Source organism: Thioalkalivibrio sp. ALM2T (assembly GCF_000381505.1).
Lineage (GTDB): Bacteria > Pseudomonadota > Gammaproteobacteria > Ectothiorhodospirales > Ectothiorhodospiraceae > Thioalkalivibrio > Thioalkalivibrio versutus.
On record NZ_KB906557.1, the window covers coordinates 54,520 to 167,399 of the forward strand.

The window sequence follows — 112,880 nt, forward strand, 5'->3', positions numbered from 1 at the left end:
TCGTGGATCGGAATAACGCCCCGCTGCTGACCGCCGAGATTGATCCCGTCGCGCACCACGTGCGCGACGGCGGGGTGATCGCCTACCCCACCGAGGCGGTCTTCGGCCTTGGCTGCCGCCCGGACGCGCCGGAGGCCATCGAACGCATCCTGACACTGAAGGGTCGACCGGCGGCCAAGGGGCTGATCGTGGTCAGCGACCGGCTCGACCGCCTTGCCCCCTGGCTGGCCCCGCTGCCCGCCGACCGCCAGGCCGAGATCGACGCGAGCTGGCCCGGCCCCACAACCTGGCTGCTGCCCGTAACCCCTGACTGCCCCATCCTACTGCGTGGCGAACACGACAGCCTGGCCGTGCGCGTAACCGCCCATCCGGCCACACGTGCGCTGTGCGCGGCCGCCGACAGCGCGCTGGTCTCGACCAGCGCGAACCGCGCCGGCGCGGAGCCCTGCCGCACCTGGGATTGCGTTGCCTCACAACTCGGGGCGGGCATCGATGCCATCCTGCAGGCAGAATGTGGTGGGCGCGACGCCCCCAGCGCGATCCGCGACGCCCGCACTGGGGCCTGGTTCCGGGGCGGACCGGACAACGCAGCGAACAACGCCAACAACTGATCAACCGGGACGCAGCATGAGCCAGGACAACGTCTCCATCGAGCGCGTAATCGACTACCTGCAGAGCCTGCAGGACCGCATCTGCCAGGGCCTCGAGGGCCTGGACGGCAGGGCCCGCTTCAAGGAGGACGCCTGGGAGCGCCCCGCTGGCGGTGGCGGGCGCACCCGCGTGCTGCACGAGGGCGCGGTGTTCGAGCAGGCCGGGGTAAATTTCTCCCACGTGATGGGCGACAACCTCCCGGCCTCGGCCACCGCCCACCGTCCGGAGATGGCCGGGCGCTCGTTCCAGGCCACCGGCGTGTCCCTGGTGATCCACCCGCACAACCCCTTTGTTCCGACCTCTCACGCCAACGTGCGCTTCTTCATCGCGGAGAAGCCCGGCGAGGACCCGATCTGGTGGTTTGGCGGCGGCTTCGACCTCACGCCCTACTACGGCTTCGACGAGGACTGCATCCACTGGCACCGTACCGCCGAGGCCGCCTGCCGCCCGTTCGGCGAGCACCTCTACCCGGCGCACAAGAAGTGGTGCGACGAGTACTTCCACCTCAAGCACCGCGACGAGCCGCGCGGTGTGGGCGGGCTGTTCTTCGACGACTTCAGCGAGGGCGGCTTCGAGCACGCCTTCGGCTACATGCAGAGCGTGGGCAACGCCTACCTGGACGCCTACGCCCCGATCGTCGAGCGCCGCCGCGCCACCGACTTCGGCGAGCGCGAGCGCCAGTTCCAGCTCTACCGCCGCGGGCGCTATGTCGAGTTCAACCTGGTGTATGACCGCGGTACCCTGTTCGGCCTGCAGTCGGGCGGACGCACCGAGTCGATCCTGATGTCGCTGCCGCCGCTGGTACGCTGGGAGTACAACTACCAGCCGGCGCCCGGCACGCCCGAGGCCGAACTGTACGAACGCTATCTGAAGCCGCGCGACTGGCTCGCCGAGACTGCCGGCTGACTCCAAACACGCAAGGACCTGGCATGACCGCACCGATCGCCCCCTACCCCGCCGACCGCCCGCGCCGAATGCGCCGCGACGGCTTCTCCCGCCGCCTGATGCGCGAACACCACCTGCGCGCGGACGACCTGATCCTCCCGGTGTTCGTCACCGAGGGCGACGGCGTGCGCGAGGCGGTACCGTCGATGCCCGGCGTGGAACGCGTCTCCATCGACCTGTTGCTGGAGGAGGCGGCCGCCGCCGTGCGCCTGGGCATCCCGGCGCTGGCGCTGTTCCCGGTGGTGCCGGCCGACAAAAAAAGCCTGGACGCGGCCGAGGCCTGGAATCCCGAGGGCCTCGCCCAGCGCGCGGTGCGCGCATTGAAGGCGGCGCAGCCGGATCTCGGCGTGATCACCGACGTGGCCCTGGACCCGTTCACCACCCACGGTCAGGACGGCATCATCGATGACGACGGCTACGTGGTGAACGACATCACCACCGAGGCCCTGGTGAAGCAGGCGCTGTCGCACGCCGCCGCCGGCGCCGACGTAGTCGCCCCCTCCGACATGATGGACGGGCGCATCGGCGCGATCCGCGGCGCCCTGGAGGACGGCGGGCACGTGCACACGCGCATCCTCGCGTACTCCGCCAAGTACGCCTCCGCTTTCTACGGCCCGTTCCGCGACGCGGTGGGCTCGGCCGGCAATCTCGGCAAGGGCGGCAAGAAGACCTACCAGATGGACCCGGCCAACGGCGACGAGGCGCTGCACGAGGTCGCGCTGGATCTCGCCGAGGGGGCCGACATGGTGATGGTCAAGCCGGGCATGCCGTACCTCGACGTGGTGCGCCGCATCCGCGACGAATTCCGGCGCCCGACCTTCGTCTATCACGTCTCCGGCGAATACGCGATGCTCAAGGCCGCCGCCGAGCGCGGCTGGCTGGACGAACGCACCTGCGTGCTGGAGGCCCTGACCGGCATGAAGCGCGCCGGGGCCGACGGCATCCTCACCTACTATGCGCGCACCGTGGCCGAATGGCTCGCGGAGGACGCGGCGCGATGAGCGAGCCGCGTCCGGATCGCTACGCGGTGGTGGGCAACCCCATTCACCACTCGCTGTCCCCGCGCATCCACACCCTGTTCGCCGAACAGACTGGGCAACACCTCGTGTACGAAGCCCGCCAGGGCACCCCCGGGCAGTTCGCCGAGGAGGTCAACGCCTGGTTCGCCGAGGGGCTCAAGGGCCTCAACGTGACCGTTCCATTCAAGGAGGAGGCCTTCGCCCTGGCCCGGGTGCTGACGGACCGTGCGCGCCATGCCGGGGCTGCCAACACCCTGTGGCGGGACGGCGACCACCGGATCCACGGCGACAACACCGACGGCGTCGGATTCTGTCGCGATCTCGACCGCCTCGGCTTCGACGTGCGCAATCGCCAGGTCCTGATCCTGGGGGCCGGAGGCGCCACCCGCGGCCTGCTGCAACCCCTGCTGGAAGGCGCACCAGAGGTGCTGATCATCGCCAACCGCACCGTGGCCCGCGCCGAGGGGCTGGTGGATGCCTTCCGGGATATCGCCCCGGCCACCCGGCTCTCCGCCTGCGGCCTGGACGCCCTGCCGCAGGGCCCGTTCGACCTAGTGGTCAACGCCACCGCCACCGGTCTCGGCGACGATGCACTGGCGCTCCCCGAGCACCTCGTCCACGCGGACAGCCTGGCCTATGACCTGGTCTACGGCGCCGGCGCCAAGCGCTTCCTGGACTGGGCCGCCGGCGCGGGCTGTGTACGCGGCAGCGACGGCCTCGGCATGCTGGTGGAACAGGCGGCCGAGGCCTTCTCCATCTGGCGCGGGGTGCACCCCGAGACGGATCCCATTCTGCGTCAACTGCGTCACGAAATCGCTCCCGAATAGCCCACCCACAACCCGGGTTCATGGACGGTTCACGCGCCACAGCGCAAGCTGAACCTATTGCCCCGTATCCGCACGGGGCCAGCGAATACTGGGAGATTCATCATGCAACGCATTCTCGCCCTGGCCGTCACCAGCGCCCTGGTACTGGTGGTGGGCTGCACCACCACGGATCCGTACACCGGGGAAGAACGCGTCTCCCGAGCCACCATCGGGGCCGGCATCGGGGCCGCCACCGGTGCGGTGCTCGGCAGCGTCACCAGCAGTCGCAACCGCACCCAGCGCGCCATGATTGGCGCCGGCATCGGGGCCCTGGCCGGTGGCGCCATCGGCAACTACATGGACCGCCAGGAGGATGCCCTGCGCGAACAGCTGCGCGGCACCGGCGTGAGCGTGACCCGCGACGGCGACAACATCATCCTCAACATGCCGAGCAACATCACCTTCGATTTCGATCGCAGCGAAATCAAGCCGCAATTCCATGATGTCCTTGACTCGGTCGCACTGGTGCTGGAGGAGTTCGACCAGACCGGGATCGAGATCGCCGGGCACACCGACAGCACCGGCCGGGTGGAATACAACATGGACCTCTCCGAGCGCCGTGCCGAGAGCGTGGGTCAGGCCCTGATGCGCCGTGGCGTACAGCCGGTGCGGGTGCACACCATCGGCCTCGGGCCGCACCAGCCGGTCGCTACCAACGACACCGATGCGGGCCGCGAACAGAACCGCCGCGTCGAACTCACCCTGTTCCCGCTCACCGCTGACTAACCCGCATGTTCCGGCTCGGTACCCCGGCGCTCGCCGGGGCGCCGGGCCGACCCCATTCTGGCGACGTCTCCAGCGCCTCGCGCTGGACACTCCCACCCTTCCTGCGGCAGAATCCCGATCATTCGCTGCATCGTGATTTTTCGGTGCAATCGCGTCCATTCTCGACAGGATCGCTACCGATTCCCCCTGCCATGGCGTCCATACTGCTGCTCAACGGCCCCAACCTGAACCTGCTGGGACAGCGGGAGCCGGAGCGCTACGGCGTACAGACCCTGGCGGACATCGAGACCGACCTTAAAGCCCGGGCGGAACAGGCCGGCGCAACCCTCGACTGCTTCCAGAGCAATCACGAAGGCGACCTGATCGACCGCATCCACGCCGCCGCCGGCGAGGGCGTGGAGCACATCCTGATCAATCCGGGCGGCCTGACCCACACCAGTGTCAGCCTGCGCGATGCCCTGCTGGGCGTCGCCATCCCGTTCTACGAGATCCATATCAGCAACATCCACGCCCGCGAGCCCTTCCGCCAGACCTCGCGCCTGAGCGATGTCGCCGCCGGCCTGGTCAGTGGCTTCGGCGTCATTGGCTACCGGCTGGCGCTGGATGCGGCGCTTGCAGCTATCAAGGACTAAGAGGCTTCCATGGACATTCGCAAGGTCAAGAAACTGATCGACCTGCTCGACGAGAGCGGCATCCACGAGATCGAAATCCACGAAGGCGAGGAGTCGGTGCGCATCACCCGCTCCGCCAGCGGGACGCCCATGGCCGCCGCCCCGGCCCCATTGCCCCCAGCGGCGCCCGCCGCCGCGGCGGCCCCGACCGCAGCCCCGGCGGGCGCGACGGAGGCCGCACCGGAAATGGACGGCCATCGGGTCACCGCACCCATGGTCGGCACCTTCTACCGGGCCCCGAGCCCGGGCTCCAAGCCGTTCGTCGAGGTCGGCCAGACAGTGGAGGCCGGCGAGACCCTCTGCATCATCGAGGCCATGAAGATGCTCAACCCGATCGAGGCCGACCAGGGCGGCACCATCCGCGACATCCTGGTCGAGAACGGCAACCCGGTGGAATACGGGCAGCCGCTGTTCATCATCGGATGAACCCATCCGTCGGGCGTCACATTCCCGGCTTCGCTGGAAACAGGTTCGAGCATGTTTGAGAAAATTCTGATCGCCAACCGCGGCGAGATCGCCCTGCGGGTCCTGCGTGCCTGCCGCGAAATGGGCATTGCCACCGTCGCCGCCCATTCCAGCGCCGACCGCGACCTGAAGCACGTTCGCCTGGCGGACGAGTCGGTCTGCATCGGCCCCGCGGCCTCGGGCGAGAGCTACCTGAACATTCCCGCGCTGATCGCGGCTGCCGAGGTCACCGACGCCGGAGCGATCCACCCGGGCTACGGCTTCCTGTCGGAAAACGCGGACTTCGCCGAACGGGTGGAGTCTTCGGGCTTCGCCTTCATCGGTCCACGCGCCGAGACCATCCGTCTGATGGGCGACAAGGTCTCCGCGAAGCAGTCGATGCTGGAGGCCAACGTGCCCTGCGTCCCCGGCTCCGGCGGCGCCCTGGGCGACGACGCGGACACCAACCTGGCGCTGGCGCGCGAGATCGGTTACCCGGTCATCATCAAGGCCGCTGCCGGCGGTGGCGGCCGCGGCATGCGTGTGGTGCACACCGAGGGCGCGCTGCTGAACGCCATATCGCTGACCCGCAACGAGGCGCAGCAGGGGTTCGGCAATGACACCCTGTACATGGAGAAGTACCTGGAACACCCGCGCCACGTGGAGTTCCAGATCCTCGCCGACAGCCACGGCAACGCCGTCTGCCTGGGCGAGCGTGACTGCTCGATGCAGCGACGCCACCAGAAGGTCATCGAGGAGGCACCGGCCCCGGGCATTACCGATGATCAGCGCCAGGCCATGGCCGAACGGCTGATCCGCGCCTGTCAGGAGATCGGCTACCGCGGCGCCGGGACCTTCGAGTTCCTGTACGAGAACGGGGGATTCTATTTCATCGAGATGAACACCCGGCTGCAGGTCGAGCACACCGTCACCGAGCAGGTCACCGGCATCGATCTGGTGCGCGAACAGATCCGCATCGCCGCCGGGGAACCCCTGGGCTACACGCAGGACGACGTGCGCATCACCGGCCACGCGATCGAGTGCCGCATCAATGCGGAAGACCCCCGTACCTTCATGCCCAGCCCCGGGACCATCCAGCAATACCACGCGCCGGGCGGACCGGGCATCCGCATGGATACCCACATCTACAACGGCTATATGGTGCCGCCGTACTACGACTCCATGATCGGCAAGCTGATCGCCCACGGCAACAGCCGCGAGATCGCGCTGGCGCGCATGCGCGGCGCCCTGGGCGAAATCGTGGTGGACGGCATCCAGACCAACGTCGCGCTGCACCACGACCTGATGATCGACGCGAACTTCCAGCGCGGCAAGACCGATATCCACTATCTCGAGAAGAAGCTCAAGGCACAGGCCTGACCCTTCCCCCTCGCGCCACGAGCCTGATGCCATGAGCCTTGCCGAACTTGAATGCCAGATCAGTCCGGAACAAGCCGAGCCGCTGGAGGACACCCTGTTCGAACTGGGTGCCGTCAGCGTCGAGCTGTTCGACGCCGCCGACGAGCCCCTTTTCGAGCCGCCCCTGGGCACCCATCCCCTGTGGTCCACCGTGCGCCTGAAGGCGGTGTTCCCGGACACCACCCAGGCGGACCTCGCCGCCGCCGCGCTGGCGCGCCAAGCGCAAGCCCCGGAAGCGATCCAGGTCCAGGCGATCGAGGACCAGGACTGGGTCCGCGCCGGGCTGGACGGTCTTGGCGCCATCCATTGCGGCGGCGCACTCTGGATCGTGCCCTCCTGGGAGGATGAACCGGCGATCGAGGAAGGCACCTTCGTGCGCCTGGACCCCGGTCTTGCCTTCGGGACCGGCAATCACCCGACCACCGCGATGTGCCTGGCCGCCCTGGCCCAGCAGCCACCGCGCGATCAAGAGGTCCTCGACTACGGCTGCGGCTCTGGCATCCTCGCGATCGCCGCCCTGAAGCTGGGCGCACGCCATGCACTCGGCATCGACATCGATGAACAGGCCGTGCAAGCCACCCGCAGCAATGCCGACTCCAACGCCATCCCGCCCGCACAGCTGGAGACGGGGCTGACCGATCACCCTGTGCCCGACGCGGCCTATGACCTGGTGCTGGCCAACATCCTCGCCAAGCCGCTGATCGATCTGGCACCGGAGTTGGCTCGGGCGGCGAAACCGGGCGCACGCATCCTGCTCGCCGGGCTGCTCGAACGCCAGGCAGACGAAGTCATCGCGGCCTACTCTGACACCTTCGATATCGGCGTCGAGGACTGCCGCGAAGGCTGGGCCCTGCTCGGCGGCCGCCGGCGCTAGGGAGACGCTGAGTCATGGACGCGCGCGGCCGGGTCGATCGCTCTCAACGGCAAGACGCCGCAAGCACAGGATCGCCCGGCTGCAGCAACGCCCCGCAAGCCCATCAGCAGGCCCCATCGGGCGAATCCTCGCGACACCTGACGCCCAGCCCGTAGGATGCTGGCCCGCTGCCCCCAATGCGGCGTCACCCACGCCCTCGCCCGCGGGGCCAAGCTCCGACAGAGGCGCGTGCACTGCTCCAATTGCGATGCCGAGTTCGATCTGTTCCCGGCACTGGAGATCGGCGGCGCGGGCGAACGCGTGTTGGGCCAGGGGCTCCTCCCGGCACGCCAGGCGTCCCTCCACGCCATCGAGCGCGCCCGGGGCGCTGCAATACCCCTCAACATCGAACGCCACGCAAGCCCCCTGGGCTCGGCAGACGCAACACGTCGGCGCTCCTGGCCGGGGATCGTGCTGGCCGCCGCCCTGATGCTGCTTCTGGGCGCGCAACTACTGGCAATCCCGCCCGTGGCACCGCACCAGATCGCCCACCTGGACCAGGCCCGGGCGCAAGTGTGCGCGGCCCTCCCCTGCCCGACCTGGCACTTGCGGCGCGCCCCTGGCCAAGTGCGCACCTCGGCGCCCGATTTCTTCACCACCAGCGATGGCACTCTGCACCTGCAATTCCTGCTCGAGAGCCGGATCCGGCAGGCCTGGCCGATCCTCGATATTCGCCTGACCGACCAGCTTGGGACGCCCCATGGCACCCTCCGGCTGACCCCCGACGACTACACCGACACCCACGCACCGATGAATGCCCACTCCCCCCATTCCGTGCGTCTGGCCGTTGCCAGTCCTCATGGCCACATCACCGGCATCGAAATCCAGCCCCGGTAATTCCCCGGTCCAAGCCCGCGCGCATTCACATGGTTTCGCGATCGACCACACCGGAAACCGCGCAGGTTAGCTGCTAGACTGGCCCGCTTGCCCCCGACCCGATAGCCCCGATGCAGCTCGGAACTCACCACTTCCCCGACCCTGTCGTGTTTCTGGCGCCGATGGCCGGGGTCAGCGACCGTCCGTTTCGGTTACTGGCCCGCCGCCTGGGGGCCAGCGCAGCGGTATCCGAGATGGTGACCTCCGACACCCGACTATGGGCCAGCGACAAGAGCCGCCACCGCCTGGATCATCGCCAGGAACCGCGCCCGCGCATCGTGCAGTTGCTGGGTAACGAACCCGAGGCCCTGGCCGAGGCGGCGCGCGAGAACGTGCGCCGCGGCGCCGACGTGATTGATCTGAACCTCGGCTGTCCGGCCAAGAAGGTCTGCAGCAAGGCCGCCGGATCGGCGCTACTGGGCGAGCCGGAACGGGTGCGCGAACTGCTCCAGGCGCTCACCACCGCGGTCACGGTCCCGGTGACCCTGAAGATGCGCCTCGGCCTCGACCGCGAACGGATCAACGGCGAGACCATCGCGGCCATCGCCGAGGACTGCGGCATTGCGATGCTGACCGTGCATGGCCGCACGCGGGCCGACGCCTATCGCGGAGAGACGGACTACGCCGCCATCGCGCGCATCGTCCGGGCCGTTTCCATCCCCGTGCTCGCCAATGGCGACATCACAAGCCCCGAAAAGGCCCTGCAGGTGCTGGATACGACCCGCGCGGCGGGCGTGATGATCGGGCGTGCCGCCCAGGGCCAGCCCTGGCTCCCGGGCCAGATCCGGGCCGCGCTGGCGGGCGAACCGATACCGCCGGCACCCGGGCGCGCCGCCCGCCTGGCCCTGATCGAGGAGCACATTGGCGAACTGCACGCCCAATACGGCGAACCGCAGGGCGTGCGCATCGCGCGCAAGCACCTGGGCTGGTATCTTCAGGGCCTGGGTCTCGACGAGGCCCGCACCCGGGCGGCCCGGGCTGACCTTCTCGCCGCCCCCACGGCCAGCGAACAACTGTGGCGCCTTCGGGCCCACCTGACGGGAATCGCAAGCGAGGCTGCATGAGCATGAACATGCCACTCGAACAGGACCCTGAGGTCCACGAGACGCCGGTTGCAGGCGTGCTTCCGTCCGACTGCGTGCTGGCCGAGTCCGTGCGCCATGCACTGGACCAGTACTTCGAGACCCTGGATGGGCAGAGCAGCCACGATCTCTACGCGCTGGTGATGAACGAGGTGGAGCGCCCCCTTCTGGCCAGCGTGCTGGAGCGCTGCGGGGGCAACCAGAGCCGCGCGGCGGCCCTGCTCGGGCTCAACCGCGCCACCCTGCGCAAGAAGCTGCGCACCCACGGACTGGTAGGAACCAACGGGAACGGCGCCGGAGAATAGCCCCCGGCGCCGGCAACCCCATGCGCCCCAACCGAGGCGCCGGGAAGGCGCTTATCCATACGCGACCAGCAGTCGCTCGGATTAGGGCGACTACTAGGCCTTCCAGCCCAAGCGGTTCAGGACCGTACGATGCAGTTCCGGGGTGGCCGCAGCCAGGACATTCGCGGTCTGCAGGTCCAGTTCGCCGCCAGAGAGGTTGGTGAACACGCCCCCCGCCTCGCGCACAATCACCGCCAGTGCGGCGATATCCAGGATATTCACGTCCGACTCGACGATCAGGTCGATGCTGCCGCGCGCCAGCAGGTGGTAGTGGTAGAAGTCGCCATAGCCACGGGTGCGGTTCACCTCGGCCGTGATGCCGCCCAGCGCCTTCCAGCCTTCAGCATTCTGCGCCAGGGACTTGAGGTTACCGGTGGACAGGGAGGCCCGCCCCAGATCGGTGGTCTTCTCGACCGCGATCGGGTCGCCATTCAGGAACGCGCCCTGGCCCTTTTCCGCCCAGGCCCGCTCACCAAACTGGATGCCATTGGACAGCCCCAGGATCAGATCGCCCTTGTACATCAACGCGATCTGGGTGGAGAAGAACGGGTAGCGACGCACGAAGCTCTTGGTGCCGTCGATCGGGTCAATCAGCCAGACATAGTCGGAATCCATGTCCGACTGCCCGGTCTCCTCGCCGTAGAAACCGTGATCCGGGAAGTGCTCACGGATCACCTGGCGGATCGCCTGTTCGCTCTCCACGTCGGCCCGGGTCACCGGGGTATCGTCGGGTTTGGTTTCGACGTCGACACCCGCCTCGTAATAGTGGCGGATTACCTTCTCGGCGGCATCGGCGGCGGCCTGGGCGGCCTCCATGAACGCGCTTCGCGACATGTTCGTGTCCCCTCGACAAAAGCCGCTATCTTAGCATGTGGTGCTTTCGTCGCTGCCCCGGCGCGACCCTGCCGCCTTCGCGGGTTGGTTGTCGCCACCGGGTCATGCCCCGATAATGCCGCCATTATTTCGAGGAGCCCGACATGTCCAAGAAGCTGCCCGACGTCAGCAATATCGAACGCCTGGAATTGTTTGGCGAAGACTACAACCCCACCGCGACCATCGAAAACGTGGAAGGCCAGAGCCTGTCGCTGCAGATCTACTATCAGCTGGCGCTGGACTTCGGCGGCATCGGCCCGAAGGCGGCCAACTCGGGGCTGCTGATGTACGGCAGCCACGCCGATGACGCCCGCGCCAACCCCGGCAAGCACCCGAACATCGATCGCCTGATCGACGTGCTGAACAACGACTTCTACCTGTCGGTGAAGGCCGTCCCCAAGCGCAGCAACCAGACCGGGTAGACCGGAGCTGCGCCCGACTCAAACCCGGTTGGCGTGGATCAGGCGCCAGCCCCGGGTCGGGTGCCGGTGCAGGCGGGTGCGACTGGCATAGTCGCATTCCAACTGGAACAGCCGCGCGTCCGGCACCGCCATCACCCAGCCCACCAGGGCGCGAATCACCCCGGCGTGCACGACCAGCAGCACGCGCTCGGCCTCCAGGGGCCGCAACGCCGCCTCGAAGCCGGTTTCCACCCGCCGCCGAAAGTCCGCCAGCGGCTCGGCCCCTGCCGGCCGCGCGTGGACTGGGTCGGCGTAGAAGGCTCGATACTCCTCCGGCCGGTCACGCTGAAGCTCAACCCGGGTCCGCCCCTCCCAGTCGCCGAAGCCCACCTCGCGCAGATCCGGCGCCAGGGACAGCGGTAAATCCCGTCCCGCGGCGAAGCGTTCAGCGAAGGCGCGGCAACGCTGCATCGGCGAACTGACCACGTACTGCCAGCTGGCCTCGCCTTTCACCGCCTGCTCCATCTGGGCCCACCCGCGCGGGCTCAGCGGATCGTCGCAGCCATGACCGCGATAGCGCTGACCGCGATAGCGCTGACCGCCCTCCGGCTCCCCGTGGCGCAACAAGTCCACGATCATGCCGTCACCGCCTGCAATTCCCGCCGCAGGCGCGTCCAGTCGAAACAGGGCCCGGGGTCCGTCTTGCGCCCCGGCGCGATGTCGCTGTGACCCACCAGCCCATCCGCGCCAATACCGGGGTAGCATGCCCGGAGCCAGCCCACCAACCGCGCCAGTTCGGCGTACTGCGCCGGGGTGAACGGATCCTCGTCGGTCCCCTCGAGTTCGATCCCGATGGAGAAATCGTTGCAGCGCTCGCGTCCGCACCACTGCGACGCCCCGGCATGCCAGGCACGGCGGGAGAACGGCACGAACTGGGTGGCCCACCCGTCGCGGTCAATCAGCACATGGGCGGACACATGCAACGCCACGATCTCGGCAAAGTAGGGATGGGCCTGCGGATCCAGCCGGTTCTGGAAGAGCTCGGCGATATGCGGTCCGCCGAACTCGCCGGGCGGAAGACTGATCGCATGCACCACAATCAATTCCGGGTCCTGTCCCGGGGGGCGGGCATCCTGGTTCGGGCTTTCCACCACGCGCGCGGGCGGCCACCAGTCGTTGTCGTTCGAGGTCATGGTGCCTCCTCGGGTGGGCGCGCGAGGCAGGCGGTCAGCGCCTCGCGCAGCAGGGGCAACCGGGGCGGGGCCTCCAGGCGGCCGTGGTAGGCGCCCGCCTGGAACACGAACAGCGCCGGCAGATGGAAGACCTCGAATTCGCGCACCAGGGCGGTATCCGTCTCGGCGTCCACCACGAACAAGGCCGGCGCATCCGCGGCCGCCTGCCACTCCGCCAGGACCCGCCCCATCACCTTGCAGGCGCCGCAGCCCTGGCGCGTGAACAGAATCACCGCCGACCCCGGCACATCCATCAGGCGCTGATGAAAATCAAACTGGGTCAGACGCGGAAGCGGCCCGGCCGCCCCGGCCGCGGCGGCAGTGCCCGACACATTGGTCAATGGCTTACCCTCACCGTTACTGTCTTTATGAATGCTGGATCGTGGGTTAGTTTACGCGCCCCGCTGAGAAGGAATCGACCACCCCGGTGTCTGAACTGAATCCTCAACAACAGGCCGCCGTCACCACCACGGACCACCCACTGCTGGTGCTGGCCGGAGCGGGGTCGGGCAAGACGCGCGTGATCACCGAGAAGATCGCGCACCTGATCGAGCAGCGCGGGCTCGAGGCGCGCCGCATTGTCGCCATCACCTTCACCAACAAGGCCGCGCGCGAGATGCGCGAGCGCGTGCAGGGCCGCCTGGCGCGCGAGCAGGCACGCGGGCTTAGCGTCTCCACCTTTCACACCTTCGGACTCAATTTCCTGCGCCGTGAACTGCAGGCGGCCGGGCTGCGGGCCGGCTTCTCGATCCTCGATCCGGGCGACTGCCGGCAGTTGCTGCGCGAGATCACCTACCGCGACGACACCGGCTCCGAGGTGGACGCACTGGTCGGCCACATCAGCCGCTGGAAGAACGACCTGATGACGCCGGCGGAGGCGCTGCACGAGGCGAGTCAGATGACCGACGCCCCGGAGGCCATCGCCGCCGCCAACCTCTATCCACGCTACGAGGACGCCCTGCGCGCCTACAACGCAGTGGACTTCGACGACCTGATCAAGCGCCCGGTGGACTGCCTCCGCGATGACCCTGAGCTGCGTAACCGCTGGCAGGACCGCATCCGCCACCTGCTGGTCGACGAGTACCAGGACACCAACTCCGCGCAGTACCAACTGGTGCGCCTGCTGGTTGGCGTCAGTGATGGACTGACGGTGGTGGGTGACGACGACCAGTCGATCTACGCCTGGCGCGGCGCGCGCCCGGAAAACCTCGTGCGCCTGCAGGACGATTTCCCGCGCCTGGAGGTGATCAAGCTGGAGCAGAACTACCGCTCCACCAACCGCATCCTGCACACCGCGAACGCGCTGATCGCGAACAACCCGCACGTGTTCGAGAAGCGCCTGTGGAGTGCGCTGGGCGAGGGCGAAAAGATCGAGGTCATCGGCTGCTCCGACGCCGACACCGAGGCGGCGCGCGTGGTCTCCGAGCTGATGCGCCGGCGTTTCCGTCTCAACGCGGGGTGGGGGGATTTCGCGATCCTCTACCGCAGCAACCACCAGTCCCGGCTGTTCGAGAAGCTCCTGCGCGAGCAGGGCATCCCCTACCGCCTGAGCGGCGGCCAGTCGTTCTTCGAGAAGGCCGAAATCAAGGACCTGGTTGCCTACCTGCGCCTGCTCGCCAACCCGGACGACAACACCGCGTTCCTGCGCGTGGTCAACGTGCCGCGCCGCGAGATCGGGCCGGCCACCCTGGAAAAGCTCGGCCACTACGCCAACCAGCGCGGCACCTCCCTGTTGCAGGCCGCCCGCGGCGCCGGCCTTTCCGAATACATGGATGCCCGCGCCCAGGCCCGACTGGAGCGCTTTACTGACTGGATTGACGGCTTCCAGCGCCGTGGCGCGGAAGAGTACCCGGACGTCCTGCTGCGCGCCCTGGTCGAGGACATCGACTACGAATCCTGGCTACTGGAAAACAGTCCCAACCCGCGCGCAGCGACCCGGCGCATGGACAACGTGCGCGAATTCATCGACTGGGTCGGGCGCATGGGCGGAGCCAACACCACGGCCGAATACGGTGATGACGAGGCCGAGGACACCCGCAGCATGGGCCTCGCCGACATCGTTAATCGCATCAGCCTGATGGACATCCTCGACCGCAACCGGGATTCCCAGGACGGCAACGAGTCGGTACAGCTGCTGACCCTGCACACCGCCAAGGGCCTGGAGTTTCCGCATGTCTGCCTGGTCGGTTTCGAGGAGGAACTGCTGCCACACCGGGTCAGCGTCGAAGACGACTCCATCGAGGAGGAGCGCCGCCTGGCCTACGTCGGCCTGACCCGCGCCCAGCAAACCCTGCTGATCACCTACGCCCAAAGCCGAAGCCGCTACGGCGAAAGCCTCGATTGCGAGCCCTCGCGCTTTCTCGACGAACTGCCCGAGGAGCATCTCGACTGGCCCGACGCCAAGCCACCGGACCCCGAGACCCAGCAGCTCACCGCCCGCGCCCACCTCGCCGGCCTGAAGGCCATGCTTGGCAAATAAACGGCACACAAAAAAGGAGCCCGGAGCGTTGCTCCGGGCTCCTTGGCCCTCCCCCCCCCAACTTGTCCTACAACCGGAAGCGGGCTGTCAGTTCCTGCAGCTGAGCCGCCAGTCGCGCCAGCTCCTCGGTCGCCGCCGTGGTGTTTTCCGAAGCCTGAGAGGTCTCTTCCGCAACGTCGCGAATATTGGTCACGCCCTCGTCAATATGCGAGGCCGTCGCACTCTGCTCCTCAGCAGCCCCGGCAATCTGGTGATTAACGTCCGTGATGCGATCGATCGAGGACTTGATCCCGGAGAACGCCTCTTCGGCGTCCTGGGCATCCGCCACAGTAGTCGTGACCCGCTCCATGCCCACGGCCATGGACTTCGAGGACTGGCCCGCCCGATCCTGCAGCTTGGTGATAATCCCCTGGATCTCCTCGGTGGAATGCTGGGTGCGACTCGCCAGCGTACGCACCTCGTCCGCGACCACCGCAAACCCGCGGCCTTGTTCGCCGGCGCGAGCGGCCTCGATGGCGGCATTCAGTGCCAGCAGATTGGTTTGCTCGGCAACACCCTTGATCACGTCCAGCACCACCGTGATGTTCTCGACATCCGACTGAAGGGCCTGAACCGATTCGGAGGTTTCGCCCACCGAGGACTCCAGCGCACGGATCGACTGCACGGTCTTCTGCAGCGCGGACTGGCCGGCATCGATGTCCTTTTTGGCGCTGTCCGCGGAAGACGCCGCACCCTGGGCGCTGCTCGCCACCTCACGGGTAGTCTGCGTCATCTCGTTCATCGCCGTGGCGATCTGTTCGATCTCTTGGTGCTGGCGCCGCATGCCCGAGTTGGTCTGCTGCGTGGTCGCCGATAGCTGTTCGGCGGCGGAGGCCACCTGGCGAGTAGCGTCGTTGATCGCCTCGATCATCGAGCGCAGCTGGGTCAACATGGTCTGCATGGCCTGCGACAACCGCCCCGTTTCGTCATTGCGGGCGGTGTCGGCAAGGTTCTGACTGAGGTCCCCTTGAGCAATCGCGTCGGCCGCATCCACCGCGCGCAAGAGCGGGGCAAATGAACGCTGCATGTACCAATAGATCAGAATCGCAAGGGCGATCAGGACGATGACGGAGCTGGCGATGGCTACGCGGTTGATGAAGGCCTGACGTCCGAAACTCTCGGTGAAGTCACTCACGCTCACGAAATGCGCCAGCGCCTCGCCATCCGGTGAGCGCACCGGGTGCGTGACGACGGAATAAGCGCGCTCGTCGCCGGAGACACGCGCCACCCGCTGCTCACCCAGTGCGGGAAGATCCAGATTGATACGTTCGAGCAGATTGTTCTCGTCAGGATTGTACGAGCGGTACTCCACTTCACCCCGCCGACCGACCAAAAGATTGAGCGAGTCATCCGCAGCGGACATCTCCTCGAGCGGGGCATCCATATGACGCATGAACACGCCGGCGCCCACGACCTCGCCACGGTCGTACATCGGAAACGCGAGGGTCGAGACCAGCGTCCCGTCCTCGTCGCGCTGGACACCGCGCATCACGTTGCGCTCCTCCAGCACCTGCCGCACTAGTGGCTTGGAAGTCCTTCCGGAGAAATCGCCGGTCGTGGAAAACACGATGCGCGCATCACCATCCACCACCTGCATGCCGGTGATGGTCCCGGAGGAACTCATCCGGTTGAACGTCGGGCGGGCCGCATCCTGAAGGGCCTGCCGATTACCCTCGTAAAGCGCAGCGATAGCGTCCCGGTTGCGGGTCATGCTCTGGACGCCCACCTCCATGCGCTCCATCTCGGTGGCGACAATGCGATCCCACAACTGCGCCTTGCTGGTGAGCATCAGGTCCTCAAAACGCGTCTCCGACACATCCTGAGACACCCGCGCCAGGCTGATCAGGATGATCGTTGCCAGCAGCAAGGCGCCCAGCGCCAGCAGGGTCAGACGAAGTTTGAGTGACATGGTGCCCCCGTTGATTATTGTTCTTGGACGTCCGTTGGGCCTGTCGGGAGGCGTCTGGAAGACGCCCCCCGACAGGTCCTGTAACGACGTTTCAGGGGATTACTTGAGGATTACTCGACCGGGTAACCGGCCTCCTGCCAGGACGGGAAGCCCAGACGGTAGTAGTGCACGCTGGTAAAGCCCCACTCCACCGCGCGTTCGGCCGCGGCCGCGGTACGCCAGCAGGGGGTGCTGTTGCAGTACAGGACGACATCGGCATCCTTGGAACCGACGAACTCCAGCAACGACTCCTCGGTGATGTCGCTCTGGGACTGATCGCGCTCGACCGTCAGGTTGATTGCGCCCGGAATGCGGCCGGCGTCGTAGTCGGAGCTCGTCCGGACATCAACAAACGGCACACGCTGATCGAACAGGGCACGGGCTTCTTCCGGGCCCACATACGTAGTGCCATCGACCGTCTCGGGCGACTCGTAGTCAGCCAACAGGGCAAATGGGAACAGGAAGGCCAGCACCAGACCAAGGCGGGCGATGAATCGAAAAGCGTTCATGGTTACTTCTCCTGATGGGAACGGGATGCACTCATAACGTGATGAAATTCACGTTACGCAGATTCAGGTAACCAGATAAAGGCCCACTTGGCAAGGATTTTGTCGGCGGTATTTTTTACGACAAGAACCGCTTTATAAAGGAATTCTTATCTATGGAGCCCAAGCAATGGCCACCACCCGATTCAAGATCCGCTGGATAGACGCATTCATTTACCCAGCTTTCGTCAGGCAGGCGTTAGTTAAGTCCGGCGCAGCAGCTTCAGGCCGACGCGGGTGATGCGGGCGCCGTCCATCTCGCGGATGACCAGGCGCATCGGGCCAAGATCGACGGCATCGCCGACGACCGGTTCGGCCTGGAGCTCGCGACGCAGATAGACCTCCAGGGTTTCACCCTGGCGTTCTGGCGGGACCGGGGCGCCGTAGGCCATGCCGACCGCGCCCAGCTGGGCGTCGCCGTTGAGCGCGAATTCGCCGAACACGCTGCGCTCGGTGAGGCGTTCCGGCACCTCGTCCTTGGGCACGAACAGGCGGTCGAGGTCATGCAGATCCGCGGGCGTGACCATGATGTAGAGGTGGTCGCCGGCGTGCAGATCCAGCAGCTCCAGGGTCTCCAGCAATTTGCCCTTGCGCAGATGCGCCACCACCCGTGCGCTGCCCGGCAAACGGAAGTTCGACCAGGCCTCGCGCACCACCGGGGTGGTCTCCGCCAGACGGTAGCCGACCAGCTCCATCTCCTGCTGCCCCGGGATGTCGAGCTCGGTGCGCTGCACCCGTGCGGTGGTGGGTGGCAACTCCAGCCCCAGCCAACGCGCCGAGGTCGCGACGGTCCAGCCCTGCACCAGCAGCGAGATCAGCACGACGAAGAACACCACGTGGAAGAAGTAGCCGGCCAGCTCCAGCCCGGCCAGCAATGGGAACAGCGCGAGGATGATCGGCACCGCCCCGCGCAGACCGACCCAGGAGATGAACAGCTGTTCGCGCCAGGGAAAGCGGAATGGGTAGAGACAGATCCACACCGCCAGCGGACGCGCAATCAGGATCAGCACGGCGGCGACCAGGCCGGCGTCCAGCGCCACCGGCGGGAGCTCGGACGGGGCGACGATCATGCCCAGCATCAGGAACATGCCGATCTGCGCCAGCGAGGCGATGCCGTCATGAAAACGCTTGATGTTCTGCGAGGCCTCCAGCGGCCGGTTGCCCAGCAGCAGCCCCGCCAGGTACACGGCGAGGAACCCGGAACCACCAACCAGCCCGGTCAGCCCGAAGATGGCCAGGGCCCCGGCCATGGCAAACAGCGGATAAAGCCCCGCCGCCATCGGCACCCGGTTGATCAGCGCGAGCAGGGCAAAGCCACCGCCCACGCCGAGCAACGCGCCCAGGCCCATCTGCTGAACGAACTCGACCAGCACCACCAGGCCGAACTGCTGTTCCGGCATCAGCAGCAGTTCGATCAACACGATAGTCAGGAAGATCGCCATCGGGTCGTTGGAGCCGGACTCGATCTCGAGCGTGGCGCCGACACGGCTCTTCAGCTCCAGCCCGCGTGAGCGCAGCAACGAGAACACCGCCGCGGCGTCGGTGGACCCGACAATCGCCCCGAGCAGCAGCCCCTCCAGCCAGGACAGTCCCAGCCACCACACGGCAAACGCCCCGGTCAGCCCCGAGGTGACAATGACCCCGAGTGTGGCCAGCCCCAGCGCCGGTTTCAGCCCGATGCGGAAATTGCGCGCCGGTGTGCGCATCCCTCCGTCGAACAGGATGATCGCCAGCGCCGCCGAGCCGATCAAATAGGCAACGGTGATATTCTCGAACACCAGACCGCCCGGGCCTTCCGGGCCCAGCAGCATCCCGATGACCAGGAACACCAGCAACAGGGGCACACCCAGCCGCGAGGTGATCACGCTCGAAAGGATGCTCCCCAGCAGCACGATCGCGGCCAGGAAGATGATCTGGTTGGAGATGTCCATGCGCCAATCATACCGGAACACCCCCGCATCCCGACGGCGCTCCACCCGCTGGAGAGAGGCTGGCCTGCTGGCCGCAGCGCTCCTGGGCGTGGCGGTCGCCAGCCCAACCAGCCTGGCCGGGAGCGGCGTCGATGCCTTGCACTTCGAATTCGAGAACGACCTGTTCGGGGGCGAGGATCGCTACTACACCAACGGGGTTCGCATCGGCTGGACGCGCAGCGAGGAACGCGTGCCACCGTGGCTGCGGACAGTGGCGGACAACCTGCCGTTCTTCATCCGTCGCGAGGAGCCCGAACGCCTGAAGGCGGCGATCCACCTGGGTCAGAACATGTACACCCCGGAGGATATCGAACGCACGACGCCGGACCCGGGTGATCGCCCCTACGCCGGCTGGCTGTATCTGAACTTCAGCATGGCCGCGGAACACGACAACCGCCTGGACCGCCTGCAGGTCACGCTGGGTACGGTCGGCCCGGCCTCCCTGGCCGAACGCACCCAGAGGGAGGTCCACAGCTGGTCCAGCGCACCGGAGCCACAAGGATGGGATCACCAGATCGGCAATGAACCGACGCTGATGCTGGCCTACGAACGCCAGCTACGGGGCCGGTCACACCGCACGCCAAACGGCTGGGGCGCCGACCTGACCCCGCACTGGGGCGCGGCCGCCGGAACCCCCTTCACCTTCGCGAATGCCGGTGCCATCGTGCGCGCGGGGCGCAACCTGCCGGGCGATTACGGCCCGCCCCGGATCCGCCCGGCCCTGTCCGGCACCCACACCTTCGAGACCACCGCGCGCGTCGGTGGCTATGCGTTTGCCGGTATCGACACGCGGCTCATGCTCTACGACCTGTTCCTGGACGGCCCGGTCTTTCGTGACGGGCCCTCGGTGGACAAGCACCCCGTGGTGGGCGAGCTCACCGCCGGGGTCGTGTTTCATGTAGGCGGGGTGCGCCTGGGCTACACCCACGTCTGGCGCTCGCGCGAGTTCAGCGGGCAGGCCAAGGGCGCGGCCGAGTTCGGCTCGCTGCACGCCACCTGGCAGTTCTGAACGCGAGGGTTCAGAACACCGCGGCCTCGACATCCGGGTAGGTGGTGGCCACCGAGCGGTCGATCTTGTCGTCGAAGCCGGGGTAGTGATCGATCAGGTCCGCCATGCGTTCGCGCACCAGCGGCACGGTCTCGAAAGCGGCCAGCCCCTGTTCCACACCTTCCTCGATCCCCTCCCAAAGCGTGACCAGATAACGCTGCAGCCGGTCGAGCGTCTGCGCATCCTCCAGCCGGCCGTGGCCGGGTACGACCACCGCCGGCTCCAGCGCGATCAGCTCGTCCAGCAGGTCGATCCATTGCGCGACATCGCCATCCCAGACCGACGGCGCACGATCGCTGTAGACCACGTCCCCGGCCAGCAGGACCCGCGTCTGCGGCAGCCAGACGCTCAGATCGCCCGGCGAATGGGCACCCCCGGAGGGAAGGATCACGACCTCGGTGCCGCCAAGGTCACGGGTGATACGCTCGTCCACCGCAACATTCGGTAACAGCGGCGTGGTGTCACCGGTCGCGCCCTCGGTCATCTCGCGGAAATTCTCGACCCAGCCTTCGGCCTCCGTCTCCATACGCGCGGTCGCGGCGGAACCGGCCATGATCTCCGGGTCGGAATCGGCGAAGGCGTGGTTGCCCAGCCAGTGATCCCCGTGGCTGTGGCTGTTCACGATCCAGCGCACCGGCTGATCGGTGACCTCGGCAATTGCCTCGCGCAGCGCCACACCCATGGTCTCGGAGGAACCCGTGTCGAACACCAGCACCCCGTCGTCGGTCACCACGAACGCCATGTTCGCGTTCCAGCCGAGGTTCTCGCGACTGGGGAGATCCCGCGCCGGCGTCATCACCGCATAGACGCCCGGCGCGACCGCCTCGGGCGTCATCGCGTAGTCCTCGGGCGCGGCCGCGTCCGACTCCCCCGCGATGGAGGCCTGCGGTAGCGCAACCGCCGAGACCACCAGCGCCAGCACACCCAACCCGGTCCATCCGCTCATGATTCACTCCTTCTACCGGCAATAATGCTGCTCAAACCCAATTCATAGACTGCACCCGATCACGGAAGTGCCGCCCCGAGCAAGCGTGGACCGGCAGCCGACCGTACTGCGGACGCGGATGCGTTAGCATTCCGGAGATCCCCCCTGCACGGAGCCTGTTGTGCGCCGAATCTCCCGCACCTTCCTGACCGGCCTGGCCGCGATCCTCCCGGCCGCGATCACGCTGGCCCTGCTGTGGTGGCTGGGCAGCACCACCGAGGATGTCCTCGGGGGCCTGCTGCAGGCCGTCCTACCGGATCTGCTCTACTTCCCGGGCATGGGGATACTGGCCGGTATCGGCCTGATCTTCGGCCTCGGGGTGTTGCTGCAGGCCTATGTCGTGCGCTGGCTGTTCGACTGGCTGGAGGGCCTGATGCAGCGCATCCCCGTGATCAAGACGATCCACGGCACCGTGCGCGACGTCACCAACCTGCTCTCCGGCGACATCCATCAGCGCTTCGGGAAGGCCGTGCTCGTCACGTTCCCCGGCACCGACTTCAAACTGGTCGGCTTTGTCACCCGCGAGGACTTCGAGGGCCTGCCGGACAACCTGGGCGGGCCGGAGACGCTCGCGGTCTACATGCCCATGAGCTACCAGATCGGCGGCTACACCCTGATGCTGCCGCGCGAGCGGGTCGAGCCGCTGGACCTGCCGCTGGAGGATGCAATGCGCTACGCCCTGACCGCCGGCGTCTCCGCGCGCCAGGACAAAGGAACCGGGTAGAATCCGGCGCATGACGACGGAACACGACACCCAGCCCCGGATACTGGTCGGCGTCAGCGGCGGCATCGCCGCCTACAAGACCTGCGAGCTGGTGCGCGAGCTCAAGCGCGCCGGCTGCGAGGTGCGCGTGGTGATGACCGCGGGCGCCCGCGCCTTCGTGACCCCGCTGACCTTCCAGGCCCTGTCCGGCGCGCCGGTGCGCACCGAGCTGCTGGATGCCGAGGCCGAATCCGGCATGGACCATATCGCCCTGGCGCGCTGGGCCGATCGCATCGTGGTTGCCCCCGCGAGTGCCAACCTGATTGCGCGCTACGCTCAGGGCCTGGCGGACGACCTGCTGAGCACCCTGCTGCTGGCCACCACCGCGCCGGTCACCCTGGCGCCGGCGATGAACCATCGCATGTGGGCGCATCCGGCCACGCAGGCGAACATTGCGACCCTGGTCGAACGCGGCGTCACCCTGATCGGACCCGACAGCGGCGACCAGGCCTGCGGCGAGCAGGGTGAAGGCCGCCTGCGCGAGCCGGCCGCGATCGCACGCGAGCTGCTACAACCGGCCGACGCCCCGCTAGTGGGCCGCCAGGTACTGATCACGGCCGGCCCCACGTTCGAACCCATCGACCCCGTGCGCTTCATCGGCAACCGCAGCTCCGGGCGCATGGGCTTCGCCCTGGCCGCGGCCGCGCGTGATGCCGGGGCACGCGTGACCCTGGTGCACGGCCCGACTGCGGAGGCCGTGCCCGCCGGCGTCGAGGGCGTTGCCACCGAAACCGCCGCCACCATGCACGCCGCGGTGATGGAACGCCTGCCCGCGACCGACATCCTGATTGCAGCGGCGGCCGTGGCCGACTACCGCCCGGCCACACCACAGGCCCACAAGCTCAAGAAGTCCGACCCCACGATGAACCTGGCCCTGGAACGCACCCAGGACATCCTGGCCGACGCCGCGCGCCAGGCGGCCACGCTCCCCCGGCGCCCGTTCCTGGTCGGCTTCGCCGCCGAGACCGAACACCTGCGCGAGCACGCCGACACCAAGCGCCGAAACAAGGGGCTCGACCTGATCGCGGCCAATCGCGTCGGTGAGGGCCTCGCCTTCGGCACCGCCGACAACGAGCTGCTGTGCCTGTGGGAGGGCGGCGAGCGCACGCTGCCAAACCAGCCCAAGGCCCAACTGGCGCGCGCGCTGATCGAACTGGTCATCGAGCGCCTGGCCGAATGTGGAACGCATTGATACGACCCATCTTTGACCAAGGAACCCCGAATGCCCGCCCCCGAGATTGACCTGAAGATCCTCGACCCGCGCATGGGCGCGGACTTCCCGCTGCCCGCCCCGGCTACTGACGGCTCCGCCGGCGTGGACCTGCGTGCAATGATCGAGGCCCCGCTAACGCTGGAGCCGGGCACGGCCGAGCTGATCCCGACCGGGCTGTCGATCCACATCGAGGATCCGGGTTATGCCGGGATGATCCTTCCGCGCTCCGGGCTCGGACACAAGCACGGCCTGGTGCTGGGGAATCTCGTGGGCCTGATCGACGCCGACTACCAGGGCCCGCTGATGGTCTCCTGCTGGAACCGGGGCGCGAGCGCCTACACACTCGAGATCGGCGAACGCCTGGCGCAGCTGGTTATCGTCCCGGTCATCCAGCCGAAGTTCCGCGTGGTCGAGGACTTCGAAGAGACCACCCGCGGCGCGAGCGGCTTCGGGTCTTCGGGCCGGGGCTGATGACCCCGGTCCGCCCCCCGAACCGCATCAGATCTCCAGTGCGGAGGCGGGCCCGAAGAACTCGTAGTTCACCCGGTCGTCCGGGATGCCTAGGCCGCGCAGGTGGGCGCGCACCTGCTGCATGAAGGGTTTCGGTCCCAGGAAATAGACATCCACCTCGCGGCTGTCGGGCAGCCACTCGGCGAGCTGCTCCCGGGTCAGGAAGCCTTCCGCATGCGGCTGGTCGCCGGCACGCGGTTCGCTGTAGCAATAACGACGCGTCAGACCGGACATCTGTTCTGCCTGGCGCTCCACCCAGTCGTGGAACGCATGCACGCCACCGTGTCGCGCACAGTGGAGAAAGTGCACCTCGCGACCCTCCGCCAGCGCCGCCTCGGTCATCGCCACCGCTGGCGTAATCCCGACCCCCGCGGTCACGAAGGCCACGGGGCGATCCGACGCCCGCAGCACGAAATCGCCGGCCGGCGGGAAGACATCCAGCACGTCGCCCTCCTGAACCCGGTCATGCAGGAACGTCGAAGCGACACCGCCCGGCTCGCGCTTGACGCTGATGCGCAGGCTCTTGCCGTTCGCCGCCGCCGACAGGGAATAGTTCCGCCGTACCTCCTTGCCGTCGATCATCAGGCGCAGCCCGAGGTATTGCCCTGGCTGGTGCGGCGGGACGGGCTGACCGTCCACCGGCTGCAGATAGAACGAGGTGATCTCCTCGCTCTCGGGGAACTTGCGCTCCACACGAAAGGCCCGGGCACCACGCCAGCCGCCGGGTTGCTGCTCGTGCGCGGTGTACACGCCCTCTTCGGCCTCGATCAGGATGTCGGCCAGTTGCTGATAGGCCGCGCCCCAAGCCTCCAGCACCGCATCGGTCGCGACCTCCTCGCCCAGCACCTCGCGCATGGCCTGCAACAAGCAGGTGCCGACAATCGGGTAATGCTCGGGCTGCACCTGCAACGACACGTGCTTGTTGACGATCTGGCCCACCAGCGGGCCCAGGGCCTCCAGTTGGTCGATGTGCCGTGCGTAATTCAGGACCGCATTCGCAAGTGCCCGCGCCTGTTCGCCGCTGGCCTGATGCGCCTGATTGAACAGCGGCTGCACCTCCGGGTAGTCGCGCAGCATGATCTCGTAGAAATGACGGGTGAGGGCTTCGCCACCGGATTCCAGCAGCGGCACGGTTTGCTGGATGATCGCCTTCTGTTCGGTCGAGAGCATGGGACACCTTCATTTGCTGTATATGATGCGCAGCTTTATACCCGCCACGGCGTCATCGGTCAAACCATGCATATCGAATCGACCTTCAAGGAGACGCTGACCATGGCCGCCCCGACGCACCCGCAAGGCGGGGTGCTAAACTGCGCGGCTGCGAAACCCGACAACCGGACCCGCCATGGACACCCAGACGGCCCATTCCGTTGCCCACGTACTGATTGAAGCGCTGCCCTATATCCAGCGCTTCGCAGGCAAGACCATCGTGATCAAGTACGGCGGCAACGCCATGACCGAGGACCACCTGAAGGCCTCGTTCGCGCGTGACATCGTTCTGCTCAAGCAGGTCGGCGTGAATCCAGTGGTCGTGCATGGCGGCGGGCCGCAGATCGGCGAACTGCTGAAACGCCTGGGCAAGGAGACGGAATTCGTCAACGGCCTGCGCGTGACCGACCGCGAGACCATGGATGTGGTGCAGATGGTGCTCGGCGGGCTGGTGAACCAGGAGATCGTGTCGCTGATCAACCGTTTCGGCGGCCGGGCCGTCGGCCTGACCGGCAAGGACGGGCAGATGATCCGCGCGACCCCGTTGCGCGACTACGGCGCGGCCGAGGGCGAACCCAGCGTCGACCTGGGCCATGTCGGCCAGGTGGAAGGTGTGGACCCGAGCATCGTCCACACCCTGGACCAGAGTGACTTCATCCCGGTCATCGCCCCGATCGGCTTCGACCGCGATGGCAAGGCCTACAATATCAATGCCGACACTGCGGCCGAGAAGCTCGCAGTGGTGCTGGATGCGGAGAAGCTGTTCCTGCTGACCAACACCCCGGGTGTGCTCGACGGCAGCGGGGCGCTGCTACCGCGCCTGGCCGCGCCGAAGGTGGATGCCATGATCCGCGACGGCACCATCCACGGCGGCATGATCCCGAAGATCCGCTGCGCCCTGGATGCCGTGCGCAGTGGCGTGAACGCCACCCACATCGTGGACGGCCGAGTGGAACACGCGGTACTGCTGGAGCTACTGACCGACCAGGGTGTGGGGACGTTGATCAGTCGTTAACGCGGCCGTTCAGCACCAGTTGCTGAAAGTCGCGGCGGTCCAGGTCCAGGCGCTCGTGGATCGCGGACAGGCGCTCACGCTGGCCCCGACGGTACTGGCGCTCGCGAGCAATGCGCGCGTCCAGCTCATCCAGCTCCGCCCGGTAACGATCCGCCAGCGGGGAGTTTTCATTGGCGCCGTCCAGCTGCCGGCGGATGCGCTCGCGTTCACGCAACAGGGTCTTTTCCTGGGCCTCGCTGCGCAGGACGTTGCCGCCAATCGAACGCTCACGGCGCTCGCGCAGCTCCTCAATCTCCTCCAGCGAGGTGTAAGCCCGGCGCAACTGGTTCTCGCGCGTAACTCGATCCTGTCGCGCGCGCTGCGTCGCCTCCAGGTTGCGTTCCGCCTGCTCGCGCTCGGCCGCGGCCTGCGCCCGCTCCTCGGCGCTCATCGGGGCCGGCAGGATCTCGCGCATGCGCCCCTCCGAGTCGTAGATGCGGCGTTCGCGCTGGCTGGTCTCGGGCTGCGGGGTGCTGGAATAGTGTACGGTCCCGTCATCATCCACCCAGCGGTAGATATCCGCCTGGACCGGGACCGCGAGCCCCAGCAACAACGCACCGGCCATCGCCGGGCGAAAAAACCCTGACCACTGCCCGTTCCACACACCCCAAATGACCATTTTCGAACACCTCGGACTCGTCTTCATCGCCATCGTAGCCAACGGGTTCTCTGCGTTGGCCGGTGGCGGGGCGGGCCTGTTGCAATTGCCCGCCCTGATTTTTCTGGGCCTTCCCTACCCCGTGGCACTGGCCACCCACAAGATCGCATCCGTGGCACTGGGTGCCGGTGCCGGCCTGCGCCACTTCAAGAAAAGCACATTCGAGCCCAGGCGCCTAGCCATTATCCTGCTGGCCGGTCTGCCTGGGGTGCTAATCGGTGCCTGGCTGGTGTTGGGGATCCCGCCGCGGGCCGGCGAAATCGCCCTGGGTCTGCTGACCATCGGCCTCGGCTGGTACTCCTGGCGCCGCCCGCAGCTCGGGCAGATGGTGCGCGAGATCGGCTTTTCCTGGAGCCACGCACTGATCGGCGCGGCCGGTCTGTTCCTGATCGGCATCCTGAACGGCTCGCTGGCCTCGGGCACGGGGCTGATGGTCACCCTGTGGCTGGTGCGCTGGTACGGCATGAACTATACCCAGGCGGTCGCCTACACCATGGTCCTGGTGGGCCTGGTCTGGAACGGGGCGGGCGCCCTGATGCTCGGGACGCTCGGCACGGTGCAGTGGAACTGGCTGCCGGCGCTGCTGGTGGGCAGTTTTGTTGGCGGATATCTGGGCGCCTGGGCGGCCCAGCACTACGGCAACCGCCTGGTCAAACGCGCCTTCGAGGTCGTCACGGTTCTCACCGGGATCGCCCTGCTGCTGCCCGTCCCCTGATGGACAGATCCACCACGAAGCACACGGAGTCGGTCGATGTCGGCCGCCGTCGTCTCGCTCGATGGAGTGCCGGGATCACCCAAGCACTGCCCGCACTCGGCAGCGAGTAGGATGCGGTTGAGCGTAGCGAAACGCATCAATCCGGGAACCGGGGAGCCCCGGGCCACGACACGATGCGATTGGCGGAGCTCATCGCATCCTACCCTTCTGAAAGCCTTGTCCCTTTCTCCGTGAACTCTGTGCCCTCTGTGGTAAATCCGCCCTTGCCCTTCTGCGTGCCTTCGTGTGCTTCGTGGTCAAAACAACCCCGGGCTATTCCCCGGGCTATTCTTCGGCCTCGGCGTCGCCCGGGCTTTCGCAGCGGTTGAGGAGGTCGAAGTGCTCGATCCCTTCGAGGAGGCCACGCGCGTGCGTGGCCCCAGCGAAGAAGATGCGCTGGAAGCCGCGCAGGCTCTCCAGCTCTGGCTGGTGGTTGCCCACCACCGTCCCCAGCAAGCGCCCGCGCAGCATGTCCTCGTCGTTGCCGGAATCGCCGGCGACCAGCACGTGTTCCAGCGGGATGCCCCACTTGTCGGAGAGATAGCGCACCGCCAGGCCCTTGGAGGCGCGCACCGGCAGCAGGTCGAGAAACCGGTCGTGCGAGTAGATCACTCGGGCGTGCAGGTCCTCGCGGTACAGCCGGGTCTCCACCGTCTTCGCGTCCAGGCTTCCGGGCGGCTCGACGAAGAAGCTGACCTTGAACGCGCGCTGGTCCACGTCCGGCTGCAGGACCAGGTTCTTCTCCTGCTCCAGGCATTCGCGCAGCCGGTCCGGCTCCCAGCGATGACTGATATGACGCGCCCAGCCGCGGTCCTCGGTCTGCTTGGTGCCGTAGTGGATCTCGCTTCCGACCGAGGTGATCCACACATCCGGCGTGGGCACGCCATGTTCCTCGAGAATCGCCGCGGCGGAGTCGATACGCCGTCCGGTGGCCACCCCGAAGGCGACCCGCTTGCGGTTGCGCTTGAGCCAGGCGACGAAGGCACGGGTGGCCTTGTCGTCGCCCAGCAGGGTGTTGTCGATGTCCGTGATCACGGCGCGGTCCATCTGCGCCAGGTGACCGGAGACCCGGCGCTCGTGATGGCGCGCCTGGCGCACCTCGCGAGTCAACGACTTCACCAGCTTCACGTATTTTTCGGCATGGCCATCCCAGGAATAGTGCTGGCGCACGCCCTTGAGCCCGGCGCGCGAGTAACGCTGCCAGCGCGGACGATCCGCCAGGATGGCCTGGATCGCGTCGGCGATGCCTTCCGGATCCAGCGGATCGATCAACTGTCCGTTGTGGCAGCGCGAGATGATCTCCTCCGGCCCGCCGTCGTTGGTGGCCACGATGGGGGCGCCGCTGGCCGCGGCCTCGATCAGGGTCAGGCCGAAGGGCTCGGTCAGCGCCGGGTTCACGAATACGCCCTTGCTGGAGGCCACCAGGCGGTAGAGATCCGGCACGTCGTCGGAGTCGTGGTGCTTCGGGTAGGCCACCAGGCCATGCAGGTCGTGGCGATCGATCCGCAGGAGCAGATCGGTCATGACGTCGCGCGCGCCCTTGTCGAGATCGGCGATGTCGTCACGGTTACCGGCAACGATCAGCAGGTTCGCGTTCTCGCGCAGCCAGTCATTCCCAGCGTAGGCCTCCACCAGGCCGCGGATGTTCTTGCGCTCGTCGGCGCGTGACAGCGCCATGATCAGCGGGCGATCGGGGGTTTCCAGGAAACGCCGGACGGCGGCCCAGATCGGCGGCTTGCGCTGGCCCCGCTTCGGCGGATGGAAGCGCGTCAGGTCGGTGCCCGGCGGAATCACCTCCATGCGCTCCGGCTGATAGTTGTCGTAGATCGCGTACTGTTCGCCGATCTCCTGACGGGTGCTGGCAATCACGCGGTGGGCATGGGCCAGCGCCTCCTCCTCGGCATGAATGCGGGTGGAGATGTTGTAGCGCGCCTCGATATCGGCATCCGACATCCCGTTCTCGCGCAGGCGTTCGCGCTTGACCCGCCCCAGCGAGTGGCCGGTCTGCAGCATCGGTGCGCCCAGCAGGTTCGACAGCTGCACCGCGACATGCCCGGCATCGGCGTAATGCCCGTGGATCACGTCCGGCCGCAGCCCCACCCGCCGGATATGCCCCAGGGCGTTGTCGGCGAAGCAGTCCAGATAGGGCCAGAGCTTCTCCTTGCGCAGGTAGCGCCGCGGGCCGCAGTCCAGGCGCACGATATGGGCCCCATCGCCCAGGTCCTCTTCCGGTTCGGCGTAGTCGGCGGATACCTTGCTGTCGACCACCCGCCGGGTCAGCAGGTCGACCCGGCCAACCTGCGGATGACGGGCCAGGGCCCGTGCCAGCTCGACCACGTAGAGCGTTTGCCCGCCGGTGTCGGCGTCGCGGCCGAGCTCCATCTCCCGCCCGCGGACCAGGCCGTGGACACTGATCAGGACGAGATAAAGGCCTTCACCGTCGCGTGACTTGCTCTGGGTCTTTTTCATGGCACCTCGGGTTCCGGGCTGTCGAACAGGCTGAGGGTCTCGGGGTTGTCGATCAGGCCCTGCGAAACAAGCACCGCGGTCGCCGACCAGGTCTGGCGATAGTTGGCTCGTCGGCCGACCAGACGACCATGACGCCCGTCGTAGTACTCCGGCCAGTTATCGCGATACAGGCGCTCGGCCGCGACCGCATGCACGCTACGCGCGAGATCCGGCCGCCCGACGCGCAGGGCCGCGCCGGTGAACGCCCACAACAGTGCCGGCCAGTTGCCGCCGTTGTGGTAGGACCACGGGGTATTCTTGGGATCGGACCCGGTCAGCAGGCGCCACTCCTCGCCCACCATCGCGGGATAGCAGATCTTCACCGGCATGGTCCCGATCAGGTCCTCGAAGCGCTGCTCGAAGGTCTGCATGATCGAACGCGACTGGTGTTCGTCGGCCAGCCCGAACAGCACCGCCAGCAGGTTGCCGAAACTAAAGAAGCGAAAGTCCATGCGTCCGGGGCCGAGGTTGCCAACCAGGTAGCCGCTCTCCGAGGGGATCCAGTCCACCAGCCAGTCGGGGATGCTCTCGGGATAGATGTTCAGCGAGTTCTCGGACTCGTGGCCGAAGTGCTCGGTGCGATAGCGATGGATATCGTTCAGCCGCTCGAGATCCAGCCAGTAGTAATTGCGAATGTAATCGGACAGCTGCCGCGTACGGATCGCGGACTGCTCGCACAAGAGCTCCGAATCCTTGTCGCAGGGTTCGAGCATCGCCAGCGACGCCTTCAGCATCCCGTAGAACAGGGCCTGGATCTCCAGCGGGTGGCCGAACACCCCCATGCGCCGATCGATCATGAAGCTGCCGTCCGGCACCAGCAGGGTCGGGAAGACCTCGAAACGGTCCTGCAGACAGATGCTCAGGATCAAGCGGATGCCGCGCTGCACATCGGCACTCTTGATGAAGTCATGGTCGCCGGTGCGGTTCTGGTAGGCCCGCAGCAGCAGCACCCACCACATCATCGAGTCGACCGGCGCCACACGCCCGATCGCGCGATCGCCGAAGTCCGCCGCCAGGGACTCGTGCCCGTTCTCGTCGGTGAACACGCGGAAGCTCGCCGGCATCACCCGCGGCAGGCGGCGATGGCCCTCGATCTCTTCCTGGGTATCGCGGATCTGCAGGATCAACGCGAGGAAGTCGCGCACCACCTCGGGCTCGTCGTTCAGCAGATAGACCAGCCCCGAGGGCACGAAGTCACGGATGAAGCAGTCGGCATAGTTTTCCGCAGGCGCCCGCTCGTCCAGGCTGGCCACCGTGCCCACCGTGCGCCCGCGATAGCGCACCTCGGCATCGTGCAGCAGCTGGTAGGCGGATTCGAGCGTCGGATTGCGGGCGTCGGGCGGGAGCTGATTCATAACCCACGAGTCTATGGAAAGCGCGGCCAATGTGCACGCAAACACCCTATAACCTGCATTATGGTTGCATTATTAAAAAGAAAGTGATTAATTACTTGCATGAAACGCAAGTCCGGTGAACAACGACGCGAAGAGATCGTTCAGGCACTGCTCGACCTGACGGCCGAACACGGCACGCGCGATGTCTCGACCCAGGCCATCGCCGATCGGGTCGGGATCGCCCAGCCCACGATCTTCCGGCATTTCCCGACCCGCGACGCGATCTTCCGCGCGGCACTGGACGTGATCGGCCGCAAGCTTCTGGACGTGCTTGCACCAATGCTGTCCGGACGGGGGGCCGCGGACGTCCGCCTGCGCAAACTCCTGACTCGGCAATTGCGATTCATCAGTCGTCGCAAGGGCCTGCCTCGCCTGATCTTCTCCGAACGACTGCACCGGGAAGACCCCAAACTGAAGGCGGTGGTCCGAGACATCATCGACCGCTACACCGCGCAGCTTGAGGGACTGCTCCGGGAGGGAGTCAGCCAGGGATGCTTCCGGCAGGACCTGGAACCGGCCGAAACGGCGCGCCTGATCGTGGCGATGATCCAGGGGCTGGTCATGCGCTGGTCGCTCTCCGACTTCGAGTTTCGACTTGACCAGCAGGGCGACGTGCTTTGGCGACTGCTCGAACCCGCATTGCGAGCACCGCAGAGCCAACCGGGACAGGCATCCAAACCGCACTCGACTCCATTCGACTAACCCGAGGAGACCCAATTAATGTCCTGCATCCACGCCAAAAAACTCGCCGCCCTGATCGTTGCCGCTCTCGCCCTGCCCTTGGCCGGCACTGTGTCAGCCGACACCTTTCAATCCGTGATGCAGGGACTCGCGGACGACATGAACCGGGTCCAGTCCGCACTATTCGTCGAGGACTTCGACACCGTGACCGAGGCCGCGAGGGCGATCGCAGATCACCCGAAACCTTCCCTGGGCGAGCGACGACGCGTTCTGTCGGCAGTCGGCACCCGAGTTGGCGAGTTCCGTGCAATGGATCAACAAGTGCATGAAGCCGCGCAAGGACTGGCCGACGCGGCGCTGGACCAGGACCTGGACAAGTCCATCCGCTACCACGCCAGACTGGTGAATGCCTGCATCGCCTGCCACGGTGCGTTCCGCGACGATGTGGTCAGCGCCCTGTCACCCGACAATGCCCCGGAACGCTGAGCACCGCATGCAACCCTCCCGCACTCCATCCAGTCGCCGCGGCCTGCGGCGGATCCTTGGTCTCCTTGCGCTGGGCGGGGTGATTGTCTTGACGGCCTGGAGCGCAACGGACCGGCTATCGGAACGGTTTTCTCCGGAGGCCGCGCGCGCCGCGCCACCGCCGGCCGTCGCCACGATCTCCGCGCAACCAGCGGAAATCACGCTCTACAGCCCCGCGTATCGGGGTAGCATCGAGACGCACGCCGAGACCACCATTTCGGCCCGGATCACGGCCCGGGTCCTGGAAAGCCCCCTGAACGTCGGGGACCAGGTCGAGGCCGATGGAGTCCTGGTGCGCATGGATACCGACGAGACGCGTCTGGAGGTCCGGCAACGCGAGGCCGCCGACCAGCGCCTGGACGGAGAACGCGCAACCGCCCAGCGCAACCTCGATCGCCAGCAAGACCTCTTTTCCCGGGACCTGATTCCCGAAAGCGAACTCGACGACGCGCGCCAGCGGGTCGCCACGCTGGAGGCGCAGCTCCGCGAGAACCGCTCGGCGCTGGAACTGGCCCACAAGCGACTGGAATACACCACGGAACGGGCGCCCTTTGCCGCGCAGGTGCGGCGCACCCATGTCCAACCCGGCGACCTGGCCGTTGCGGGCCAGCCCCTGATCGAACTGGTCGGCCTCGAAGACCTGCATGCGATTCTGCGCGTACCGGAGCGCGACAGCCTGCTGCTGCAACCCGGCCTGGAGGTGGAGCTGACCATTCCCGCGCTGGACCGGACCATGACGACCCGGCTGGACCGGGTCCATCCCACACTGGAGGGGAGTCGTCGCAGTGGCAGCTTCGAGACGAGCCTGCCGGCCGCACCCGTCGCACTCCGCCCGGGCATGGCCGTGCAGGCACGGGTTGTCCTGGAACATCTGGATGCGGTCATCCGCGTGCCGGCCCACGCCGTCTGGAGCGATGCCGGGACCCAGTGGGTCTATCGGCTGAAGGACGGTCACGCAGAGCGCAGGGAGGTGGCGACACGATCCTTGCCGAATGGAGAACGGGCGATCCTCGAGGGCATCGACCCGGGTGACCGCATCATTGTGACGCCGGATCGCCGGATTCAGGATGGACACCCCGTGCGAGACGTGGGCGTCATCCCCTGATGGCCTGGGTCGAACACCTCCTTCGGTACCGGCACACGGTACTGGCGCTGCTGGCCGCCGCCCTGATCCTGGGCCTGCAGGCGCGCTTCGAATTGCCCGTTCAGCTCTTCCCCGACACCGATCCGCCGACCGTCACGGTCATCACCGAATACCCCGGCATGGCGGCCCTGGATGTCGACCGCGAGCTCACGCGCCTGCTGGAGGAGGAGTTTGCCAGCCTGGACGGGGTCACCCGGATCAGTTCCTCCAGCCAGACCGGGCTGTCCGTGGCACGCGTGGAATTCGACTACGGCATCACCAGCGCCCTCGCCGCGGTCGATGTCCAGAACGCCGTCGGCCGGCTGCGACCGGACCTCCCCGCCAGCATCGAAGAACCGCAGATCCTGGAGTTTTCCACGGCCGACAAGCCCATCATCACCATCGCCCTGACCAGCGAGACCCTGGCCCTCGACGGGATCCGCGAACAGGCGGACAACGCGATCCGCGAGCGGCTGGAATGGATCCCGGGGGTCGCCGCGGTCGATGTGATCGGGGGGCACAAAAGGGAACTGCACATCGCCCTCGATCCCGAGCGCACCGAGGCCCTGGGGATCGACATGCCCCGGGTGCTGGATGCCCTCGACGCCTGGAACCTGATGGCGCCGGGTGGACGAGTCCGGATCGGCGAACTGGAGAGCGTGGTGCGGTTCGATGCGCCGCTGAGCAGCGAAGCCGGTGCACGCGACATCATCCTCGAGGCGGAGGGCGATGCCCGCGTGCGTCTGGGCGATGTCGCGCGGGTGAGCCTGGAACCCGGCGAGCCCCGCTCGGCCTATCGCCATGACGGACAGCCGGCCATTGCCGTTCAGGTGCTGCGCCGGGACGATGCCAACACGGTAGAGGTGGCCGCGCGGGTTCGCGAGGCGCTGGACACCTTGCGCGAGGCCGCGCCCGACCTGGACATCGTTGTCGCCGACGATGATTCGGTGTTCACCGAAAAGGTGATCGCCGACATGACGCAGACCGTGATGATCGCCATCGGCCTGACCATGGTGATCGTCCTGCTGTTTCTCGCCAACCTGCGCCAGGCCGGGATCATTGCCCTCTCCATCCCCGCAGCATTCCTCGTGACCTTCGGCCTGATGCAACTGGCCGGCCTGGACCTGAACATGGTGACCATGTCGGCGCTGATCCTGGCCATCGGCCTGCTGGTCGACGACGGCATCGTGATCCTCGAGAACATCCACCGCCACCTGGACGAAGAGGGCCAGCCCCCGCGGCAGGCGGCGATCGAGGGCGTCGGCGAAGTATTCGGTGCCAAACTGGGCGGGACACTGACCACCCTTGGCGTGCTGCTGCCCCTCACGTTCATGGGCGGCTTCGTTGGCGAGCTGTTCCGACCGCTCGCGCTGACCCTGGCGTTCGCCCTGAGCGCATCGTTCGTGATGGCCGTCACCCTGATCCCGCTGCTCGCCACCTACTGGCTCCGACCCGCCACATCCACGGCCACCCCGCGCTGGCGGCAGGCGGTGGCGGCGCCGGCGCGCGGGGTACGCGACCTTTATCTCGACGTGCTGGCCCTGGCACTGGGCCGTCCTCTGACCACCCTGGTGGTAGCGTTCATGCTGCTGGTTCTCAGCCTGGGCCTGCTGCGGATGACCGGAAGCGAGATGCTGCCACGCTTCGACTCGGGCAGTTTCCAGGTCCTGGTCGACATGGCCCCGGGTACCCGGCTCGAGACCACGCTGGCCACCCTGGAACCGGTCGAGCAGTACCTGGCCGAACACGAATACGTGGTGGATGTCAGCAGCCAGTTCGGACACGAAGCCGGTGCCCGGTCGATGGGCGACCGCGGCGCCATGGGCGTCAATCAGGCCGAAATCACCGTGACGCTGGTACCGCGCACCCAGCGCACCCTCACGCAGTGGGAAATCATGGACGACGTGCGTCAGCGTCTCGAGGCCACCCCCGGGGTCACCCTGGCCGTGCCCCGCGAACTCGGCGGCACCGCACGTTCGTCAACGGCCGCCCCCATCATCGCCCGGATCAGCGGCGAACAGGCGGCGACCCTGGACCGCACGGCCAGCGATCTGCTGGACCATCTCTCGGGCATCCCCGGGATCACCGACCTGTACAAGGACTGGGCGCTCGACACCCCCGAGGTGCGGGTACGGGTGGATCATGACCGGGCGGCCGAACTGGGCCTCACCGGCGCCGCGATCGCCCGCGCGGTCCACCAGGCCATGGACGGGGCCGTGGCCACACGGTTCCGTCAGCCGCCGAAGCGGGATCTGGACGTCGTCGTGCGCTACGAGGCCGCCGACCGCCGCTACCCGGAAGACCTGGAGGGCATCCTGCTGCCCACCCGCGAGGGGCCGGTCACGCTCGGCGAGGTCGCGAGCCTCGAGCATACCGTCGGCCCGCGCATTGTGACCCGGGAAGACGGCCAGCGGACCCTGGACATCCTCGGCTTCCACCTGGGGCGCCCGCTTTCCGAGGTCGTGGCCGATGTCCAGCAACGCCTGGACAGCTTCACCGCCCCGGATGGCTATCCGGCGACCCTGGCCGGCGAACAGGCAGACTTCGACGAGGCCCGTGAACACATGATGCGGGCGCTGCTGCTGGCCGCGCTGGCGGTCTACCTGCTGCTGGTCGTGCAGTTCCGCAGCTTCGCCCACCCCGTGATCATCATGACCGCCATTCCGTTGCAGTTCATCGGCGTGGTCGCGGCGCTACTGATCGCCGGGAAGTACGTATCCATGCCGGCGCTGCTCGGGATCATCCTGCTGATCGGCATCGTCGTGAACAACAGCATCATCCTGCTCGACCTCGCGCGGCGCCGACTGGCCGAAGGCGCGGACGTTCATGCGGCAGTCACCGAAGCGGTGGAGACCCGCATGCGCCCCATCATGATGACCGCCCTGTCCACCATCGCCGGGATGCTGCCGCTGGCCCTGGAGATGGCCGTCGGGGCCGAACGTTTCTCGCCGATTGCCACGGTGATCATCGGCGGCATCCTGGCTGCGACCGTTCTGACGCTGGTGGTGATTCCGGCCCTGTTTGTGCTTCTGCACCGATTCGGACCCATGACCGCCAACGCCCGGGGGTAGAACGGATGGGCAGTCAGGACTCCGGGTGGTTCGGCAGCGGCGGCTCCGCGGCCGGGCGCGCGAACAGGTAGCCCTGACAGAGATCCACGCGCTCCTTGAGCCAGCGCCATTCGTCCACGGTCTCGACGCCCTCGGCCACGACCCGGATATCGAGATCCCGCGCCAGCTCGATGATCTTTTCAAGGATCTTCTGCTGGTAGACGTCCTGGTCGATTCCGCTGACCAGCTCGCGGTCGATCTTCACGAAATCCGGGCGCAGTTGCGACAGCATGTTGAGCGATGCATACCCCGCCCCCAGGTCGTCCAGGGCGACCTGGAACCCGGCGCGGCGATAGCGCTCGACGATCCGCGACAGGTGCTCCATGTCGTTGACCTGGTCGCTCTCGATCACCTCGAAAACGAAGCCGGCGGGCCCCGGCTGGCCCGGCACGCGAGACATGATCTCGCGCACTGTCGTTTCCAGGCAGAAGGCCGGGTCATAAATCGCGGTCGGGTTGAAGTTGATGAACAGATGGCTACGGACCCCACGCTCACTGGCGCGACGGATGGCATTGATCCGAGCGGAACGATCCAGATGGAACAGGAGCTCGGCATTGCGCGCCGTCTTGAACAGGTCCAGCGGCGGGATGATGTCACCGCCCGGCGTGGAGGCGCGCACCAGGGCCTCGTAGGCAAAGACCTCGGTGGGGTTCGCGGCATGCACAATCGGCTGGAAGTGGAAGTCCAGGGTGTCGTTGGCCAGGATCGCCGAGAGATCGCGCGCGTTGTGCCGCGCAATCAGCGTGGACAGCAGGTGGGTGTCCTGCAGATGCCCCAGCCCGAAGTCCTCGCCTTCCGGCACGAAGGTCGCGCGGCAACCGGCCTGCTCGGAGCTACTCAGGGCCTGCTCCAGCCTTGCCAGCATCTCGCCCAGCCCGCCGGCACCCTTGACCGGCAGGGCCAGGATGCCCGAGCTCGGCTCTGCGCAGGGCAATTGCTCGTCCACCATGCGTTGGCGCAGGGCCGCGCGAGTGTGCGCCAACACCGGTGCCAGGTAAAGAGTGCCGGAGGCCGCCGGCAGCAGATCGATACGTTCGCAATCGGGACAACCCACGACCACCTCCAGCGGTCCAGTCTTTGGCCACCCGGGCGAGAACCGGGGATAATTTTCCCGGTCCACCGGAAGACCCATTCTCGTTTCGCAAACAATAGCATCAACCCGGAGATCACATGAGTTCATCCCCACGCCCGACCGACGCCGAACTTCGTGACCGCCTGACACCGGAGCAGTATCACATTGCCCGCGAGGGCGGGACCGAGCGGCCATTCACCGGCGCCTACAACAACCACAAGGCCGACGGCCTCTATCACTGCGCTGCCTGTGGCGCGCCGCTGTTCGACTCCGCGGCCAAGTTCGACTCGGGTAGCGGCTGGCCCAGCTACACTGCCCCCGTGTCCACTGCCGCCGTCGACGAACACCGCGACCGCACCCTGGGCATGGAGCGCACCGAGGTACGCTGTGCCGCCTGCGACTCCCACCTGGGCCACGTCTTCCCCGATGGCCCGACGCCCACCGGGTTGCGCTACTGCATCAACTCGGCGGTGCTCGAGTTCCATCCGCGCGGCTGACCCAGTTACCCGAACCGGGCCATGAGGCCCGGGCCCAATGCCGAAGGGAATCTCATGTCCGGCCAGACCACCCCGCGCGAGCGCGCGAACGTCCTGATCCTTGCCCTCGGCCAGGCCCTGTTCCTGATCGCCGCGGTGACCGTGATGACCCTGAGCGGCGTGGTCGGCGAGCGTCTGGCCGCCGATCCCTCGCTGGCCACCCTGCCGGTCGCCGCCATGATGATCGGGACCCTGGTCATCACCCTGCCGGCATCCCTGTTCATGAAACGCTTCGGGCGGCGCACAGGCTTCCTGCTGGGGGCGGGCGTCGGCGGCTTCGGCGGGGCGGCAATCGCCGCGGTCGGGGTATTCGCCGAGGCCTTCTGGGTTTTCGTGCTCGGCAATCTCCTGCTGGGCGCCTACCAGGCCTTCGCGATGTACTACCGTTTCGCCGCGGCGGATGTCGCCAGCGACGCCTTCCGCCCGCGCGCCATCTCCCTGGTCATGGCCGGGGGCGTGGCCGCGGCCTTCCTCGGCCCGTGGAACGCCCACCATGCCCAGGCCCTGCTACCCAACACGCCCGAAGCCGGCCCCTACCTGCTGCTCGGGGCACTGGCCCTGCTGGCCATGCTGCTGCTGGCCTGGCTGCGCGTACCCGCACCCCCGGCAGCGGAACGTGCCGTATCCCGGCCCCTGCGCGAGATCATGCCCCGGGGCCGCTTCGTCGTTGCGTTAACGACGGCCGCCCTGGGCTACGCGGTGATGATCCTGCTGATGACCGCAACCCCGCTGGCCATGCGCCAGGCCGGCTTCGACATGGGCCAGGTTGCTCTGGTGATGCAGTGGCACGTGCTCGGGATGTTCGCCCCCTCCTTCGTCACCGGCCACCTGATCACGCATTTCGGGCTTACCCGCATCCTCGCGCTGGGGAACACGCTAGTGCTGTTCAGTGTGGCCGTCGCCGCCCACGGGGAAACGCTGGCGCATTTCTGGCTGGCGCTGTTCCTGCTGGGGGTCGGCTGGAACTTCCTGTTCATCGGCGGCAGTACCCTGCTGACCACGACCCACACGGCCGGCGAAAAGGGCAAGGTCCAGGGCGTGAACGACCTGACGGTGTTCGCCCTGGTCACCTCCGGCTCCCTGCTGGCCGGCGCGCTGCTGCGCCCGCTGGGATGGGATGGACTGAACCTGGCGATGCTACCGGTGATCGCGGTACTGACCGTCGCCATCCTCTGGCTCTGGCGCGACGACGCCCGCGCCCCGGCACGCGCCTGACGACCCATTCCCGCCGGCCACGCTCGGCCTCCCGCCGTGCGGTCCGCGATCATGCCGCCTCATCGGGTGTTTACGGTGGCTTCGTCCGGCCGCCTGCCACGCGCTCTCTCGCGAGCGCACCGCGACGGGCTCCATACGGGTGAAGAAGGTCAAAACAGGCGGTATCCCGTAGGGTGCCGTTGAGCGCAGCGAAACGCACCGGTCCCCACGCCGTGCGAAACCCTGATGCGATTCGCTGCGCTAAAAGAAAAATCCCTGACAATCGCTAGTACACCCTAAATCAGACCGTGCCGACAAACTGATTCTTACCGGCCTACCGCCCCCCCGAAATTCGAATCGGGCGCGCGAGAACTCCGAGGGGCAAAAGGCAAGGTTTGACCCCATGGGTGCGGTAAACCGGCCAGATCGGACACCCCCCTGCGTTTCGACCGTACCGGCGCCGAACGCCGTACCCTCAAACGAAAAAAGGCCCCAACGGGGCCCAGTCACGCATAAAAAACGGGGCCCCTGGGGGCCCCGCAAAACAAGCTACAAACTTGTTGTTATACCGCTTGGTAGCAGTGGCTGCCCTTAGAAGGACACCCGCATGCCGCCACCGACACCGGTGAAGGACAGATCGCTGCCATTGAAGCCAATGTTATCGGTGCTGGTGGAGTAGCCGACGCCCGCGAAGGCCATCACACGGTTGCTGAAGCTATGCTTGACGGCCAAAGCAACGTACTCACTATCCGCGTCAACATCGCGATCGGTCATACCCAGATTCAGGACAAAATCGTTCTTGCCCATGCTGTAGGTACCGGACACGAACGCGGTCTGGAAGTCCATGTTATTGCCACCACGATCGGCGTCTTCAAATTCGGCCACCACGCGGAACGGACCACTCCGCCAGTCGGCGCCCAGCTTCGTATTGGCGTAATCGCCGCCGCTAACGTTGGGACCACTACCATAGCCGTCGGCATTCACGTGGGCGACATACAGATCCACCGGACCCACGTCGAAGTTGAGTCGGCCGGAGAACGCAGTATCGCTATCGTTGGCGTTGTCGATGAACGCACCAACGTCGAGGCTCACGATCCCGAAGCTGTTGGAGTACCGAACACCGCGAGGCACGTAGCTGCCGTTACCGAACCCGCTATCCGGCCCGATACGCGCACCGTTCATGCGAGCCTGCATGAAGGTGCCATTCAGCGGATCCTTGCCAGCAGTGCTGTAGGAAGACGACATGCGGCCGGCAATCACGCGACCAAAGTTGCCGTCCAGGCCGACATAGGCGTCACGCGTGGCGCCGAACACGTCTTGAGTATTGGCATTGGATTCCATCTTCAGCAGGGCGGTCAGACCGTTGCCAAGATCATGGTTAACCATCACGCCGATCCGGCTCGGACCAGCTCCATCCGGGTTGCCAAGCATCCCGCTCGAAGCACCAGCCGCCAAACTACCGGCATCGTGGTGACGGATGCCGCTTTCAAATGCGTCACCGTCACCCGAAGCGCTGTAGTGGGCGATCTGCGTTTGCAGCTGGCCGAACAGGGTGACGTTGGTATCGGCGGCAGCGAAGGCCGGGACTGCGAAGGCGCCGGCAACGGCGACTGCAAGAATCTGTTTTTTCATGTTGCGTATCTCCCAGGAGAGGTGTGTTGTTCGTTTCTTACGCCTGCATCCACGGTCGATGCCGCGAATGACAGGTGTTTTATATACACCACGGTGTCTCTTTTCAACCCCTGGGCGGGAAAAAGTTGCCACAGTCGGGCGCCGAACGTGACGCAGGGTGGATTTCGGAAGATCAAACACTTGCGGAAACAGGCTACAGAAAGGTGCGAGATATCCGGCAACTTGCTGAATAGGGGGGAGCATTAGGATTAGCTTACCTTCCTGGGGGCGAGCGAACGGGTGGCTCGAGCAGGTTTTTCTGATTTTTTCGGGATTTGCTTCGCGCGGGGGTTTGCAACGGTCGCAAGGCGGGTCAATGCGATGCAACGCCCGTTGTTTTTTTGCAACGAGGTCGTTCTCGGGTGACGGCGAGGAGGATGTGTTGTGGAAACGCGACATGCCCTTGTGCTGTGGAAGCGTGGCCGGGAGTCGACACGTTTGCGCTGATCAGGCTTTGGCAGGGGCTTCGCGGCCGAGGCCGCTCCTACAGGGGCATGGTGGGCGGTTGAAGCGCGGGGGTTCACCCGGAGATCCCGGCTCTTCGCTTCGCTGCGGCCGGGATGACGAGGTATGGCGTTGCGGCCGGGATGACGGGGTTAAATGGAACGCCGGGCGGGATGACGGGGCGCGGTAGGGATATGGCGGTGTGCCAGGGGTCGATGAGGCCGCGGCCCCGACGCCATGATGCGGTTCGCTGCGCTCAGCGCATCCTACGGGCTACCGCTACGTCGCCATACACAGGGTCCGACGGGCGCCGCTGCACCCGGCCGCAGCACGAACTGCGGTTTATCTCCCCGTAGGATGTGATGAGCGCAGCGAATCGCATCCTCTCGGGCGCGATGATCCAGGGAGACACGGATCAACCCGGGCTCGGGACGACTTAATCGAGGCCGAAGGCGCGCAGGGCCAGACGGCGCTTGAGCGGAGCGGCCTGGTCGACCAGGCGGATGCCGAGGCCGCGCAGCTCCGGGAGGCCCGCGGCGTGGGTGCCGAAGACGAGGCGGAAGCCGTCCATGGCGCGTTGCATCAAGGCGTTCTCGCTGCGGCGGTCGCGGGTGTAGCCGCGCAGGACGGTCTCCGCGCCCGGGTCGCGGCGGGCGGGGCCGTGCAGGCGTTCGACCAGAGCGCGGGCGTCGGCCAGGCCGAGGTTTAGGCCCTGCCCGGCCAGCGGGTGGATGGTGTGGGCGGCGTCCCCCGCCAGGGCGACACGGCCGGCGTGGTAGTCACGGGCGTGGCGCGCCACCAGCGGGAAGCTGGCGCGCTTCGATGTGGCGGTGATCGCCCCGAGGCGGTGGTCGATGACCGCCTCCAGCGCCCGGCAAAACCCGGCATCGTCCAGCGCCAGCGTGTCGTCCGCCTGGTGTTCGGGTTGGGACCAGACGATGGAGCTGCGTCCGTCCGCCAGCGGCAGGAAGGCGATGATCTGGTCGTCGACGAAACGCTGCCAGGCGGTGTCTTCATGCGGGCGCTCGGTGGTCACGGTCGCGACCACGCCGCGGGCGTGGTAGTCCTGCTCGCGTACCGGGATACCCATGCGGTTGCGCAGCGGGGACTGGGCCCCGTCGGCCGCGACCACCAGCCGCGCGGAGGCGAGCAACGCATGGTGGGCGCCATAAACATCCACCCGGTCCGGGCGGGTGTCCACGCTCTTCCACTCGGTCTGCGGCCACAGGACCACGCCGGCGGCCCCCAGCTCGGCCCACAACACGGCCTCCAGCGCCGCGTGCTCCACGGTCCAGCCGAGCGCCGGAACGCCCAGCTCGTCGGCATCGAAACGGATATGCCCCGGGCCGTGGGCATCCCAGACACTCATGCCGGAGAAGGCATGGGCCCGACGTGCCTCAAGGGCATCCTGCACGCCCAGCGAGGCGAGGAAGTCCATGGAGGCCAAGTTCAGTGTGGCGACGCGCGTGATCGGGGTTGCGTCGCTGAAGGTGGGCGCGGCATTGCGCTCCAGCAGCCCGACGCGCAGGCCCTGGCGGGCCGCACCCAGCGCGATGGCACCGCCGACCGCACCGGCGCCCACCACCAGCAGGTCCAGCACATCACTCGCCTGGTTCTGACTCATGCCTCGCCCCCCGAACCCGGTCGGGCGAGTTGGCGCGCGGTATGGCGCGGCAACGGACCCAGCCCCATGGCCGCCTGCGCCAGGCGGTCGCGCGCCGGCCGCAGGCGGTCGACCGCCATCATTCCACTACCCAGGGCGTGACCCCGCAGCCCCGCCGCGTGCAGCATGCCGCGGGCGAGGAAGTCGGTGGCCGCAACCACGCCGTTCACGTCGCCCCGGCGGGCCCGGGCATAGGCCGCAAGCGTTGCCGGCGCGCCGGGGTCGGCGACAAAGCCGGGTGCCCCGCCCTGCCCGCGCCCCTCGCGCAGCGCCCCCAGCAGGGTGGCCACATCGCGCAGCGCCAGGTTGAGGCCCTGCCCGGCCACCGGGTGCACCGCGTGTGCGGCATTGCCCAGCAGCAGTGCACGATCCGCGACCGGCTCCGGCGCATGCACCCGCTCCAGCGGGAAGCGCACCACACGGCCCGCCGGGCGCAGCCGGCCCAGCGTCCAGCCGAAGCGGGCCTGCAGCTCGCGCAGGCGTTCGGCCTCGTCCAGTTCCAGGCGGCGCTCGCAGGTCTCCGGCGGGGCGACCCAGACGACGTTCATGCGGCCATCCGCCTGCGGCAACAGCGCCAGTGGCCCCTCGTCGGTGAAGCGCTCGAAGGCCTGGCCGTTGTGCGGCCGCGCGGGCTGGACGTCGAAGACCAGGGCATCTGCCGCATAGCGCAGGCGGTTGACCGGCAGGCCGAGGGCCTTGCGGGTGGGCGACTGGATGCCGTCGGCCGCCAGGATCAGGCGTGCGGCCCAGGTGCTCTCGCCTTCGGCGCCATGGATGCGCAGTGCGCGCTGGCCGTCCCTCACCTCGCCCACGCCCGCCAGCGTCGAGTGGTGGCGCACGTCCACACCGGCGTCGCGGCAGGCCGCATCCAGCATCGGCTCCAGCGCGACGGCCGGGACCACCTGCCCGAGCGCGTGGCGGCCATGGTCGGCGGCGTTCAGGTGGACGCGCCCCAGGCCGCCACGGCGGCTGACGACGATGGAGCGGATCGCGGTCGCCCGTTCGGCCAGCCGCGCCCAGTAACCCAGATCGTCGAGAAATTGCACGGAGCCGGCCGCCAGGGCGTAGCCCCGGGTGTCATTCGTGTGGGCGTCCGGCGCCGGCGGTGCGCCGCGCTCGAACAGGGTGACCGCGTAGCCCGCCCGCGCCAGAGTACAGGCAGCGAGGCCGCCCACCGGCCCGCCGCCGACGATCGCGATGTCGCAGGTGTTCGTCGTCATGCCCCACCCCACACGGGCAGCCCCGACGCCGGCTTCGCCTGCAAGCAGGCTCCTACAGAACCCATCGTAGGATGCGGATGAGCGGAGCGAATCGCATCACGGGGCGCGTGACTCCGTGGTGAGCGGTGCGTTTCGCAGAGCTCAACGCACCCTACGGTTCCTGACGGACGCAGCGGGATTGTGGCTCCCCCATTCACCTGCAAGCCGACGCCTACGGAAGTTCGTGCATCCTGCCCCCTGTAGGAGCCTGCTTGCAGGCGAAGAGCGCCGGACCGAATCCCCGGCCTTTCATTGCGACGGGCGGTGTGGCGGGCGGACACGGTCAGTTCCAGCCCGGGAGGTCGCCGGCCATGCAGGCTTCGATGTCGGCGACGGTCTTGGGACAGTCCGCGCTGAGGACCTCGTGGCCATCGCGGGTGACCGCGACGTCGTCCTCGATGCGGATGCCGATACCGCGCAGTTCCTTGGGCGCCTCGCTGTAGGGGCCGAAGTAGAGGCCGGGTTCCACGGTCATCACCATGCCCGGCTCCAGCTGGCGCCAGGCGTCGCCGACGCGATAGTCGCCGACGTCGTGCACGTCGAGCCCCAGCCAGTGGCCGGTGCGGTGCATGTAGAACGGGCGATAGGCCTGGTCGCGGATCAGCTTGTCGAGGCGGCCCTTGAGCACCCCCAGCTCCTTGAGACCGCGGGTCAGCTCGCGCACGGCGGTAGCATGCGGGGTGTCCCAGTCGTTGCCGGGATGCACCTCTTTAATCGCGGCGAGCTGCGCGGCCAGTACGCACTCGTAGACCTCGCGCTGGCGCTCGCCGAAGCGGCCGGAGATCGGGAAGGTGCGGGTGATGTCCGAGGCGTAGCCCTGCACCTCGCAGCCGGCGTCGATCAACAGCAGGTCGCCGTCGTTCAGCTCGGCACGGTTCTCGATGTAGTGCAGGATGCAGCCGTTCTCGCCGCCGCCAACGATGGACGGGTACGCAGTCTCGGTGCCATAGCGGTGGAACTCGTGCAGCAGCTCCGCTTCCACCGCGAACTCGCTCAGGCCCGGCCGGCAGGCCTGCATCGCGCGCACATGCGCCTGGGTGGAGATGGCCGCGGCATGGCGCATGAGCTTGAGCTCCGGCGCCTTCTTGAACAGCCGCTGCTCGTGCAGATGGTGCTCCACCGCGACGAACTCGTGCGGCGCGCGCACGCCGTTACGGGCCTTGGCGCGCACCTGATTGACCCACCCGAACAGCCGCTGATCCAGCGCCTCGTCGCGCCCGAACGGGGCCGCCAGCACGCCGCGGTTCTCCATCAGCCCGGGCAGGATCTCGTCGATATCCTCGATCGGGAAGGCACACTCGGCGCCATAGGTCTCCATCGCGCCATCCGGCCCGGCGCGGCGGCCCTGCCAGGTCTCCTGGGTGGGGTCGCGGTCGCGGCAGAACAGGATGTACTCCCCTGCCGGTCGCCCCGGGACCAGCACCGCCACCGCATCCGCCTCGGGGAAGCCCGTCAGGTAGAGGAAGTCACTATCCTGGCGGAACGGATACTCGACGTCCCGGTTGCGGGTGCGCTCGTGGGCGGCGGGGAGGAGGATGATCGAGTCCGGGCCAACCGCCCGCATTAGCCGCTGGCGGCGCCGGGCAAACTCGCCCTGGGGGATCTCCGGCATCCGGCCCGGCCGGGGGGCTTGTCGCGTTTGCGTCATTGCATCGGGATCCGTTTCGGGTCGTCCGGGGCCAGCTCGTCGGCGATCAGCAGTACGCCCACGCGCACGTATTCGTTGAGTTCCTCGAAGGCCGCCGCGTTGTCCTCGTCATCGTCCGGCTCCAGCTCGATGCGGGCGATCTCGGCGAAGTCGCGCAGGATCTCGCTGGCCTCGGCCGAGGGCTTGAGCTTGGCCAGGCGCGGCGTCTGCCCAAGCCCGGCAATGAAGCCATCCACCCACTCCGCCAGGGCCTGGGCCTGCGCCTCGATGGCGTCGTCTTCCGGCAGCAGCGGGCCGAAACCCAGCTCCACGTCGTAGAGTTGCGCCACCAGCGCGCGGCGGATGGCCTCCACGGTCTTGTCGAAGCGCTCTCCTGCGCCTTCGGTCAGTGGCAGTGCCTCGCCCAGGCTCAGCTCCAGGGCATCGACGTCGGAACCCGGGTCGGCCACCAGACATCCGGTGAACAGCCCGTGGGCCGAGGCCGGCGTCTGCGCATACCCCATGCTGCGCAGCCCGTGTTCGAGCTGCTCGCGCAGGGCCTCGGGGTCGCGCTCCAGGCCGTCCAGGGACTTGGCGTTTCCGGTGCCCGTTGAATGCGTCATCAGAATGACTCCAGCCGCGCTTCGTAGGGGAACAGCAGGAAGCGGTAGAGCTCGTCCCCCACCTGCAGATGGGTGAACTGCGGCTCGCCCAGCTTGATCGCGCTGGAGCCGGTGGAGGACAGCATGTTGAGACCGAAGCGCTTGTCCTCGATCAAGGCGTTCAACAGCTGCTCCAGCTCCGGCCGCGGCACAGTGCCCGTATTGTCGACAATCCGGCACGGCTTTCCGTTATGGGCCGTACCCTCGATCACGGTAGCGTCGGGGCCGGGTTCGGGTGGCTGGGTCATGAGCGACAACACTTGATGGCTAGGGGATTGCACGTATTGTGGCCAGCGCGGGTGCCAGGCCGCAACAAACCCCGGAATGCCTGGTGCACGAACGCGTACATTGACCGGCGTCTCTACTGTGAGTCACGCAAGTTGACGCTTCGCTCGAACGCCTCCTAGACTCCAGAGATTAATCGACTCGCGGCGAATGCCGCACCTGCCACGCGGGGCCCGAGGCTATGCAGCCGAACGACGATTCAGCGATCGACCCGACCGAACGCCTGGAGGCCGCGATCACGCGCCTTCTGGAAGAGCATGCGGCCCTGCGCGAGGAGAACCACCTGCTTCAGGAGCAGATCCGCCAGCTCAAGGGCGAACGCGCGGCCTTCAAGGAACGCAACGAACAGGCCCGCCATCGGGTCGAGAACATGATCGCGCGCCTGCGCTCGATGGAGCACAGCGAATGAGCCAGTCCGAACCCGTCCGCGTCGCCATCATGGGCAAGGAATACCAGATTGCCTGCCCACCGGAGGAACGCGCCGACCTGTTTGCCTCGGCGTCGCTGATCGACGAGCGCATGCGCGAGTTGCGCGATGGCGGGCGCATCGTGGGCGCCGAGCGCATCGCGGTGATGGTGGCGCTCAACCTGGCGCACGAGATGCTGGAGTGCCGGCAACAGAAGGCCGGCGCGGATACCTCCGGAAGCTCGGAACGCCTGGTCGCCCTCGCCGACCGCATCGAGAAAAGCCTCGGCTCGTCGCGCTAGCGCGCCTGGCGGCGTCCCGCCGTCTTTCTTCCCTGCATTGCCAAGACCCGGGTACAGCCTGATGGCTGGCCCTGGTTCGTCCTCCCTCCGGTGTTTACGTGCCCTCGGTACGCGACCTGCCAGGCGCTGACTCGCCAGCGCGCCGCGAGGTCCTTTCTTGCTTGCCCAAGAAAGCACCCTTCGAGGCGCACCCGGATTCCGCCCGGGAACCTTGCTCCAGGGCCCTCGGGCCGGCGGCGCTGAACTCGCTACGCTCAGACATCCAACGCCCCGTGTCTATTCTTAACTGGCCGGCCCGAGAACCCTTCCGCAAGGGGCTCCATACGGGAGAGGAAGATCAAAACAGGCGGCATCTTGTAGGGTGCGGTTGAGCGCAGCGAAACGCACCGTTCCCCACGTCGTGCGAACCCCTGATGCGATTCGCTGCGCTCATCACATCCTACGCCCCCCCCGGCACCCGCTCCGCGGGCGCGGCACGCCATGGTCGAAGGCCGAGCGTGCCCAGATGCCGGAACAGCCTGCCTCCATCCAATGGCACAGGCCTTCGGACCGCCGTTGTCTTGACCTACCTCCCCGTTGTCGTCGCGCCGAGTGGAGAGGGTTTTCGCGGGACGATTCTAAATAGACACGGGGCGCTGGATGTCTGAGCGAAGCGCAGCGTAGCGAGTTCAGCGCCGCCCGCGAAAAGCCTCGGAGCGAGGGAAACCCCGGCCCGCACAACGGGCCGGGGTCGCGGCAGTCGGGCGTGTTTCTTGGGTACTTCTTTGCACGAGCAAAGAAGCCAGTTGTTGATCAAAAACGGGCGCGGCGCGCTGGCGAGTCAGCGCCGGGCAGGCGGCGGACCGAAAGCACCGTAAACACCAGATGATGAACCAGGCCTACCCACAACCGTCGCCGGCAGCAGTCCGCAGCCGTCTACCGAAATCCTGAGCGATCAGGGCGCGGCGCGGGCGCCCCGACGCTCGCCATCGACGTCATCGACGTCGGCGTCCAGCTCATGGAGACGCCGGGTGGTCGCCAGCGGCGAGGTCGTGCCGCGGGCCACCAGGCGGTAGGCCGCCGGGATCACGAACAGCGTAAACAGCGTGGCGAACAGCACGCCGGAGAACACCGCCACCCCGATCACGAAGCGCGTCTCCTCGCCCGGCCCGGAGGCCAGAATCAGCGGAATCGAACCGGCCACAGTGGTCAACGCGGTCATCAGCACCGGCCGCAGGCGCATGCGCGAGGCCTCGAGGATCGCGGTATCGAAATCGCGCCCACGATCGCGCAGCTGGTTGGCAAACTCCACGATCAGGATGCCGTTCTTCGCTGCCAGCCCGATCAGCATGACCATGCCGATCTGGCTGTAGATGTTCAGCGTCTGACCGGTGACCGTCAGCCCGATCAGCGCCCCGACCACCGCCAGCGGCACGGTCAGCATGATCACCAGCGGGTGCACGAAGCTCTCGAACTGCGCCGCCAGGACCAGGAACACCACCAGCAGGGCCAGCGCGAACACGAACAGGATGGCCTCGGAGCCACTGCGCAAGTCCAGCGATTCGCCCTTGTAGTCGATCCCCGCCTCGGCCGGCAGCAGCTCGGCCGCCTTCGCGTCCAGGGCGTCCAGGGCCTCGCCCAGGGTCATCCCGTCACGCAACCCGGCGGTCAGGGTCACCGCGCGCGAACGGTTGTAGCGCTCCAGCGACGACGGGCCGGCCTGCTCCTCGTAGGTCACCAGGCTGGATAGCGGCACCATCGAGCCAGAGCTGGAGCGCACGTAGAGGTTGTCGATATCCCCGGGCGTGCGGCGCTGGTCGGCCAGACCCTCGATGATGACGTCGTATTCCTCGCCACGGTCGACAAAGGTGGTCACGTCGCGGCCGCCCAGCACGATATCCAGCGTGCGGCCGACATCGCGCATGGACACGCCCAGATCCCCCGCACGGTCGCGATCCACGCGCACGTTGAGCTGCGGCTGGGTAGGCTCGTAGTCCAGGTCCACACGGGTCAGGCCGTCGATGCCCTCGGCGGCCTCGCGCATGATCTCGCCCCATTCCTCGAGCTGATCGTAGTCCGGCCCGGAGATGACAAACTGCACCGGCGGGCCGATACGGCCACTCGAGAGCCCCTGACGCATAATCACCCGCGCCTCGACTCCCGGCATCTCGTCGATAATGCCGCGGATCTGGTTGATGACCTCCTGGCCCGAGACGTCACGGTCATCCCAGTGCTCCAGGATCGCGATCACGAAGCCATTGTTCATCAGCTCCGAACCACCAAAACCGCGCGGCGTGCGAACCAGTGCACGGCGAATCGGGCCATCCTCGATCAACGGCTGGATGCGTGCCTCGACCTCGGCCATCTGCCGGCTCATGTACTCGAAGTTGGCACCCTCGGGGCCATCCACCAGCACGAAGAAAGATCCGCGATCCTCCTGCGGGGCAAATTCTTCGGGCAGTTCCGCAAACAGGTACCAGCCGCCCGCCAACACGGCGGCGAGGAGCGGCAAGACCAGCCAGGAGCCCTTGAGCCCCTTCTCCAGTATCCGACCGTAGCCGGCCTCCAGCGCGGCAAAGCCACGGCCGATATAACGCGCCACGCCGGTCTCGTCGTCGCCCTTGTGCATCAGTCGCCCGGCCAGCACGGGGGCCAGGGTCAGGGCCACGATGCTGGAGAAGAACACGGCGATGGCCATGGCGATGGCGAACTCGGTGAACAGCTGGCCCACCGTGCCGTCGAGGAAGGCCAGCGGCACGAATACCGCAATCAACACGGAGGTCGTCGCGACGATCGCGAAGCCCACCTGCCCGGCGCCGCGATAGGCCGCCAACAGTCCCGGCTCGCCGCGCTCGATACGCCGGTGGATGTTCTCCAGCATCACGATCGCGTCATCCACGACCAGGCCGACCGCCAGCACCAGCGCCAGCAGGGTGAGCAGGTTGACCGAGAATCCGAACAGGCTGATGCCGATGAAGGCCGCGGTGATCGCCACCGGCACAGTCACCGCAGGGATCAACGTGGCCCGCCAACTGCCCAGGAACAGGTAAATCACGAACACCACGGCGGCGGTCGCCACCGCCAGGGTGATGTAGACCTCGCGGATCGCGCCCTCGATGAACACCGATTCGTCGTAGGTGGTCACCAGCGAGGTACCCTCCGGCAGGGAATCCTGCAGGCTGGCGGCCATGGCCTTCACCCCATTGGCCACCTCCAGGACGTTGGCGTTGGACTGGCGAATGATCCCCAGACCGATCATGTCCTCGCCATTGCCGCGGAACTCGCTGCGCTCGGTATCCGCGCCCACGTTCACCTCGGCCACATCGCCCAGGCGCACCAGTTGTCCGCCCTCGCCACGCTTCAGCACCAGACCGGAGAAATCCTCGGGCGTGCGGTACTGGCGTTCCACGCGTACGGTGAACTCGCGCTCCAGCGAATCCAGGCGTCCGGCGGGCAGTTCCACGTTTTCCTGCTGCAAGGCGTCAGCGATGTCGGTCACGGTCAGCTCGCGCGCGGCGAGGGCCTCGCGGTCGACCCAGATGCGCATCGCGTAACTGCGGGCGCCGCCCCGGCGCACCAGGCCCACGCCATCCACTACCGAGAGGCGGTCGATCAGGTTGCGCTCGGCGTAGTCCGCCAGCTCCAGCGCATCCATCGTGGTGCTGGCAAGGTTCAGCCACAGGATCGGGTTGGAATCGGCATCCGCCTTGGTCACTTCGGGCGGATCGACTTCGTCGGGCAGATCGCCCAGTACCCGGCTGACCGCCTCGCGCACGTCATTCGCGGCGGCGTCGATGTCGCGACTCAGATTGAACTCGATGGTGATCCGCGAGCGCCCGTCCTCGCTGGAGGACTGCATGAAACGGATCCCCTCGATCCCCGCGATGCGGTCCTCGATCCGCTGGGTCACCTCGCGCTCGATGATCTCGCCACTGGCGCCCGGATAGATGGTGTCCACCGTAACCACCGGCGGATCGACATCCGGATACTCGCGCAGCGGCAGGCTGTCGTAGGCGATCAGGCCGAAGGTGATCAGAAGCAGGTTGAAGACAATCGCCAGCACCGGCCGGCGATTGGCGACGTCCGAGATAATCATGTGTCGGCCCCGGCCTCGCCGTTGCCGTTATCGGAATCCGGTACGCGCGGCGGGAGCACACGCACTTCCCGCCCGTCACGGACCCGCGAGACCCCTTCGGAGACCACGGTATCCCCCGGCTCCAGGCCATCCAGCACCTCGGCGTAGCCCGGGTCGCGGCGGCCAATACGGATGCGCACGCGCTCCACCGTGCCGTCGTCGCGCAGCCGGAACACGAAGTGCTGATCGGCGACTTGTTGGATGGCACCCTCCGGCACCCCCGGGCGTTCGACCGGGTCCAGCGGCAGACGGATGTTCACCAGCATGCCGGGGCGCAGCAATAGATCGGGATTCTCGACCAGGGCGCGCACGGTCAGGGTACGGGTAGCCACGTCCAGACGATTGCTGACCGCCGCCACCTGCCCCGCGAACTGTCCGCTCGCGCTGCGGCCCGCTACTTCCATACCCAGACCGATAGCGGCGGCATGGCGTTCGGGCACGGCGAAATCGACTTTCACCACCGATACATCATCCAGCTCCACGATCGCGGTACCCGGACTCACCAGGGAGCCGGGGCTGACCTGGCGCAAGCCCAAACGGCCACTGAACGGAGCCCGGATCACCCGGTTCGCAACCCGCGCCTCCGCGGCGGCCAGACGGGCCTCGGCCTCGTTCAGCCGCGATCGCTGCTGATCCACCTGCTGCTGTGTGACCACGCCATCGGCCACCCGGTCGCGCACGCGATCCAGTTCGCGCCGGGCCTCGTCCACCTGCACGCGGATCTCGCGCAGGGCGGCGCGTTCTTCGTCGGCATCCAGGCGCACCAGCACGTCTCCGGCCTCGACCGCATCGCCATCATCGAACAGGATTTCGACCACACGCTCGGTCACGCTCGCGGTCACCACGACCGATTCGTTGGCCTCCACCGTGCCCAGGGATTCGACCATGGTCTCGAAGGTGCGCGGAGCCACCTCGCTGACCCGCACCGGCGTGCGCTCGTCGCGTTGGGACGCGGCGGGGGCATCGCCTCCCTCGTCACGGGCGCCATCCTCGGGGCCGAACGCAAGCCAGGCCGCAGCCACGATCGCCACAACCAGGACCAGCCCCAGGGAGCCGCCTATCGCCTTCACTTGCCTTTCCCCCGACACGAATGCGGCCCGGCATCTAGCCGGGCCACGGTTGAACGTCCCAACAGTGTAACGACCGTCACGTTTCGTCGACGTTCCGCAACGCGGCCGGCAGGTCGCCCAAGGGGCGGCCATGCGCCCGGGTGTAGTCAATCATTGGACCCTTCGGCACGATGCCGCTGGGATTCAGCATCGGGTGACTGCCGTAGTAATGCGCCTTGATGTGGTCCATGCGCACGGTCTCGGCCACCCCCGGGCGCTGGTACAGCATGCGCAGATAGGCGGAGAGGTTCGGGAAGTCCAGCAGCCGCTGGCGATTGCACTTGAAATGGCTGTAGTACACCGGATCGAAGCGCAGCAGCGTGGTGAACAGCCGCCAGTCGGCCTCGGTCAGTCGCTCGCCGACCAGGAACGGCTGGCGTGCCAGGCGCTCCTCCAGCCAGTCCAGGGTCTCGAACAGACGGTCGAAGGCCGCCTCGTAGGCCTGCTGGCTGGTCGCGAAGCCGCTGCGATACACCCCGTTGTTCACGTTCTCGTAGACCCGCTCATTGACCGCATGGATCTCCTCGCGCAGGTCTTCCGGATAGAAATCCAGGGTGTTGCCGGTAATGCCGTCGAACGCGCTGTTGAACATGCGCACCATGTCCAGCGACTCGTTGTTCACGATGCGGTCGGTCTGGGTGTCGAACAGCGCCGGCACGGTGACGATGCCGGTGTAGTTTGGATCGGTACGGGTGTAGAGCTCGTGCATGTAGTGCGAGCCGTGCACCCGGTCCCCGGTGCAACCGTCGCAGTCATCAAACGACCAGCCGGCGTCACCCATGTAGTGGTGCACCACAGAAACCCCGATATGCGGCTCCAGACCCTTCAGTTTGCGCAGGATCAGCGTGCGGTGTGCCCAGGGGCAGGCGTAGGACACATACAGGTGATAGCGCCCTGACTCGGCCGGATAGCCGCCGTCGCCCATCGGGCCCGGCGAACCATCCCTGGTGACGTAGTTACGGTACTGCTGGTCCTGACGCACGAACTCGCCGCTCTCGTCCGACTCTTCTTCCAGCCAGCCCTCGCGCAATTCACCGTTGATCAAAAGACTCATGCCATGCTCCTGCCGTCTGTGCCCGGCACCGAATGCGCGCACGCCTCAACGGCTGAATGTATGTAATAGCCCGATCATCCCATCGATTTTATCGAAGATAAATCGCGTTAAATGCGGTCGACCATTCTAAAAAATCGAACAAAATCGATTCAGGAGGCCCGCAGCGTGCCGTCGAAATAGCGCGCCAGGAAGGTATCGAAGTCCAGCTCGTCCGCCTGCTCGATGGCCGCCTGATCGGCCAGGCTCTCGCGGGCCAGGGCCTCCAGCGTCTCGGCGCGCGGCAGCGGCCCGTTAAAGCGAAAGGCCTCGCGGTGCTGGGCCGACAGGCGGCGCGCGTAGGAGTAGAACCCCTCCTCGCGCGCCATCATGTCTTCCAGCATGCGCGCGGACGGGGTCAGATCCGCCTGCTCGACCTTGCCCCACTGCTCACTGAGCGCACGGCGGTAGGGGTCACCCGGCAATTCCTGATCCAGAACGGCCGCCACCGGTCGCATCAGCGCCAGCAGCTCGCGCGCCCAGGCCTGGAGCGCAACGCTCTCGCCTCCCCGGCGCAGCTCGAGGCCGGGGCGACGCCCGTAATGCGCGACATCCAGCAGGTTGCGGTCGATCGCGTCCAGCTCGCCGTCGGCCAGCAGCGGGCTCGGCTGCAGCAGACAGGCCAGCGCGAACACCTCGAGAAAACGCAGCTGAGTCTCGTCCACCCCCAGCGGGTGCTGGGCGTTGATGTCCACCGAGCGCAGTTCGACGTATTCGATGCCACGCGCCTCCAGGGCATCGGTCGGCTTCTCGAAACGCTCCAGCGGCTGCTTGGGCCGCACGGTGGAGTAGTACTCGTTCTCGATCTGCAGGATGTTGGCATTCAGCTGACGATACTCGCCATCCACCTTCACCCCGATCTGCTCCCACTCGGGGCTGGGGGTATTGATCGCACAGCGCAGGGAGTCGACATAGCCGGCCAGCGAGTTGTAGTCCGCCTTGATGCCGGTGTCCGCCTCCTTGCGGTTGGTGTAGCCGATATCGCCCATGCGCAGGCTGGTGGCATGCGGCAGATAGGAGGTGTCGTCGTCGAAGTCCTCCAGCACCGCACCATGGCCTTCGAGAAACGAATTGCACACCGCCGGGGAGGCCCCGAACAGATAGGGCACCAGCCAGCCAAAGCGCAGCAGGTTGCGGATCATCCCCATCATGCGCTCATCGCGGAAGGCGCGGCCGTCGGGCGCACCGAGCACCTCCGCCAGCGCCGGCCAGAATTCCGGGCGCGGGGAGTAATTGAAGTGGACCCCGGCGATCACCTGCATCTTGCGACCGTAGCGATGCCCGAGACCGATGCGGTAGACGGTCTTCATGCGCCCGGCGTTGGAGGCACCGTACTGCGCGACCGGAATCGCATTGTCATCGGCCGTCACACAGGGCATGGAGGTCGACCACAGGGTCTCGTCGCCGACGTTGGCGGCGGCGAAGGCCTGCAGGTCGTGCAGGAAGCCGAGGGTCTCGCGCACATCCTCGAACGGCGGCGTCACCAGTTCCAGCAGCGCCTCGGAGTAATCCGTGGTGATGTACGGGTGCGTCAGCGCCGAGCCCAGGGCCGCGGGATGCGGGGTCAGCGCCGGCGAGCCTTCGGGTCCGACCCGCAACGTCTCCTTCTCCAGCCCGATTCGCCCATGCAGGCCGACACCCGCCAGCGCCTCCGCCAGCTGGTGCGTCAGGGCCTGAAGATTGCGCTCATCACTTCCCACGTCGCGGTAATCCTGCGGTCATCGAAACCCGGCGAACATACCCGAATGCGGCGATGGGGTCACATGCACCGGCCCGCACCGCTGGTTGCGCCATGCGCTTGGTTGCGTCCAATTGCGGCACGCCGCACCCTTGGCCCCACCTCGGACCTCCATGAAAGCACCCCATGCCCGCCAACCCGATCCCCTCCGAACTGCTGGAACGCCTGACCCGTCGCGCGCAGGCCGAAGGCATCAGCGAACAGGCCCTTTTACAACGCTGGCTGGATGCCGCCGCACCCGCCGCCAGCCTATACGTATCGGCGCCAGTGAATGCCCTGGTGGAAGGGCTTTACCGCGAGGACACGACGATCGCCGACATCCTGTCGAAGGGGGACTTCGGGCTGGGCACGTTCAACGACCTGGACGGCGAGATGGTGGTGCTGGATGGCGAGGTCTACCAACTGCGCTCGGATGGACGAGCCTATGCGGTCACCCCGGACACGCGCACGCCGTTCGCCTGCGTCACCCAGTTTCGGCCCTGGAGCGAGGAGGTCATCGACACCCCGCTCGACTACGCAGGACTTCAAGGCCTGTTCGACCGCCTGATCCCGTCGCACAACATGGTGTACGCGATCCGGCTGGATGGGGTCTTCGACTACGTACGCACCCGATCCGTCCCGCGCCAGGACGCCTACCGGCCACTGGTCGAGGTGGCACGCGAACAGCCGGAATACGAGTTCGAGCACATCGAGGGCTCCATGGCCGGGTTCTGGACACCCGAGTTCATGCAGTCGGTCGCCGTACCCGGTTACCACCTCCACTTCGTCGATGCGGCCCGCCAGCACGGCGGCCACCTGCTGGAGGCCCGCCCACGGCAGATCCGCATCCGCCTGCAGCACTTGCCACGAGTCGATCTCGGCCTGCCGATGACCCTGGACTACCTGACCGCCGACCTGACTCGCGACACCCGCGACGACCTCGACGAAGCCGAACACTGAACCACCGGCCGAGGCCACCTGCCCGATGGCCGTCGTCTCCCAGCACACCCCCGCCTGCGGTATTCGCACCATGCGGCCGGCCATTCGCATCCACAGCGCGTATGGCAACGGCCGCCCTGCTAGTATTAGCGGAAGCTAATTCAATCCGGGTGCCCAAGCCATGGAACCCACACAACAACGCCGCAGCTGGGACGAGATCGTGGTGGACGCCTTGCGCGCCCCGGCCACCTGGCTGTTCGCACTCGGGCTCGCGCTGGGCGCAGGCCTGGTGCACTGGGGTGTCGAGACACCCCCGGTCGAAGGGGCCCTGATGGTCACGGTGCACAACGACAGCGATGTGCTGATCCAGGCGATCCATTTCGACTTCGGGCACGACCTCTCGGAATCCAGCATCCGCGAGGGCCAGATTCAGCCCGGCGAGCGTCGCCAGGTAGCGCTGAACCATGTGCCCGCGGCCGGCTTCAACATGGAGATTCGCTACGCCGACGGGCATGTGCAGGAATTCTGTGCCAACCGCGGCGTGGACGGCTGGGCGCAGGAGGTTCGCGTCTACCGCTGAATCTGGCAGGCGACACCGGCATGACCTATACAGGAGATGCGGGGTGAGAAAATGTCGAACACGTCGCCCAACATGCTGGAGTTCCATACCCGCGAACGCGGGGAACCGCGCTTGCGCGAAGCGCGTGCGGACGCGGCGCCGGCGATCACTATGCTGGAGACCCGCCAGCCGCCGGGACAGTTCTTCACCCCGGTATCCGATGACCTGGTCCTGAGCCAGTCATCCGGCACGCCGTTTCACTACGTCTGCGACCTCGGGGCGGGGCGCTTCTCCGGACACACCCATACCCGGGATTTCGTCGCGATCGCCCCGGGTGCCGCACCCTACTGCCGCGTGACCGACCCGGCGCGACTGCGCTTCATCGGGATCCCCGCCCGTCTGGCCCGGAGCTGCCTGGAGCGCACCCCGGACGACCCGCTGGACTTCGGCCCCGTGCACACCCGCCACCACAACGACCCGTTGATCGCCCAGGGTCTGGAGCTTCTCTGGCTGGAGATGGGGCGCAGCGATCCGGCCGCGCGCGTGTTCGTGGACAGCATGATGGCGTGCGTGGTGGTGCGTCTGGCCCGCCTTGCCAGCCAGGTCGCCCCGGCCGAGCACTACCGGGGCGGCCTGGCGCCGCACCGTTCGGCGCAGGTCATCGACTACATGCAGGCACATCTCGACGAACCCATCAGCCTCGCCGAGCTCGCCGCCCTGTGCGACCTCTCCCCCTGGCATTTCGCGCGCGCCTTCCGCGACACCCACGGCCAGCCACCGCACCGCTACCTGACCCGCCTGCGCCTGGAACGCGCCCGCGAGTTGTTGTCCACCTCCACCCGAAACATCAGCGAGATCGCGGCCACCACCGGCTACACCCCGCAACAGCTGGCGCGCCACTTCCGCCAGGCCTTCGGTATGTCTCCGGGGGAATACCGGCGCCTGTACCGGGACGAACCGGACCTTGGGGGCGAGGACACCAGGGCCCCCTGACACAACCCCGCAAGATCCGGCCATACGGCGCAAGCATGTGACCGCACGGGCCTGCTGGACGACCTAGGTTCCAGGTGAAAGCCGACACTCCGGCGCCATCGCGGAGGTACACCGCATGTCGTCTGCCCTGGAAACCCAGCCGCCCCCACAGGCCACCGCGGACTTTGGCGACCACCTGCTCGACATCCTCAACCACGGGGCGCTGTGCCTGATGCTCTCGGTGGGCCACCGCACCGGGCTGTTCGACGGCCTGCGCGAACGGCCGCCATCGACCTCCGACGAGATCGCCACAGGCACCGGGCTGAACGAGCGCTATGTCCGCGAATGGCTCGGCGCCATGGCAACCGCGGGCATCGTGACCGTGGATCCCGAGGGTCCGCGCTTTGCCCTGCCGCCCGCGCATGCAGCCTGCCTGACGCGCGCAGCCGCTGCCGACAACCTGGCGGTGTTTGCCCAGTACATCGCCGTGCTGGGCGCCGTGGAGGATGCGATTGTCGCGGCGTTCCAGACCGGGGCCGGCGTCCCCTACGAGCACTACACGCGCTTCCACGAGGTCATGGCCGAAGACAGCGGCCAGACCGTGCTGTCCTCGCTGGAGAGCGACATCCTGCCCCTGGTATCCGGCCTGACCGACCACCTCGAACGCGGGATCCGGGCGCTGGATGTCGGTTGCGGCAGCGGGCGCATCATCAATCGCCTCGCCGCGCTCTATCCGCGCAGCCACTTCACCGGGCTGGATCTCTCGGCACAGGCCCTCGCACGCGCCCGAGACGAGGCCAAGGCAGGCGGGCTGAGCAACGTTCAGTTTGTCGAGGCGGATGCTGCCGAGATGGACCGCCACGTCGAGGCGCAAGGCTACGAACTAATCACCACCTTCGACGCCATCCACGACCAGGCCGATCCCCTGGGCGTCCTGCGCGGCATCCACCGGGCACTGGTGCCCGAAGGAATCTACCTGATGCAGGACATCCGCAGCTCCGGACAGATCCCGGGCGATCTGGATCACCCGCTCGGGCCCTTTCTCTACACCGTCTCCTGCATGCACTGCATGCCGGTCTCGCTCGCCCGGGGCGGCCCCGGGCTTGGCGCGATGTGGGGCGAACCGCGCGCCCGCGAATACCTGCAACGCGCCGGTTTCCGCGACATCCGCGTCCACCAGCTGGCCCATGACCCGCAGAACAACTGGTACGTGGCCACCCGATAACCAGCCCAAAAGGAGGACCCACCATGCACACTCAAAACCGGATCACGACCCTGGCGCTCGCCACCACTGCAGCCATGGCGCTGGCCCTGACGGCGCCGCTGGCGGCTGCCGAACCCGACGACCACTTTGTCATTCACGACAGTGAGCAGACCCGAGAAGAGCTCGCCAGCGTCATCCGCGAGTTCGCCGAGAACGAGGAGGACTGGATCTTTCTCGCCGAGTTCGCGCTGGCGGGTGGCGATATTACGGCCCTGAAGGTCTGCTACCTGCCGCTGGGACCGGACATCCTGGATGCCGGGCTGCATGTCGGGGCGATGATGCCCTGCGGCCACATCGGCCTGTACGAAGAGAACGGGGGCACCAAGCTCTCCATGCTGCACCCGAAGTTCATGACCACGCTGCAGCCCCACCCAAGCCTGGAGCGCGCGGTGGAAAACGCAGAGCCCGCCTTCGAGACCCTGCTCGACCATGTCCTCGGCGGGCCCTGAACGAGCGCCGCCGGGCCTGCTCGCCGTGCTCGGCGCCCTGGTGCTGGCCCTGGTCGCGTTCCCGCTTCACGCGGGGGCGGCCGGGGCGGATACGCTCGAATCCCGCACGGACGCGGAGACCGGACTGAGCAGCTGGCACTGGCAGGGCGCCGGGCTGTCGCTGGAGCTCGCCCAGTTGCTTCCCGCCCAGACCCGCGCGTTCTTCATGGGCCGCGGTTTCGGGGCCGAGCCGGCCGCGCTCGTCGCGGAGCACTGCGTGTTCCAGGCGATCCTGCGCAACACCCATCCCGAGGCCGCGCTCGACCTGGATCTCGGCCGCTGGCGTTCACTGACCCGCGAGGGCGAACACCCGCTGGTGCTCAATCGCCACTGGCAGGAGGAATGGCAGACGCAAGAGGTCACCGAACGCGCGCGCATTGCCTTTCGCTGGGCCCTGTTCCCAACCGAACACCGCTTCGAGCCCGGCGACTGGCTGATGGGCATGCTCGTCTCCGACCACGCGCCCGGTACGCGTTTCGACCTGCAGCTCCAATGGGAGGCCGGGGGTACCGCGCACGAGAAGCGCCTGGACGGGCTCGAATGCGCGCCTCCGGAGGCCCCATGATCACGGCCAGGTACCTGCGCTCGATTCTCCTGGGGCTGGCCTGCGCGGCGCTCTACACACTGGCGGCGGCCGACCAGGAATAGCTCACGGCCATCCCCGAGCGACCGGAGGCCCCGCCCCTGGCGCTGGACGATATCGACGGCGGACATCACGACCTGGCCGACTATCGCGGACAGGTCGTGATCGTGAACTTCTGGGCCACCTGGTGCCCGCCGTGCCGGGACGAGCTCCCCGCCCTGCAACGCGTCTGGGAGGAACTGCGCGAGGACGGGCTGGTGGTGCTGGGCGTCAATGTCGGCGAAGATGCCGAACTCATCTTCTTCTTTACCGCCGACTATCCGGTGGACTTCCCCCTGCTGCTCGATCAGGACGCCACCGCCATCGACACCTGGCCGGTGCGCGGCATCCCCACCACCTTCGTCATCGACCCCGACGGCCGCATCGCCTACCGCGCCATCGGCGCCCGCGACTTCGACCACCCCGACATCCTCGAACGCCTGCGCGCACTCGCCAGCCCCTGAGTGCGGGGCGCGAACCCCAGCCCCGTTTCCGCGAATCGCGCATTCCCCACATACCGAAATCTCCCACTCGGTAACGCGCTCGCACTCGGCCCAGGCTCCCCATCCCGACTTAAAACCCGGCGATTCCTGCGGCTCCGCGCTCGAGATTCGCGCTATGCTCCACAGGCGCGTTATCTTCGCGGCAGCGACGAGCTTTCCAGGGCTTCCAAGAGGCCCCGGCAATCGTCATAAAGCGGGTGCTTACGCACTTTTTCGGGAGCCGCCCCTGTCTTGCAACAGGGGCCTGGAACGCACCGCGACACCCCCTGGGGCAAGCGGATCGTGCGGCGCAGGTTTGTGAGTGCCCGATCCACGATTCCGATTCCGAAGACAACACCGGCTGGAGTCCCTGTATGACCAAACGACTATTGACCTACGGCATTTTGCCCGCGCTGCTGTTGCTGCTGCTGGGCGTGGTGGTGGCCAACAAGCTGGCGGCCGAGCCGGATATCCATGTCTACAAGTCGGCGGCCTGTGGCTGCTGCAATGACTGGATCGACCATCTTGAGGCGGCCGGTTTCAAGGTGGAATACACGAACGTGCGCGACCTCGACGGCATCAAACAGGAAATGGGCCTCCCCCGGGAACTGGCCTCCTGCCATACCGCGGTGATCGACGACTACATCATTGAAGGCCATGTGCCTGCTTCGGATATCCAGCGCTTGCTGGCCGAGCGTCCCGATGTCTCCGGCCTGAGCGTGCCCGGCATGCCGCATGGCTCACCCGGCATGGAAACCGGACGCGAAGATCCCTACCAGGTCCTCAGCTTTGACCTGACCGGCCAGAACCTCGAGGTCTGGTCGGAATACAACCAGTGAGTCAGAACACGGGACGAGGTAGACACCGTTTTACCGCAACCTCCAGTGGAGGGACCGGACGACATCGGTCTCCCTCTCCTCCTCGCGCTGCACGGCGTCGAGGCCGCAGCGCGGTTACACCCCGCCTTTGGTCCTCAACTCACTCGACCTCGAATCCCTCCTCGCGAAGCGGTCACGCGCTCTCGCCCTCTTAATCGCCCGATTCTGCCGTCAAAATTGACGTTCTAAGGCCCCAAAAGGCCCCTTGTCTTCGCCCATCCCAATGATTGTGAGCAGGTTTCAGAGGTCCAACCCCGTTATTGGGTGTCCGACCCCGTTACACCTCCGTTGCTCGGCCTCCCGCAGCACGCTCGGTTTTGTAGAACAGGCGACGTCGCAACGAAAAAGCCGTTGCCGCGCCTGCTCTTGTTAACCGTTTTTCTCTCTAAGAGCTGCTATCTTTTGGCACATAGAATAATACAAAGACTTCTTCATGCCCGCCTCACTTCTTCTTGGTGGAAACCACGATAACCCTGAATCAATTTCGGATAGAAAACAAAGCGAATTAATGGCTGCAACCGTTTTATAGGAGTTAATTGGTTCTCCGTAATCTGAGTCAGCATACACAGCATGCATGATGCCGTTTCTGTTCGTATTGTCGTCATGCGGAAACTCACCAGAGCCCGCATATAATTTCTTTGTTGCGAACCGCTCAAAAGAATCAATCATTGATCCCACTTCTTCATATGCCCCCAACTTTTTGCTAGCAACTTCTGTTTTGCAGCTTTCACACAGGTTTTTAATTGTTTTCTTTATATGCTTGTGCTCCACACCCCTCTTGTCAGCCAGCCGCCTAGAAACCCCCTCCACAACAGGAATCAAAGTTGCTACTGCCGCATAATGCAGACCAAGAAAATGGGCCTCCAGACCATCCCCTAAGATGTTCATGTAATCTTTTATAAAAGGCGTGACCGAGTATTTCTCTACATATAGGCTAGCGATATTAGAAGGAGAATATATATCAGCCAATATCGCTCCAAGGCCTGCTTGAGTAAGGCCGCCCTGATCTTCAATATTTCTTCTTAGGATTTCATCCATTTCCCCCATGGTCACATAAGGAGGAATAAACCAACCAATTTTCTCGAACTCAACAGACCAAGAATCAAGACTTCCCATGCACGACTACCTAGTACAGTTAACGCGAACCCTTTTCAATGACGGGGTCGGACCTGCGAAAAACACCCAGAATCGGTGACATAGACCGAATCGATGCCCCCTACGAACGCCTTAGAAGGCCGTTTTTGATGGCAAATCCGGAGGTTTAAGCTGCCATCAACGATGCACTTGAGATTCTAAGGCCCTAATCAGGACTATTCCTTCGTTGGACCATATTGGGAGGGTGGACTTGGGTCAATTCGCCTATGGGTGGAGGTGGCGTCTGATCGCCGTTGACGCTTAGGCCGGCACTTCGTGCTCGGGGTCTGCCAATCGCTCGATCTCAAGTAGATGCTCTCGGCGCGGCAGGACATGGCTTGTCACCGAGCTGTCATGCCGCTGTAGTACCGTGGCCACATGAATGAATCACGATCCCCCCACTGGTCGGGCGCAGGCGCGGACCTGCTCCTGCTGCTGCAGTCCATCGAGAACCACGATCAGGCCCAGCGCCTGGCGCGTGTCGCCGGCTGGGTGCTCGTGTTCGCTGGCGTTGTAGTCGTGATGCTGGGTGTGCTGGTCGCGCATACGCCCACGATGACCGAAGGCACGCTGGTTGCGCTGTTGGCGCTGGTGGGTGGTTGGATGCGGAGCCGTGTCGCCGCCGTGCTGCTGATGTTGTTGATGGCGTTGGGGTTGGCGACCGGGCTGGCGGTGGGTGCGGCGACGGGTGGGCTTCTGTTGCAGGTTGCGTTGTTTGGCGTGGCGTTGCGGATGGTTGAGGGGACGTTTCGGTTTCGGCGGGCTGTCTCGGCTGAGTAGGCTGGATTAGGTGGAAGCTCGGTGCTGGTGATATAGCTCGCGCTGGTGGTTTCGGATGGAGGTTACTCGCTCCGCTCGCCCTTCGGGCCGGCCTGCGGCCGTTCAACGCGCTTCGCGCTTTTGTGCTTCGTCGCTGCGCTCCACGCAATGACGGGTTGGTGGGACCGCTCGGCAGGCGGGATGTGAGCGGGGAGACTTGAACCCGTAGGGCCGGGCCGACAGGATGAGCTTTTCCGCCATCTTTGAAGGAAGCGCTTACGCGATGTCTGCCGTCGCTCGCCTGCAAACCCGAGTGCGAGGCTTTATCTGGCCTGGCTGGGCGACCCGTATCCTGAGGACGCTGTCGATCCCGGGGCTGATCCTGGCCTCGCTGTTCTTTGCCGCGTCGCTGACCCCCAGCCTGATTCCGCGCACCGATGACGTGCAGGGCATCCTGTCCGGGCTGTCATTGGCGGCGGGCTACGGGCTGGGCGTGTTCTTGCACTGGCTATGGTCCTACCTGGAACTGCCCGAATTCAGCGACCGTACCCATAACGTGCTGGTACTGATCGCCAGCGTCGGCGCCGCACTGGTCGTGCTGCTCTTTCTGTGGCAGGCGACCGAGTGGCAGAACAGCATTCGCGCGCTGATGGAGCAGGAGCCGGTGGATGGGGGCTTCCCGATCCGGCTGGGTCTGATCGCGGCGGCGGTGTTTGCCGCCACACTCGCGGTCGGACGGCTGTTCCAGTTGCTGGTGCGGTTTCTGGCGCGGCATCTGCGCCGCTTTGTCCCGCGCCGGCTGTCCAACGTGATCGGCGTGCTGGTGGCGGCCGGGGTGTTCTGGGCGGTGATCGATGGGGTCATCCTGGAATACGGCCTGCGCACGGCCGATCGCAGCTTTCAGCAGTTCGACGTGCGCGAATACCCGGGCGTGGAGCAGCCCACTGCGACCTTCCGGAGCGGCAGCCCGGCGTCGCTAATTACCTGGGACCAGGGGCTGGGCCGCCAGGGCCAGCGCTTCATCGGCCAGGCCCCGGATGCCGCCTCGATCGCCGACTTTGCCGGCGAGGCCGCGCGGGATCCGATCCGCGTGTATGTGGGGCTGAACGCCGCCGAGACCATCGAGGAACGGGCGCGCCTGGCGCTGCAGGAGATGCTGCGGGTCAATGCCTTTGATCGCTCGGTGCTGGTGCTGGCCACGCCGACTGGACGCGGCTGGGTGGACAATCGCGCCATCCAGCCGGTCGAGTACCTGCATGGCGGGGATGTGGCCACCGTGGCCGTGCAGTACTCCTATCTGCCGAGCTGGCTGTCGCTGATGGCGGAGTCGCAGTACGGCCATGAAACCGCCCAGGCAGTGTTCGCGGAGATCTATGGGTACTGGAAGCAGCTGCCACCGGACGCCCGCCCGGACCTCTACCTGTACGGGCTGAGCCTCGGCGCACTCAACTCCGAGCGCGCGGCCGATCTGTATGACGTGATCGGCGATCCGTTCTCCGGCGCGCTATGGGCCGGCCCGCCCTTCCGTAGCGAGACCTGGCGCGACATCGTGCGCCAGCGCCAGCCGGACTCCCCGGCCTGGCTGCCGCGCTTTCGCGACAGCTCGGTGGTGCGCTTCACCAATCAGGAAAACCACCTGGAGATCCCCGATGCCGACTGGGGGCCGATGCGCATCGTCTACCTGCAGTACGCGAGCGACCCGGTCACCTTCTTCGAGCCGCAGGCGCTGTACCGCAAGCCGGAGTGGATGCAGGCCCCGCGCGGCCCGGACGTCTCGCAGGACCTGACCTGGTACCCGGTGATCACCATGCTGCAACTGGCCGTGGACGTGACCATCGGCGATGCCGCCCCGCGCGGCTACGGCCACGTGTATGCCACCGAGCACTACATCGACGCCTGGAACGCCGTCAGCAATGCCGGCTGGTCCGAAGAGGAACTCGGCTGGCTGAAACGCCACCTGGCCGACTGACCAAGAGGCGAGCTACTCCTCCGAATCCGGCTCCGGCCCGAACCAGACGATCGCGTACTCCTCCGACAGGGCCGCACCCATTGCCTGCCATTCGCGGTGGGCCCAGACACCCTCATTGGCCAGCACGGCGTAATGCGCGGGGCTGCGGCGCCAGATGTCCAGTGCGGTCTCCTCGGTCATGGCCTCGCTGCGCCAGGCGACGATCTCGAACCCCGGATGCGGGTAGGCATCCTCCGTCAACTCGCTCGGCTTGTCCCGCATGCACCGGGCCGAGACTGGATCGCCCGCCCGGTAGCAGCAGGGCGTCCACGCGCCGCTATCCGACCAGCTGTGCAGGGAGCACTGCCGGCCTACCGGATCGTGCGTCTCGATGTCATCCAGGTGGGTCTCCGCGACCTCGGCCAGCGCCGGTGACCACGGGATGGCCGCCAGCCCTTGGCGTTCGCGGTACTCGTTGATCGTCTCGCTCAAGGCTTCCCCGGGCGGCACGGAGGCGCAGCCGCCCAGCACCATTGCCAGCACCGCACCCAACCCAGCCACCCACGGGCCCTTATCGCGCCCCCTCCAGCCCTGCATCCTGCCTCCCTGGTCACGTCGTTCCATTGCCCTGTCCGAGCCGGGCAATCCCCGCGTCGGTGTCCTATTCTTCTTGTACCGGAGGTTGCCCCGGCGATCACACCCCAAGGGAGCCCGGAATGCGCTACGTCCTGTACAGCCTGTCACTGCTTCTACTGCTTGGATGGCCCCTTGCCAGCGCCCATGCAGAAGCCCCCGAACACGAACATTTCATCGTGAAGAGCACCGAGCAATCGCGCGAGGCCGTACTCGAGGCCATACGCGACTACACCGAAGCCTCGGGCGACTGGTTCTACCTGACCGACATCCCGCTGCGCCGGGGCGCCCTTATCCTGGTCAAGATCTGCTACATCCCGGCCGCCGGGGATATCTTCGCCGCCGGCCCCCACGTCTCGGCCCTGCTGCCCTGCGGCCACCTCTCGCTGTACGAGGAAGACGGCCGCACCCAGCTGTCCATGCTGCACCCGCGCTTTATGAGCACACTGAGCCCGGGCCCGGAAATGGACCGCGCCGTGGAGAAGGCCACCCCGGCCTTCGAAGCGCTCCTGGACGCCGTGCTGGAATAGCGTAGCCAGCCCCTCGCCCGATTAGGTACGCGTAGCAAGCACCACTAGTGGCGGGCGCCACCAGAAAGACCCGGCGGCGCAAACATGCGCGCTATTGCGCGGCTTCGTCAGCGACCAACCCCCGCTTGCGCAGGCTGCGCCCCGTGGAATGAACCATTGCAGCAATGAACAGGGCGTAGACCAGCGCGACGACTGCGAGGATGCCCAGGAACAGCGCGTCTAGTTCCACCTCGCCTGCGAGGACAGCGATGAGGCCCAATGGGACGTCTGTGAGCCAGAACAACGCCACCATGCCTGTGATCACCCGCCATTTCTCGCCGCGCGACAGGTAGCGCCCGTTCTTGCGACCAAAGGCCTCGCAGGGCCATATGACGGAGACGCCCAGTATCGCCATGCCGATGGCGGTGCCAATTCCTTCCAACTCGAAATAGGCGATCGCGACGCTCGCGGCGATCATCAGCGAGATATAGAGCAGTGCAAAGCGAAGTAGCAGACCCTTGATGGACATCGTTTCCCCTCCTTGGGATGTATCGGGAGGCGCTGATTGAGTCGCGCGTCTCCCAGAAGGCCGCACCATCCTGTGCGGCGCAGATGAGCGCCGGATCGTTCCGGCCCTCAACGCTATAGCCGATAGGTCATTCCTGTTCGGTGAACTTGGCGCCCTCGATGAGTACCGGGTAGGTGTAGCCCGAGCCGAAGTCACGATCCAGGGTCAGGGTGCCGGTCACGACCACCCGATCACCCACCTCGGGCATCTCCGTCGAGGTGATGGTGATGTAATCACCCTGCTCCCCGGTCCCGTCCACGAAATGGATGAAGTTGCGGCCCATGATGTCGTCGTTCACCCGGCCCACGATGCCTTTCAAGCGAACCTCTTCGCCATCCAGCTCGGCCGGCGCCTGATTCAGCTGCTCCACGGTATGAACCTCGTCGGCCGCGGCGGTGGCCATCGAAAAAGCTGCAGCCAGAAGCGAGACCAGGATTCCCGTTCGCATGTTCATTCAGTTAACTCCCGTTGCGTGCAATAGCATGGCCGCGCGGCGGCCCGAAGACACGATTCTGGCACACCGGCGAGCCCGATTGGCCGCGAACTGTGCCAACATTCCACCCGGCCGGGGTGCTCGGCCCCTGTCACGACAACCACTCAAGGGAGAATCACATGCACCAGAAAACCCGTATCGGCGTGGCCGTAGCCGGCGCCTTCACCCTGCTGGCCTCCGCCAGCGCCGCCCATGCTAGCCCGTTCCACGGCGCCTACGTTGGAGGGCAGCTCGGCTGGGCCAGCTACGACACCGACTACGACGAGGGCGATGGTGACGGCATCTCGGGCATCAGCGCATCCGGCTTCACCGGCGGCGCCATGGCCGGATTCGGGACCGTGCTGGACAACGGGTTGTACCTGGGCGGCGAAGTGGATTTCCAGTCCGAGGATGCCGACCTGACCGTACGTCTCGAGGATGCCGAACTGGGACAGGACATCAAGTACAGCTACGGACTGACCGGCCGCATTGGCCACGTGGTAAACGACCAGGTGTTGTTTTACGGGCTGGCTGGCTACCAATATGCCCGTACCGATACGCGGCTGAGCGAAGACGGCGACCAGTTGGCCCGCTTCAAGGACAACATCAACGGTGGTCGCCTCGGCCTCGGGGTCGAATACCAGATGGACAACCGCATGTTCCTGCGCGCGGAGTATTCCTACACCTTCTTCGGGCGCGAGACCATCCGTCCGGAACCGGGTACAACCCTGCGCTTCGACACCGACGCCTCCCGCTTCATGCTGGGCGTGGGCTACCGGTTCTAGTACCGCCGGCGAACGGATCGAACGACGGCCCCGCTACCCTCGGAGCGCGGGGCCGTCCGATTCTGCCTCGACACCGCGCACACCACCGGTCAGACGGTGCTTAACCCCTTCGGCGGCGCGATTCACGACGAGGTACAGGCACGGCACGACCAGTAACGTCAGGACCATCCCCGCGATCAGCCCACCGACCACGGTCAGCGCCAGCGGGCGCATAATCTCGGCGCCTTCACCGAGGCCGATCGCCAATGGCAGCATGCCAAGCACGGTCGTGATGGTCGTCATCAGGATCGGCCGCAGGCGCAACGCCCCGGCCTCGACCACCGCCCGCGCCGGGCTCAGGCCACGTAATCGGCGGCCCTGCTCGATGTACTCCACCAGCAGGATCGCGTTGTTCACCACCACCCCGATCAGCAGGATCGCGCCGATCATCACCGGGGCGGAGACCGGTGTGCCCGTCGCCCACAGTATCGCGACCACCCCGATCAGCGACAGCGGAGCCGCCGCCACGATGATCAGCGGATTGGCCAGCCGCTCGTACTGCACGGCTAGCACCACCAGCACCAGGAAGATCGCCAGGGCCACCACCGTCGCCATCTCGCGCTGGGTCTCCTGAATGGTCTCCCACTCGCCACCGATTAGCAGGCTGTAATGCTCCGGGATGTCGACCCCGGCCAGACGGGTTTCGACCTCGGCCATCACCGAGCCGACATCGTTCACCTCGGTGTTGATGTCGCCGTTCACGCGCACCACCCGGCTCTGGTTCTCGCGCTCGATATGCGCGGGGCCCTCGCCGATCTCGAACTCGGCCACATCCGCCAGGCGCACGGGATCCCCGTTGTCGCGGAAAAGAATCATCCGCCCCAGGGTGGCCGTATCCTGCACATCCTCGCGCGGCAGGCGCACGCGCAGGTCGTAGTCGCGATCGTCACGGACGTACTGCGTCGGCACCGACCCTTCCACCGCGTCGCGGATCGCCTGCCCCACCTGGCCCACCTGCAGGCCCAGCGCAGCCGCCCGCTCGCGATCCACATGGACGCGCAGAATCGGACTCTGGTCCTCGCGCCCGACCTCGACGCCCTCCAAGCCCCGGATGCCCTCCAGGCGCCCGGCGATCACGCGGGCAATGCGGCGCATCTCGGTCAGATCCGCCCCCACCACCGCAATCGAGAGATCATCCCCGGTGATACTGAACTGCAGACCCTGGATACTCGGCGGGCGCACGGTGATCCGTGCCCCGGGGAGTTCCAGCGCATCCATCGCCTCCTGCGCCTCGGCCACCCATTGTCCCGCGCTCATGTCGCGCTGTCCGGCCGGGGTCAGTTGCACGGTGATATTGGAGGTACCCGGGCGTTCGTTGACCACGCCGCCACCGAGGTGCCCACCGACCATCGCGAACACGCTCTCCACATGCGGCAGCTCTTCCAGCGCGGTCTCGATATCGCGTGCGGCGGCATCCGTCTCGTGCGGGGGCGTGCCCGGCGGCAGGACCATACGCACGCTGACCTGGCCATCGTCGACCTGCGGCAGGAACTCGGTGCCCAGTTCACTGCCCACCTGCACCGCGCCGATCAGCAACACACTGGCCGCCCCCAGCACCGCCCAGCGCAGGCGCAGCACCTTCGGCAACAGGCGCCGGTAACGTCGGCGTAGCCCCTGCATCCCGCGATCAAACCCGCGCAGCAGCCAGGTCCGGTCCAGCCCACTCTCCCAGCGGATGCGCGTCAGCAGGGCCGCGAGCATCGGCACCAGCGTGATGGCCGCGGCGAGGGTCGCGATGATCGCGAACGACAGGGTCAGGATCAGCTCGCGGAAGATCAGCGCCCCGATCCCGGTAATCAGCAGGAACGGGAGCACCGCGGCCAGATTGGTCAGGGTGCCAGCGGTCACCGCCGAGACCACCTCGCCGGCCCCATCATGGGCCGCCTGCTCCGGTGACTTTCCGAGCTTGTCGCGATGACGGTAGATGTTCTCCAGCATCACAATGGCGTTGTCGAGCAACAGCCCCACCCCCAGCGCGAGACCGCCCAAGCTGATGATGTTCAGGGTGAGCCCGCCCAGGCCCATCATGGCGAAGGTCGCCATCAACGCAATCGGGATCGACAACCCGATGATGAAGCTCTTGCGCAGGCTGCCGAGGAACAGGAAGACCGCCAGCATCGCCAGCACGCCGCCCAGGATCGCGGCGGTACCCACCGAGCTGACCGCACCACGGATGAACGGGGCGGAGTCGCTGACCACCTCCCACTGGATGTCCTCGGGGATAAACCCCGAGCGCTCGAGCCGTTCGAGCGTGGCGCGTACCGAGTCCACCGATTCGACGGTGTTGGCATCCGGCAGCTTGAACACGGACACGCGCGCGGCCGACGTCCCGTCCAGGCGGATGAACAGGCGCTGCTCGCGGTGGCCATCGCGCACCTCGGCCAGCTCGCCGAGGCGCACATGCGCGGACTGCGGCCCCGGCAGCGGGATCAGCACATTGCGCACGTCCGCCTCGGAGGTAAACAACCCCTCGGTCTTGGCCATCACGTCAAACGTATCGGAGGTCACCCAGCCCCCGGCCACCTCGCGGTTCTCGTCCTCCAGCGTCGTGCTGATCGCCGCCAGCGAAAGGCCATAGCCGCGCACCCGCTCCTGGTCGAGGATCACCTCCAGCTCGCGCTCCTGCCCACCGGAGGCCTCCACCGAGGAGATGCCGTGGATCGCGATCAGCTGCGGCGCCAGCTGGTGTTCCACCCAGTCGCGCACCGCGGTCTCCGAGCGCACGGTGGAGGAAAACCCCGCCTCCCAGATCGGGTCCTGCGAGGGGTCGTACTTGTACAGGCGCAGGGATTCGAAATCGTCCGGCAGCTGCGTGCGCGCGAGCTCCAGGTGGCGCGCCGCGTCCTGCAACGCCAAATCCAGGTTGGTCCCGTACTCGAATAGCAGATTGACGTTGGTACGGCCCTCGGAGGCGCGGCTGTAGATGCGGGTCAGGTTCTCGGTGGCCGCGAGGTTGCGTTCCAGCACGCGGGTCACCTGTTCCTCCATCACCTCGGGCGAGGTGCCGGGATGGTTCACGGTCACACGGATGTGCGGATACTCGACGTGCGGCAGCAGATCCACCGGCAGACGATCGACAAAGAACATGCCGAGCACGATCACTACCGAGGCCAGTGCCATGATCGCCACCGGCCGGCGGATGGAGAAGCTGGTCACCCGCCCGCGCGGGCGGTCCTCCGGCCCAACCGCCATCTTCTAGCCCCGCCAGCCGACGATGCGCACGCGCTGACCCTCGCGCATGTCGATCGGGTTGGTGGCCAGCACGATCTCGCCTTCTTCCAGGCCGTCGGTGATCTCGGTCCACGGGCCGCGGGTCACGCCGGTCTCGACGCTGCGCCGCTCCAGCTGCTCGTCCACCACGACGTAGACATAGCGTTCGTCTCCGTCCTCGCCGATGGCGGCGGCCGGGACCGCCAGTGCATCCGGGCGTTCGTCGACGGTCATGCGGATGCGCGCGAGATTGCCCGGGCGCACCCCGTTGTCGGCCGCCTCGGCCGGCAGGGCAATCTCCACCGTCACCTGCTGCGAGTCCGGCGAGGCGGCCGGAAAGATGCGCCGGATCTTCGCGACATAATCGGTATCCGGAAACGCATCCAGCCGAATGGGCACATCCTGGCCCACCACCAGATCGCGTACGTCCAGCTCGGACACCCCGGGACGCAGGACCAGCGTGGTGGTATCGACCAGTTCCAGCAATGTATCGCGCGCGGCGACCGCCTCGCCGGGCTCGACCATGCGCTCGGTGATCACGCCGTCACGGCTGGCGGCGAGGGTCCCGTAATCGACCCGAGCCTGCCACAACGACTGCTCGCTCTCGGCCGAGCGCAACGCGGCACGTGCCCGTTCGTAGCTGGCTCGGCTGGCAATCCCCTCGTCACGTAACTCGGCACTGCGCGCGTATTCCAGCCGGGCCTCCTCGACATGCGCCTCGGCCCGCGCCAGCTCCGCGCGCTCCTCGGCCACGTCCAGCTCGACCAGGGTCTCGCCCTGCTCGACGCGATCGCCTTCCTCGACATGCACCGCCTCGACCACACCATCGGTGCGCGCCGCCAGCCGCACCCACGCCCGCGGCTCGACCCGCGCAGACACCATCAGCTCGCGCGACAGGTCCCGCGGCTGAAGCTCCACCGCCGCGATCGGCGTCGCGGCCTCGGCGGCCGGCTCGTCACCCGCCTGCGAAGGCTCGCCCCCGCAGCCTCCCAGCCCCAGGGCAAGGACCAGCAACAGACCACCCATCCTGCGCGGCAATGGCACGGCTCGCGGGGAGCGCGGCAGAAAAGGCCGGGTCGACCGCCGCCGAAGGAACAGGGTATCGAGTCGCATGCGCCGGATCGCTCGCGTGGAGTGGACGAAAGTTACAGGGTAGCCGTTATGTACCCCTCGACGCAGGAATGGCCCTGCGGGTTCCGTCAGGCGCTCAGGTCGATCTGCTGCACACTGCCGCTGCGGCCATCCTCGCCCACCCAGACGCCGGTCGACTGCACCTGCCCCAGAAGGCTGTTGTCGCCGCCGCGACAGAGATCAAAAGGCGTGCTGACATGCCCGAGGTAGATCGCCCCGACGCCCACCTCGCCCAGCGCCAGCAACTGATCGCGGCCCTGGGCGTCGCGGGTCCACACGCGCAAGCGGTCGTAAACCGGATCCGCCGCATCAATCCAGCCGTTGCCGTCATGATCGAACCGTCGCAGTTCGGCGAAGCCATCACCGGTCAGTGGGCCAAAGAGCTCGGAGCCGTCATCGACCTGCCCGCTGCCAGACCGGTCGATCGCGAGAAAACCACTGCCGGGTTGCAGAAAGGCCACCTGTTGCGGCGAACCGTCAGCGTCCAGATCGAATTCGAAGCGGGTGTCCGTAAGAGCGGCCGCCGGGGCGTCGAAATTGATCACCAGCGGATCGTGCAGCTCCGCATCCATGCCACCCTGCAGACGGCTATGCTCGATGAACTCGCGGCTCATGGTCAGGGCAATATCCAGGTCGATGGTCTTGCCGTCGGCCGTGTGCACGCGCCCCTGAGCCTGGAACGATGTCCTCTCGACCTCGATCCGGGTCTGCTCCACGGACCAGGCGACACTGAGCCCTGCCGCTGGACGAGGGGGGCGCGCAACGGGCCGCTCGAGGGGTTCCGGCGGGGTGTCGGCCGGCTTGAGGTCGGCGGGATCGATCACCCGGATCTCGCGCCCGGTAAAGCGCTCCAGGATCAGTCGCAGGAGCTCGGTACGCAGCTGGTCCACCGAGGTCAACTCGCTGTCCGCCGCGGCGACCCCCACGAAGGGGGCGCGTGCGGCCACGCCGGGGGCGGAATTCTGCAAGGCACGCGCTGCCGGGGCCGGATTCGCGGGCGGCTCCGGCACCTGACGGGGGCGCACCACACTTCCCTCGACCACGGTCATGCGAGCCTCGCGCCGCGTCGCCTCCAACGCAAAACGCTGGCTCGATAACTGCATGGAATAATCGGCAATCTGCACGGTTGCTCCCGTCAATTTTTCCGGTTGCAGGGCATAACGGCCGCAGGGCGGCAATCATTAGCCGCCCTGCGGAAATCGCCGGCCGCAGGCGGACGCATGCCAGCCAAACGTGCGACGATTGACGGATGGATTCGACGCCGAATTTTCCTTTGCGCGGCCTGTTCCGGCGCATCCTCGGGCCCTTTTCCGGCCTGGAGCCCGAGGCCGTGCAACTGGACAACGACGAGTGGGAGGCCCTGCGTCGACGGGCCCCGTTCATCGCCAGCCTCACACCGGAAGAGCGCTCCCGGCTGCGCGAACTGGTCGGCCAGATCCTGGCGCAAAAGGAATTCATCGGCATCGCCGCGGAACCGGAACCCTGGCAGTGCCAGGTGATCGCCGCCTACGCCGCGCTGCCGGTGCTGGAACTGGGCCTCGAACCGTACCGCGACTGGCGCACGCTGATCCTGTATCCCGACACCTTCGTGCCCGAACACGAGTGGGTGGACGAGGCTGGCATCGTCCACCAGGGGGCAATACCCCAGTCCGGCGAGGCCTGGGAACGCGGCCCAGTCATCCTGTCGTGGAACGATGTCGAGCGCGACGGCGCTGTGGTCGTGCACGAGATGACCCACGTACTGGATGCCGGCAACGGCGAGGTGAACGGGTTCCCGCCACTACGCCGCGGGCAGTCGGCCAGCGCCTGGACGGAGGATTTCTCGCAGGCCTTCGAGGCTTTCGTGGGAGCAGTGGATTCCGGAGAGATCGACGAGGCCGAGCTGCCGCTGGACCCCTATGCGGCCACCGCCCCGGAGGAGTTCCTGGCCGTCGCAACAGAGTCCTTTTTCTTCGAGCCGGCGCGCCTGCGCGAGGCCATGCCCGAAATCTATGAGCATCTGGTGGCATACTTTGATCAGGAGCCCCATCGACGCGGCGACCTGATCGCCTCCAGCACGCAACCCGCCCCGGAGCACACACCATGATCCGCAGCCCCTTTCGTTCCCTGCACCTTGCTCTTCTGGGGGTTGTCCTGATGCTGGCCGCCCCCCTCGCGCTCGCCGTGGACGACCTGGACAGCCATTACGTGACCCTGGAACCGGTGGTGGTGAACATGGCGTCCTCCGACCGCGGACGCTACCTGCAGGCCTCCATCCAGCTGGAAGGCAACGATCTGGAAGACGCCCGCGCGATCCGCGAGCACATTCCCGCAGTGCGCGACCGACTGATCCGCATCCTTGGCGGGCGCAGTCCCGACAGCCTGACGGGCGGTGGCGCGCGCGAGGATCTGCGCAACGAGGCCACGGAGGAGCTGAACGAGTTGCTCGAGGAGATTACCGGGTCGCCGCGGATCGCAGCCCTCTACTTCTCGGATTTCATCCGCCAGTAATCCTCACTCACCGGCAAGGAAAAGCCCCCGGCAGCACAAGCTACCGGGGGCCGATGCTCCCGCCAGTACATGACGGGATCGAGCCCCGCTGGGGGCTCACTCCATCATCGATCATCGCTCCTTGATGGAACGATCAGTGCGGCCGATGCAGCAGCGGCATCTCGCCCCGCTCCATCATGTGCCGGATCAATGCAGCCCGACCGGGCTCTTCCTGCTCCAGCTCGTCGGCGCACTGCGAAGGCTCGTGCGCGGCCTCCGATAGCATGACCTCCAGCTCGCGCAGGTCGACCTTGGGCTCCTGCAGGTCTTCCGGCTTCGGGTTCTCCAGCATGTTGGTTTTCCAGAACATGCGCGGGTGCCAGCAATGCAGTTTCGCATCCGGGTTGTGAAAGAGCTCGACACAGCGACGATTCAGTTCCTGTGCATTCATGGGGATCACTCCTCGCTCCAATGCATTCACCCTGATGTATAGACCCCGCAATACCCGAGTTCAAGGGTTGGTCTTTGAAGAAGGTCTCACTCCGCAGTCTCACCCCGGGCGGATTCCAGCGCCTCCAGCGCCTCCATCCACTCGGCCTCCGCCGTCTCCAGCCGACTGCGCAAATCGCCCTGTTCGCGGGTCAACTGGGCCAGACGATCCGCCGCCTCATCGGCGTACAGCGCCGGGTCGGCCAGCTCGGTCTCCAGCGCATCCAGTCGCTCCTGAACACGGACACATTCCTGCTCGGCTCGGTCCGCACTCTTTTTCAGTGGCTTGAGTGCGGCACGCGCCTGCGCCGCCTGCTGCCGCCGTTCCTTCTGTGACAGTGCCGGACCACTCTGGGACGTCGTAGCGGGCGTTCCGGGGTCTTTCGCGGCGACACTTTCCCGCTCGCGGGCCTTCAGCTCGCGGGCGTAGTCGTCCAGGTCCCCCTCGAAGTCGCTCAGGTGGCCGCCTTCCACCTTCCAGAAACGGTCGCAGACGCGAGCCAGCAGTTCACGGTCATGCGCCACCACCACCAGGCCACCGGCATAGTTCTCCAGCGCCTCGGCCAGCGCCTCGCGCATGTCCAGATCCAGGTGGTTGGTGGGTTCATCCAGCAACAGTAACGAGGGCGCCTGCCAGATCAGCAGCGCCAGTACCAGGCGCACCCGCTCCCCGCCGGAACACTGACCCACCGGAGCGTCCGCTTTCTCGCCGGGAAAACCCATGCCACCGAGGAAGTTGCGCAGGCGCTGCTCCTCGGCACGCGGGTCCTGACGTTGCAGGTGCACCAGGGGCGAGGCCTTCAGGTCCAACTGCTCGCTCTGGTGCTGGGCAAAATAGCCGACCTTCAGGTTGGGCTCCACGCGGCGCTCGCCCGCGGTCGGGGCCAACTCGCCGGCCAGCAGCGTCAAGAGTGTCGATTTCCCGGCACCGTTCGGGCCCAGCACGCCGATCCGGTCCTCGGGGCGCAGACGTAAAGTCGTCGGATGCAGGCGGACGCGATCCCCGGAGCGCACCTCGGCATGATCCAGCGCCAGCAAGGGGTCGGGCAGACGCTCCGGGGTCGGGATCTCCAGGTGAATCGGCCGGGCCGCGCGGATCACCGCAACCTCGTCGAGCTTTTCCAGACGCTTCAGTCGGCTCTGGGCCTGGCGTGCCTTGCTCGCCTTGGCACGGAAGCGACGGACAAAGTCCTCCAGGTGGGCGCGCTCGGCCGCCACCTTTGCGGCCGACGCCTCGCTCTGGGCCATGGCCTCGGCGCGCTTGGCCTCGGCGTGGGTGTAGCTGCCGGCGTACAACGCGATACCACCGCGCTCGATGTGCGCGATATGGGTGCAGACCGAATCGAGAAACCGCCGGTCATGCGCAATCACGATCACCGTCCCCGGATAACGCGCCAGCCAGTCCTCCAGCCACAGGATGGTCTCGACATCCAGGTGGTTGGTGGGCTCGTCCAGCAACAAGAGATCCGAGCGCGTCATCAGCGTGCGCGCCAGGCCCAGGCGCATGCGCCAGCCGCCGGAGAAATCGCTCATGGGCCGATCCGCATCCGCCGCAGCGAATCCGAGGCCTGCCAGCAGTCGGCGCGCACGGGCATCGGCCGTCCAGCCGTCAATCGCCTCCAGCGCACCAAACAGGCGGGCCTGCTCGGCGCCATCGGACACCTGCTCCAGACGCTGCTGCAGGTCGCGCAGTTCGGTATCCCCATCCAGCACGTAGTCCACGGCCGAGCGCTCGCTCCCGGGAACCTCCTGTGGAAGATGCGCCACCACCCATTCCGCGGGCTGGTCGATTTCGCCGGCATCCAGACTCAATTCGCCCTGCAACGCCGCCAGCAGGCTGGATTTTCCGGACCCGTTGGCGCCGGTCAGGCCGACGCGCCAGCCCGCATGCACGGTGAGGCTGGCGTGCTGCAGCAGGATCTGGCGACCGCGACGCAGCTCAATATCTTGTATTCGAATCATGCGGCGCAGTGTAGGGCAAGCGCGCGCCCGGCTCATGTAGGCCGGCCGTTCCTCGGGAAACGCCGCCCCGGCGCAGGGTGTCAGAATCCTGCCACCCCTTGCCGCCTGCGGCGGTGAGGACCTGCCGGGGCGGCGAAAAATCGCCGATTTTCCGTCAAGGCCTCCGTTATCCGTGACACAAGTCTCTGTTTTCACTAAACATCCGATAAGTGGCATGGATCTGGCTTTACTCTCGATCCAACGATCGATGCAAGCGAGACGGCCATGAACCGCGATGGGAACGCCCACAACCTGCGACTGGTATCCGCCAAGGGCAAGACGACTGGCGATGCCGGGACGCCCTTTGATGCCCTTGCCTTCGTGCAGGCCCTGTCCTCCAGCCTCGAGCTCGGGACCGTCCTCGCCCGCCTACAGGAACACCTGCACGCCCAGGTCCACCACAGCGGCTGGTTCTTCATCCTGCAGGAGAGTGACGAGACCTGGTCCGGCGGCGACGAGGATCGCCATCGCATCGAGTACGGCATGAGCTTCAACAACGAGACCATGGGCTCGCTGATCCTGATGCGCGGACGCCGCTTCAGCGACGACGAACAGCAGTTGATCGAGGCTTTGCTAGGGCTGGCCGCCCCGGCACTGGCCAACGCCCTGCGTTTCCAGCGCCTGAACGAAAGCCTGGAGACCGATGAACTGACCGGTCTCGGCAACCGCCGCGCCTTCGAGAAACAGGGCGCCCAGTGGCTGGCCGACTGCCGCCGCCAGGATCGCCCGATGTCGGTACTGGCCATCGATCTCGATCACTTCAAGCAGATCAACGATGAATACGGCCACAGCGTGGGCGACGACATCCTGCGCCTGGTGGCGCAGACCCTGCGCAGCACCACCCGCGAATCCGACCTGTGTGTGCGCATGGGCGGCGAGGAGTTCCTGGCGGTGCTGCCCGGCGCGGATCTCAGCCGTGCCATGGAATGCGGCGAGCGCATCCGCCTGGCTATTGCCGCCCTGCGCGCCTGCGCCAAGGCCACCGACCAGTCCGCACTGGAGAGCGACGGCGCGGTCAAGGTGACCGCGAGCGTTGGTGTGGCCGGCGTCGGGCGCGGCGCCACCCTGCAGTCCGCCTACCAGGCGGCGGACGAGGCCCTGTATGCGGCCAAGCAGGCCGGGCGCAACCGCGTCCTTGCCGGCAACTGAGCCGCGGCAGCCCATCCCGCGCTAATCCGCATTGCCTTGAAGCCGCCTACCCCGCGCCGGGCTGGATAAAATCGACACAGGTCAGCGGGGTCGAGAGCACCGCGCGCCGCAGCGCCTCGATGGCCTCCGGACGCGGGAAGCTGGTACGCCATGCCAGGGCCACACGGCGACTGGGCGCCGGATCCTGAAACCGCCGCACGGCCAGCAGTCGCTGGGCATAACGATCCGCCCCCACCGCCGTGCACGGGAGGATCGTTACCCCCATCCCCGAGGCCACCATGTGGCGGATTGTCTCCAGCGACGACCCCTCCAGATTGCGCGGCGTACTGCCATCCGCAGTTACCGTGCGCTGGCAGTCCGGGCAGCGCTCCAGCACCTGATCGCGGAAACAGTGACCGGCGCCCAGCATCAGCAGGGTCGCATCGGCCATATCCTCCAGCCGCAGGGGTTCCTTGTCCTTCAGCGGGTGCGCCGCCGGCAGCACGGCCATGAACGGTTCGTCGTACAAGGGAAGCGTGACCACGCCCGGCTCCTCGAACGGCAACGAAATGAGGATCGCGTCGAGCTCACCCTGCTTGAGCCGCTCGCGCAGCCGCCCGGTGTAGTTCTCATCGATCACCAGCGGCATGTTCGGCGCGCGCTCGTGCAGCGCGGGGATCAGCTCCGGAAGCAGGTACGGACCGATGGTGTAGATCGCACCCAGGCGTAGCGGGCCGGAGAGTTGATCCTGACTCTGTACGGCAACCGAGCGCAGCTGTTCGACCTCGGCCAGCACGCGCCGCGCCTGCGCGATAATCTGCTCACCTGCCGGCGTCACGTTGACCTCGCCGCGGCCGCGCTCGAACAGGGTCACGCCCAACTCTTCCTCGAACTTGCGCACCGCCACCGACAGCGATGGCTGACTGACATGGCTGGCCGCGGCCGCCCGCCCAAAGTGGCGGGCATCGGCGACGGCGACCACATACCGCAGCTCGCTCAGAGTCACCGGGGCGGCCCTCCGCTGTCATCATTGCTGTCCAGCCCCTGAAACTCGCGGCCGCCGTCCGGCCAGTCCAGGGTCACGCGCTTCAACTGGCGGCCTTCCAGCGAGATCTCGCCGGGATGTCGCCCCGCCCCATCGGCGGAAAACTCGAAGCGGTAGCGGCGTTGCAGGGCCAGGCCACGGTCGCCCCAGACCAGGCGCTGACCGGTACGCACGACGGTGGCATCGAGCAACTGCACCCCTGCCCGCTCGCAGGCCTGCCGCCCCACCCGACGGGCACGTTCGTTGGCACGCCAGGTGTCATTAACGTAAAACCCTATCAAGGAAATGGAGATGATTATGATCAAGCCTGTCATGGACCGGTATGATAAGCGCAATCGAACCCGAGTTTTTCCGGGCATGCCCGGCCGTCTCCGGTTCGTTTACCTTGCCACCAGCGTTTCCGGGTCTGCATGACTACCACTGCCATCCCCTTCTCCGATCTCGCGCAGGGCCTGCGCGAGATCGGGCAGCAAGAACTGCTGCCCCGCTTCGAGGCCGATATCGCCGTTGATTACAAGGCAGACGGCAGCGTAATCACCGAGGCCGACCACGCGGTGGATGCGCGTGTACGCACGCTGCTGGGCGCATACGGACAGGACACGCCGGTACTGAGCGAGGAGCAGGCACGCGGCGAACAGGCACGCGTACTGGAGACCGCCCCCGCCTTCTGGCTGGTGGACCCGCTGGACGGCACCTCCAATTTCGCCGGTGGCATGCCCTTCTTCGCCATCTCCATCGCCCGCATCGAGGGTGACCGGGTCACCCATGGCGCGACCTACGATCCGGTACGCGAAGAACTCTTTACCGCCACCGAAGACACCGCGCTGGAACTCAACGGGGTTACCCCGCCGGCGACCACTCGCCCTCCCGTCACGGAGCTGGGCCGCGCCATCGCCCTGGTGGACTACAAGCGCCTGGATACCCCCCTCGCGGGTGAACTGGCCTGCAACGCGCCGTTTCGCTCGCAACGCAACCTCGGCGCCTGCGCCCTGGAGTGGGCCTGGCTGGCCGCCGGCCGCGCCGATCTGTACCTGCACGGTGGCCAGGCCCCATGGGACAGCGCGGCCGGTGGGCTGATGCTCGCCCGCGCCGGCGGTGCCATGTGCAACCTCGCGGGCGAGCCCGTATTCGGACGATCGCTGACCAAGCGCTCCGCGGTGGCGGCGCGCTCCGACACCCTGCTCGCCGACTGGCGGGCGTGGCTGGCCCCTTGGCTTGCCGCCCCGGAGTCCCCCTCGTGATCCGCCGCCGCAAATCCGGCGGCGGCGCACGCCTGGGCGTCGGCAGCGCCGACTTCACCCCACGCTACCTGCCGATCGCATGGAAGATCGTCGCGGCGATCGCCGGGCTCACATTGGCCGGGATCGTGACCCTGTCGGCCGTGGTGCTGAACCAGGTCAGCACCGTGCTGGACAACCAGATTCGCGCCCAGGCCGAGAGCACCGTGGCGCCGGTCGCGCGGACCTCGGCGGAGCTGATGCTGGCCGAGGACTACCTGACCCTGGAGACCCTGCTGAACTCACTGGTGGAGGAGGGGCGCGTCGAGTCCATCGCCGCCTACGCGATCGACCGCGGTCAGGTTGCCCGCGCCGGGACACCCCCGGAGCAATCCCTCACCGACGGGGTGTGGCCGCTGGCACCGACGGTGGAACCCTACCGACGCAACGTGCGCTTTCAGGACGTACAGGTGGGCTACATCGAGGCCTACATCGACACCTCGCCAATGCAGGAGCTAATCCGCAACACCCTGAACGCCGGGATCGCCACGGCCGTCGGGGTGTTTCTGCTGAGCCTGATCCTGGCAATCGATATCAGCAAGCGCCTGGTGCGCCCACTGGAACGCCTGGCCGAGAGCATGCGTTCGCGCGCCCGCCCCATGGATGACCAGGGCAATACGCTGCCGATGGTGCGCCAGGACGAGATCGCCCAGCTGACCGACGCCTTCAACGATATGGCGCGCGATCTGCTGCGCAAGGACCAGGTCGAGGCCGCCCTGCGCCGCTACGTGTCGGACGCCATCGCCCAGGACATCCTGGAGAATCTGGACCGGGTGGAGCTGGGCGGACGCGCGCTGGAGGGATCGGTACTGTTTGCCGACATCCAGGGCTACACCGCGCTTTCGGAGCTCTGCAGCCCGGAGGCCCTGGGCCGCATGCTCAACGAATTCTTCGGTCCGATGTCGGAATGCATTGCCCGTCACGGCGGCACAGTGGACAAGTACATGGGCGACTGTACCATGGCCGTCTTCGGCCTCGGGGCGGATGCCGGAAACCATCGCCTGACCGCTGTGCAGACCGGCCTGGCCCTGCTGGACACCGTCGCCTCGATCAACGCCGAGCGTGAACGCCGCGGCGATACCCGGGTGGAGTTCCGTATCGGCCTGAATGCCGGCGAGATGCTGGCCGGCAACATGGGGGCCGAAGACCGCATGCAGTTCACCGTGGTCGGCGACACCGTCAACCTCGCGGCCCGCCTGGTCACGGTCGCGCCCGCCGGCGGGCTGGTCACGACTGCCGCATTCATGGAGCACGAGCAGGTGAAGGGACAGTTCCACACCGAAGACTGGGGCACCCACGAGCTGCACGGGGTCAGCGAAGCGGTGCCCACCACCCGGGTACTGAACGCCACGGATCGCACATGACTGCAGCCCGCGGCCTGTTCCCGCTCGCGAGTATCCTGCTGGCCCTTCTGCTGGTCCAGGGCTGCGCCGCTCTGGACCCCTTCGCCCCGCCCGAGCAGCGCATCGAACGCGCACTGGAGACGGGTAACTACCAGCATGCCCTCGAGCTGATCGACGAGCACGACCCGGAACCGCGAGCCCGATGGGCCGAGCGCCGGGCAGCCATCGAGGACGAGGCCGCAACCGCCGCGGCCGAGGCGATGCACGAGGCGCGCGCCGCCTCGGCCGAAGGCGCGGTCGCTCAGGCCCTGGAAATCCTCGAGACGGCCGAGGCACAACTGCCGCCGGACAGCGAACGTCGGGAATTCATCAGCCAACTGGAGCGCCAGCGACAGGTTGGTTTGCAGACCCTGCAGCAGCGCCACGACATCCTCGAGGCGCGCGCCCTGGTCCAGCGGCTGCGCCTGCTCGAGGTGATGCGTCCGTTGGTGCGCCACAGCGAACGACTGCCGGACGATCCCGACCGCCTTGCCAATCGTCGCGAGCCCCTGGCGCGGGCGCTGGATGGCTACGCCGCCGGCACCGATGGCGAGGAACGCCTGGAGCTACTGCACCTGGCCCAGGACCTGGCCTCCGACTCCGAACGCGCAGAACGCATCGCGCGCCTGGAGCGGGAACTGCGCCAGGCCGAAGCCCCCGAGATCGAGGAAGAGGTCCCGCGTTCCACCATCAATGCACGCCTGCGTCAGGCCCTGGAGGCGGGCGAATTGTCCACGGCGGCGCGCTGGTGCCGCAACGAGATCACCCCCGATACCGACGCCTCCGGCCCGGACCAGGCCGCCCAGCGAGCCCATCGCGCGCTGTGCGAGGAATGGCGCGAGCGCCGAGACGCGCGCGCCGAGACGCTGCTGGAGGAGGGCCGCAGCCATTACTCCGCCGGTGACATCGAAGAGGCCCTGAGACACTGGGAAGAGGGGCTCGAACTGGCGCCCGACCATGCCGGACTCCTCTCGGCCCACGAGCGTGCGCTGCGCGTAGTCGAACGCCTGGAGAGCCTTCGCGTGCCGGAACCGCTCCCCGAAGCGGAGGCAGACAGCCCGCCCGACGACGTCCCACAGGCCGAGCCCGATGCCCCGTAGCGCGCGATCCGGCGGCCGGCGCTGCGGGCCGCGCGCATTCACCGTAGAATACGGCCCGCCCACCGGAGCAAGAGCCCGCCACGCATGAATCCCGCCGTCCAGGAACTGATCGCCGACGAACCCCACCGCGTCCTGCAACTGGGCGACACCGAAGTCGTGGTGCTGGGCACCGCGCACGTGTCGCGCGCCAGCGCCGACAAGGTCCGCGCCCTGATCGACACGGGGGCCTTTGACAGCGTGGCGGTCGAACTGTGCGAAAGCCGTCAGCGCGCGATGCTGGACCCCGACGCGGTCGGGCGCATGGACCTGTTCAGCGTGATGCGCAAGGGCCAGGCCCCGATGATCGCCGCCAGTCTGGCGCTCGGGGCCTACCAGCAACGCCTGGCCGACCAGTACGGCATCGAACCCGGCGCCGAGATGCGCGCGGCCATGGACGGCGCCCTGGACAATGGCCTCCCCCTGGCCCTGATCGACCGGGATATCGGCCTGACCCTGCGCCGCACCTACCGCGCAGTGCGCTGGTGGGAACGCATGGGGCTGATCGGCGGACTGTTCAGCTCCGTACTCTCGCGCGAGAAGATCGACGAATCCGAGATCGAGCGCCTGAAGGAAGGCGACATGCTGGAGTCCACCTTCAGCGAGTTCGCCGAGCAGTCCGAGGACCTCTACCGCACCCTGATCGAAGAGCGCGACCACTACATGGCCGCCCACCTGCGCCGCCTCGCGGCCAACCCGGAGACTCGCTGCATCCTGGCGGTGGTTGGGGCTGGCCACCTGCCCGGGATTGCCGAACAGGCCGAGGATCACCTGACCCCGCCGGACGCGATCCTCGACGCCCTGGACCAGGCCCCGCCCAAGGCGCGCTGGCCCAAGGTCGTCCCGTGGGTGGTGATCGGGATCATCCTCGCCGGCTTTGCCATCGGGTTCTCGCGCAACCCGGATATCGGCCTACAGATGGTGATCGACTGGGTACTGATCAACGGAGGGCTGGCGGCCCTCGGCGCGATCATCGCCCTGGCCCATCCACTGACCGTGCTAACCGCTGCCCTGGCGGCCCCGCTGACCTCGCTGAATCCCACCATCGGGGTCGGCTTTGTGGCGGCCGCGGCCGAGCTGTTCCTGCGCAAGCCGCGGGTCTCCGACTTTGCCAGTCTGCGTCAGGACACCACCACGCCACGCGGCTGGTGGCGCAACCGCGTCTCGCGCGTGTTGCTGGTGTTCCTGCTGACCACCCTGGGCTCGGCCGCCGGCACCTACATCGGCGGCGCCCGCATCTTCAGCCACCTCTTCGGCAGCTAGGGAAACACTGATCAATGAACGCGTTCGCGTTGGTACCCCAGGTTTTCCGAGACAAGGCGCGTCGTGCAACAGGTAGTGGTTCTACCTGTAAGCGGCGCAACGCAGGATCGGGGAACCTGGGGTGCCAACCCCGCAAGTTATTGAAAGGAGGGGCTCGGCAGCTTTTGCGCGCGCACAGCGTTGCGGCTCCCTTGTGCAGAATGACTGCACGGCAGTCACCGCGCCTTGTTCGCACGCAAAAGCGACTCGAGCGCGAACGCGTTCATTGATCAGTGTTTCCCTAGCAAGGTCTATTTGATCTCACCACGAAGCGCACGAAGCCACGAAGAAGACCCAACGAAGAAGGGTAGGATGTGATGAGCGCAGCGAATCGCATCGTGTCGTGCCCCGGGCCTCCCGGTTTCCGGATTGATGCGTTTCGCTGCGCTCAACCGCATCCTACTCACTGTGATTATTGCATCCGGCGAGCGGCGGTCTCACTGTGATTATTGCATCCGGCGAGCGGCGGTCCCTGTGAGCGTTCTCGGCCCAAATGGCGCCTTTCTCTGTGCCCTCTGTGGTAAATCCGCCCTTTGATTTTCTTCGTGCCTTCGTGTGCTTCGTGGTGAATCCAGGGTTACTCGGGGATGCGCAGCACGAGCTTGCCGCGGCGGCCGCCGGCTTCGATGCGCCGGTGGGCCGCGGCGGCCTCGGCTAGCGGGAGGGTATCCTCGACGTTGACCTGCAAACGACCGCTGGCCAGCCGGGCCAGACCCTCGGCCACCAGGGTGGCCTGGTGCTTCAAACGGCGGCGATCATTCTCCAGCATCGGGGTCAGCATCAGCTCCAGGCTGATGCTCGGGTTGCGCAGCCGCGCCGGGTTCCAGTCGGTATCCGCCGGGGGAGCCAGCAGGGTCACCAGGTCCCCGCCATAGGCCACCTGGGTCAGACCCTCGCGGAAGACCTCGCCACCAACGGTGTCCAGCACGATGTCGAAGCCACGCCCATCGGTGTACTGCATGATCGCGTCCGCGGCATCCGGCTTGCGCAGGTCGACGACATCGCCCCCAAGTGCGGTGACAATCGTGCCCGCCTCCTCGCGCCGCACCAGCCCCAGTACCCGGCCGCCGGCGGCGCGTGCGATCTGTACGGCCATCTGCCCGACCCCGCCGGCCGCCGCGTGGACCAGCACGCTCTGGCCGCGCTGCAGGTCGGCCCGCTCGAACAGGGCCTCCCAGGCGGTCAGCCAGGTAAGTGGCAGGGCGGCGGCCTGGGCATCGGATACCGCCGCCGGCACCGGGACCACCGCGGCCTCGGGCACCACGACCTGCTCGGCGTAGGTGCCGGGGTCGATTCCAACCCCGCCAAAACAGAAGGCGACGCGCTGTCCGGGCCGGGCGTGGTGAACGCCACTGCCGCATTCCTCGACGATTCCGACGCCGTCACAGCCGGGCGTGTTGCGCGGGGCACCAGGGACAATCATGCCGCCAGCCCGCACCTTGGTATCCACGGGATTGACGCCGGCCGCCAGCATCCGGATACGGACCTGGTCGGGTGCGGTCAGGGCTGGCTGGGGGACGTCGTCTACACGCAGGACCTCGGCGGCACCGGGTTCCTCAAAAACGACTGCTCGCATGGGGTCTCCTTCGGGATGGAATGGTGTCGAATCGCGTTCGCGCGGCCCGGGGCGCAGGTTACAGGCCGATGCCAATCCCGATGCCAAAGCGCACACCACTGGAGGAGCGCGGCGGTTCCGGCTCCGGCCACAGGTGCACCGAGTGCGCGTCCAGCACCGGGAAGACGTAGTCCAGCTCGCCGATCCGGCCGTCCTCGACCCCGGTCACCGTCCCGACACCGGTAATCCGGCGCCCGGCACGATAGTCCACCGGATCGGCGAAGCCCTCCACACGCAGGCGGAAACGCCCGGTGGTGGACTGCCGCGTCTGTGGCTCCTGACGACTGAGCGGGTAACCGACCACCTCGATGAAGGTCGCCTCGGCGCGATTGTCCACGCGCGCGATCACCCCGCCCCATACCTGCTCGTCGGGCGGCAGGCTATCGCCGGTGACTGCACGCGGCTCGACCTGCACGGCCGGGTCATCCGGGGCCTCCAGCGGGCCGGACGCGCAGGCGGCTAGGAACACGGGCAGCAGCAATGCCAGAAAAGGACGCAGGAATCGGATCATGCTCACCAGTACCAGGGATGCGGGTGATAGCGCCCATAGAGGCCGTAACGCGGGCCCCAGGGGCTATAGAACGGATCATAAAACGGGTCGTAGAACGGATCGCGATAGCCGCGCTCCGTCGGTGGCGGGCGCCGCGACCACAGGTAGACCGCATCCGCCTGCAGCGTAACGAAGGTATAGGCGTAGTCGCCGATGCGGCCCTCCTCGATCCCGTGGATGACACCCCGCACGGTCACCTCGCGGCCTTCCTTGTAAATCTGCGGGTCGAGGAAACCGCTGCTGACCACGCGGAAGCGCCCGGGTGAGCGATCCGCCTCCTGCGGTCGCCCCTGGCGATCAAGTTCGCGGGCCACCACCTCCAGCCGGGTACCGCCCGAGGTGTTCTCGATGTCCGCAATCACTCCGCCCCAGACCACGGTCTCGCCCTTCACGGCCTCGGGATCCGCCAGCACCTGATCACGATCGGGGGCGGCAGCAGGCAACGGGGAAAGGGCCGCCGGAACCCCGGCACACCCTGTCAGCAGGAGCAGCAGCCCCGCCAGGACCAGCGCGCGCAATCGTACCAGTGGCAATGCCCGACTCTGCATAGTCGATGGGACTCGCACCGCATCCCCAAGTTCACGGCGAGCGGTCATGGCCGCGGCTCCCCCTCGTGCGCAGGATCGCAAAGGTCCTGCACCGCCAGCACCTCGTGCTGGGCCTCCTCCACCGCGGAGAGCAAGACCTCGGGGGCCAGGTGCAGGGCGTCCCACACCGCCGGATCTACCGGGGGTGCATCCGCCCAGTCGCGCGAATCGATCTCGGCGAGATGAGCACCGGTGTTGGCCAGATGCACCAGCATCACGGCGGTACGATTGCGCTCCGGCGCCTGCAGCGGCTGATGGTGACCGGCGAGGCAGTCGACCAGGAGTTCCGGCAGACCCCAGTGCGCGGCCAGGGCCCCACCCAGCTCCGCATGATCGAAGCCCAGTTGCGCGCGCTCCGCGCCCTGCGGGCTCAGGCCGTCGCCAACATCCAGACTGGAGAGGAAGGCCCGGTGGGCCGATTCCGGCGACTGCGAGAACAACAACAGCTTGCCAAGATCATGCAGCAGGCCAGCCAGGAAGATCCCGCTGGCCTGGCGCGGCGACACGCGCATCGCCAGTTGCCGCGCGATCACCGCACAGTAGGCCGAATGGCGCCAGAATACCTCCAGCGGCAGACGTTCCTGATCGGGGATGCTGGCCGTGGCGCGGGTGATCGCGCTCGCCACGACCAGACGCTGCAGGGCATCGCGACCCAGCATGGCAATCGCGCGGTCCAGCGAATCAACCGGACGCGCCGGGGCATAGGCAGGGCTGTTGGCGATGCGCAGGACCAGGGCCACCAGGCCGGGATCGCGCCCCAGGCTGCTGGCGATCCTGGCAGCCGTGGCGTCGTCGTCCTCCAGCAGGCGCGCAACCTCGAACACCACCTGTGGCATGGCCAGAAGCTTGTCAGCCGACTGGACGCGGGCCTCAAGGGAATCGTTGGCGGATCGGTCGGACATGGATGGATCCTCTTGCCGAGGCGGAACGGGGATCGCTGCGCCTCACTCGTCCTGTTTCGAGGCCACCTCGCGCATGTGGCCCCGACCTCTCTACTGTAGCCGCTGTCCCCTTCGTTGTAACCCGGCCGGGCCCGAACCATACTCGCAGGCCCGGGTCGAAAATACGACGCTTCGTCCACCAAGGAGGTGCCCATATGTTTAGCAAGTCCGCATTTGCGCCGCTGGCCGTTTTGCTCGCCGGCCTGCTCCCCGGCATGGCCCTGGCCGGCATCCAGACCGAAGAGATCGCCTACGACCATGACGGCGACGAGATGACCGGCTATCTGGCCCATCCCGAAGGCGACGGGCCACACCCGGCGGTCCTGGTCATTCACGAATGGTGGGGCCACAACGACTACGCCCGCGACCGTGCCGAGCAGCTGGCCCGCGAGGGCTACACCGCCTTCGCCCTGGATATGTACGGCAGCGGCAAGCTGGCCGATCACCCGTCTACCGCCGGCGAGTTCGCCGGGGAAATCCGCGAGAATCGCGACCTGATGCTGGGCCGCTTCCAGGCCGCCTACGACTGGCTGCGCGCGCATGATGCCAGCGCGGATGCGGCGCCCTCCGCAGTCGGCTACTGCTTCGGCGGCACCGTGGCCCTCGAGGCCGCGCGCGCAGGGATGGACCTGAACGTGGCGGCGAGCTTCCACGGCGGCCTGGCAACCGAGCACCCGGCCGAGGTCGGCAAGGTGTCGGCCGAACTGCTGTCCTTCACCGGTACCGCAGACCCGATGATCCCGCCGGAGCAGGTCGCCGGTTTCCAGAAGGAGATGCAGGAGGCCGAAGTACGCTACACCGTGGTGGAATTCTCCGGTGTGAAGCACAGCTTCACCAATCCGGGGGCCGATGCCATTGCCGAGGAGTTCGGCATGCCGGTCGGCTATGACGCGCGCGCCGACCACGATTCCTGGAACCACCTGCTGGGTGTCCTCCGCGATCGGCACTAAACCCGATGTACGGCGGGCACTGCCAGGTGCCCGCCCCTTTCACGCGGAGCCTCAGGTCCCGCGCAAGTAGATCGCCACCCCCAGGACCACGATCACCGCCAGCACCCCGACAAACGCCAGCCGGAACCAGCGACGCCCCGCCAGACGTGCGGGTCGCGCATGTTTCGCATCGGACAGGGGCGCCCGCAGACTGTCCTCCGGCTCCGCCTTGACCGGTTCGCCCCGACTCGGCTCGCTCGCCGGCTCCGCCGCAGCAGTGGTGCTGTGGCCGGTCAGGGCATGTTCCAGATCACGGATCCGGCCACGCAGGTCCTGGTTGCGTTGCTGGGCCTCCGCCAGTTCCCGCTCGCGGGCCACCAGGCGGTCACCCAGATCCGAAGCCGAATCCTGGCTATCCGAACAGCGCTGCTCGGCCTCGGCCTGGGCCTTCTCGGCCGCCGCGGCGCGCTCGCACTGCTGGTTGCGCTCGCGACGCAGGCGCTCGGCCTCGCCCCGCGCCACCTTCAGCTCCGCCTGCTCCTCCTCGCGCTGACGCTCCAGGTCGACGAGCTCGTGGTCCAGGCGGACATTCTCGCTCTCGAGCTCACGCACCCGGCTACGCAGTTGTTCGGTGTCGCGGTCGGGCTCGGTCGACTCCGGGGGACCCTCCGCCTCGAGTTCTTCCACGCGCACACGCAAGGCCGCAAGCTCCTCCTCGCGGGCCGCGGCCTGTTCCGCTGCTGCCACGACCTCGTCGTCCCGCGCCCGCGCCTCGGCCAGCGCCGTCTCGGCCTCCTCCAGACGCCCCTGCAGAGTCTCGATCTCGCGATCCCGCTCTTCCGCGCGCTGGAATGCCGCCGTGGACTCGTCGCGTGCCTCGCCCAGGGCGTTGCGCAGACGTTCCAGCTCTTTCTGCGCCTCGCGCTCATTGGAGGATTGCTGCCGCAGCATCAACTCGCGGCGCAGGCGCTCGACCTCGTCGCGCAGCGCCTGGTTCTCGGCGGAGTCGGGGGCCCCTCCGGAGGCCGCCGGCTCGGGGACCGGCGGCGGTGGCAGGAGTTCGGCCACGACCTCGCGCACGCGGGTGGGAACAAACGGCTTCATCAGGACAGCATTGGCCCCCAGTGAACGCCATTCGTCGCTGGCCGCCTCGTCACTCTCCTGACCGGTCACGATCACCACCGGGAGGTCCGTGGGGAGGTCATCGACGCCATCACGAATACGCAGCAGGAGATCCTGGCCGTCGATGCCCGGCATCGAGAGATCGGTCAGCACCAGCCCGATATCGGGATACTGCTGAAGCAGTTCCAGTGCCTGTTCGCCGTCGGCCGCCTCGTAGACGGTGTTCTGACCCTGCAGAATACGTTGCAACGCAACCCGGATGACCTTGGAGTCATCCACCACGAGGATCGCGGCGCGTTTTGGGTCCGGTATCTGATCGCTCATGCTTCCCCCTGACTGACATCCGCCCGCCTGACAGCGACACGGCCGTCGACCATGCTGTACCCCCAGTGGCCGAGCATCCCTAGACTCGCAAGACTACGGGCCCCCGCGTCCGGATGCCAGTGGGGTCGCCGGGGCAACCGGACGCGGTTCACACTTTCTCGCTCCGGGCGATCGGCCCGCGGAGCATCATGCGCGACCACCGCTCCGTGTTTGCTACACGGGCTTCGACTTCCACTTGACCGAATAGAGGTCGCGCCGACGATCACGCAGGTTTCGCACCGAGCCGTGATTGCGCAGCTCCTTCAGGTTGTCGAGGTCGAGATCCACGATCAGGGTCATCTCGGTGTTGGGGGTCGCCTCCGCGGCCACCGCGTCGTGCGGGAAGGCAAAGTCGGACGGGGTGAACACCGCAGCCTGGGAGTACTGCATGTCCATGTTCTCGACCTTGGGCAGGTTGCCCACCGAGCCGGACATCACCACATAGCACTCGTTCTCGATCGCGCGGGCCTGGGCGCAGCGCCGTACCCGGAGATAGGCATTCTTGGTATCGGTCCAGTAGGGCACGAACAGGATCTGCAGGCCGTGATCGGCCATCACCCGCGGCAGTTCGGGGAACTCCACGTCGTAGCAGATCAGGATCCCGATCTTGCCGAAGTCGGTGTCGAAGACATGCACCTCGTCGCCGCCCTGCAGTCCCCAGTAGGACACCTCGTCCGGGGTCACGTGGATCTTGTACTGGCGGTCCCAGGTGCCATCGCGGCGGCACAGATAGGAGACATTGCGCAGGACATCATCCGTGTACTCGGGCATCGAGCCGGCCACGATGTTGATGTTGTAGGCGAGCGCCAGGCGCACCATCTCCTCGCGGACCGCCTCGGTGTACTCAGCCAGGCGGCGCACGGCCTCGGCCGGGTAGTCCTGGTTGAAGGCCCCCATCAACGGGCCGTTGAAGAATTCCGGGAACAGCACGCAGTCCGAGCGATAGCCGGAAACCGCATCGACGAAATACTCCACCTGCTGGAACAGGGAGTCCAGGTCCACCGTCGGGCGCATCTGCCACTGGACGACGCCGATGCGCACGTCCGAGCGGCTGCCGCCGATCAGCTTTTCCTTCTCCTCGTAATAGATGTTCAGCCACTCGATCAGCGTCGCGTAGGCCCCGGATTTCTCGTCGTCCGGCAGATAGTTGGTGATGATCTTGCGGACGTGAAAGTCGTTCGCCAGCTGGAATGTCAGGATCGGGTCGATGATCTCGTGGTTCTTCACCCGGCGCACGTACTGCTGCGGCGTGAGCTCGTCGCGGTACTGGTCAAAGCCGGGAATGCGCCCACCGGCGACGATGGCCCGCAGGTTCAGCTTCTCGCACAACTCCTTGCGCGCGTCGTACAGGCGCCGGCCCAGACGCAGCCCGCGATAGTCCGGATGCACGAAGATGTCCACGCCATAGAGCGTGTCGCCGTCCGGGTCGTGGGTAGTCAGGAAGCCATTCCCGGTGATCTGCCAGTAATTGTGCTGATCGCCGAAGCGCTTGTATTCGACGATCAGGCTGATCGCCGCGGCGACCACCTTGCCGTTGTCCTCAATGCAGATCTGGCCCTCGGGGAAACGCTTCACCTGGGAACGGAACTGCGCCTCGCTCCAGGCGCCGTCGAGGTCGTGATAGACCCGCTCCATGATCTCGCGGATGTCCTCGTAGTCCTCGACCCGCGTCGGACGCAGGGTCAGATGGTGCTGGGGGTTCGACTCGTTGTCCGCGTCAGTGGTCACGCTTGGGGGCTCCGGGGTTGAGACAGAGTGGCAGGATGCACGTGGAGCGGGCGTGGATCAAAAGATCCAGGCCAGCATCAACCAGAAAAACACAAAGAACAGAAAAAAACCGGGGATCATGAACTGCAGTTCCCCGATCAGGCCCTCACCGGCGGCCAGGGCAAACACGATCGACACGAGCACCGAGACGATGGCCGCCACCAGGGCCGCGTTCTTCAGGCCCATACCATCATCAAAGGTGAGCGCGACCCAGTCCGACAGCCCCGGCAGGGACACCGCTGCCGCCAGCACCAGCAAAGCCACGAGCAACGCGACCAGCGCCGAGGTGCCGAGCAGGATGCGCAGCGCCAGACGGCTGTCCCGCCGGTCCGCACGGCTCATGCCACGCCCTCCCGACGGCCTCGCACGTATTCGCGCACCCGGTTGGGGTCCGGGATGCCGTTAACCCGGAATTCCGGGTTGTCCCCGGTGGTGTACACCGCGATGCGACCCACGCGGAAGATGCGGTCGAAAAAACTCTGATCGACCTTCACCGTGCGGATCTGACCAATGTCGAGGTCCACATGCGACTTCGACAGCAGGCCCCGCTCCAGATGCACCTGATCGGCGTCGATGCGCAGGCGTACCGAACGCGTCTGGAGGTACCACCACAACAGGATCAGCAAGCCGAGGCCGAAGGCCGGGATCAGTAACACGCTGAGGATGAAGCCGAACGGATGATTGCGGAACATCGCCGGTCGAGCGTCGATCGCGGATTCACGAGCGGACATGCGCGGACTCCAGTTGGGGACAAGCCCGTCCAGTTTGGCGCGGTACCCCAAACAAAGCGAGCCCCGCACGGGGCGGGGCTCGCAGTTTGCCGGGCAAGGGCCGGTCCGTCGGCCCGTCCGGAGGCAGGATCGCGGAGTTAGGCGGTCCGGGCCTCGCGCTCGGCCTTGGCGTCTGCCTTGGCCTCGTCGCTGTCGTCATAGCCGATATTCGGCGCAAGCCAGCGCTCGGCATCCTCGAACGACATGCCCTTGCGCTTGGCGTAGTCCTCGACCTGGTCGCGGTTGACCTTGCCGAGACCGAAGTAGCGCGATTCCGGATGCGCGAAGTACCAGCCGGAGACGGCCGAGACCGGAAGCATGGCGAAGCTCTCGGTGAGCGTCATGTCAGCATGCTCTTCCGGCTGCAGCATCTCCCACAAGGTCGCCTTCTCGGTGTGCTCCGGGCAGGCCGGGTAGCCAGGCGCCGGACGAATACCCTGGTACTTCTCCTCGATCAGGTCCTCGTTCTCCAGCGACTCGTCGGGGACATAGCCCCAGTATTCGCGGCGCACATGGTAGTGCATGCACTCGGCAAAGGCCTCGGCCAGACGGTCCGCCAGGCTCTTCACGAGGATGGCGTGATAGTCGTCGTTGGCCTTTTCGTATTCCTTGGCCTTGGCGTCGACATCACCACCGGCGCTGACCGCGAAGGCCCCGATGTAGTCGGGACCACCGGCTTCCTTGGGCATCACGAAATCGGCCAGCGAATGGCTCGGCTGCCCGCGACGCTTCTCGGTCTGCTGACGCAGGTGGTGCAGCTTCTTCAGGACCTTGGAGCGGCTGTCGTCGGTGTACACCTCGATGTCGTCGTCATCAACGGTGTTCGCCGGGAAGAAGCCGACCACGCCACGGCAGGTGACCCACTTTTCGTCGATCATCCGCTTCAGCATGTCCTTGCCATCCTTGAACAGCTTGCGCGCCTCTTCGCCGACCTTTTCGTCATCCAGGATGCGCGGGTAGGCGGCGTGCAGCTGCCAGGAGTGGAAGAACGGCGTCCAGTCGATGTACTTGGCGACCTCGTTGAGGTCGTAGTCGTCGAAACGCAGCAGCACGGAGCCGTCGCCATGCGGGTGCAGGACCTTCGGCTGACCGGGCAGGTCGTCGGTCTCCAGCGCCTTCGGCTTCGGCGGCGTGTAGTCGGACCAGTCGATCGCCGGCTTGTTGGCGCGCGCCTTCTCGAGCGTGACCCACTGGGTCTTCTTCTTGCGCCCGGCGTTCTGCACGCGCAGCTTCTCGTACTCCTCGCGGACGTCGGCGGCGTACTTCTCGCGCAGCTCGGGGCTGATCAGGCTCTGGGCCACGCCCACTGCGCGCGAGGCGTCCTTCACCCAGACCACCGGACCGGAGTAGTTCGGCTCGATCTTCACCGCGGTGTGGGCGCGCGAGGTGGTCGCACCGCCGATCATCAGCGGCGTGGTCATGCCTTCACGCTCGAGATCGGCCGCGAAGTTGGCCATTTCCTCCAGCGAGGGGGTGATCAGACCGGACAAGCCGATCACGTCGACGTCGTGCTCCTTCGCGGCCTTCAGAATGTCCGCGCCCGGGACCATCACACCGATGTCGATGACCTCGAAGTTGTTGCACTGCAGGACCACGCCGACGATGTTCTTGCCGATGTCGTGCACGTCGCCCTTCACCGTGGCCATCAGGATCCGGCCGTTGTTCTCGGTGCCGGTCTTCTCGGCCTCGATATACGGGATCAGGTGGGCCACGGCCTTCTTCATTACACGGGCGGACTTCACCACCTGCGGGAGGAACATCTTGCCCTCGCCGAACAGGTCACCGACCACGTTCATGCCGTCCATCAACGGACCCTCGATCACCTGGATCGGGCGGTCATAGGCCTGGCGGGCCTCTTCGGTATCGTCCACCACGTAGGTGTCGATACCCTTGACCAGGGAGTGCTCGAGGCGCTTGGAGACTTCCCATTCGCGCCACTCGAGGTTCTCTTCCCGCTTGCCGCCGCCCTGGCCCTTGTATTCCTCGGACAGTTCGAGCAGCCGGTCGGTCGCGTCGTCGCGGCGGTTCAGGACCACATCCTCGACCGCTTCCTTCAGCTTCGGATCGATGTCGTCGTAGACCGCCAGCTGGCCGGCGTTGACGATCCCCATGTCCATGCCCGCCTTGATGGCGTGATACAGGAACACCGCGTGGATCGCCTCGCGCACCGGCTCGTTGCCGCGGAAGGAGAACGACACGTTGGACACGCCGCCGGAGATCAGCGCGTGCGGCAGGTCGTTCTTGATACGACGAGTGGCCTCGATGAAGTCCACGCCATAGTTGTTGTGCTCCTCGATGCCGGTCGCGACCGCGAAGATGTTCGGGTCGAAGATGATGTCCTCGGCCGGGAAGCCAACCTTCTCGGTCAGCAGCTTGTAGGCGCGGGTGCAGATCTCGACGCGACGCTGTTCGTTATCGGCCTGGCCGTCCTCGTCGAAGGCCATGACCACAATCGCAGCACCATAACGGCGGCACAGCTGGGCCTGTCGGATGAAGTTTTCCTCGCCCTCCTTCATGGAGATCGAGTTGACCACCGGCTTGCCCTGCACGCATTTCAGACCGGCCTCGATGATCTCGAACTTGGAGGAGTCGATCATCACCGGCACACGCGCAATGTCGGGCTCGCCGGCCAGCAGGTTGAGGAAGCGGACCATCGCTTCCTGCGACTCCAGCATCCCTTCGTCCATGTTGATGTCGATGATCTGGGCGCCGCCCTCGACCTGGTTCAGCGCGACTTCCAGCGCGACGTCGAACTCCTCGTTCTGGATCAGGCGCAGGAACTTGCGCGAACCGGTCACGTTGGTGCGCTCGCCGACGTTCACGAACAGCGAATCGTCGGTGATGTTGCACGGCTCGAGACCCGACAGGCGGCAGGCCGGGGCGATCTCCGGCACCTTGCGCGGCGGGTGCTTCTCGACCGCCTCGCGCATGGCACGGATGTGCTCCGGCAGGGTGCCGCAGCAACCGCCGATGATGTTCAGCATGCCCTGCTCGGCCCACGGACCGACGTCCGCGGCCATCTGCTCCGGGGACTCGTCATATTCACCGAACTCGTTCGGCAGGCCGGCGTTCGGGTGCGCGGAGACGTGCGTGTCGGCGATGCGCGACAGCTCTTCCACGTACTGGCGCATTTCCTTCGCACCCAGGGCACAGTTCAAGCCGATGGAGACCGGGTTCGCGTGGCGCACCGAGTTCCAGAAGGCCTCGGTAGTCTGACCGGACAGGGTGCGACCGGAGGCATCGGTGATGGTGCCAGAGATCATGATCGGGAGTTCTTTCCCGAGCTCGTCTTCCAGGGTCTTCACCGCGAAGATCGCGGCCTTGGCGTTCAGCGTGTCGAACACCGTCTCGATCAGGAGCAAATCGGCACCGCCCTCGATCAGGGCCTCGGCCGCTTCCTTGTAGGTCTCGACCAGGGTGTCGAAATCGACGTTACGCGCACCCGGGTCGTTCACATCCGGGGAGATGGTGGCGGTACGGTTGGTCGGGCCGAGGATCCCGGCCACGAAACGCGGCTTGTCCGGGGTCTTCTCGGTCCAGGCGTCAGCGGCCTTGCGCGCGAGCTTCGCGGATTCGCGGTTCAGCTCGGGGACCAGGTCCTCCATGTGGTAGTCCGCCATCGCGATGCGGGTGCCGTTGAAGGTGTTGGCCTCGATGATGTCGGCACCGGCCTCGAGGTAATCATTGTGGATCTGCTCGATGATGTCCGGGCGCGTCAGCGACAGCAGGTCGTTGTTGCCCTTCAGGTCCGATTCCCAGTCCTTGAAGCGCTCGCCGCGGTAATCCGCCTCGTCCAGCTTGTACAGCTGGATGGTGGTTCCCATACCGCCGTCCAGGATCAGGATGCGCTCTTTCAGCGCTTTCTCGATATCGTTTCGTGTTGCCGTCATGTGCCGTACACCATTAGTTTCGAATGGGATAAGTGTACACGCCGAGAGTCCATCCCCGCCGTGGAGCCCACCCTGTTGGCAGGCCCTTTGATCTCGCGTGGCGGCCCCGGATGCGGCCTGGTTGCGCCCGTGAAAAGAACTGTCACGATAGCGCTATGCAGGAACATCCGGTCCGCTGGTTCATTACTGCCCCGCAGGCCTGTCCCTATCTGGACGACCGCGAAATGCAGAGTTTGCTGGTCGACCCCGCGGTCGGCCTGGGCGGCGCGCGCTTCGGCCAATTATTGGCCGAGGGCTTTCGCCGCAGTGGTCAGTTTGTTTATCGGCATCACTGCCCCAAGTGCACGGCCTGCGTGCCCGTCCGCATCCCGGTTGCGGCCTTTCGCCCGAACCGGAGCCAGCGCCGCTGCCTGGAGCGCAACCACGATCTCGCGGTTGCCATCCGGCGGCCGCCGGAGCAGCCCGGAACGACACCTGCTGCCGATCTCGACGAGCACATGCCACTGTTCTCGCGCTACCAGACCGCCCGTCACACCGGCGGCGGCATGGAGCAGATGGGACACGAGGAATACGCGGGGATGCTCGCCCACCGCAACGGGCCAGTGGATCTGATCGAATTCCGCCAGGCCGACACGCTGGTCGCGGTGGCCGTCACCGACCGCACCCCGCAGGCGCTGTCGGCGATGTACAGCTTCTTCGATCCGGACCAGCCACGTCGCAGCCTGGGCACCCTCGCGATCCTGACCCAGGTGGCACATGCGCACCGCCTGGGCCTACCTCATGTCTATCTCGGCTACTGGATCGACCAGGCGCCGAAGATGGAATACAAGACCCGTTTCCAGCCGCTCGAAGGCCGCGTGAACGGGGTCTGGAAGCGGCTGCCCGCCTGACGGCGGACCGCCCTCCCGGTCGCTTCCGTAACCGGCCTAGCGGGCCGGCTTGCGGAAGCGGAAGATGCCCCAGGTCAAGTAACCCGAGTTGCCGCCATCGACCCAGTGCTGCAGGCCCTGCTTCATGCGGTCGATGTAGTCCTGCGAGATGTAGTTCTTCAGTTCGTCCTCGCGGGACTCGAGCTCCTGCTTCACGCGACCGTAGTGGGTCGAGATCTGGCTGGAGTGTTCCTCGAAGCTGACCTCTTCCAAGCCGGCCGCCTTGGCCGCCTCGCGGTACAGCGCCGGGCTCGCCAGCGAATCCAGGTGGATGCGGGCCAGAATCGGGTCCAGCACACCATCCGGACAATCGTCGGTCTGCATCGGATCGGTGAAGATCAGCCAGCCACCCGGCTTCAGGACGCGCGCGGCCTCCTGGATCACCTTTTTCTTTGCCTCGTTCTGACTGTGCAGGAAGGAATCCTCGGACCAGACAACGTCATAGGACGCGTCCGGCTCGTCGACCTTCTCGAAGGAGCCATCGACCACGGTGATCTTGTCGTCGAGATGACGCGCCTTGTTGATCTCGCGATCGCGCTCGTTTTCCTTCTCGGACAGGTTCAGCGCGGTGACGTCGCAACCGTAGTTCTCGACCAGGTAGCGGGCCACGCCGCCGTAACCGGCGCCCATGTCGAGCACGCGCCATTCCGGCTGCGGTTCACCCAACAGGTCGGACATATGGGCGACCGTGCGACGACTGGCGTCGCCGATCGGCTCGTCCTTGTACTCGTACAGCCCGATATGGAGGTCTTCACCGCCCCACACCATCTTGTAGAAGGTGTCGGCGTCCTCGCTGTTGTAGTAGTCGCGAGCGGTTTCGACTACGTCGGAGTAGTTCTCGCTCATCGTTCCTCGCCCTCGATATAACGCTTGTCGGCCACGTGGATAAAGAAGTCCGGATCACTCTCGCGATAGGTCTCCTGGAAGTCGCCGTAGGTCTCGATCTTCTGGAAACCGACCTCGCGCATCAGGCGGCGGACATAGGCCTTGCGTAGCGGGAACATGTTCAGGAAGTACTCGGAGCCATCCGGGAACTTGTACTGGAAGCGCGCCAGGCCTTCGTCAACGTGGGCCGGCTGCACCTGAACGTTGTCGCCGCAGTAGTAGTAGGTGTGCTTGGACGAGTAACCGTGGTCCATGATGGTGTCGTAGTTGCGCTGGTCGAGGATCAGCACGCCATCGTGGTTCAGGGCGGAGTAGAACTCGGCCAGGGCCTTGCGGCGGTCGTGTTCATTGAACAAGTGGGTAAACGAGTTGCCCAGGCAGACGACGGCGTCGTAGCGACCGTAGATATCACGGTTCAGCATGCGCCAATCGGCCTGCACGGTGCGCAGGATGTGTCCGCGCTTGCGACCGTTCTCGAAGGCCTTGACGAGCATCTCGGGGGCGCCGTCGGCGGTCACCACATCAAAGCCCGCTTCACGCAGCTGCACGGAATGGAAGCCGGTGCCGGCGGCGACGTCGAGCACGCGCTTGGCGCCGCGCTTCTTCAGTTCTTCGATGAAGAAGGTGCCTTCGCTCTTGGCGCGGTTGTCCCAGTCGATCAGGTCATCCCACTTGTCGACGAAGCCGGTGGTGTACTCGTTGAGATAGTTCTCGGTATCGCGACGTTCGGTCGGCTTCTCGCCGAAGTCCTGATCATTCTTGATATTCGCTGCCATGCTGGTTCCTCTTGGCTTTGCTGCTGTTTATAGCGTGTCCGAACCGACCCAGGGCCGATCCGCCGGCACAACACCCCGCAAACGCAGTAAACCGCGACCTCCGCATCACACGGCGGTCTCGCCAGCAGCCCGATCGAGCCAGGCGGGTGCCGCCCGGTGTTCGGGTATCAATGCGCCGGGTGCGTTGTTCGCAGCACCCGACACCGGCCTGGCCGGTTCTTCCTGCACATCCGGAGGGCAATCGGTACCCGGATGCCGAGCCGTGGTCTGGCGGGCCCATCCCGCCTGGCTCGGGGATCGTTTACGGCGCCGCGCGATGCGTCTGAACGCGGGCGTTGTGTCCGAAATCGTTTTTATACCCTGAAGGTTTTGCGCAAAAATTACAAGCTGAGGGCCCGTCTGGCGACCTCGGCTTCGCGACTCCGAATGCCGATCCATCCGGGCCGCGCGTTCGATATAATGGTCGTTTTGCAGCGATCCCGAGGCCCCGCATGACCCCCAGCCGCCCTATCCAGCGCGCCCTTTTGTCGGTCTCCGAGAAGACCGGCGTCGTGGAGCTCGCTCGCGCCCTGCATGAACGCGGCGTCGAGCTTCTGTCCACCGGCGGGACTGCCCGCCTGCTGGCCGAAAACAACCTTCCGGTAATCGAGGTTTCCGCGCACACGGGCTTCCCCGAGATCATGGATGGCCGAGTCAAGACCTTGCACCCGCGCATCCACGGCGGGCTGCTCGGCCGGCGCGACATCGACTCCGCGGTGATGGCCGAGCAGGACATCCCGCCGATCGACCTGCTGGTGGTGAACCTATATCCCTTCGAGGCGACGGTGGCCCGTCCCGGCTGCAGTCTGGAAGACGCCATCGAGAACATCGACATTGGCGGCCCGGCGATGCTGCGCGCCGCGGCCAAGAACTACCGCGACGTGGCCGTGGCCACCAGCCCGGACCAGTACAGCGAGATCGCCGCGGCCATCGGCGACCATGGCGAGGTGCCGCAGTCGCTGCGCTTCCGCCTGGCGGTCGCGGCCTTCGATCACGTAGCGCGCTACGATGCCGCCATCAGCAACTACCTCTCGGCCCTCGACGAGGATGGCGAAGCGGCTCCCTTCCCGGGACAGCTGAACGCCACCTTCGAACGCATCGAGACCCTGCGCTACGGCGAGAATCCGCACCAGCGCGCCGCGTTCTATCGTGATCCTCAGCCTGCACCCGGCACCCTGGCCAGCTACCGCCAGCACCAGGGCAAGGCACTCTCTTACAACAACCTGGCCGACGCCGATGCCGCCTGGGAATGCGTGCGCCAGTTCGAGGCTGGGGCCTGCGTGATCGTCAAGCACGCCAACCCCTGCGGCGTGGCGGTCGCCCCGACCCAGCTGATGGCCTACGAGCGCGCCTTCCAGACCGACCCGACCTCGGCCTTCGGCGGCATCATCGCCTTCAACCGCCCGCTGGACGGCGACACCGCGCACGCGATCGTCAGCCGCCAGTTCGTCGAGGTAGTCATCGCCCCCGAGATCACCCCGGGCGCGCTGCGCGCCCTGGCCACCAAGAAGAATGTTCGCGTACTCGAGATCCCGCCGGCGGGTGTCGGTCCCGGCCTCGACTACAAGCGCATCGGCGGCGGGCTCCTGGTGCAGGATGCCGATCGCGGCAGCCTGGCCGATGTGGAGCTGAAGACCGTGACCGCGCGCGCGCCCTCCGAACAGGAGATGAAGGACCTCTGCTTCGCCTGGCAGGTGGGCAAGTACGTAAAGTCCAACGCGATCGTCTACGCCCGCGACGAACAGACCATCGGGGTCGGTGCCGGGCAGATGAGCCGGGTGTACTCCGCGCGCATCGCCGGCATCAAGGCCGCCGACGAGGGCCTGCAGGTGGCCGGCTCGGTGATGGCTTCGGACGCCTTCTTCCCGTTCCGCGATGGCATCGATGCCGCCGCCGAGGCCGGCATCACCGCGGTGATTCAGCCCGGCGGCTCGATGCGCGACCAGGAGGTGATCGACGCGGCCAACGAGCACGACATCGCCATGCTGTTCACCGGCATGCGCCACTTCCGCCACTGACCCGGGACCTCCCATGAACGTACTGGTAATCGGCAACGGCGGCCGCGAACACGCCCTGGCGTGGAAGCTGGCGCAGTCCGCGCGAATCGAGCGTGTCCTGGTGGCCCCCGGCAACGCCGGGACCGCGCGCGAGGCAAAGTGCGAGAACGTCGAGATCGGCGTCACCGACATCGACGCGCTGCTGGCCCTGGCCGAGCGCGAGGCAGTGGCCTTTACGGTCGTCGGCCCGGAGGCCCCGCTAGTCGCCGGTGTAGTGGATGCGTTCCGCGCCGCCGGACGACGCTGCTTCGGTCCCACCGCGAAGGCGGCGCAGCTAGAGGGCTCGAAGAGCTTCGCCAAGGACTTCATGCAACGCCACGGCATCCCGACCGCCGCCTACGGCAGCTTCGAGGACGAACAAGCCGCGCTGGATTTCATCGCCGCCCACGGTGCGCCCATCGTGGTCAAGGCCGACGGCCTGGCCGCCGGCAAGGGCGTGATCCTGGCGCAGACCGAGGACGAGGCGCGCGCGGCCGTCCACGACATGCTGGGCGGCAATGCCTTTGGCGAGGCCGGGCACCGCGTGGTCATCGAGGAGTTCCTGACCGGCGAGGAGGCCAGCTTTATCTGCATGGTCGACGGGGAGCATGTGCTGCCGCTGGCCTCCTCACAGGATCACAAGGCCCGCGACAACGGGGATCAGGGCCCGAATACCGGAGGCATGGGTGCATATTCACCCGCACCGGTGGTGACAGATGCCCTGCATGAGCGCATCCTGCGCGAAGTAATCGAGCCGACCGTGCAGGGTATGGCCGCGGACGGCGAGCGCTACACCGGCTTTCTGTATGCCGGCGTAATGATCGACGCGGCCGGCAACCCGAAGGTGCTGGAGTTCAACTGCCGCTTCGGCGATCCCGAGACCCAGCCGATCCTGAGCCGACTGGAATCGGACCTGAGCGAACTGGTCGAGGCCGCGCTGGACGGTCGCCTGGACCAGGTGGAGGCACGCTGGGATCCGCGCGTGGCCCTGGGCGTGGTCCTGGCCGCCGGGGGTTACCCCGGCGACTACCGCAAGGGCGATCCGATCACCGGCCTGGATGCGGTGACGGACGACCCCGATGCCTGCGTGTTCCATGCCGGCACCGCGACGAAGCCGGACGGTCAGGTGGTCACCGCAGGCGGCCGCGTACTGTGCGTGGTCGGCCTCGGCGAGGACGTGAAGGCCGCGCAAGAAAAGGCCTACGCGGCCGTGCAACAGATTCATTTCGACGATATATACTGCCGAACAGATATCGGCTATCGCGCCGTCGCCCGGGAGGGATAAACCCGGGTCGCGGCGCGTCTACCCCTTTTTGGAGATCCGCCCGATGGCCGCCCCCGAAGTCACGCACCTGCCCAACCTCCCCAACGATGTGGAGGGCCTGCGGCAATCGATCCGCGATGCCGTGGTCCGCGTGGTCGGCGAAGACCCGCGCCAGGCCACCGAGCGCGACTGGATGGAGGCCCTGGCCTTCGCCATCCGCGAACGCATGGTGGAACGCCGCCTGCTGACCCGCCGCCAGTTCGCGGACGAGGACGTCAAGCGTGTCTACTACCTGTCGATGGAGTACCTGATCGGGCGCATGCTCGAGGCCAACCTGCGCAACATGGGCATCCTCGAACCGGCCCGCCAGGCGATGGCCGATCTCGGCGTGGACCTCGACACCATCCTCGACCTGGAAGATGACGCGGCCCTCGGCAACGGCGGCCTCGGGCGCCTGGCTGCCTGCATTCTCGAGTCGCTGGCCACCCAGGGCTACCCGGGCTATGGCTACGGCATCCGCTACGAATTCGGCATGTTCCGCCAGGAGTTCGAGCCCTATCAGCAGGTCGAGCACCCGGACAACTGGTTGCGCTACGGCAACCCGTGGGAGTTCCCGCGCTCGGACCGCAAGTATCCGGTGCACTTCTACGGCTACGTGGTCGAGCACCATCACCCCAATGGCGAGACCCGCTACACCTGGGAAGATGGCGAGGAAGTCCTGGCCATGGCCTACGACTATCCGACCGCGGGCTATGGCCGACGCAACGTGAACAACCTGCGCCTGTGGGCGGCCAAGGCCACTCGCGACTTCGACCTGCGCTATTTCAACGAGGGCGACTACATCCGAGCGGTGGCGGACAAGGCCGAGTCCGAGACCATCTCCATGGTCCTGTACCCCAACGACGCCACCGCGATCGGCAAGGAACTGCGGCTGAAGCAGGAGTACTTCTTCGTCTCCGCCTCGCTGCAGGACATCCTGGATCGCCATCTGGCGCTGGGCTATGACCTCGACGCCCTGCCCGACAAGGTCGCCATCCAGCTGAACGACACCCACCCGGCGATTGCTGTGGCGGAACTCATGCGCCTGCTGATGGACGCGCATGAGCTGTCCTGGGAGCGTGCCTGGGAACTGACCCGGAAGACCTTCGCCTACACCAACCACACCCTGATGCCCGAGGCCCTGGAGACCTGGCCGGTCGAGCTGATGGAGCGCGTGCTGCCGCGGCACATGGGGATCATCTACCAGATCAACCACGGCTTTCTGGAAGAGGTCCGCCACCGTTATCCCGGCGACACCGAACGCCTGGCGCGGCTCTCCATCATCGACGAGGGGAACGGTCGCCGTGTACGCATGGCGCACCTGGCCGTCGTCGGCTCGCACCGCGTGAACGGCGTGGCGGCGCTGCATACCCAGCTGTTGCAGGAGACCCTGTTCGAGGACTTCTACAACCTGTGGCCGGAGCGCTTCGTCAACGTGACCAACGGCGTGACCCCGCGGCTGTGGATGATCCAGTCCAATCCCGCGCTCACCGACCTGCTGGGCCAGCGCATCGGCAACGACTGGCAGTACAACCTGGACGGTCTGCGCGCGCTGGAGCCCTACGCCCAGGATCCGGAACTGCAAAAGGCGTTCATGGACGTGAAGCGCGCCAACAAGCAGCGCCTGACCGACCTGGTCCGCGAGCGCACCGGCGTGGAGTTGAACCCGGACGTGATGTTCGACGTGCAGATCAAGCGCATCCACGAATACAAGCGCCAGCTACTAAAGCTCCTGCACGTGGTGGATCTCTATCAGCGCATCCGCGCCGGCGAGGACGTCCCGCCGCGCGTGGTCCTGTTCGGGGGCAAGGCAGCACCCGGCTATGCCCGCGCCAAGGGCATCATCCAGGTGATCAACGAAGTCGCCGATATCGTGAACAACGACCCGGCGATCGGTGACCGCCTGAAGTGCGTGTTCTTCCCCAACTACGAGGTCAGCTCCGCCAGCATCATCATCCCGGCGGCGGATATCTCCGAACAGATATCGACGGCCGGCTTCGAGGCCTCCGGCACCGGCAACATGAAGCTGGCACTGAACGGCGCCCTGACCATCGGCACGCTGGACGGCGCCAACATCGAGATCCGCGACGCGGTGGGCGAGGAGTCCATCTTCATCTTCGGCATGACTGCCGACGAGGTGGTCGAGCATCGCCGCAGCGGCCCGAGCCCCGAGGCCATCCTGGCGCAGCAGCCCAACCTGGCCGCCGCGGTGGAGATGATCGAATCGGGGTTCTTTACCTGCGACGACCCGGAGACCCATGGCGACCTTGGGCGCTACCTGCGCCACGAGGACCCGTTCTTCGTCATCGCCGACTATCCGGCCTACGCCGCGGCCTGCGACCGCGCCGACACCCTGTACGCCGATCGCGCTGCCTGGGCCGAAGCGGCCATCCTGAATGTCGCGCGCATGGGCTTCTTCTCGATCGACCGCACGGTCCGCGACTACGCCAACCACATCTGGGACATCACGCCGGAGCCGGTGGCCCCGTCGCGGACCAACGGCGCCGCCTGACACGGAGCGCGGGACTCAGGCGTCGGGAAGCCCCAGGCGGCGCAACCAGCCGTCGGGGTTGCCCGCGCACACCAGGAACTCGGGGTTCAGCAAGCTTTCGCGCGTGTTGTAACGCAGCTCCTGCCCGTGGAGATCCGTCACCCGTCCGCCTGCGGCCCGGACTACGGCGTGCGCCGCGCCGGTATCCCACTCGCTGGTGGGCCCCAGACGCGGATAGATGTCGGCAGCTCCCTCGGCTACCAGGCACAGCTTCATCGAGCTGCCCATGCTGACCAGGTCGTGGGGCCCCAAACGGTCGAGGGCCACCTTGAGTCGTTCCGCCCCGTGCGAACGGCTGCCCGCCACCAATGGGTGGTCGGTGCCAATACGGTCGCGCGCCACTGCGATTTCCCGCGGGGGCTGATCCTCGTCACGGCGAATGGCCACGCCATCGCGATGACCGGCGTACAGGCGCTTGAGCACCGGACACCAGACGACGCCCAGCACCGGCTCGTGGTCGTGGATCAGGGCCACGTTCACGGTAAATTCGCCGCTGCGCTTGACGAACTCGCGGGTGCCGTCGAGGGGATCGATCAACCAGTAGGTCTGCCACTGGCGACGGCGCTCGAAGGGCACGTCCTGCCCCTCCTCCGACAACACGGGCCAATCGGGGTCGATGTCGGCCAGCCCATTGGCAAGGATTCGGTGGGCAGCCAGGTCGGCCTCGGTGAGCGGCGAATGATCGGCCTTTTCGGTGACCGCAAAGCGCGTCTCGTAGAGCTCGAGGATCGCATGGCCAGCCAGGTCGGCCAGCGCGGCCACCTCGTGCATCAGGGCAGTAAGAGCCGAATCCTTCGGCGGAGCATGCATGGGGAACTCCCGTTTTCCCGGAACGTTCCGCCTAGCTTGGCAGGGTTGCGCTCAAGCGTCGAGGTAATCGCGCACCATGTACAGCGCGGCGATGGAGCGCGCCTCGGTCAGATCTTCCCGGGCGACCAGCTCGGTCAGCCGGTCCAGCGACCAGGGGACCACCTCGAGCGCCTCCGGTTCGTCGCCTTCCGCGGCCTGCGGATACAGGTCCTCGGCCAGCACCAGATGGGTCTGGTGGGCCATATAGCCGGGTGCCACGGTCAGCGCGCCCAGGTGGGTCAGGCGATGCCCGGCGTGGCCGACCTCCTCCATGATCTCGCGGTTGGCGGCAGTCAGGATGTCCTCGCCCGCCTCCATCCGTCCCTTGGGCAGACCCAGCTCGTAGCGGTGGGTGCCGGCGGCGTATTCACGGATCAGCAGGACAGTCCGGTCGGCCTGCACCGGGGCAATAATCACCGCCCCATGGCCACGACTGACCAGACGCTCGAAGCAGGTGCGCGCACCATTGCTGAATTCGAGATCCAGCTCCTCCACCTCGAACAGGCGGCTGCTGGCGACCGTACGGCGGCCCTGGACATCCGGCTTGTCTCGGCTCATGCGCCCTCCGGGAGACATGTAGGAAAACGCTTAGGAAAACGCTGCTTAATGTACACGCTCGCGTTGGCACCCTACGGGCTCCGCCGCCTTTTCGCGCGCGCGGCGCTGCGGCTCACCTGCCGCATAGGGACTGCACGGCAGCGCCGCACCTTGGTTGCACGCAAACACGTCAAGCGCGAGCGGGTAAATGCGTCAGCGTTTCCCTAATGGCTGTTGCGTAGCCGCACCAGGGTGCGCAGTTCGCCCTCGAACAGGGTGTCGAACATGAACCCGTGATCGGAGGTGACCACCTCGAACCCCTCCTGGTCGGCCGGCTCGGTCTCCGCCAGACGCAGGTCAAGATCGCCCCAGCTCACGGCCATGGTGACGCGCATCGGGAAGTAGCCATCCAGGAAGCGGCGCACGAACGGGCCGTTCTCCAGGCGATAGACGCCATCCCCCTCATCCTCGACGATCTTCATGCGCGCGGTCACGCAGACCTCGGCGTCCCGCTGCACCCCGCGCAGGTCCACGCGATCGCCCTCGGCGCGCGCGGATTCGATGTTGCGGGTGGACTCGACCTGGAGCTCGTCGATTCTGGCTTCATTGTACACAATGACCATGCGCCGAATGGCCGCCACATCATTGTGGCACTGGCGCAGATCGGCCCAGCCATCCTCCAGCGAGGACTGCGTGATGCGGATCTGGTTCTGGTGGTGATGCGGAGTCCGGTCCGGCTCCTCCAGCAGGAAGGTCAGCTCCGGACTGGTGGTCTGGGTCTGGTCCGGGGAGACCGTCTCGCCCCACAGGCTGTCATCCTCCAGCGGGTCGTAGTCCGGGTCACCGGGGTCCATTCCCTGTACCGCCAGCGGCAGCGCCATCAGCGCAAGGAGCAGGGGCGCGGGAAGGAACCGCGATTGGGGTACCATGGGGGCCATCGTCGTCACCCTCTTTCGTGTAGCCGTTAGCTGTGGACCCGCAAAACCCCGAAAAAAATCCGCGACCGCCCGCCGCGATCGCCTGGGATCGCATCGACACGGTGCTGTTCGACATGGACGGGACGCTGCTGGATCTGCATTTCGACAATCGCTTCTGGCGTGAACTGATCCCGCAGGAATACATCCGCTGCCAACCGGATGACCCGGAATGCGCGCGCCGCCGCCTGGAGGACGAAATGCAGCGGGTGCGCGGCAAGCTGGAGTGGTACTGCGTGGATCACTGGACCCGCTTTACCGGTCTGGACATCCTCGGCCTGAAACGCGAACTGGCCCACCACATCGCCCTGAAACCGCATGCCGATCAAATCCTGGGTGCCCTGCAAAGGGCCGGGCGGCGGCGGGTGCTGGTCACCAACGCCCACCCGCAGGTCTACGCCTTCAAGCACCGGCTCACCCGCATTGGCGACCGCCTGGATACCATTGTCTCCGCCCACGACCTCGATTGCGCCAAGGAAGACGGCAGCTTCTGGGAACGCCTGCAGCGGGTCACACCGTACGCTCCGGAACGTACGCTGCTGGTGGACGACAACCTGCTGGCGCTGGCCAGCGCCGCCGGAGCGGGGATCGCCGAACTGCGGGGGATGCGCTACCCGGACGAGCGCGGCGAGCCCATGCACTCGGAGGACTTCGAACTGCTGGAATCGCTCGCGGACCTGTTGCCCGGCCTGAGCGACCCGGGAGGCGTGGAGGCTGCTACTTGACCGGTGTCGGCAGGTTGCGGATCAAGTCCAGCCGGATCTGTACCGTACGGCCCTCGCACTCCCCGTCGAGCCAGTGGCACCCGTCCGCCTCGCGCACCTCGCGCGGGGTCACCTTGCCCCACCAGGCCTGGCTGGAATTGGGCTCGACCCAGTTCAGTTGCAGGGTCTCGCCGGTAAGGATGGCGATCTCCAGACGCTCGGAGACATGACGGGGAATGGCGGGATCGGTCATCGGGGGGCTTCGCGGTAGTCGGTCGGGTCAGGGATGCCGGCCGCGGCGAACGCGGCACGCCGGGCCTGACACTGCGGGCAACGCCCGCACTGGCGCGATTGTGCCAGAAGGCAGCTCCAGGTGTGGCGCCAGTCGATCCCCAGCGGGTCGGTGGCGGCAATGATCTCGGCTTTGGTCCGCTCGATCAGCGGGGCCTCCACCTGTAGGCCGGGCACCAGACCTGCGGCCAGCTCCGAGACCTGCTGCACAAACCCCGGTTGCGACCCCGGACCATGCCCCTGATCCTCGCGGTTCAGCGCCAGCAGGATGCGTGCCGCGCCGTGATGCTCGGCCAGGTTGACCGCCAGGGCCAGCACCAACAGATTGCGCTGCGGCAGCGGCACATGCCCGACCCAGTCGTTGCGACGGGTAAACGCCGAGCGCAGGGACTGCAGATCCAGGGCAATGGGCATGCACGCGTACACGCCCGCCAAATGTTCCACGGCGGCCCATTCGCGCGCGGCATTACGCTGGCCGTAGTCGACCCACACGGCGCGCAACGAGCGGCCGGCGGCATGCTCCTGCGCCAACAAGGCGCTGCTCTCGATGCCGCCGGAGAGCAGGAGAAGATCGGGGGATTCGGGCCGGGCGGGTTCCATTCGGGCACCATACCGCACAGCGCAAGACCACGGAGACCCTGACTTGATCGAACAACTACGCAGCCACTGGCAGCGCCTGCTGGGCGCCGAACGCAGCGACCGCCCCGAGGGCGCCCCCGAGGAGCGCCTGCAACGCGCCGCGGCGGCGCTGATCATGGAGGTCTGCCGGGCCGACTTTGATCTGCACGCCGAGGAACTGGAGTCCGTGCGCGCCAGCCTGATCGAACTGTTCCGGCTCGATAGTGATACCGCCGATGCGATGCTGGAGATCGCCCAGGAGGACAGCGACGAACTGATCTCCATCCACCCCATGGTGCGCGAAGTGAACGCATCCTTTGATGCCGAGCAGAAGACCGACATCATGCGCGCCCTGTGGCGTGCCGCCTGGGCCAACCGCGACCTCAACAAGCGCCAGGAAGCGGTAATCCGGCACCTGGCAGACCTGCTCTACATCCCGCACGCGACCTTCATCCGCACCAAGCACGAGGTGCTCGGCGATGCGGCCGACCCTCGCTGACCGAGGCGCTTTCTGATGAGTGATCCGGGCACCCTGCTGGCGGCCCTGGCCGTAGGCATCCTCGGTGGCGTGCACTGCCTGGGGATGTGCGGCGGCATCGTCGGCGCGATCTCCATGGGCCACGGCCGCCGCGGACCCGGGCTCGACCTCCTGCTGGCCTATAACCTCGGACGCATGGCGAGTTACGTGGTCGCCGGCGCGCTGGCGGGATGGCTGGGGGCTAGCCTGCTCGGCGGCCTGCCCGCCGGGCAGGCGATCCTCCAGGGCATCGCCGCCGTCTTCCTGATCCTGCTCGGGCTCTATCTCGGGGGCTGGTGGCCGGTCCTGGCCCGTCTGGAACAGGCCGGTGGCGTGCTGTGGCGCCGCATCGAGCCGCTGGGCCGGCGTTTCCTGCCAGTGCGCCATGCCGGTCAGGCGCTGATGGTCGGCGGGCTGTGGGGCTGGCTGCCCTGCGGCCTGGTGTACAGCGTGCTGGCCTGGTCGCTCAGTGCCGGCGGGGCGCTGGAAGGGGCCGCCCTGATGGGCGCCTTCGCCCTGGGGACGCTGCCGAATCTGCTACTGATGGGGGTGTTCGCCGCGCGCCTGGCGGCCTTCGTGCGCCGCCCCTGGGTCCGCCGGATCGCCGGCGGCGGGGTCGCACTGTACGGCGCATGGATGCTGCTACGCCTGGTGCTGTGATGCCCCGCCCGGACGAGCGGGGCATCGTTCGCGGGCCCCGCGGCGGGGCTCAGTCGGCGTAAAAGTCGCGGGTGAACCGAACCGGCAGCGTGCGATCGCTGTCCGCCGGCGTAATGTCGATCTGGAACTCGAGCGTTTCCCCGCCGCGCACCGTCACCTCGGAGAGGTGATAGATGGCATCACCGTCCTGAATCTCGCGGAAGCGCAGACTGCGCATCTGGTCATTCATGTTGGTGGCCGAACCACTGACTTCCGCGGAGACCGCCTGCAAGCCGTTGTCACCCCGCTCCATCACGCTGATGTTGACCATGGCCCGGTTGGAACTGCGCCGCACGTCATAGGCCCGCGCGACCTCCGGGGACAGGAAGGTGGTGTTGATCACGTTGTAGTAGACGACGTAATTGTCGAATTCCGCCTCGTTGGCGGATGCGATCGAGCTTCCGAGAGCAACCGCCGCCAATGCGACGAGAAAGCCGGTGATGACCCGATGCACTCTTGCCATGACTGACTCCTGTTCCGTTTGAGAAACGGGGACCTGGCGGCGGCATTGCCGCAGGGGCCCCTCGTCCCGAGTCTAGCCCGTTTTGCACCCGAACTGGCAAGGCCGCCCCGCGCATTTTGCGCGGGCGCCGATCTACCTCAAAAAGAGCGCACGATAATCAGCAAGATATAAAGCCCGACCAAGGCGATCATTGGCGAAAAATCGATCGCGCCGGTATTCGGCAGGGCCCGGCGCAGAGGGCCGAGGATGGGGCGGTTCACCGCTCCCGCCAGCCGCATGATGGGGTTATTGGCGGAACCGCCCCCCGCCTGAAGCCAGCTCATCACCACCTCGGCAATAAGCGCGATGATGAAGACCCAGATCACCGTGGTCAGCAGTTCCCGGATTGCCACGGCCAGGATAATCCCGACCCCGGCATCCACACC

The 112,880-nt window shown here is 66.6% G+C and carries 107 protein-coding genes and 1 pseudogene (2 of these 108 only partly in view); 56 read left to right on the plus strand and 52 right to left on the minus strand.

Annotated features, from left to right (window positions below; all coding sequences use genetic code 11):
- The 13 genes from F816_RS0102930 to F816_RS0102990 form a co-directional block, all read left to right on the plus strand.
- On the plus strand, positions 1–16 hold the 3' end of the coding sequence (locus F816_RS0102930) for a DNA topoisomerase I (protein WP_019593470.1). It extends 2,555 nt beyond the left edge of the window; 16 of the gene's 2,571 nt are visible here — the last part of the coding sequence; its start codon lies off the left edge, out of view; the stop codon is at positions 14–16.
- A complete protein-coding gene (locus F816_RS0102935; protein ID WP_019593471.1) occupies positions 3–611 on the plus strand; it encodes an L-threonylcarbamoyladenylate synthase in 609 nt (202 codons plus the stop codon). Before F816_RS0102930 ends, F816_RS0102935 begins: the two co-directional genes overlap by 14 nt.
- 16 nt (positions 612–627) lie before the next feature.
- Positions 628–1,557, plus strand: a complete 930-nt coding sequence (hemF, locus tag F816_RS0102940; RefSeq protein WP_019593472.1) for an oxygen-dependent coproporphyrinogen oxidase — start codon at positions 628–630, stop codon at positions 1,555–1,557.
- A gap of 23 nt (positions 1,558–1,580) precedes the next feature.
- The gene (gene hemB / locus F816_RS0102945; RefSeq protein ID WP_019593473.1) at positions 1,581–2,597 is read left to right on the plus strand and encodes a porphobilinogen synthase; all 1,017 of its coding nucleotides are present in this window, start codon (positions 1,581–1,583) and stop codon (positions 2,595–2,597) included.
- Positions 2,594–3,442, plus strand: a complete 849-nt coding sequence (aroE, locus tag F816_RS0102950) for a shikimate dehydrogenase (RefSeq protein WP_019593474.1) — start codon at positions 2,594–2,596, stop codon at positions 3,440–3,442. The genes hemB and aroE overlap by 4 nt, the downstream gene beginning before the upstream one ends.
- 102 nt (positions 3,443–3,544) lie before the next feature.
- Positions 3,545–4,207, plus strand: a complete 663-nt coding sequence (locus tag F816_RS0102955) for an OmpA family protein (RefSeq protein WP_019593475.1) — start codon at positions 3,545–3,547, stop codon at positions 4,205–4,207.
- Between the two features lie 191 nt (positions 4,208–4,398).
- Entirely contained in the window at positions 4,399–4,839 is a 441-nt protein-coding gene (aroQ, locus tag F816_RS0102960) for a type II 3-dehydroquinate dehydratase (protein ID WP_018176254.1), read from the plus strand.
- A gap of 9 nt (positions 4,840–4,848) precedes the next feature.
- Positions 4,849–5,304: an acetyl-CoA carboxylase biotin carboxyl carrier protein gene (gene accB, locus F816_RS0102965; protein ID WP_018951815.1), complete on the plus strand. Its 456-nt coding sequence runs from the start codon at positions 4,849–4,851 to the stop codon at positions 5,302–5,304.
- A 51-nt stretch (positions 5,305–5,355) separates the two neighbouring features.
- A complete protein-coding gene (gene accC / locus F816_RS0102970) occupies positions 5,356–6,702 on the plus strand; it encodes an acetyl-CoA carboxylase biotin carboxylase subunit (RefSeq protein ID WP_019593476.1) in 1,347 nt (448 codons plus the stop codon).
- 31 nt (positions 6,703–6,733) lie between these two features.
- Positions 6,734–7,615, plus strand: a complete 882-nt coding sequence (gene prmA / locus F816_RS0102975; protein ID WP_018168372.1) for a 50S ribosomal protein L11 methyltransferase — start codon at positions 6,734–6,736, stop codon at positions 7,613–7,615.
- A 228-nt stretch (positions 7,616–7,843) separates the two neighbouring features.
- Entirely contained in the window at positions 7,844–8,491 is a 648-nt protein-coding gene (locus tag F816_RS0102980; protein ID WP_019593477.1) for a DUF3426 domain-containing protein, read from the plus strand.
- A gap of 110 nt (positions 8,492–8,601) precedes the next feature.
- Complete coding sequence (gene dusB, locus F816_RS0102985; RefSeq protein ID WP_019593478.1) at positions 8,602–9,594, plus strand: tRNA dihydrouridine synthase DusB; 993 nt, start codon at positions 8,602–8,604, stop codon at positions 9,592–9,594.
- Positions 9,591–9,917: a helix-turn-helix domain-containing protein gene (locus F816_RS0102990; RefSeq protein WP_018144664.1), complete on the plus strand. Its 327-nt coding sequence runs from the start codon at positions 9,591–9,593 to the stop codon at positions 9,915–9,917. The genes dusB and F816_RS0102990 overlap by 4 nt, the downstream gene beginning before the upstream one ends.
- A 93-nt stretch (positions 9,918–10,010) precedes the next feature.
- Here F816_RS0102990 and F816_RS0102995 read toward each other — a convergent pair whose 3' ends face one another.
- The gene (locus F816_RS0102995) at positions 10,011–10,772 is read right to left on the minus strand and encodes an inositol monophosphatase family protein (protein WP_019593479.1); all 762 of its coding nucleotides are present in this window, start codon (positions 10,770–10,772) and stop codon (positions 10,011–10,013) included.
- 161 nt (positions 10,773–10,933) lie between these two features.
- Between F816_RS0102995 and F816_RS0103000 the strand changes: the two genes are divergently transcribed.
- The gene (locus tag F816_RS0103000; RefSeq protein WP_019593480.1) at positions 10,934–11,251 is read left to right on the plus strand and encodes a DUF2322 family protein; all 318 of its coding nucleotides are present in this window, start codon (positions 10,934–10,936) and stop codon (positions 11,249–11,251) included.
- 18 nt (positions 11,252–11,269) lie between these two features.
- Here F816_RS0103000 and F816_RS0103005 read toward each other — a convergent pair whose 3' ends face one another.
- Genes F816_RS0103005 through F816_RS0103015 form a run of 3 tightly spaced genes read right to left on the minus strand, consistent with a single transcriptional unit; the run spans position 11,270 to position 12,803 of the window.
- On the minus strand, positions 11,270–11,869 hold the full coding sequence (locus F816_RS0103005; protein WP_019593481.1) for a histidine phosphatase family protein: 600 nt from the start codon (positions 11,867–11,869) through the stop codon (positions 11,270–11,272).
- Complete coding sequence (gene ampD, locus F816_RS0103010; RefSeq protein ID WP_019593482.1) at positions 11,866–12,423, minus strand: 1,6-anhydro-N-acetylmuramyl-L-alanine amidase AmpD; 558 nt, start codon at positions 12,421–12,423, stop codon at positions 11,866–11,868. Before ampD ends, F816_RS0103005 begins: the two co-directional genes overlap by 4 nt.
- On the minus strand, positions 12,420–12,803 hold the full coding sequence (locus F816_RS0103015; RefSeq protein WP_019593483.1) for a thioredoxin family protein: 384 nt from the start codon (positions 12,801–12,803) through the stop codon (positions 12,420–12,422). Before F816_RS0103015 ends, ampD begins: the two co-directional genes overlap by 4 nt.
- 86 nt (positions 12,804–12,889) lie before the next feature.
- Here F816_RS0103015 and F816_RS0103020 point away from each other — a divergent pair, with 86 nt between their 5' ends.
- Complete coding sequence (locus F816_RS0103020; RefSeq protein WP_019593484.1) at positions 12,890–14,941, plus strand: UvrD-helicase domain-containing protein; 2,052 nt, start codon at positions 12,890–12,892, stop codon at positions 14,939–14,941.
- A 67-nt stretch (positions 14,942–15,008) separates the two neighbouring features.
- On the opposite strand, the gene F816_RS0103025 is transcribed toward F816_RS0103020, so the two are convergent.
- The 3 genes from F816_RS0103025 to F816_RS0103035 all read right to left on the minus strand — a co-directional run bounded on the left by F816_RS0103025 (position 15,009) and on the right by F816_RS0103035 (position 19,404).
- The gene (locus tag F816_RS0103025; RefSeq protein ID WP_019593485.1) at positions 15,009–16,889 is read right to left on the minus strand and encodes a methyl-accepting chemotaxis protein; all 1,881 of its coding nucleotides are present in this window, start codon (positions 16,887–16,889) and stop codon (positions 15,009–15,011) included.
- Between the two features lie 110 nt (positions 16,890–16,999).
- Entirely contained in the window at positions 17,000–17,437 is a 438-nt protein-coding gene (locus tag F816_RS0103030; protein WP_019593486.1) for a rhodanese-like domain-containing protein, read from the minus strand.
- A 239-nt stretch (positions 17,438–17,676) separates the two neighbouring features.
- The gene (locus F816_RS0103035) at positions 17,677–19,404 is read right to left on the minus strand and encodes a potassium/proton antiporter (RefSeq protein WP_026333104.1); all 1,728 of its coding nucleotides are present in this window, start codon (positions 19,402–19,404) and stop codon (positions 17,677–17,679) included.
- Between the two features lie 88 nt (positions 19,405–19,492).
- On the opposite strand from F816_RS0103035, the gene F816_RS0103040 reads away from it, so the two are divergent.
- Positions 19,493–20,452: a lipid A deacylase LpxR family protein gene (locus F816_RS0103040; RefSeq protein ID WP_019593488.1), complete on the plus strand. Its 960-nt coding sequence runs from the start codon at positions 19,493–19,495 to the stop codon at positions 20,450–20,452.
- Between the two features lie 10 nt (positions 20,453–20,462).
- On the opposite strand, the gene F816_RS0103045 is transcribed toward F816_RS0103040, so the two are convergent.
- Entirely contained in the window at positions 20,463–21,437 is a 975-nt protein-coding gene (locus F816_RS0103045) for an MBL fold metallo-hydrolase (protein ID WP_019593489.1), read from the minus strand.
- A gap of 160 nt (positions 21,438–21,597) precedes the next feature.
- Between F816_RS0103045 and F816_RS0103050 the strand changes: the two genes are divergently transcribed.
- From F816_RS0103050 to dut, 3 genes are read left to right on the plus strand one after another with little or no spacing between them, the layout of a single operon-like run.
- Positions 21,598–22,200, plus strand: a complete 603-nt coding sequence (locus F816_RS0103050; protein WP_019593490.1) for a DUF502 domain-containing protein — start codon at positions 21,598–21,600, stop codon at positions 22,198–22,200.
- A 10-nt stretch (positions 22,201–22,210) separates the two neighbouring features.
- On the plus strand, positions 22,211–23,431 hold the full coding sequence (coaBC, locus tag F816_RS0103055) for a bifunctional phosphopantothenoylcysteine decarboxylase/phosphopantothenate--cysteine ligase CoaBC (RefSeq protein ID WP_019593491.1): 1,221 nt from the start codon (positions 22,211–22,213) through the stop codon (positions 23,429–23,431).
- 30 nt (positions 23,432–23,461) lie between these two features.
- The gene (dut, locus tag F816_RS0103060) at positions 23,462–23,923 is read left to right on the plus strand and encodes a dUTP diphosphatase (protein WP_019593492.1); all 462 of its coding nucleotides are present in this window, start codon (positions 23,462–23,464) and stop codon (positions 23,921–23,923) included.
- A 27-nt stretch (positions 23,924–23,950) separates the two neighbouring features.
- Here dut and hmpA read toward each other — a convergent pair whose 3' ends face one another.
- Positions 23,951–25,132 carry an NO-inducible flavohemoprotein gene (gene hmpA / locus F816_RS0103065; protein ID WP_019593493.1) on the minus strand — a complete coding sequence of 394 codons (1,182 nt, stop codon included), beginning with the start codon at positions 25,130–25,132 and terminating at the stop codon, positions 23,951–23,953.
- A gap of 175 nt (positions 25,133–25,307) precedes the next feature.
- On the opposite strand from hmpA, the gene argB reads away from it, so the two are divergent.
- Positions 25,308–26,186 carry an acetylglutamate kinase gene (gene argB / locus F816_RS0103070; RefSeq protein WP_019593494.1) on the plus strand — a complete coding sequence of 293 codons (879 nt, stop codon included), beginning with the start codon at positions 25,308–25,310 and terminating at the stop codon, positions 26,184–26,186.
- Here argB and F816_RS0103075 read toward each other — a convergent pair.
- The gene (locus tag F816_RS0103075; protein WP_026333106.1) at positions 26,176–26,844 is read right to left on the minus strand and encodes a DUF4124 domain-containing protein; all 669 of its coding nucleotides are present in this window, start codon (positions 26,842–26,844) and stop codon (positions 26,176–26,178) included. The two genes, argB and F816_RS0103075, sit on opposite strands and share 11 nt — an antisense overlap.
- Here F816_RS0103075 and F816_RS0103080 point away from each other — a divergent pair.
- The gene (locus F816_RS0103080; protein ID WP_019593496.1) at positions 26,837–27,598 is read left to right on the plus strand and encodes a sulfite exporter TauE/SafE family protein; all 762 of its coding nucleotides are present in this window, start codon (positions 26,837–26,839) and stop codon (positions 27,596–27,598) included. The genes F816_RS0103075 and F816_RS0103080 overlap by 8 nt on opposite strands.
- A gap of 324 nt (positions 27,599–27,922) precedes the next feature.
- On the opposite strand, the gene F816_RS0103085 is transcribed toward F816_RS0103080, so the two are convergent.
- Positions 27,923–30,106: an HAD-IIB family hydrolase gene (locus tag F816_RS0103085; protein WP_019593497.1), complete on the minus strand. Its 2,184-nt coding sequence runs from the start codon at positions 30,104–30,106 to the stop codon at positions 27,923–27,925.
- The gene (locus F816_RS0103090; protein WP_019593498.1) at positions 30,103–31,500 is read right to left on the minus strand and encodes a glycoside hydrolase 100 family protein; all 1,398 of its coding nucleotides are present in this window, start codon (positions 31,498–31,500) and stop codon (positions 30,103–30,105) included. The genes F816_RS0103085 and F816_RS0103090 overlap by 4 nt, the downstream gene beginning before the upstream one ends.
- A gap of 99 nt (positions 31,501–31,599) precedes the next feature.
- Here F816_RS0103090 and F816_RS0103095 point away from each other — a divergent pair, with 99 nt between their 5' ends.
- The 4 genes from F816_RS0103095 to F816_RS0103110 are packed head-to-tail and all read left to right on the plus strand — an operon-like array spanning position 31,600 to position 36,939.
- Positions 31,600–32,241 carry a TetR/AcrR family transcriptional regulator gene (locus F816_RS0103095; protein WP_019593499.1) on the plus strand — a complete coding sequence of 214 codons (642 nt, stop codon included), beginning with the start codon at positions 31,600–31,602 and terminating at the stop codon, positions 32,239–32,241.
- Between the two features lie 18 nt (positions 32,242–32,259).
- The gene (locus F816_RS0103100) at positions 32,260–32,706 is read left to right on the plus strand and encodes a cytochrome c (protein WP_019593500.1); all 447 of its coding nucleotides are present in this window, start codon (positions 32,260–32,262) and stop codon (positions 32,704–32,706) included.
- 7 nt (positions 32,707–32,713) lie between these two features.
- Positions 32,714–33,850, plus strand: a complete 1,137-nt coding sequence (locus F816_RS0103105) for an efflux RND transporter periplasmic adaptor subunit (protein WP_019593501.1) — start codon at positions 32,714–32,716, stop codon at positions 33,848–33,850.
- A complete protein-coding gene (locus F816_RS0103110) occupies positions 33,850–36,939 on the plus strand; it encodes an efflux RND transporter permease subunit (RefSeq protein ID WP_019593502.1) in 3,090 nt (1,029 codons plus the stop codon). The genes F816_RS0103105 and F816_RS0103110 overlap by 1 nt, the downstream gene beginning before the upstream one ends.
- A 13-nt stretch (positions 36,940–36,952) precedes the next feature.
- On the opposite strand, the gene F816_RS0103115 is transcribed toward F816_RS0103110, so the two are convergent.
- Positions 36,953–38,032, minus strand: coding sequence for an EAL domain-containing protein (locus F816_RS0103115; RefSeq protein WP_019593503.1), 1,080 nt, complete (start codon positions 38,030–38,032; stop codon positions 36,953–36,955).
- A 116-nt stretch (positions 38,033–38,148) separates the two neighbouring features.
- Between F816_RS0103115 and msrB the strand changes: the two genes are divergently transcribed.
- Positions 38,149–38,547 (plus strand): peptide-methionine (R)-S-oxide reductase MsrB, encoded by a 399-nt coding sequence (msrB, locus tag F816_RS0103120; protein WP_019593504.1) that lies wholly within the window; start codon positions 38,149–38,151, stop codon positions 38,545–38,547.
- A 54-nt stretch (positions 38,548–38,601) separates the two neighbouring features.
- Positions 38,602–39,801, plus strand: coding sequence for an MFS transporter (locus F816_RS0103125; protein ID WP_019593505.1), 1,200 nt, complete (start codon positions 38,602–38,604; stop codon positions 39,799–39,801).
- Between the two features lie 570 nt (positions 39,802–40,371).
- Here the strand turns inward: F816_RS0103125 and F816_RS0103130 are convergent.
- The 6 genes from F816_RS0103130 to F816_RS0103155 form a co-directional block, all read right to left on the minus strand.
- Positions 40,372–41,412, minus strand: coding sequence for a porin (locus F816_RS0103130; RefSeq protein WP_019593506.1), 1,041 nt, complete (start codon positions 41,410–41,412; stop codon positions 40,372–40,374).
- Between the two features lie 919 nt (positions 41,413–42,331).
- A complete protein-coding gene (locus F816_RS0103135; protein WP_019593507.1) occupies positions 42,332–43,519 on the minus strand; it encodes an FAD-dependent monooxygenase in 1,188 nt (395 codons plus the stop codon).
- Positions 43,516–44,778 (minus strand): FAD-dependent monooxygenase, encoded by a 1,263-nt coding sequence (locus F816_RS0103140; protein WP_019593508.1) that lies wholly within the window; start codon positions 44,776–44,778, stop codon positions 43,516–43,518. Before F816_RS0103140 ends, F816_RS0103135 begins: the two co-directional genes overlap by 4 nt.
- Positions 44,779–45,100: 322 nt before the next feature.
- A complete protein-coding gene (gene pepP / locus F816_RS0103145) occupies positions 45,101–46,429 on the minus strand; it encodes a Xaa-Pro aminopeptidase (protein WP_019593509.1) in 1,329 nt (442 codons plus the stop codon).
- Between the two features lie 32 nt (positions 46,430–46,461).
- A complete protein-coding gene (locus F816_RS0103150) occupies positions 46,462–47,067 on the minus strand; it encodes a UPF0149 family protein (RefSeq protein ID WP_019593510.1) in 606 nt (201 codons plus the stop codon).
- Positions 47,067–47,354 carry a hypothetical protein gene (locus F816_RS0103155; RefSeq protein WP_026333107.1) on the minus strand — a complete coding sequence of 96 codons (288 nt, stop codon included), beginning with the start codon at positions 47,352–47,354 and terminating at the stop codon, positions 47,067–47,069. The genes F816_RS0103150 and F816_RS0103155 overlap by 1 nt, the downstream gene beginning before the upstream one ends.
- 218 nt (positions 47,355–47,572) lie before the next feature.
- On the opposite strand from F816_RS0103155, the gene F816_RS0103160 reads away from it, so the two are divergent.
- Positions 47,573–47,800 carry a cell division protein ZapB gene (locus F816_RS0103160; protein ID WP_018950274.1) on the plus strand — a complete coding sequence of 76 codons (228 nt, stop codon included), beginning with the start codon at positions 47,573–47,575 and terminating at the stop codon, positions 47,798–47,800.
- Positions 47,797–48,099 carry a cell division protein ZapA gene (locus F816_RS0103165; protein WP_018950273.1) on the plus strand — a complete coding sequence of 101 codons (303 nt, stop codon included), beginning with the start codon at positions 47,797–47,799 and terminating at the stop codon, positions 48,097–48,099. The genes F816_RS0103160 and F816_RS0103165 overlap by 4 nt, the downstream gene beginning before the upstream one ends.
- 934 nt (positions 48,100–49,033) lie before the next feature.
- Here the strand turns inward: F816_RS0103165 and F816_RS0103170 are convergent.
- From F816_RS0103170 to gshA, 4 genes are all read right to left on the minus strand, one after another.
- The gene (locus F816_RS0103170; RefSeq protein WP_019593512.1) at positions 49,034–52,174 is read right to left on the minus strand and encodes an efflux RND transporter permease subunit; all 3,141 of its coding nucleotides are present in this window, start codon (positions 52,172–52,174) and stop codon (positions 49,034–49,036) included.
- The gene (locus F816_RS0103175; protein ID WP_019593513.1) at positions 52,171–53,283 is read right to left on the minus strand and encodes an efflux RND transporter periplasmic adaptor subunit; all 1,113 of its coding nucleotides are present in this window, start codon (positions 53,281–53,283) and stop codon (positions 52,171–52,173) included. The genes F816_RS0103170 and F816_RS0103175 overlap by 4 nt, the downstream gene beginning before the upstream one ends.
- A 76-nt stretch (positions 53,284–53,359) precedes the next feature.
- Positions 53,360–54,376 (minus strand): glutathione S-transferase family protein, encoded by a 1,017-nt coding sequence (locus tag F816_RS0103180; RefSeq protein WP_019593514.1) that lies wholly within the window; start codon positions 54,374–54,376, stop codon positions 53,360–53,362.
- Positions 54,377–54,525: 149 nt separating this feature from the next.
- The gene (gene gshA / locus F816_RS0103185; protein WP_019593515.1) at positions 54,526–56,112 is read right to left on the minus strand and encodes a glutamate--cysteine ligase; all 1,587 of its coding nucleotides are present in this window, start codon (positions 56,110–56,112) and stop codon (positions 54,526–54,528) included.
- A 164-nt stretch (positions 56,113–56,276) separates the two neighbouring features.
- On the opposite strand from gshA, the gene budA reads away from it, so the two are divergent.
- The 8 genes and pseudogenes from budA (at position 56,277) to F816_RS0103225 (ending at position 62,294) form a co-directional block, all read left to right on the plus strand.
- Positions 56,277–57,089: an acetolactate decarboxylase gene (budA, locus tag F816_RS0103190; protein ID WP_019593516.1), complete on the plus strand. Its 813-nt coding sequence runs from the start codon at positions 56,277–56,279 to the stop codon at positions 57,087–57,089.
- A 160-nt stretch (positions 57,090–57,249) separates the two neighbouring features.
- Positions 57,250–57,648, plus strand: a complete 399-nt coding sequence (locus F816_RS0103195; RefSeq protein ID WP_019593517.1) for a hypothetical protein — start codon at positions 57,250–57,252, stop codon at positions 57,646–57,648.
- A 51-nt stretch (positions 57,649–57,699) separates the two neighbouring features.
- Positions 57,700–58,620: an AraC family transcriptional regulator gene (locus tag F816_RS0103200; protein WP_019593518.1), complete on the plus strand. Its 921-nt coding sequence runs from the start codon at positions 57,700–57,702 to the stop codon at positions 58,618–58,620.
- A 115-nt stretch (positions 58,621–58,735) separates the two neighbouring features.
- A complete protein-coding gene (locus F816_RS0103205) occupies positions 58,736–59,824 on the plus strand; it encodes a class I SAM-dependent methyltransferase (RefSeq protein WP_019593519.1) in 1,089 nt (362 codons plus the stop codon).
- 23 nt (positions 59,825–59,847) lie between these two features.
- The gene (locus F816_RS0103210) at positions 59,848–60,312 is read left to right on the plus strand and encodes a DUF302 domain-containing protein (protein WP_019593520.1); all 465 of its coding nucleotides are present in this window, start codon (positions 59,848–59,850) and stop codon (positions 60,310–60,312) included.
- Positions 60,293–60,916: a hypothetical protein gene (locus tag F816_RS0103215; protein WP_019593521.1), complete on the plus strand. Its 624-nt coding sequence runs from the start codon at positions 60,293–60,295 to the stop codon at positions 60,914–60,916. The genes F816_RS0103210 and F816_RS0103215 overlap by 20 nt, the downstream gene beginning before the upstream one ends.
- Positions 60,917–60,999: 83 nt before the next feature.
- Positions 61,000–61,437 (plus strand): annotated as a pseudogene (locus F816_RS13995) (TlpA family protein disulfide reductase); the annotation flags it as partial.
- A gap of 392 nt (positions 61,438–61,829) precedes the next feature.
- Positions 61,830–62,294: a DUF411 domain-containing protein gene (locus tag F816_RS0103225; protein ID WP_019593523.1), complete on the plus strand. Its 465-nt coding sequence runs from the start codon at positions 61,830–61,832 to the stop codon at positions 62,292–62,294.
- 408 nt (positions 62,295–62,702) lie between these two features.
- On the opposite strand, the gene F816_RS14830 is transcribed toward F816_RS0103225, so the two are convergent.
- The gene (locus F816_RS14830) at positions 62,703–63,449 is read right to left on the minus strand and encodes a hypothetical protein (protein WP_155998493.1); all 747 of its coding nucleotides are present in this window, start codon (positions 63,447–63,449) and stop codon (positions 62,703–62,705) included.
- A gap of 396 nt (positions 63,450–63,845) precedes the next feature.
- Here F816_RS14830 and F816_RS0103230 point away from each other — a divergent pair, with 396 nt between their 5' ends.
- Together F816_RS0103230 and F816_RS0103235 are read left to right on the plus strand one after the other, a co-directional pair.
- A complete protein-coding gene (locus F816_RS0103230; protein WP_019593524.1) occupies positions 63,846–64,247 on the plus strand; it encodes a hypothetical protein in 402 nt (133 codons plus the stop codon).
- A gap of 262 nt (positions 64,248–64,509) precedes the next feature.
- A complete protein-coding gene (locus tag F816_RS0103235; protein WP_019593525.1) occupies positions 64,510–66,195 on the plus strand; it encodes an alpha/beta-hydrolase family protein in 1,686 nt (561 codons plus the stop codon).
- Positions 66,196–66,207: 12 nt separating this feature from the next.
- Here the strand turns inward: F816_RS0103235 and F816_RS0103240 are convergent, their stop codons facing one another.
- Positions 66,208–66,708, minus strand: coding sequence for a CAP domain-containing protein (locus tag F816_RS0103240; RefSeq protein ID WP_038085318.1), 501 nt, complete (start codon positions 66,706–66,708; stop codon positions 66,208–66,210).
- A gap of 182 nt (positions 66,709–66,890) precedes the next feature.
- Here F816_RS0103240 and F816_RS0103245 point away from each other — a divergent pair, with 182 nt between their 5' ends.
- A complete protein-coding gene (locus tag F816_RS0103245; RefSeq protein WP_019593527.1) occupies positions 66,891–67,337 on the plus strand; it encodes a DUF302 domain-containing protein in 447 nt (148 codons plus the stop codon).
- Positions 67,338–67,428: 91 nt separating this feature from the next.
- On the opposite strand, the gene F816_RS0103250 is transcribed toward F816_RS0103245, so the two are convergent.
- Both F816_RS0103250 and F816_RS0103255 read right to left on the minus strand, forming a co-directional pair.
- Positions 67,429–67,845, minus strand: coding sequence for an ABZJ_00895 family protein (locus tag F816_RS0103250; protein WP_019593528.1), 417 nt, complete (start codon positions 67,843–67,845; stop codon positions 67,429–67,431).
- A 127-nt stretch (positions 67,846–67,972) separates the two neighbouring features.
- A complete protein-coding gene (locus tag F816_RS0103255; protein WP_019593529.1) occupies positions 67,973–68,338 on the minus strand; it encodes a hypothetical protein in 366 nt (121 codons plus the stop codon).
- A 158-nt stretch (positions 68,339–68,496) separates the two neighbouring features.
- Here F816_RS0103255 and F816_RS0103260 point away from each other — a divergent pair, with 158 nt between their 5' ends.
- Positions 68,497–69,141 (plus strand): outer membrane protein, encoded by a 645-nt coding sequence (locus F816_RS0103260; protein WP_019593530.1) that lies wholly within the window; start codon positions 68,497–68,499, stop codon positions 69,139–69,141.
- Positions 69,142–69,174: 33 nt separating this feature from the next.
- Here the strand turns inward: F816_RS0103260 and F816_RS0103265 are convergent, their stop codons facing one another.
- The 3 genes from F816_RS0103265 to F816_RS0103275 all read right to left on the minus strand — a co-directional run bounded on the left by F816_RS0103265 (position 69,175) and on the right by F816_RS0103275 (position 74,645).
- Entirely contained in the window at positions 69,175–72,372 is a 3,198-nt protein-coding gene (locus F816_RS0103265; RefSeq protein ID WP_019593531.1) for an efflux RND transporter permease subunit, read from the minus strand.
- Between the two features lie 3 nt (positions 72,373–72,375).
- Positions 72,376–73,416, minus strand: a complete 1,041-nt coding sequence (locus tag F816_RS0103270) for an efflux RND transporter periplasmic adaptor subunit (protein ID WP_155998499.1) — start codon at positions 73,414–73,416, stop codon at positions 72,376–72,378.
- 173 nt (positions 73,417–73,589) lie between these two features.
- Positions 73,590–74,645 carry a hypothetical protein gene (locus tag F816_RS0103275; RefSeq protein WP_019593533.1) on the minus strand — a complete coding sequence of 352 codons (1,056 nt, stop codon included), beginning with the start codon at positions 74,643–74,645 and terminating at the stop codon, positions 73,590–73,592.
- 125 nt (positions 74,646–74,770) lie between these two features.
- Between F816_RS0103275 and F816_RS0103280 the strand changes: the two genes are divergently transcribed.
- Entirely contained in the window at positions 74,771–75,607 is an 837-nt protein-coding gene (locus F816_RS0103280; RefSeq protein ID WP_019593534.1) for a zinc-dependent peptidase, read from the plus strand.
- Positions 75,604–76,011, plus strand: coding sequence for a flagellar basal body-associated protein FliL (gene fliL, locus F816_RS0103285; RefSeq protein WP_019593535.1), 408 nt, complete (start codon positions 75,604–75,606; stop codon positions 76,009–76,011). Before F816_RS0103280 ends, fliL begins: the two co-directional genes overlap by 4 nt.
- A 133-nt stretch (positions 76,012–76,144) precedes the next feature.
- Here fliL and F816_RS0103290 read toward each other — a convergent pair whose 3' ends face one another.
- Complete coding sequence (locus F816_RS0103290) at positions 76,145–76,441, minus strand: hypothetical protein (protein ID WP_018144712.1); 297 nt, start codon at positions 76,439–76,441, stop codon at positions 76,145–76,147.
- A gap of 86 nt (positions 76,442–76,527) precedes the next feature.
- Complete coding sequence (locus tag F816_RS0103295; RefSeq protein ID WP_019593536.1) at positions 76,528–78,441, minus strand: ABC-F family ATP-binding cassette domain-containing protein; 1,914 nt, start codon at positions 78,439–78,441, stop codon at positions 76,528–76,530.
- Between the two features lie 264 nt (positions 78,442–78,705).
- Here F816_RS0103295 and F816_RS0103300 point away from each other — a divergent pair, with 264 nt between their 5' ends.
- Complete coding sequence (locus F816_RS0103300; RefSeq protein WP_019593537.1) at positions 78,706–79,629, plus strand: GGDEF domain-containing protein; 924 nt, start codon at positions 78,706–78,708, stop codon at positions 79,627–79,629.
- 46 nt (positions 79,630–79,675) lie between these two features.
- Here the strand turns inward: F816_RS0103300 and F816_RS0103305 are convergent, their stop codons facing one another.
- Together F816_RS0103305 and F816_RS0103310 are read right to left on the minus strand one after the other, a co-directional pair.
- Positions 79,676–80,614, minus strand: coding sequence for a hydrogen peroxide-inducible genes activator (locus F816_RS0103305; protein WP_018169200.1), 939 nt, complete (start codon positions 80,612–80,614; stop codon positions 79,676–79,678).
- Entirely contained in the window at positions 80,611–80,967 is a 357-nt protein-coding gene (locus F816_RS0103310) for a DUF3301 domain-containing protein (protein ID WP_026333111.1), read from the minus strand. Before F816_RS0103310 ends, F816_RS0103305 begins: the two co-directional genes overlap by 4 nt.
- 96 nt (positions 80,968–81,063) lie before the next feature.
- Here F816_RS0103310 and F816_RS0103315 point away from each other — a divergent pair, with 96 nt between their 5' ends.
- The 4 genes from F816_RS0103315 (at position 81,064) to F816_RS0103330 (ending at position 85,711) form a co-directional block, all read left to right on the plus strand.
- On the plus strand, positions 81,064–81,894 hold the full coding sequence (locus tag F816_RS0103315) for an inositol monophosphatase family protein (RefSeq protein WP_019593540.1): 831 nt from the start codon (positions 81,064–81,066) through the stop codon (positions 81,892–81,894).
- Positions 81,891–83,294 carry an adenylate/guanylate cyclase domain-containing protein gene (locus F816_RS0103320; protein WP_019593541.1) on the plus strand — a complete coding sequence of 468 codons (1,404 nt, stop codon included), beginning with the start codon at positions 81,891–81,893 and terminating at the stop codon, positions 83,292–83,294. Before F816_RS0103315 ends, F816_RS0103320 begins: the two co-directional genes overlap by 4 nt.
- Positions 83,291–84,412 carry a tetratricopeptide repeat protein gene (locus tag F816_RS0103325; RefSeq protein WP_019593542.1) on the plus strand — a complete coding sequence of 374 codons (1,122 nt, stop codon included), beginning with the start codon at positions 83,291–83,293 and terminating at the stop codon, positions 84,410–84,412. The genes F816_RS0103320 and F816_RS0103325 overlap by 4 nt, the downstream gene beginning before the upstream one ends.
- Positions 84,413–84,496: 84 nt before the next feature.
- Positions 84,497–85,711 (plus strand): TraB/GumN family protein, encoded by a 1,215-nt coding sequence (locus F816_RS0103330; protein ID WP_019593543.1) that lies wholly within the window; start codon positions 84,497–84,499, stop codon positions 85,709–85,711.
- A gap of 616 nt (positions 85,712–86,327) precedes the next feature.
- On the opposite strand, the gene F816_RS0103335 is transcribed toward F816_RS0103330, so the two are convergent.
- The 4 genes from F816_RS0103335 to F816_RS0103350 are packed head-to-tail and all read right to left on the minus strand — an operon-like array spanning position 86,328 to position 89,404.
- Positions 86,328–87,326 carry a zinc-binding dehydrogenase gene (locus tag F816_RS0103335; RefSeq protein WP_019593544.1) on the minus strand — a complete coding sequence of 333 codons (999 nt, stop codon included), beginning with the start codon at positions 87,324–87,326 and terminating at the stop codon, positions 86,328–86,330.
- A gap of 58 nt (positions 87,327–87,384) precedes the next feature.
- Positions 87,385–87,876 (minus strand): Slp family lipoprotein, encoded by a 492-nt coding sequence (locus F816_RS0103340; RefSeq protein ID WP_019593545.1) that lies wholly within the window; start codon positions 87,874–87,876, stop codon positions 87,385–87,387.
- Positions 87,877–87,878: 2 nt separating this feature from the next.
- Positions 87,879–88,463, minus strand: coding sequence for a Slp family lipoprotein (locus tag F816_RS0103345; protein ID WP_051080078.1), 585 nt, complete (start codon positions 88,461–88,463; stop codon positions 87,879–87,881).
- Between the two features lie 44 nt (positions 88,464–88,507).
- On the minus strand, positions 88,508–89,404 hold the full coding sequence (locus F816_RS0103350) for an HDOD domain-containing protein (RefSeq protein ID WP_019593547.1): 897 nt from the start codon (positions 89,402–89,404) through the stop codon (positions 88,508–88,510).
- Positions 89,405–89,598: 194 nt separating this feature from the next.
- Here F816_RS0103350 and F816_RS0103355 point away from each other — a divergent pair, with 194 nt between their 5' ends.
- Positions 89,599–90,393: a dienelactone hydrolase family protein gene (locus tag F816_RS0103355; RefSeq protein ID WP_018650598.1), complete on the plus strand. Its 795-nt coding sequence runs from the start codon at positions 89,599–89,601 to the stop codon at positions 90,391–90,393.
- Between the two features lie 51 nt (positions 90,394–90,444).
- Here the strand turns inward: F816_RS0103355 and F816_RS0103360 are convergent, their stop codons facing one another.
- The 5 genes from F816_RS0103360 to metH all read right to left on the minus strand — a co-directional run bounded on the left by F816_RS0103360 (position 90,445) and on the right by metH (position 98,284).
- Complete coding sequence (locus F816_RS0103360; RefSeq protein ID WP_019593548.1) at positions 90,445–91,818, minus strand: response regulator; 1,374 nt, start codon at positions 91,816–91,818, stop codon at positions 90,445–90,447.
- A 213-nt stretch (positions 91,819–92,031) separates the two neighbouring features.
- Positions 92,032–93,585, minus strand: coding sequence for a bifunctional GNAT family N-acetyltransferase/carbon-nitrogen hydrolase family protein (locus F816_RS0103365; protein WP_019593549.1), 1,554 nt, complete (start codon positions 93,583–93,585; stop codon positions 92,032–92,034).
- 57 nt (positions 93,586–93,642) lie between these two features.
- Positions 93,643–93,966, minus strand: a complete 324-nt coding sequence (locus F816_RS0103370; RefSeq protein WP_018144728.1) for a hypothetical protein — start codon at positions 93,964–93,966, stop codon at positions 93,643–93,645.
- Positions 93,963–94,355 (minus strand): PH domain-containing protein, encoded by a 393-nt coding sequence (locus F816_RS0103375; RefSeq protein ID WP_019593550.1) that lies wholly within the window; start codon positions 94,353–94,355, stop codon positions 93,963–93,965. The genes F816_RS0103370 and F816_RS0103375 overlap by 4 nt, the downstream gene beginning before the upstream one ends.
- 137 nt (positions 94,356–94,492) lie before the next feature.
- A complete protein-coding gene (gene metH, locus F816_RS0103380) occupies positions 94,493–98,284 on the minus strand; it encodes a methionine synthase (protein ID WP_019593551.1) in 3,792 nt (1,263 codons plus the stop codon).
- 155 nt (positions 98,285–98,439) lie between these two features.
- On the opposite strand from metH, the gene F816_RS0103385 reads away from it, so the two are divergent.
- The gene (locus F816_RS0103385) at positions 98,440–99,174 is read left to right on the plus strand and encodes an arginyltransferase (protein ID WP_019593552.1); all 735 of its coding nucleotides are present in this window, start codon (positions 98,440–98,442) and stop codon (positions 99,172–99,174) included.
- 36 nt (positions 99,175–99,210) lie between these two features.
- Here the strand turns inward: F816_RS0103385 and F816_RS0103390 are convergent, their stop codons facing one another.
- Together F816_RS0103390 and F816_RS0103395 are read right to left on the minus strand one after the other, a co-directional pair.
- A complete protein-coding gene (locus tag F816_RS0103390; RefSeq protein WP_018938307.1) occupies positions 99,211–100,059 on the minus strand; it encodes a methyltransferase domain-containing protein in 849 nt (282 codons plus the stop codon).
- Complete coding sequence (locus F816_RS0103395; protein ID WP_018169217.1) at positions 100,056–100,874, minus strand: class I SAM-dependent methyltransferase; 819 nt, start codon at positions 100,872–100,874, stop codon at positions 100,056–100,058. The genes F816_RS0103390 and F816_RS0103395 overlap by 4 nt, the downstream gene beginning before the upstream one ends.
- Before the next feature lie 491 nt (positions 100,875–101,365).
- Here F816_RS0103395 and purH point away from each other — a divergent pair, with 491 nt between their 5' ends.
- The 3 genes from purH to F816_RS0103410 are packed head-to-tail and all read left to right on the plus strand — an operon-like array spanning position 101,366 to position 106,764.
- Entirely contained in the window at positions 101,366–102,931 is a 1,566-nt protein-coding gene (purH, locus tag F816_RS0103400; RefSeq protein ID WP_019593553.1) for a bifunctional phosphoribosylaminoimidazolecarboxamide formyltransferase/IMP cyclohydrolase, read from the plus strand.
- A gap of 13 nt (positions 102,932–102,944) precedes the next feature.
- Complete coding sequence (gene purD / locus F816_RS0103405; RefSeq protein ID WP_019593554.1) at positions 102,945–104,234, plus strand: phosphoribosylamine--glycine ligase; 1,290 nt, start codon at positions 102,945–102,947, stop codon at positions 104,232–104,234.
- A gap of 43 nt (positions 104,235–104,277) precedes the next feature.
- Complete coding sequence (locus tag F816_RS0103410; protein ID WP_019593555.1) at positions 104,278–106,764, plus strand: glycogen/starch/alpha-glucan phosphorylase; 2,487 nt, start codon at positions 104,278–104,280, stop codon at positions 106,762–106,764.
- 15 nt (positions 106,765–106,779) lie between these two features.
- On the opposite strand, the gene cysQ is transcribed toward F816_RS0103410, so the two are convergent.
- The 3 genes from cysQ to F816_RS0103425 all read right to left on the minus strand — a co-directional run bounded on the left by cysQ (position 106,780) and on the right by F816_RS0103425 (position 109,118).
- A complete protein-coding gene (cysQ, locus tag F816_RS0103415; RefSeq protein ID WP_026289495.1) occupies positions 106,780–107,613 on the minus strand; it encodes a 3'(2'),5'-bisphosphate nucleotidase CysQ in 834 nt (277 codons plus the stop codon).
- Positions 107,614–107,664: 51 nt separating this feature from the next.
- Positions 107,665–108,210 (minus strand): ADP compounds hydrolase NudE, encoded by a 546-nt coding sequence (nudE, locus tag F816_RS0103420; protein WP_019593556.1) that lies wholly within the window; start codon positions 108,208–108,210, stop codon positions 107,665–107,667.
- A 203-nt stretch (positions 108,211–108,413) separates the two neighbouring features.
- Positions 108,414–109,118, minus strand: coding sequence for a hypothetical protein (locus F816_RS0103425; protein ID WP_026333112.1), 705 nt, complete (start codon positions 109,116–109,118; stop codon positions 108,414–108,416).
- Between the two features lie 41 nt (positions 109,119–109,159).
- Here F816_RS0103425 and F816_RS0103430 point away from each other — a divergent pair, with 41 nt between their 5' ends.
- On the plus strand, positions 109,160–109,888 hold the full coding sequence (locus F816_RS0103430) for an HAD family hydrolase (RefSeq protein WP_019593558.1): 729 nt from the start codon (positions 109,160–109,162) through the stop codon (positions 109,886–109,888).
- Here the strand turns inward: F816_RS0103430 and F816_RS0103435 are convergent.
- Together F816_RS0103435 and F816_RS0103440 are read right to left on the minus strand one after the other, a co-directional pair.
- On the minus strand, positions 109,881–110,120 hold the full coding sequence (locus F816_RS0103435) for a hypothetical protein (RefSeq protein WP_018144741.1): 240 nt from the start codon (positions 110,118–110,120) through the stop codon (positions 109,881–109,883). The genes F816_RS0103430 and F816_RS0103435 overlap by 8 nt on opposite strands.
- The gene (locus F816_RS0103440; protein WP_019593559.1) at positions 110,117–110,758 is read right to left on the minus strand and encodes a 7-cyano-7-deazaguanine synthase; all 642 of its coding nucleotides are present in this window, start codon (positions 110,756–110,758) and stop codon (positions 110,117–110,119) included. Before F816_RS0103440 ends, F816_RS0103435 begins: the two co-directional genes overlap by 4 nt.
- A gap of 43 nt (positions 110,759–110,801) precedes the next feature.
- Here F816_RS0103440 and F816_RS0103445 point away from each other — a divergent pair, with 43 nt between their 5' ends.
- Positions 110,802–111,275, plus strand: a complete 474-nt coding sequence (locus F816_RS0103445; protein WP_019593560.1) for a TerB family tellurite resistance protein — start codon at positions 110,802–110,804, stop codon at positions 111,273–111,275.
- A gap of 15 nt (positions 111,276–111,290) precedes the next feature.
- Complete coding sequence (locus F816_RS0103450) at positions 111,291–111,953, plus strand: sulfite exporter TauE/SafE family protein (protein WP_019593561.1); 663 nt, start codon at positions 111,291–111,293, stop codon at positions 111,951–111,953.
- 49 nt (positions 111,954–112,002) lie between these two features.
- Here F816_RS0103450 and F816_RS0103455 read toward each other — a convergent pair whose 3' ends face one another.
- Both F816_RS0103455 and F816_RS0103460 read right to left on the minus strand, forming a co-directional pair.
- Positions 112,003–112,455 carry a DUF4426 domain-containing protein gene (locus F816_RS0103455; protein ID WP_026333113.1) on the minus strand — a complete coding sequence of 151 codons (453 nt, stop codon included), beginning with the start codon at positions 112,453–112,455 and terminating at the stop codon, positions 112,003–112,005.
- Positions 112,456–112,592: 137 nt separating this feature from the next.
- Positions 112,593–112,880, minus strand: partial view of a YggT family protein gene (locus F816_RS0103460; protein WP_019568473.1) — the 3' portion only. It continues 273 nt past the right edge of the window; the window shows 288 of its 561 coding nt (coding positions 274–561); its start codon lies beyond the right edge, outside the window; its stop codon occupies positions 112,593–112,595.

Excerpts from the sequence above, each read along its gene's own strand:
- hemF (WP_019593472.1), top strand. The coding sequence starts at position 628 with ATGAGCCAGGACAACGTCTCCATCGAGCGCGTAATCGACTACCTGCAG.
- hemB (WP_019593473.1), top strand. The coding sequence starts at position 1,581 with ATGACCGCACCGATCGCCCCCTACCCCGCCGACCGCCCGCGCCGAATG.
- aroE (WP_019593474.1), top strand. The coding sequence starts at position 2,594 with ATGAGCGAGCCGCGTCCGGATCGCTACGCGGTGGTGGGCAACCCCATT.
- F816_RS0102955 (WP_019593475.1), top strand. The coding sequence starts at position 3,545 with ATGCAACGCATTCTCGCCCTGGCCGTCACCAGCGCCCTGGTACTGGTG.
- aroQ (WP_018176254.1), top strand. The coding sequence starts at position 4,399 with ATGGCGTCCATACTGCTGCTCAACGGCCCCAACCTGAACCTGCTGGGA.
- accB (WP_018951815.1), top strand. The coding sequence starts at position 4,849 with ATGGACATTCGCAAGGTCAAGAAACTGATCGACCTGCTCGACGAGAGC.
- accC (WP_019593476.1), top strand. The coding sequence starts at position 5,356 with ATGTTTGAGAAAATTCTGATCGCCAACCGCGGCGAGATCGCCCTGCGG.
- prmA (WP_018168372.1), top strand. The coding sequence starts at position 6,734 with ATGAGCCTTGCCGAACTTGAATGCCAGATCAGTCCGGAACAAGCCGAG.
- dusB (WP_019593478.1), top strand. The coding sequence starts at position 8,602 with ATGCAGCTCGGAACTCACCACTTCCCCGACCCTGTCGTGTTTCTGGCG.
- F816_RS0102990 (WP_018144664.1), top strand. The coding sequence starts at position 9,591 with ATGAGCATGAACATGCCACTCGAACAGGACCCTGAGGTCCACGAGACG.
- F816_RS0102995 (WP_019593479.1), bottom strand. The coding sequence starts at position 10,772 with ATGGAGGCCGCCCAGGCCGCCGCCGATGCCGCCGAGAAGGTAATCCGC.
- F816_RS0103000 (WP_019593480.1), top strand. The coding sequence starts at position 10,934 with ATGTCCAAGAAGCTGCCCGACGTCAGCAATATCGAACGCCTGGAATTG.
- F816_RS0103005 (WP_019593481.1), bottom strand. The coding sequence starts at position 11,869 with ATGATCGTGGACTTGTTGCGCCACGGGGAGCCGGAGGGCGGTCAGCGC.
- ampD (WP_019593482.1), bottom strand. The coding sequence starts at position 12,423 with ATGACCTCGAACGACAACGACTGGTGGCCGCCCGCGCGCGTGGTGGAA.
- F816_RS0103025 (WP_019593485.1), bottom strand. The coding sequence starts at position 16,889 with ATGTCACTCAAACTTCGTCTGACCCTGCTGGCGCTGGGCGCCTTGCTG.
- F816_RS0103030 (WP_019593486.1), bottom strand. The coding sequence starts at position 17,437 with ATGAACGCTTTTCGATTCATCGCCCGCCTTGGTCTGGTGCTGGCCTTC.
- F816_RS0103035 (WP_026333104.1), bottom strand. The coding sequence starts at position 19,404 with ATGGACATCTCCAACCAGATCATCTTCCTGGCCGCGATCGTGCTGCTG.
- F816_RS0103045 (WP_019593489.1), bottom strand. The coding sequence starts at position 21,437 with ATGAGCGGATGGACCGGGTTGGGTGTGCTGGCGCTGGTGGTCTCGGCG.
- coaBC (WP_019593491.1), top strand. The coding sequence starts at position 22,211 with ATGACGACGGAACACGACACCCAGCCCCGGATACTGGTCGGCGTCAGC.
- dut (WP_019593492.1), top strand. The coding sequence starts at position 23,462 with ATGCCCGCCCCCGAGATTGACCTGAAGATCCTCGACCCGCGCATGGGC.
- hmpA (WP_019593493.1), bottom strand. The coding sequence starts at position 25,132 with ATGCTCTCGACCGAACAGAAGGCGATCATCCAGCAAACCGTGCCGCTG.
- argB (WP_019593494.1), top strand. The coding sequence starts at position 25,308 with ATGGACACCCAGACGGCCCATTCCGTTGCCCACGTACTGATTGAAGCG.
- F816_RS0103080 (WP_019593496.1), top strand. The coding sequence starts at position 26,837 with ATGACCATTTTCGAACACCTCGGACTCGTCTTCATCGCCATCGTAGCC.
- F816_RS0103075 (WP_026333106.1), bottom strand. The coding sequence starts at position 26,844 with ATGGTCATTTGGGGTGTGTGGAACGGGCAGTGGTCAGGGTTTTTTCGC.
- F816_RS0103085 (WP_019593497.1), bottom strand. The coding sequence starts at position 30,106 with ATGAAAAAGACCCAGAGCAAGTCACGCGACGGTGAAGGCCTTTATCTC.
- F816_RS0103090 (WP_019593498.1), bottom strand. The coding sequence starts at position 31,500 with ATGAATCAGCTCCCGCCCGACGCCCGCAATCCGACGCTCGAATCCGCC.
- F816_RS0103095 (WP_019593499.1), top strand. The coding sequence starts at position 31,600 with ATGAAACGCAAGTCCGGTGAACAACGACGCGAAGAGATCGTTCAGGCA.
- F816_RS0103100 (WP_019593500.1), top strand. The coding sequence starts at position 32,260 with ATGTCCTGCATCCACGCCAAAAAACTCGCCGCCCTGATCGTTGCCGCT.
- F816_RS0103105 (WP_019593501.1), top strand. The coding sequence starts at position 32,714 with ATGCAACCCTCCCGCACTCCATCCAGTCGCCGCGGCCTGCGGCGGATC.
- F816_RS0103110 (WP_019593502.1), top strand. The coding sequence starts at position 33,850 with ATGGCCTGGGTCGAACACCTCCTTCGGTACCGGCACACGGTACTGGCG.
- msrB (WP_019593504.1), top strand. The coding sequence starts at position 38,149 with ATGAGTTCATCCCCACGCCCGACCGACGCCGAACTTCGTGACCGCCTG.
- F816_RS0103125 (WP_019593505.1), top strand. The coding sequence starts at position 38,602 with ATGTCCGGCCAGACCACCCCGCGCGAGCGCGCGAACGTCCTGATCCTT.
- F816_RS0103130 (WP_019593506.1), bottom strand. The coding sequence starts at position 41,412 with ATGAAAAAACAGATTCTTGCAGTCGCCGTTGCCGGCGCCTTCGCAGTC.
- F816_RS0103135 (WP_019593507.1), bottom strand. The coding sequence starts at position 43,519 with ATGAGTCAGAACCAGGCGAGTGATGTGCTGGACCTGCTGGTGGTGGGC.
- F816_RS0103140 (WP_019593508.1), bottom strand. The coding sequence starts at position 44,778 with ATGACGACGAACACCTGCGACATCGCGATCGTCGGCGGCGGGCCGGTG.
- pepP (WP_019593509.1), bottom strand. The coding sequence starts at position 46,429 with ATGCCGGAGATCCCCCAGGGCGAGTTTGCCCGGCGCCGCCAGCGGCTA.
- F816_RS0103150 (WP_019593510.1), bottom strand. The coding sequence starts at position 47,067 with ATGACGCATTCAACGGGCACCGGAAACGCCAAGTCCCTGGACGGCCTG.
- F816_RS0103155 (WP_026333107.1), bottom strand. The coding sequence starts at position 47,354 with ATGACCCAGCCACCCGAACCCGGCCCCGACGCTACCGTGATCGAGGGT.
- F816_RS0103160 (WP_018950274.1), top strand. The coding sequence starts at position 47,573 with ATGCAGCCGAACGACGATTCAGCGATCGACCCGACCGAACGCCTGGAG.
- F816_RS0103165 (WP_018950273.1), top strand. The coding sequence starts at position 47,797 with ATGAGCCAGTCCGAACCCGTCCGCGTCGCCATCATGGGCAAGGAATAC.
- F816_RS0103170 (WP_019593512.1), bottom strand. The coding sequence starts at position 52,174 with ATGATTATCTCGGACGTCGCCAATCGCCGGCCGGTGCTGGCGATTGTC.
- F816_RS0103180 (WP_019593514.1), bottom strand. The coding sequence starts at position 54,376 with ATGAGTCTTTTGATCAACGGTGAATTGCGCGAGGGCTGGCTGGAAGAA.
- budA (WP_019593516.1), top strand. The coding sequence starts at position 56,277 with ATGCCCGCCAACCCGATCCCCTCCGAACTGCTGGAACGCCTGACCCGT.
- F816_RS0103195 (WP_019593517.1), top strand. The coding sequence starts at position 57,250 with ATGGAACCCACACAACAACGCCGCAGCTGGGACGAGATCGTGGTGGAC.
- F816_RS0103200 (WP_019593518.1), top strand. The coding sequence starts at position 57,700 with ATGTCGAACACGTCGCCCAACATGCTGGAGTTCCATACCCGCGAACGC.
- F816_RS0103205 (WP_019593519.1), top strand. The coding sequence starts at position 58,736 with ATGTCGTCTGCCCTGGAAACCCAGCCGCCCCCACAGGCCACCGCGGAC.
- F816_RS0103210 (WP_019593520.1), top strand. The coding sequence starts at position 59,848 with ATGCACACTCAAAACCGGATCACGACCCTGGCGCTCGCCACCACTGCA.
- F816_RS0103215 (WP_019593521.1), top strand. The coding sequence starts at position 60,293 with ATGTCCTCGGCGGGCCCTGAACGAGCGCCGCCGGGCCTGCTCGCCGTG.
- F816_RS0103225 (WP_019593523.1), top strand. The coding sequence starts at position 61,830 with ATGACCAAACGACTATTGACCTACGGCATTTTGCCCGCGCTGCTGTTG.
- F816_RS14830 (WP_155998493.1), bottom strand. The coding sequence starts at position 63,449 with ATGGGAAGTCTTGATTCTTGGTCTGTTGAGTTCGAGAAAATTGGTTGG.
- F816_RS0103230 (WP_019593524.1), top strand. The coding sequence starts at position 63,846 with ATGAATGAATCACGATCCCCCCACTGGTCGGGCGCAGGCGCGGACCTG.
- F816_RS0103235 (WP_019593525.1), top strand. The coding sequence starts at position 64,510 with ATGTCTGCCGTCGCTCGCCTGCAAACCCGAGTGCGAGGCTTTATCTGG.
- F816_RS0103240 (WP_038085318.1), bottom strand. The coding sequence starts at position 66,708 with ATGGTGCTGGGCGGCTGCGCCTCCGTGCCGCCCGGGGAAGCCTTGAGC.
- F816_RS0103245 (WP_019593527.1), top strand. The coding sequence starts at position 66,891 with ATGCGCTACGTCCTGTACAGCCTGTCACTGCTTCTACTGCTTGGATGG.
- F816_RS0103250 (WP_019593528.1), bottom strand. The coding sequence starts at position 67,845 with ATGTCCATCAAGGGTCTGCTACTTCGCTTTGCACTGCTCTATATCTCG.
- F816_RS0103255 (WP_019593529.1), bottom strand. The coding sequence starts at position 68,338 with ATGAACATGCGAACGGGAATCCTGGTCTCGCTTCTGGCTGCAGCTTTT.
- F816_RS0103260 (WP_019593530.1), top strand. The coding sequence starts at position 68,497 with ATGCACCAGAAAACCCGTATCGGCGTGGCCGTAGCCGGCGCCTTCACC.
- F816_RS0103265 (WP_019593531.1), bottom strand. The coding sequence starts at position 72,372 with ATGGCGGTTGGGCCGGAGGACCGCCCGCGCGGGCGGGTGACCAGCTTC.
- F816_RS0103270 (WP_155998499.1), bottom strand. The coding sequence starts at position 73,416 with ATGGGTGGTCTGTTGCTGGTCCTTGCCCTGGGGCTGGGAGGCTGCGGG.
- F816_RS0103280 (WP_019593534.1), top strand. The coding sequence starts at position 74,771 with ATGGATTCGACGCCGAATTTTCCTTTGCGCGGCCTGTTCCGGCGCATC.
- fliL (WP_019593535.1), top strand. The coding sequence starts at position 75,604 with ATGATCCGCAGCCCCTTTCGTTCCCTGCACCTTGCTCTTCTGGGGGTT.
- F816_RS0103290 (WP_018144712.1), bottom strand. The coding sequence starts at position 76,441 with ATGAATGCACAGGAACTGAATCGTCGCTGTGTCGAGCTCTTTCACAAC.
- F816_RS0103295 (WP_019593536.1), bottom strand. The coding sequence starts at position 78,441 with ATGATTCGAATACAAGATATTGAGCTGCGTCGCGGTCGCCAGATCCTG.
- F816_RS0103300 (WP_019593537.1), top strand. The coding sequence starts at position 78,706 with ATGAACCGCGATGGGAACGCCCACAACCTGCGACTGGTATCCGCCAAG.
- F816_RS0103310 (WP_026333111.1), bottom strand. The coding sequence starts at position 80,967 with ATGACAGGCTTGATCATAATCATCTCCATTTCCTTGATAGGGTTTTAC.
- F816_RS0103315 (WP_019593540.1), top strand. The coding sequence starts at position 81,064 with ATGACTACCACTGCCATCCCCTTCTCCGATCTCGCGCAGGGCCTGCGC.
- F816_RS0103325 (WP_019593542.1), top strand. The coding sequence starts at position 83,291 with ATGACTGCAGCCCGCGGCCTGTTCCCGCTCGCGAGTATCCTGCTGGCC.
- F816_RS0103330 (WP_019593543.1), top strand. The coding sequence starts at position 84,497 with ATGAATCCCGCCGTCCAGGAACTGATCGCCGACGAACCCCACCGCGTC.
- F816_RS0103335 (WP_019593544.1), bottom strand. The coding sequence starts at position 87,326 with ATGCGAGCAGTCGTTTTTGAGGAACCCGGTGCCGCCGAGGTCCTGCGT.
- F816_RS0103340 (WP_019593545.1), bottom strand. The coding sequence starts at position 87,876 with ATGATCCGATTCCTGCGTCCTTTTCTGGCATTGCTGCTGCCCGTGTTC.
- F816_RS0103345 (WP_051080078.1), bottom strand. The coding sequence starts at position 88,463 with ATGCAGAGTCGGGCATTGCCACTGGTACGATTGCGCGCGCTGGTCCTG.
- F816_RS0103350 (WP_019593547.1), bottom strand. The coding sequence starts at position 89,404 with ATGTCCGACCGATCCGCCAACGATTCCCTTGAGGCCCGCGTCCAGTCG.
- F816_RS0103355 (WP_018650598.1), top strand. The coding sequence starts at position 89,599 with ATGTTTAGCAAGTCCGCATTTGCGCCGCTGGCCGTTTTGCTCGCCGGC.
- F816_RS0103360 (WP_019593548.1), bottom strand. The coding sequence starts at position 91,818 with ATGAGCGATCAGATACCGGACCCAAAACGCGCCGCGATCCTCGTGGTG.
- F816_RS0103370 (WP_018144728.1), bottom strand. The coding sequence starts at position 93,966 with ATGAGCCGTGCGGACCGGCGGGACAGCCGTCTGGCGCTGCGCATCCTG.
- F816_RS0103375 (WP_019593550.1), bottom strand. The coding sequence starts at position 94,355 with ATGTCCGCTCGTGAATCCGCGATCGACGCTCGACCGGCGATGTTCCGC.
- metH (WP_019593551.1), bottom strand. The coding sequence starts at position 98,284 with ATGACGGCAACACGAAACGATATCGAGAAAGCGCTGAAAGAGCGCATC.
- F816_RS0103385 (WP_019593552.1), top strand. The coding sequence starts at position 98,440 with ATGCAGGAACATCCGGTCCGCTGGTTCATTACTGCCCCGCAGGCCTGT.
- F816_RS0103390 (WP_018938307.1), bottom strand. The coding sequence starts at position 100,059 with ATGAGCGAGAACTACTCCGACGTAGTCGAAACCGCTCGCGACTACTAC.
- F816_RS0103395 (WP_018169217.1), bottom strand. The coding sequence starts at position 100,874 with ATGGCAGCGAATATCAAGAATGATCAGGACTTCGGCGAGAAGCCGACC.
- purH (WP_019593553.1), top strand. The coding sequence starts at position 101,366 with ATGACCCCCAGCCGCCCTATCCAGCGCGCCCTTTTGTCGGTCTCCGAG.
- purD (WP_019593554.1), top strand. The coding sequence starts at position 102,945 with ATGAACGTACTGGTAATCGGCAACGGCGGCCGCGAACACGCCCTGGCG.
- F816_RS0103410 (WP_019593555.1), top strand. The coding sequence starts at position 104,278 with ATGGCCGCCCCCGAAGTCACGCACCTGCCCAACCTCCCCAACGATGTG.
- cysQ (WP_026289495.1), bottom strand. The coding sequence starts at position 107,613 with ATGCATGCTCCGCCGAAGGATTCGGCTCTTACTGCCCTGATGCACGAG.
- nudE (WP_019593556.1), bottom strand. The coding sequence starts at position 108,210 with ATGAGCCGAGACAAGCCGGATGTCCAGGGCCGCCGTACGGTCGCCAGC.
- F816_RS0103425 (WP_026333112.1), bottom strand. The coding sequence starts at position 109,118 with ATGGTACCCCAATCGCGGTTCCTTCCCGCGCCCCTGCTCCTTGCGCTG.
- F816_RS0103435 (WP_018144741.1), bottom strand. The coding sequence starts at position 110,120 with ATGACCGATCCCGCCATTCCCCGTCATGTCTCCGAGCGTCTGGAGATC.
- F816_RS0103440 (WP_019593559.1), bottom strand. The coding sequence starts at position 110,758 with ATGGAACCCGCCCGGCCCGAATCCCCCGATCTTCTCCTGCTCTCCGGC.
- F816_RS0103450 (WP_019593561.1), top strand. The coding sequence starts at position 111,291 with ATGAGTGATCCGGGCACCCTGCTGGCGGCCCTGGCCGTAGGCATCCTC.
- F816_RS0103455 (WP_026333113.1), bottom strand. The coding sequence starts at position 112,455 with ATGGCAAGAGTGCATCGGGTCATCACCGGCTTTCTCGTCGCATTGGCG.